The following is a 114361-nucleotide window of genomic DNA, read 5'->3' as shown; positions in this document are numbered from 1 at the left end:
GGCCCTCGGGCAGGGTGTCGCCGGTGTAGACCTGCAGCCAGGGCCAGCTGCGGTCCACGGCCAGCTCCAGCGCACCGGCCGGGCCGCTCAGCCGGACCCGCGCCCAGCCGTCGTCGTCCCGGACCAGGTCGGTGACGGCGTCGTCCAGCGCGCGGTCGCCGATCGTGCCGACCGCGCCGTCGAAGGCGTGCCGCCCGCCGGTGGGCAGGCCGCCGTCCAGGTCAAGCGCGGTGCGCGCGGGCACGTCGAGGTCCGCGGCCCCGACAGCGCCGTCGGCGTCCGAGCCGACGTGCAGGTAGGGGTGCATGCCGACGCCGAACGGCGCCGGGTGAGTGCCGGCGTTGCGCACCCGCACGGTGACGGTGAGCCGGTCGGGCTCCAGCCGGTAGTCCACGGCGACGGCCAGCCGGAACGGGTAGCCCGACCGCGGCTCCAGCACGGTGCCCACGGTGACGGTGTCCTGGGTGCGTGCCAGGACGGCGAAGGGCTGCCAGGACAGCAGGCCGTGCATCGCGGCGCCCTCGGCGGTCACGTCCAGCTGCAGGTCAGCGCCGTCCCAGGACCACGCGCCGTCGCGCAGCCGGTTGGGCCAGGGCAGCAGCAGGCCGCCGCGGCGGCCCTTGGGCACGACGCCGGTCGGGTAGCCGTCCAGCACGTCCCAGTCCCCGACGGCCAGCCGGCGCAGCCCGCCGCCGCGCAGGTCCACCGCGACCCGGGCGGCACCGCGCTCCAGCCAGGCCCCGAGCGGCTCGGTGGTCGGCCAGGCCGGCTCCTCCGGGCCGACGCCCGGGGTGCCGAGCAGGTCGGCCAGCACGTCGAGCACCTCGGACCGCCGGACGGCGGCCGCAGGGGCGATCTCGGTCAGCCCGAAGTACCCGTGCACCAGGCCGGGCCCGGGCAGGTGGACGACGTGCACGCCGGCGGCGGCGAGCTCCACGGCGTAGGTGTCGCCCTCGTCGCGGAGCGGGTCGAACTCGGCGGTGGCCACCACCGCCGGGGGGAGCCCGGTCAGGTCGGTGCCCAGCGGTGCGGTGAACCGGTCGCCGCCGTCGGGCAGGTACCAGTCCCAGAACCGGCGCATGTCGACCTTCTCCAGGAACAGGCCGGTGCCGTTCTCGTCGGTGGACGGCATCCCCATCGTGGGGTCCAGGCCCGGGTAGGCCAGCAGCTGGGCGGCCAGCACCGGCCCGCCCTCGTCGCGGCAGCGCAGGGCCACCCCGGCCGCGAGGCCGGCCCCGGCGCTGTCCCCGGCCACCACGAGGGGCGCGGTCGGCCAGCGGTGCGCGGCCCAGCGGACCGCGGCGACGGAGTCGTCCAGCGGCGCGGGGTGCGGGTGCTCGGGGGCCAGCCGGTAGTCCACCGCCAGCACGGTGGCGCCCAGCCGGTTGGCCACCGCCCGGCACACCGGGTCGTGGGTGTCCAGGTCGCCCACCGCCCAGCCACCGCCGTGCAGCCAGACCACCACCGGCCGGGTCTGGCCGCCGACCCGGCCCAGCCCCGACCGGTAGATCCGCAGGGCGAGGTCGCCGTCGGGGCCGGCGATCGTGCGGTCCTCGACGTCGGCCACCGGTTCGGGGCGGTAGCCCTCCCCTCGGCGGGCCAGCGACAGCGCGCGGTAGCGCTGGCGGTCGACGACGGCGTCCCCGCTCACCAGCGGGGTGGCACCGAGCTCGGCCAGGCGCTGCAGGAACGGGGTGAAGTGCGGGTCGATCGGCACGGTGTCACCTCACCACGGCCGGGCACCGCGGGCGACCGGTCAGCTGTCGCCGAGCGGGTCCTCGGCGGCGGGCAGCAGCGAGACGCGCACCAGGCCGGCGGTGAACCGGGCCAGGTCGTCGCCGTCCACCAGCTCGGCGAGGGCTGCGGGGTCGGTCGGCAGACCCACCCGTTCGGCACCGCGCAGGGCGCGGTCGTCCAGGTGCGGGCGCAGCCAGGGCCACACCGCCTGGGCCTCGCGGAGGAACACCTGCGCGCCGGTCGGCCCGAAGCCGGGGAACTTCTGCAGCAGCGCGGCCGCCCGGTCGGCGTCGCCGTCGGCCTCGGTGGCCAGCCGGCGCAGGTCGCCGTGCCAGCGGTCGCGGACCTGCGTGGCCAGGTCACCCAGTTGGCGGGACGTGCGCTCGTCGTAGCGCCGGTAGTGGCCCCGGCCCAGCGCGTCGACCCGGTCCTGCCAGCTCGCCTCCAGCATGTGGTCGGGCGTCGTCAGCCCCGCGTCGAGCAGCTCGGTGGTGGCCGCGACGGCGATCCCGGCGTCGATCCGGGCGCTGAGCAGCTCGGCGAGCACCAGCAGCTGCCAGAGCGGGGCGGGGGTGTCGGCCAGCCGGATCCCGGCGTCGGCGGCGTAGGTGGTGCCGTACCGCTCGAGGACGGCGTCGGCGGTCTCCCGGTGCGTCATGCGGCACCCCTACCCATGACGGCGGCCAGGGCACATCGGTGACAGACGTCAGTGGTGCCGGAGGGGCACCCCGGCGAAGACTCGGGTCATGCCCGAGACCACGTTGCGAGCCGCAGACACCGACCGCGCCATCGTCGCCGAGGTCCTCGGCACCGCACTGCGGGAGGGGCGCCTGACCGTCGAGGAGTACGACGAGCGGCTGGCCGCCACCTACGCGGCCCGCACCCACGCCGACCTCGCCGTCCTCACCACCGACCTGCCGACGGCGGCGCAGGAGCCCACGACCGAGGACGCCGGCCGGGCGGCCTACGGCAGCTGCGGCGGGGACGGCGACCTGCGCGGCGCCTGGCGCGCGTGGATCATCGTCGCGATGATCGTGTCCGCGGTCTACCTGGCCAGCTCGCTGGGCACCGGGGACTGGCACTACCCCTGGCCGGTCTGGGTCGTGGGCCCGTGGGGCGCGGTGCTGCTCGCCCGCACCGTCACCACCCGCGGGTCCCTCACCCGCCGCTGAGCCGCGGTCCCCGGAACCACGAGAGGCCCCACCCGGAACCGGGTGGGGCCTCTCGTGTGCTGTGGGCAAGGGGGGAGTTGAACCCCCACGTCCTCTCGGACACACGGACCTGAACCGTGCGCGTCTGCCATTCCGCCACTTGCCCTGGCGAGGGAGAACAGTATCAGCCGGGTCGGAGAGGTTTCCGCCGGGGCGTCGCGGGCTCGTCTGACGTCCCCGGAGCCTGGTCACGGTTACGATCGGCCCTCAGTCAGTGGGAGGTCAGCCGAGCGTAGGGAGCGACTGTGGGTGTGCTGCAGCGCTTCGAGCGTCGCCTCGAGGGCATGGTCGGTCTGGCGTTCGCCCGGATCTTCAAGGGCAAGGTCCACCCCGCCGAGATCGCCAAGGCCCTGCAGCGCGAGGCAACCGAGCAGCGCAAGGTGATGGGCGAGGGCCGCGTGCTCGTCCCCAACGTCTACGACGTGCGCCTGGGCCAGGTCGACTACGACAACCTCGCCGAGTGGTCCGAGCAGCTGGCCGCCGAGCTCGCCGACATGGTCGCCGAGCACATCGCCGACGAGGGGTTCCAGACCTTCGGCGACGTCCAGGTCCGGCTCGAGCTCGACGAGGAGCTGCACACCGGGGTCTTCGAGGTCGCCTCGCACGTCGCCGACCCGAAGTCCGCACCGCGGCCCGAGCGCCAGGCCCGGCTGTCCGCGGGCCTCGACGACGACTGGGGCGGACCCGTCCCCGGCCACCAGAGCACCGCCGGACCCGGGGCCCCCGCCGTCCCGCCGGTGCCCGGTCGCCCGCCGGTCCCGCCGCTGCCGCCGCTGCCCTCCATCCAGGGCCGCGGGCCGGCCGGTCCCTCCGTGGTCGGCCGCTCCGGCCAGCGCCCCGGGGTCAGCCACGTGCTCGTCGTCGACGGCCCGGGCACCCGGCACGTGCTCGGCCCCGGCAGCAACGTCATCGGCCGCGGCACCGAGGCCGACATCCGGCTGCCCGACACCGGGGTCAGCCGCAAGCACGTCGACGTCGTCCTCGAGGGTCCGGTCGCCGTCGTCCAGGACCTCGGCTCGACCAACGGCACGCTGGTCAACGGCCGGCGCGTGGGCCGCCAGCCGCTGAGCGACGGCGACGTCATCCGGATCGGGCACTCCGTGCTGGTCTACCGGCAGGACGGCGCATGACCGCCGAGATCGTGCTGCAGGTCTTCCGGTTCGGGTTCCTGCTGCTGCTCTGGCTGTTCATCTTCGCCGCGTTCCGCGTCGTCCGCGCCGACCTGCTCGGTGGGCGCACCGGCCGGGTCGCATCGGTGCCGCCGCGCGCGCAGGCGGGCAAGAAGAAGGGCGCCCGGGGCCCCAAGAACCTGTTCGTGACCGCCGGACCGCTGTCCGGCACCAAGATCACCCTCGGTGAGCAGGCGATCCTCATCGGCCGCGCCGACGACTCCACCCTGGTGCTCACCGACGACTTCGCCAGCTCGCGGCACGCCCGGCTCACCAACCGCGGTGGCCAGTGGTACGTCGAGGACCTCGGCTCCACCAACGGCACCTACCTGGACCAGCAGCGCGTGCAGGGCCCGCTGCTGGTCGCCCAGGGCCAACCGATCCGGATCGGACAGACAGTGCTGGAGCTCCGCTCATGACGTTGGTGCTGCGCTACGCCGCCCGCTCGGACCGCGGTCTCATCCGCGGCAGCAACCAGGACTCCGTCTACGCCGGCCCACGGCTGCTCGCCGTGGCCGACGGGATGGGCGGTCACGCCGCCGGCGACGTGGCCAGCAAGGTGGTGATCGCCGCCCTCGAGCACCTGGACGACGACGCCCCCACCGGCGACATGCTCGCCTCGCTGCGCAACGCGGTCTTCGACGGCAGCGAGCACCTGCGCGAGGTCATCCGCGAGTCCCCCGAGCTCGAGGGCATGGGCACCACGCTCACCGCCGTCCTGTTCGCCGGCGGCCGGCTGGCGCTGTGCCACGTGGGGGACTCCCGCGCCTACCTGGTGCGCGACGGCCAGCTGTCCCAGATCACCCACGACGACACGTTCGTGCAGACGCTGATCGACGACGGCCGGATCACCGAGGACGAGGCCAACAGCCACCCGCAGCGCTCGCTGCTGCTGCGCGCGCTCAACGGCCAGGACGTCGACCCCGACCTGTCCATGCGCGAGGCCCGCGCCGGCGACCGCTACCTGCTGTGCTCCGACGGCCTGTCCGGCGTGGTCAGCCACGAGACGATGGCCGAGGCGCTGCGCGACCCCGACCCGCAGGCCACCGCCGACCGGCTGATCGAGCTCGCGCTGCGCAGCGGCGGCCCGGACAACATCACCTGCATCGTGGCCGACGTCGTCGACGACGACGGCAGCTCCCGGATCGACCCCGTGATCGACGGCGCGGCCGGCGACAACCGCGGTCAGCGCGAGGTCGACCCCCGCTCGGCCGCCGGCCGCTGCGCACCGTGCTGATCACCCTGGCCGCGGTCGTCGTCCTCGGGGCCGCCGCCGTCGGCTTCTACGCCTTCGTCGGCAACCACTGGTTCGTCCGCTCCGTCGACGAGGGCGACATCGGCGTCTACCGCGGGATCAACGCCTCGATCGTCGGCCTGGACCTGTACCGCCTCGACACCGCGACCGACCTGGCCTACACCGACCTGACCCAGGCCGCCCGCAGCCGGGTCGGCTCCGGCATCGAGGCCGACGACCGCGCCGACGCCGAGCGGATCCTGGAGAACCTGCGCCAGCAGCTGCTCCCGCTGTGCCGCACCACCGAGGCGTCGGCGACGACCAGCGCCTCACCGAGCCCGACCACGAGCGCACCGACCACCACCGACCCCGGTGCGACCGGCACCCCGGCGCTGCCGACCACCAGCTCGGCCCCGAGCACCACCGCCCAGACGTCGACGTCCACCCGGACGCAGGAGCCCGGAGTGGACTGCCGGGAGGCAGGCTGATGGCCGCCCCCGCCATCGGCCCCGGCACCGATCCCAAGAACGCCGCACCGGGTGTGACCACCCCACCCAGGCGTCGCGGCACCGAGCTGGTGATGCTCGGCTTCGCCGTGCTCATCACCGTGGCTGCGCAGACGATCGTCGACATCACGATCACCGGCTCGCCGAGCCCGGAGATCGCCACCTTCAGCGCCTGGTTCACCGGCATCTGGCTGGTCGCCCACCTGGTCGTGCGTCGGTTCGCGCCCTACGCGGACCCGCTGCTGCTGCCCTGCGTCGCGGTGCTGACCGGCCTCGGTCTGGCCATGATCCACCGGCTGGACATCGCGGCGAACGCCCTCGGCGAGTCGGTCTCCAGCCGCGAGGACGCCCCGACCCAGCTGCTGTGGGCCACGGTGGGCCTGGTGCTCTTCGTCGCCGTCCTGCTGGTCGTCCGCGACCACCGCGCACTGTCCCGGCTGGCCTACACGATCGGGCTGGTCGGCCTGGTGCTGCTGGCCATCCCGGCCGTGCTGCCCTCGGCCCTGTCGGAGGTGAACGGCGCCAAGATCTGGATCCGGGTGGCCGGCTTCTCCATCCAGCCCGGTGAGTTCGCCAAGATCTGCCTGGTCATCTTCTTCGCCGCCTACCTGGTGGACAAGCGCGACGTGCTGGCGCTGGCCAGCCGCCGGGTGCTGGGCCTGGAGGTCCCCCGGGCCCGGGACCTCGGCCCGGTGCTGGTCGCCTGGGGCGTGTCGATCCTCGTGCTGGTCTTCGAGCGCGACCTGGGCAGCTCGCTGCTGCTGTTCGGCATCTTCGTGGTGATGCTCTACGTCGCCACCGAGCGCGCCTCCTGGCTGGTCATCGGTGTGCTGCTCTTCGCCGCCGGCGGCACGCTGGCCTACCAGCTGTTCGGCCACGTCCGCGTGCGCGTGGACACCTGGCTGGACCCCTTCGCCTACTACCCCGACGGCGGCGGCTACCAGGTCGTGCAGTCGCTGTTCGGGCTGGGCACCGGCGGGCTGTTCGGCGCCGGTCTCGGCGGCGGCCGCCCCGACCAGGTCCCGGTGGCCAAGAGCGACTTCATCGCCGCTGCGATCGGCGAGGAGCTGGGCCTGTTCGGCCTGGTCGCGGTGGTCGTGCTGTACCTGGTGCTGGTCGAGCGCGGGCTGCGCACCTCCCTCGTGGTGCGCGACGGCTTCGGCAAGCTGCTGGCCGCCGGCCTGGCCTTCGGGGTCGCCTGGCAGGTCTTCGTCGTCCTCGGCGGGGTCACCGGCCTGCTGCCGCTGACCGGGCTGACCACGCCGTTCGTCGCCTACGGCGGGTCCTCGCTGGTGGCCAACTTCGGCCTGGTCGCGCTGCTGGTCCGGATCAGCGACGCCGCCCGCCGGCCTGCCGCGCCGCCGGCTCCCCCGGCGCCCAAGCTGGGCGAGGCGCTCACCGAGGTGGTCCGGCCGTGAACTCGCCGCTGCGCAAGGTGGCGATCAGCGTGCTGGTGCTGTTCACCCTGTTGATCCTCAATGCCAACTACATCCAGGTGGTCCGCTCCGACGAGCTGCGGGGCAACGCGTCCAACACCCGCATCCTGGCCGAGGAGTACGACCGCGAGCGCGGCGCGATCGTGGTCGACGGCAACCCGGTCGCGATGTCGGTCGCCACCGACGACACGTTGACCTACCTCCGCCAGTACCCGCAGGCCGACCTCTACTCCACGGTCACCGGCTACTACTCGCTGGTCTACGGCAACACCGGCATCGAGGACGCCGAGGACGGGATCCTCTCGGGCTCCGACGACCGGCTGGCCTTCCGCCGCATCGCCGACCTGTTCACCGGCCGCGACCCCTCGGGCGGCAACGTCGAGCTGACCCTGGACGCGGCCGCGCAGCAGGCCGCGGTCACCGCCCTGGCCGGCGTGCAGGGCGCGGTCGTCGCCCTGGACCCCTCGACCGGTGCGGTGCTGTCGATGGTGAGCAGCCCCGGGTACGATCCGGCCCAGCTGTCCAGCCACGACCCGGCTGCGATCCGCGCCTACTCCGACTCCCTCGGCGCGATGGACCCCGACCCGCGGATCAACACCACCGTCGCCGAGCGCCACTCGCCCGGTTCGGTGTTCAAGCTGGTCGTCTCGGCTGCGGCCCTGGAGGACGGCTACACGTCCGAGACCGTCGTCCCGGCCCCGCAGCAGTACACGCTGCCGGGCACCAGTCGGCCGCTGAACAACTACAACGGCGAGAGCTGCGACCCCAGCGGCGAGCAGCCGCTGATCGACGCGCTGACCATCTCGTGCAACACCGCCTTCGCCCAGCTGGGCGTGGAGCTCGGCGAGGACCGGGTGCGCGAGGCGGCCGAGGCGTTCGGCATCGACCAGGGCGGGTTCGAGATGCCGCTGCCGGTCGTCGAGAGCACCGTGGGCGACATCGACGGCGACGCGCAGCTCGCGGTGGCCTCCATCGGCCAGCAGAACGTGCAGATCACCCCGCTGCAGGGGGCGATGATCGCTGCCGCGATCGCCAACGACGGCGACCTGATGACCCCCTACCTCGTCGACCAGCTGCAGGCCCCCGACCTGAGCGTCGTCGACCAGACCGACCCCGAGGTCATGGGCCAGCCCGTCTCCGCCGAGGTCGCCGGCCAGCTGCAGGACATGATGGTCAGCGTCGTGGAGAACGGCTCGGGCCGGCGCGCGCAGATCGACGGCTACACCGTCGGCGGCAAGACCGGCACCGCCCAGACCAGCGCCGACGACGACGACAACCAGTGGTTCGTCGGCTTCGCCGGCCCCGACGGGGATCCGCAGATCGCCGTCGCCGTCTTCATCCAGGGCGGGCAGGGCACCGGGGGCGACCTCTCCGCCCCGGTCGCCCAGCAGGTCATGGCGGCGTACCTGGCCGCGAACGGGGAGGACTAGATGGCCCTGCACATCGGCAGCATCCTGGCCGGCCGGTACGAGATCACGGCCCCGATCGCCACCGGCGGCATGGGCGAGGTCTGGCAGGCCACCGACCGCACCCTGGGCCGCACGGTCGCCGCCAAGGTGCTCAAGAGCGAGTACACCGGCGACAAGAACTTCCTGGAGCGGTTCCGCAACGAGGCCCGGCACACCGCCGGGCTGACGCACGCCAACATCGCGTCGGTCTACGACTACGGCGAGACCCAGGACGACGACGGCCGCACGCTGGCCTTCCTGGTCATGGAGTACGTCGAGGGCGAGCCGCTGGTCGCCATCCTGGACCGGGAGATCACCCTCTCCCCGGAGCGCACCCTGGACGTGCTCGCCCAGGCCGGCGAGGGCCTGTCCGCCGCGCACCGGGCCGGCGTCGTGCACCGCGACATCAAGCCCGGCAACCTCATGGTCCGGCCCGACGGCGTGGTCAAGCTGACCGACTTCGGGATCGCCTGGGCGCGGGACGCCGCCCCGCTGACCCGCACCGGCATGGTGGTCGGCACCGCCCAGTACCTCTCGCCCGAGCAGGCGCAGGGCTTCCAGGTCACCGCGGCGTCGGACGTCTACTCCCTCGGCGTGCTCGGCTACGAGTGCCTGGCCGGCAACCGGCCCTTCGACGGCGACTCCCAGGTGGCCATCGCGCTGGCCCAGATCAACCGGCCCCCGCCGCCGCTGCCGGCCGCCGTCCCCGCCCCGGTGCGGGCGCTGGTGGAGAAGGCGCTGTCCAAGGACCCCGCGGCCCGCTTCCCCGACGGCGGTGCCTTCGCCGCGGCCGCCCGCCGGATCGCCGCCGGCGGACCGGGACCGGACACCTCCGCCGCGACCGCCTTCATCCCCGCGGTGGGCGGCGGCAGCACGCAGCTGATCGGCGGTGGCGCCGCGGCGGCGGCCGCGGTCTCCGCCTCGGACACCGCCCCGCGCACCATGCCCCCGCTGCAGGGCCCCCCGGTCGACGAGGAGACCGACGGCTGGGACGACGACGAGCCCCGGCGCCGGTCGCCCTGGCCCTGGGTCGCCGCGGCCGCGGTGCTCCTGCTGGTGCTCGGCGCCGTGCTGGCCTTCACGCTGCTCAGCGACTCCGGCGACGACGACGGATCACCCTCGACGACCACCACCCCGGCCACCACCACCTCGGCGCCCCCGGCGACCAGCGCGCCCAGCACGACCGCGGCGGAGACCACGGCCGAGGAGACCACTGCTGGGGAGGAGGAGCCGACCGAGGAGCCCGGCGAGGAGACCACGCAGGCTCCCCCGCCGGCGACCACGACCCAGGCGCCGACGACCACGCGGACCACCACGACCCAGGCGCCGCCGCCGGTCACCACGACCCCGCCGACGACCGCGACGACCACCACCGAGTCGTCCGTCGCCGAGGGGCAGCCGGTCCCGTGACCACCCCCCGCATCTCCCCGATCCCGCACCCCGGATCGCCTACGCTGCCTGGTGGCCCGGGGATCCCGGCCGCCGCCCGAGAGGACCGACGATGACCACCCCGCAGGTGCTCGGTGAGCGCTACGAGATCGGTGGAGTCCTCGGCCGGGGCGGCATGGCCGAGGTGCACCGCGGCCGGGACCTGCGGCTGGGCCGCGAGGTCGCGGTCAAGGTGCTGCGCAGCGACCTCGCGCGCGACCCGTCCTTCCAGGTCCGCTTCCGCCGCGAGGCGCAGGCCTCCGCGTCGCTGAACCACCCGGCGATCGTGGCGGTCTACGACACCGGCGAGGACCGCACCACCACCGGCGCCACCCCGTACATCGTCATGGAGTACATCGAGGGCGAGACGCTGCGCGACGTGCTGCGCCGCGAGGGCCGGCTCGAACCCGACCGCGCGATGTCGCTCACCGCCGACATCTGCGCCGCGCTGGACTTCAGCCACCGCAACGGCATCGTGCACCGGGACGTCAAGCCCGGGAACGTCATGATCACCCCGCAGGGCACCGTCAAGGTGATGGACTTCGGCATCGCCCGCGCGGTGTCGGACTCCGCCGCCACGATGACCTCCACCGCAGCGGTGATCGGCACCGCGCAGTACCTGTCCCCCGAGCAGGCCCGCGGCGAGGGCGTCGACGCCCGCTCCGACGTCTACTCCGCCGGCTGCCTGCTCTACGAGCTCGTCACCGGCGCCCCGCCGTTCACCGGCGACTCCCCGGTGGCGGTGGCCTACCAGCACGTGCGCGAGGACCCCCGGACGCCGTCCTCGATCAACCCGGGCGTGCCGCCGGAGCTCGACGCCATCCTGCTCAAGGCGATGAGCAAGAACCCGGCCAACCGGTACCAGTCCGCCGCCGAGATGCGCAGCGACCTGCTGCGGGCCGTCGCCGGCCAGCGGGTCGAGGCCACCCCGGTCATGGGCGACGCCGAGCGCACCTCCTACATCGGCGCCGGCGGCTACCCCGGCCACGACGACCAGTGGGACGCCGACGACGAGGCCGCCGCCCAGCGCCGCAAGCGCGGCATCATCGCCCTGGTCGTGGCCGGTGTCCTGGTGCTCGGCGGGCTGATCGCCCTGCTCGTCGCGCTCTACAGCGGGGGCGGCGGCAGCGACACCCCGGCCGCGCCCACCACCGCCACCGTGCAGGTGCCCAACCTGGTCAACCAGCCCCAGGCGGCCGCCGAGGCCGCGCTCACCCAGCAGGGCCTGGAGCTCGGCACCGTCAGCACCGAGGCCAGCACGACCGTGGCCGAGGGCTCGGTCATCAGCACCGACCCCGCCGCCGGCCAGTCGGTCGACGAGGGCACCGCGGTCAACCTGCTGGTCAGCGCCGGACCCGACACCGAGACCATCCCCAACGTGGTGGGTCTGGCCGAGGCCGCGGCCCGCGCCAACCTGGAGAACGCTGGTTTCACCCGGATCAACACCAGCCAGGTGCCCTCCACCGAGGCGGCCGGCACCGTGGTGTCGGTCAGCCCCGCCGAGGGCAGCGAGGCCAACCCGGAGACCCAGGTCATCACGCTCAGCCTGTCCAGCGGCAGCGCACCGATCCCCGACGTCCGCGGCCAGACCTACGACCAGGCCCGCGCCACCCTGCAGGCCGCCGGGTTCACCGACATCACCCAGCAGAACGCCGAGAGCAACGACGTCCCGGCTGGCCAGGCCATCGGCACCGAGCCCGGCACCAACACCCAGGCGACCGCCGACGACCAGATCACCGTGCTCATCGCGGTGCCGATCCCCACCGAGACCACCACGACCTCGGTGCCCACCACCACCGCGCCGAGCACCGGCACCGGCATCCCGATCCCGACGTTGCCGTCGAACTGAGCACATGGCGATCCTCCGGATCGCACCGCGGTCAGGAGCCGTACCCGAGCTGCGGCGAGCGCGTCTGTGCACCTTCGGCGGGAGGACTCCGTCCTCCGCACCGGCGGCGCACGGCGCTGCGCGCGTCCGTATCCGTAGGTGGTCGGGTTCGCCGGCTAACTGACCGCCGTCAGGAGGCGCTTCGCGGCTGCACTCGCGGACTCGACCAAGGCGGGGTCGGGGGTCAGGCCGCACTGGGTGAGCCAGGTGGCCAGCAGCTGGTGGCCGCCCTCGGTGAGCACCGACTCGGGGTGGAACTGCACGCCCTCGATGGGCAGCTCGCGGTGCCGCAGGGCCATCACGATCCCCGACGGCGTGCGGCCGGTGACCTCCAGCTCGGCCGGGACGGTGGAGGACTCCACGGCCAGCGAGTGGTAGCGGGTGGCGGTGAACGGCGACGGCAGGTCGGCCAGCACCCCGACGCCGTCGTGCACCACCTGGCTGGTCTTGCCGTGCAGCAGCTCCGGCGCCCGGACGACGTCCCCGCCGAAGGCCTCGGCGATGGCCTGGTGGCCCAGGCAGACACCCAGCACCGGCACCCCGGCCTCGGCGGCGGCCCGCACCATCGGCACGGTCACCCCGGCGTCGGTCGGCGTCCCCGGGCCCGGCGAGAGCAGCACACCGGCCACGTCGAGGTCCGCGAGCTCCTCGACGGTCACCGCGTCGTTGCGGCGCACCTCGCTGTCCACGCCGAGCTGGCCGAGGTACTGGACCAGGTTGTAGACGAAGCTGTCGAAGTTGTCGACGACGAGCACCCGCGCGGTCATCCGCCCACCGTGACCTCGTTGAAGGGGAGCTTCGGCTCCACCCACGGGAAGACGACGAACAGCAGCAGCGCGCAGACGGCGAGCACGAGCAGCAGTGCCTGCATGCTCTTCAGCGCCGTCCCGCCCGGGAGGTGCCGCCAGATCCAGGTGTACATCAGCCCTCGCTCAGCGCCGGCGGGCCATCGGGGGCGTCGGCCTTGGGGATCGGGTCGCCGTCCAGCGCCGCGTGCACGATGAGGCGCTGGCGGGCGGAGAACTTCGGGTGGCAGGTGGTCAGCGTCAGGTATGCCCCGCCCGGCGGGCCGTCGAGCGGACCGTTCGGGATGGGGGCGATGACCGACACATCGGTGGGCAGCACGATCTGCTGCGCAGGCACGCCGTTCGGGTCGTCGTCGCCGACCACCCGGTAGACGTACCAGGTGTCCTCGGTCTCGATCACGATCGGGTCGCCGGACTGCAGCTGGTCCAGGTCCAGGAACGGCGAGCCCTTGCCGACCCGGTGGCCGGCCAGGGCGAAGTTGCCCTGCTCTCCCGGCATGGCGGTGTCCACGTAGTGGCCCGGGCCCTCGACCAGCTCGTCCTCGTCGGTGCCCTCGAGGATCACCTTCACGTAGTCCGCGCCGAACCGCGGGATGCGGATGAACGCGAAGCCCTCCCCGAGGGGGACCTCGGAGAGCCCGCCCCCGGGCAGCGTGGGCACGGTCGGGTCGTCGGAGCCGCCGCCCCAGTCCTCGCGCAGCTCCTGGGACAGCGCGTCCTGCTTGCGGTCGCTGGACAGATCGGTGATCCAGACCTCGTAGACCACGAACAGCAGCACCACGAGACCGGCGGTGACCAGCAGCTGGCCCACCCCGCGCACACCGGTGCGGACCAGGTCGCCCCGGCTGCGCGCCGGCCGCGGCGGACGGCGGTCGGACGCGTCGTCGTCCGGCTCGTCGTCCAGCTCGCTGTCCTGCTCGTCGTCGGCCGCGCGGGGGTCGGCGTCGCGGGCGGGGAGGTCGTCGTCCTGCGGGACGTCGGGCACCCGGGTCGTGCGGACGGTGGCATCGGCCGCCGGCGGCGGTGCGGCGACCCGGTCGGTCGGCTCCTCCGGGGCGTGCCGGCCGCGCCGGGGTCGCCCGGCCTCGGTGTCGTCCATGGTGCCTCCCCGCCCCGCAGCAGGTCTCAGCCGGCGGCGGAGGCGTACTGCAGGTCCAGCGCGCCATCGTAGGCGGGCAGGTCGACCTGCGAGGAGTCCTCCACCCGGTAGGTGAGGCCGAAGCGGTCCACCGCCTGCTGGAGCAGGGAGACCTCGTAGGACTGGCCGAGGCGCTCGCGCATCGCGTCGGCGTCGCCGACCGCGGTGACCACGAAGGGCGGGGAGTAGGTCCGGCCCTGCAGCAGCAGGACGTTGCCGACGCAGCGGACGGCGCTGGTGGCGATCAGCCGCTGGCCCATGATGGTGACCCCGTCGGCGCCGGCCGCCCACAGCGCGTTGACCACGCCCTGCACGTCGGACTGGTGGATGACCAGCGCGTCGGGGGTGGCCCCGCGCGGCAGCGTGCCGTCGGCGGACTCCGGGGCGTCGTCCAGGGTGATCTCCAGGCCCGGACCCGACATCGCGGTGAACCCGGCCGACGCCTCCTGCGCGGCACCCTGCGCGGCGGCCTCGGCCACCTCGCCGTTGCTGCCGGCCTCGGCGGCGGTCAGCGCCTGCACCCGGTCCTGCAGGTCGTTGAGCACGACCTGCTGGCCGTCGTTGTCCCGCTGGAGCTGCCGGATCAGCTGGGACAGCTCGGTGACGTCCCCGGCCCGCAGGTCGGTGCCGCGCGCGGTCTGCCCGGAGGTTGCGAACAGCAGCCCGGCGGCCAGCGCGACCACGGGCACCAGGGCGTCCCACGCGGTCCGCCGGCGGCGTGCCCTGCTCCTGCGCACGTGCACCTCCCGGGACCTCGACGGCGCGCGGTGCAGGCCGTCGGCCTCACCCGCGCTGCCTGCAGCTTAGGCTGGGGAGGAACCGGACCGGCCACGACGGCCGGTCCCCCGTCTGGTAGCAGGGCCCGGCCGGCAGGCCAGGACCGGCGAGCCGGTGCTCATCGAGGTCGAGGAGACGTCGCGGTGCCCAAGTCCAAGGTGCGCAAGAAGTCGGTGTACACCCCGCCGGAGGGCGTGCTGCCCTCCAGCGCGAACCGGGTGCGGGCCGCGCAGCCCAGCCCCCGCTGGTACGCACCCCTCATGATCGCCCTGATGCTCGTCGGGCTGGTCTGGATCGTCGTCTACTACGTGGCCGGCGACAAGATCCCGTTCATGGTCTCGCTGTCGGCCTGGAACTTCGCGATCGGCTTCGGCGCGATGGTGGCCGGGCTGGTCATGTCGATGCGCTGGCGCTGACGCGCCCGCGCCCTACTCATCCTGCGGGCGCTCGACCTCGATCTCGGGCTGGTCGTCGAAGAGCGCCGGCAGGAACTTGAGCATCAACGTGGACCACACCAGGTGGGTCAGCACCGGGGCCTGGATGCCGCCGGTGACCTTGCGCTGCCACCCGAACAGCGCACCCATCACCACCGAGGCCAGCACCAGGGCCGGGTTGCGCGTGGCCGTGGTCGCCAGCGCGTAGACCGCGGTGGACTTCGCGACCGGGTGCGTGGTGCCCGCCGCGGCGTACAGCGCGCCGCGGAAGAACACCTCCTCGGCCATGCCGTTGGCCAGCGTCGTGGTGGCCACCAGCGCCGGGTTGCCCTGGTGGGCGTAGCGCAGGATCCGCGTCACCGCGGCGTTGAGCACCGGGATCTTCCGGGCCACCAGGGCCGCGCTGTAGAACACCCCGAAGATGCCGACGCCGCTGAGCACCGGGGTGATCACCGGCCGGTGCAGCACCTCCTTCGACGACCGCATCCAGCCCAGGTGCAGCGGCCCGGAGGCGATCCCGCCGGCCACCCAGGTGCCCGCGACGGCCATCGTCAAGCTGTAGAACTCCTTGGAGTCCGGCTTCTGGGACAGCGAGACCCCCAGCAGGCCCGCACCGAGCACCGAGACCCCGGCGGTGACCTTCCGGCGGCGGCGGAAGGCCTGGTCGGACTCCCGGTGGTCGCGCGGCACCGGGTCGATCAGCCAGGCCGGCGCGCGCCGCGCCCACCGGGTGATCGTGCGGTCCAGCGGACCGGAGGGCCGCAGCGCCCGGGTGCCCCAGCGGGGCAGGCCGGTCACGACCGGGCCCCGCGGGCGAGCAGTCCGCCGTGCCGGGTCCGGCCGCCGGCCTTGGCGCGGCGCTCGGCCGCGCGCTCGCCCAGCGCCGTCAGCACGGCCGTGTCGTAGTCCATCGGCTCGAACGGCACGACCTGCCGGATGCTGTCGTCTCGGACCACGACCTCGTTGGTCATCGAGTCGATCAGCGACTTGCCGGTCTGCAGGTCGACATCGGTGACCAGCGCCAGCCAGCGGGCCGACAGCTGCGGGGTCAGCAACGGCACCGGGACGACGAACATGTGCCTGCCCTGGATGTCGGCCACCCGGGTCATCATCTCCAGGTACTCCAGGACGTCGGGACCGCCGACCTCGAAGACCCGCCCCTCCGCCTCGGGGGACTCCAGCACGCCCACCAGGTACCGCACGACGTCGGCGACGGCGATCGGCTGGGTCCGGGTGTGCACCCAGCGCGGGGTGACCATCGCCGGCAGGTGGGCGACCAGCTGACGGGTCAGCTCCCACGACACCCCGCCGTGGCCGACGACGATGCCGGCCCGCAGCACGGTGACCGGCACCCCGCCCTCGCCCAGCAGGTGCTCGACCTGGCGGCGGCTGCGCAGGTGCGCGGAGAGGTCGTCGGCGTCGTCGCCCAGGCCGCCCAGGTAGACGATCCGGCGGACCCCGGCGTCGGCGGCGGCCCGGCCGAAGCTGCGCGCGGCGTCGGCGTCCTTGTCCTGGAAGTCCGAGCTGTCCAGGCTGTGCACCAGGTAGTAGGCGGCCTCGCAGCCCTCCAGGGCGACCCGCAGCGACGCCTCGTCGGCCACGTCGCCGGCCACGGCCTCCCCGGCACCGGTGTACTCCGCCGGGCGTCGGGTCATCGCCTTCACCCGGTGCCCTTCCTCCACCAGGGCCGGCGCCAGCCGACCACCCACGAACCCGGACGCTCCAGTCACCAGAACCTGCACCCGTCCAGCGTCCGGGTTCGCGGGCCACCCCGCAGCCCGAGTGCGACGAACCGGTCCGGTCGGTGTCGAGATGTCGACCACTGCGGGCCGCCCGGTCCGTCCCCGACGTGTGCACAGGACGACGACCTGATCCACAACGGCGGTGACCGACCGCCCCCAGGTTTGTCCACCGAGTGTGGAGGGAGCGCACCGGTCGACCGGCTGCTGACCTGCGGTTCCGCCCCGGCTGTGACGGGTGGGACGCCAGGCGCACCGGCGTAACTACATCCCTGTTCTTCTGTCCCCACCTGTGCACACAGGTGTGGACGAATCGACTCCGCGACCGTGACCACCCCGTCCCGGGGGCGGTCACCGGGCGTGTCCGGACGGTGGCCGGGAGCACGAACGCCGAGGTCGGACGGCGCGTCCCGGTGTCGACACCCCGCCCTGTGGACAACCAGGTGGACGGTGTGGAGGAAGCTGGCCCGGTGCACTGGTCGACCCGCCCCGGCGAGACGTTCGTGGCCGCCGCGGTGGCCGTCGTCCTGGGGGCCGGCGTGCTCCTGGTGGACACCCCGGGCCGGGTGCTGCTCGGCGCGGCGACGCTGCTGCTGGTCGCCGTCGTCGTGCGGGACCTGGTGCTGAGGCCGCGCCTGCTGGCCGACGAGGCGCAGGTCGTCGTCGCCACCCTGGGCGGGCGCACGGTCATCCCCCGGGAGCGGTTGCGGGCCCGGGTGCGCACCGGCCGACGGCTCGGGATGCGCAGCACCACGCTCGAGCTGGAGGACACCGGCGACGACGCGGTGCTGCTGGTGCTCGGCCGCCGGGACCTGGGGACCGACCCGGAGCAGGTCGGCGCCCAGCTCCTGGGGCACCGACCGGTGTAGCGCGGCAGGTCTAGCGCAGGCCGCCGAAGGTCAGCACGAGCAGCACGGCCACCACGGCGGCGACCCCGGCGACGGCCAGCACCCGGCGTTGTCCGGCCCACAGCAGGACGACGGCGGTCACCGCACCGGCGACCAGGCCACCCAGGTGCCCCAGCAGCGAGACGCCGGGCAGGAAGCTGATCACCAGGTTGATCGCCAGCAGGGTGAGCAGGCCGCGCAGGTCCTGCTTCTGCCGCAGCAGCACGACGCCGAAGGCACCGAGCAGGCCGTAGATGGCACCGGAGGCACCGACGACCCCGCCCAGGTAGGCACCGAACAGCTGCAGGGCAGCGGCGCCACCGAGGGCGGAGACCAGGTAGACGGTCAGGTAGCGGCCCTTGCCCAGCAGGCGCTCGAGCTCGGAGCCGAACAGCAGCAGGGCGAGCATGTTCAGGGCCAGGTGCAGGATGCTGGCGTGGGTGAAGGCGCTGGTCACCACGCGCCACCACTCGCCCTGGTCGACCAGGACGGGGGCGCTGAGCAGCTCGCTGGTCAGCGGTGAGTTGAACGAGTTGACCGGGTTGCCGCCGGACACCAGCGCGGCGACCGCGGTGGCGATGCCGACCGCGACGTTGATGGCCACCAGCACGAGGGTGACCGGGCCCCAGCGCTTGCCGGCGACCCGCACGCCGGTGGTGCGCTTGGGGGTCCGCACGGTGCGTCGGGCGTCGGCGAGCTCCTCGGGGCACTGGAAGCCGACCGAGGCGGGGTTCATGCACTCCGGGCAGATCGGCCGGCCGCAGCGGACGCAGGAGATCCGGGTCGGCCGGTCGGGGTGCCGGTAGCAGGTGGTGGCCGGGGGCGCGGGCTGGGCGCCCGCACCCCCGGGTCCGTCGGTGGTGCTCAGCTGCGCTGCACCTCGACCGAGGTGATCACGACGTCCTCGAGGGGCTTGTCACCGCGGGCGGTGGGGACCTTGCCGATGGCGTCGACGACCTGGCGGGAGGCGTCGTCGGCCACCTCGCCGAAGATCGTGTGCTTGTTGTTCAGGTGCGGGGTGTTGGTGGTGGTGATGAAGAACTGCGAGCCGTTGGTGCCCGGCCCGGCGTTGGCCATGGCCAGCAGGTAGGGCTTGGAGAACTGCAGGTCGGGGTGGAACTCGTCGCCGAAGCGGTAGCCGGGGCCGCCGGTGCCCTGGCCGAGGGGGTCCCCGCCCTGGATCATGAAGCCGTCGATGACCCGGTGGAAGATCGTGCCGTCGTAGAGCTTGTCGGTGGTCTTCGCCCGGGTACGGGGGTCCACCCACTCGCGGCTGCCCTCGGCGAGCTCGGCGAAGTTGGCGACGGTCTTGGGGGCGTGGTCCGGGAACAGGTCCACGGTGATGTCGCCGTGGTTGGTGTGCAGGACTGCGCGCCGCGCAGGAGTCGATTCGGTCACGCCCCCCATCGTCCCACCTGCGGCGATGGGCTGCCGACCCGCCTCAGACCGCGGCGACGACGGTCTGGGTGATCTCGCGCGCCTGCAGGCTGGATTCCTGGTTGACCGTCACCACGACGACGAGCGTGCCGTCGGCGACGGCGAGCACGGTCTGGCCGGTGCCGACGGCGATCCCCCCGCCGTCGGCGATGTCGGTGACCGCCGTGCCGCCGATGCCGGCCACCCGCTCGACGGCGGCGGTGCGCGCAGCGACCCCGTCCGCGGCTTGGGTGATCTCGACGGTCAGCGCCGGCTCCCCGTTCGGCTTGGCGAACGTGCAGCCCGGCGGCGGGCCGCCGGGGACCCCGGTGGTGGTGACGGTGGGCGTCTGCTGGCCCACCGTGTCCTGCACGAAGGCGGTGTCGAGGTAGGGGCAGTCCTGCTTGGTGGTCACCGGCTCGGCGGGCACCGCTGCGCTGCTGGTCGGCGGGGCAGGGGCGCTGGTCGCGGCCGTGCTGGCCGGTGCGCTCGACGACGCCGCCGGCTCGTCCGTGGTCGAGGTGCCGCAACCGGCCAGCAGCAGGGCCAGGACCGGGACGGCGGACCACCGGGACGCTGTGGAGACGAGGGGAATCGAACCCCTGACCCCCGCCTTGCAAAGGCGGTGCTCTACCAATTGAGCTACGTCCCCGGGAGGCGGTGCGGGCACCACCGGGTCTAGCGCTGGGTCGTGCGGACGGCGTCGGGGCTGCGGGCGGCCTCGGCCCACAGGTCCTCGTCGATCTGGGCTGCCGACCGCTTGCGCAGGGCCAGCAGTGCCCCTGCGGCCAGTGCCGCCACGGCGACCTTCTTCAGCACGGGTGCCGACCTCCTCGCCGTCGAGCGGTGCACGGTGGGCCTGGGAGGACTTGAACCTCCGGCCTCATCCTTATCAGGGATGCGCTCTAACCGTCTGAGCTACAGGCCCGTGAACCTCGGAAACCATACCTGGACCTCGTGCGGCGCCGCCGCGCGGGGTCCGGCCGGCTAGTCGCGCTCGGACAGGGTGACCTCGAGGCCGCCGACCAGGTCCGCGCACAGGTTGTAGACGAACGTGCCCACGGTGCACAGCGCGGTGAACAGCACGATGTTCACCGCACCGATGACCGCCGCGCCGCCGAACACGATGCCGGGGGTGATGACGTCGGTCGGGCCGGCGTCCCCGGAGCTGGAGCCGAGCTGGCCGATCAGGTCGTTGACGGTGGTGAACACGCCGAGGCCGTTGAGCACCCCGTAGAGGACGCCGACGGCGACCATCCACACGAAGAACAGCGCGATGGCCAGCACCAGCGAGATCTTCAGCGCCGACCAGGTGTCGATGTGCCGCAGCTGCAGGCGGGCCCGGCGGGGTCCGCGACCGGAGCCGCGCACCTTGCCGCTGGGCCGCTCGCCCTCGGCGGACTCCGGGCCACGACCCTCGGCCGCGCGGGCGACGACCGACGGGGGCCGGTCGGTCGCGGGCCGGGGCGCACCGGCGGCGGCCCGGTTGGCCGGGCGGGCCCCGGTCTGCGGAGCACCCTGGCGGGCCGCACCCACGGTGGCACCGGCGGCCGCGGCCGGGCGCTGGCCGGCCGGACGTGCACCGGCGGGCTGGCCGTTGCCGGCCGGTCGGCCGGACTGCTGGGCCGGCTTGCCGGCCGGCTGCGTGGGCCCGGCCGGGGCCTGACCGGCCGGCGGGGCCTGCTGGGCGGGCTTCTGCCCGCCGGCGCCCTTGGCCGGGTTCTGCTTGCTCGGGGTCGCACCGCCCCAGCCCGGCGCGGTGGCCGGGGCGCCCTTCGCGCCGGCGGCCGGCGCCGACGAGGACCGGGCCGGCTCGTCGGGCGTGATCGCCGCGGTCTCGGGGTCGGCTGCCGCCGAGGAGTCCTCGGTCCGCACCGAGGACTGGGTCCGGTCGCTCATCCCGCTCTCCGTCCCGGGGCCGGTCTCCCGCCCCCGTCGCGCCCGGTGCCACCCGGTGGGGTGGCGACCGCACATCGGTGGTCGCTCAGCCGTCCCGGGTGGACCTCGCGACCCGCACCGGGTGACGGCATTCGCCCCAGCCTAGGCGCCGGGGTGCCTATCCCGCCCCGACTGACCGACCGGCACGCCGTGCACCCCCGGTCGAGCAAGGTGCACGGCTTGCCGGGTCAGAGCGAGGTCGGGTCGGCGACCTCGACCTCCTCGTCGTCAGTCGTCCGCGCGATGGCCACGATCGAGACGTCCTCGGGCAGGTTCATCAGCTTGACGCCCATGGTCGCCCGGTCCTTGTTGTGCCGGACGCCGTTGACCGGGGTGCGGATGACCCCGCCGGTGGAGGTGATGGCGTACAGCTCGTCGCCGAGCACGACCGACAGCGCACCGACCAGCACGCCCTTGCGGGACTTCGGGTCGGCGGTGAGCACGCCCTTGCCGCCGCGGTTCTGCTCCGGGTAGTTCTCGATGCCGGTGCGCTTGGCGTACCCGCCCTCGGTCGCCACCAGGACGTCGACGCCCTCGGTCACCACGATCATCGACAGCAGCCGGTCGTCGTCGGTGAGCGAGATGCCGCGCACGCCCTCGGTCGCCCGGCCCATGGGGCGCAGCTGGGCGTCGTCGGCCTTGAAGCAGATGCTCATGGCCTTGCGGGTGACCAGCAGCAGGTTCTGCTCGGGGTCGATCAGCGCCGCACCGACCAGCTCGTCGCCGTCGCGCAGGTTGATCGCGATGACGCCGCCGCTGCGCGGGGAATCGAAGTCGGTCAACCGGGTCTTCTTGACCTGGCCGTTCGCCGTGGCCAGCACCAGGTACGGGGCGACCGCGTAGTCCTTGATCTGGATGACCTGGGCGATCTTCTCGTCGGGCTGGAACGCCAAGATGTTGGCCACGTGCGCCCCGCGGGCGGTGCGGGCGGCCTCGGGCAGCTCGTAGGCCTTGGCCCGGTAGACCCGGCCCTTGTTGGTGAAGAACAGGATCCAGTCGTGGGTCGACCCCACGAAGAACTGCTGGATCAGGTCGTCCTGCTTGAGCGTCGCGCCCATGACGCCCTTGCCGCCGCGGCGCTGGGACCGGTACAGGTCGGCCTTGGTGCGCTTGGCGTAGCCGGTGCGGGTGATCGTGACGACCACCTGCTCCTCGGCGATGAGGTCCTCCATGGAGACGTCGCCGTCGTGCGCGACGAACTGGGTGCGCCGGTCGTCGCCGAACCGGTCGACGATCTCCTTGAGCTCGTCGCGGACGATCCGCCGCTGCCGCTCGGGGTCGGCCAGGATCGCCTGCAGGTCGGCGATCGTGGCCTCGATCTCGGCCAGCTCGTCGATGATCCGCTGGCGCTCGAGAGCGGCCAGCCGGCGCAGCTGCAGGTCCAGGATGGCCAGCGCCTGGATGTCGTCGACCTCCAGCAGCTCCATCAGCCCGGTGCGGGCGGCGTCGGCGGAGGCACTGGCCCGGATGAGGGCGATGACCTCGTCGAGCTGGTCGAGGGCCTTGCCGTAGCCGCGCAGGATGTGCGCGCGCTCCTCGGCCTTGCGCAGGCGGTAGCGGGTGCGCCGCTGGATGACCTCGATCTGGTGGATCACCCAGTACCGGACCAGCTCGTCCAGGCGCAGCGTGCGGGGCACGCCGTCGACGATGGAGAGCATGTTGCAGCCGAAGGAGGTCTGCAGCTGGGTGTGCTTGTAGAGGTTGTTCAGCACCACCTTGGCCACGGCGTCGCGGCGCAGGGTGATGACCAGCCGGCGGCCGACGCGGTCGGAGGACTCGTCGGCGATCTCGGAGATGCCCTGCAGCCGGCCGTCCTTGACCTGCTCGGCGATGTTCTCGGCCAGGTTGTCCGGGTTGACCTGGTAGGGCAGCTCGGTGACCACCAGCTGCACCCGCCCGCGGGAGTCCTCCTCCACGGCGACGACGGCGCGCATGCGCACCGAGCCGCGGCCGGTCCGGTAGGCGTCCTCGATGCCGTCGCGGCCGACGATCAGGCCGTGGGTCGGGAAGTCCGGGCCCTTGACCCGCTCCATGCACGCGGTGAGGGCCTCCTCGGCGGGGGCCTCGGGGTGGTCGAGCATCCAGTAGACGGCCTCGGCCACCTCGCGCAGGTTGTGCGGGGGCATGTTGGTGGCCATGCCGACGGCGATGCCGGCCGAGCCGTTGATCAGCAGGTTCGGCACCCGGGCGGGGAGGACGACGGGCTCCTCGGTGCGCCCGTCGTAGTTGCCCTGGTAGTCGACGGTCTCCTCGTTGATGCCGGCCAGCATCTCCATGGCCAGCGGCGTGAGGCGGCACTCGGTGTAGCGCATGGCGGCCGCGGGGTCGTTGCCCGGCGAGCCGAAGTTGCCCTGCCCGTCGATCAGCGGGTAGCGCATCGACCAGGGCTGGGCCAGCCGGACCAGGGCGTCGTAGATCGCGGTGTCGCCGTGGGGGTGGTAGTTGCCCATGACCTCCGCGACCGGTCGCGCGCACTTCACGTACCCGCGGTCGGGCCGGAAGTTCTGGTCGTACATCGCGAACAGCACGCGGCGGTGCACCGGCTTGAGGCCGTCGCGCACCTCGGGGAGCGCGCGGCCCACGATCACGCTCATCGCGTAGTCGATGTAGCTGCGCTGCATCTCCTCCTGCAGGTCGACCGGTTCGATGCGGTCGCGGCTCGGGGTCTCCGTCACGGTTCAGTTCTCCACAGGTCAGTGCACAGCGGTGGACAAAACCCCAGGTCGACATGGGGTTGGGACGACGTCCGAGTGGCGGGCGGGTGGACGGTGGGTTACCACACCGTCCACCGGGACCCGGATCAGCCCGGATCGCCCCGCTAGACGTCCAGGAAACGGACGTCCTTGGCGTTGCGGGTGATGAACGAGCGGCGGGCCTCGACGTCCTCACCCATGAGGACGCTGAAGATCTCGTCGGCGGCGGCGGCGTCCTCGAGGGTCACCTGGCGCAGGATCCGGGTCTCGGGGTTCATCGTGGTCTCCCACAGCTCGCCGGCGTTCATCTCGCCGAGCCCCTTGTACCGCTGGATCATCTCCTCCTTGACCTTGCGGCCGGAGTCGGCGCCGGCCTTGACCAGCGCGTCGCGCTCGCGGTCGGAGTAGGCGTAGTCGTCGTCGTGCTTGCCGCCCCACTTGATCTTGTACAGCGGGGGCTTGGCCAGGTAGACGTACTGGCCCTCGACCAGCGGCCGCATGAACCGGAACAGCAGGGTCAGCAGCAGAGTGCTGATGTGCTGGCCGTCTACGTCGGCGTCGGCCATCAGCACGATCTTGTGGTAGCGGAGCTTGGTGATGTCGAACTCGTCGTGGATGCCGGTGCCGAAGGCGGTGATCATCGACTGGACCTCGGTGTTCTTCAGCACCCGGTCGATGCGCGCCTTCTCGACGTTGATGATCTTGCCGCGGATGGGCAGGATCGCCTGGAACATCGAGTCGCGGCCGGACTTCGCCGAGCCGCCGGCCGAGTCGCCCTCGACGATGTAGACCTCACTGCGGGCGGGGTCGGTCGAGCGGCAGTCCGACAGCTTGCCGGGCAGGCCGGAGACCGACAGCAGGCTCTTGCGGGCCAGCTTGCGGGCGTCCTGCGCCGCGCGCCGGGCGCGGGCGGCCGAGCTGGCCTTGGTGATGATGACCTTGGCCTCGGCCGGGTTGGCCTCGAACCAGTGGCCGATCTGCTCGTTGCAGACCCGCTGCACGAAGCCCTTGACCTCGGTGTTGCCCAGCTTGGTCTTGGTCTGGCCCTCGAACTGGGGGTCGCCCAGCTTCACCGAGACGATCGCGGCCAGGCCCTCGCGGATGTCCTCGCCGGAGAGCTTGTCCTCGGGCTTGTCCTTGAGGATCTTCTTCTCTACGGCGTACCGGTTCACGATCGAGGTGAGCGCCGCGCGGAAGCCCTCCTCGTGGGTGCCGCCCTCGTGGGTGTTGATGATGTTGGCGAAGGTGTGCACGGACTCCGAGTAGGACTCCGACCACTGCATCGCGACCTCGAGGCTCATCGCGGTGTCGTTCTTGCCCACGCCGTCGGCCGCGAAGCTGATGATCGACTTGTGGATGGGGCTGCGCTTGGCGTTGACGTGCTTGACGTAGTCCGACAGGCCGTCGACGTAGCGGTAGCTGACCTCGGTGGCGGTGAAGGGCTTGTCGTCCTCGGCGGCGGGCTCGGCCTCGCCGGTCAGCAGCTCGTCCGCGGCGGCCTCGGCGGCGACCTGGGTGCGCCGCTCGTCGCGCAGGATGATCGTCAGGCCCTTGTTGAGGAAGGCCATCTCCTGCAGGCGGCGACGGATCGTCTCGTAGTTGTAGACCGTGGTCTCGAAGATCGAGGGGTCGGCCCAGAAGGTGATCGCCGTGCCGCGCTTCTTCGTGTCCCCGACCGTCTGCAGCGGGCCGGGCACCGTGTCGGTGTAGTGCTGGAAGTACTCGACGCCGTCGCGCCAGATGTTGACGTCCAGGGTGGTCGACAGCGCGTTGACCACGGTGACGCCGACGCCGTGCAGACCGCCGGAGACGCCGTAGCTCTTGCCGTCGAACTTGCCGCCGGCGTGCAGGATCGTCAGCACGACCTCGACGGTCGGGCGCTTCTGCACCGGGTGCTCGTCGACCGGGATGCCACGGCCGTTGTCCTCGACCCGGACCCCGCCGTCGTCGAGCAGGGTGACCCGGACCGTGTCGCAGTAGCCGGCCAGCGACTCGTCGACCGCGTTGTCCACGACCTCCCACACCATGTGGTGCAGGCCGCGCTCGCCGGTGGAGCCGATGTACATGCCCGGGCGCTTGCGGACGGCCTCGAGACCCTCGAGGACGGTGATCGAGCTACCGGAGTAGGAGTTCTGCTCGGCAGGCTTGCCGGATCCAGCCACGTGGGGCCCTTCTTCTCGCGCGACGCCGCCGGCCGCGGGCACCGGCGCCACCGGGGAGGGTGACGGGCGCAGGACGGCGCTCAGCGGGCTGCTGGCGGTGTGACCTCTCGATCATACCGGGTCCATCGACCCAGGAGGCGCCGTCCACGCCCTGAGGTCACCCCTGACGCACCAGGAGGACCTCGACCACCACCGGTGTTGCCCCGGCCGACGAAACTCAGTTCCTCGGCCCCGTGGGGTGGTCGCCGGTGAGTGCCTCGGGCCACCGCCGCTCGGGGGCGCGGTTCCACGTGGAACCGCACACTGCAGCGGTGCACAGCCTGGTCACCGGCGCGTCCGGCCACGTCGGCGGAGCCCTCGTCCCCGCCCTGCTCGCCGCCGGCCACGAGGTCGCCGTCCTGACCCGGGACGCCGACCGCCTGGCCGACCGGCCGTGGCTGCCCGACGTGCGGGTGGTCGTCGGCGACGCCGCGGACGACGACGCGCTGACCCGGGCCTGCACCGGGGTCGACACCGCGTACTGGCTGGTCCACGCCCTGGACGCCGGTCCGGGCTTCGCCGCCGCCGACCGGGCGCACGCCCGCGGCCTGGCCCGCGCCGCCCGCCGGGCCGGGGTCGGCCGGCTGGTCTACCTCGGCGGACCCCGCCCGGTGGACGAGCCGCTGTCGGACCACCTGCGCTCCCGCGAGGAGGTCGGCGCGCTGCTGCTGTCCTCCGGAGTGCCGACGGCGGTGCTCCGTGCGGCCATCGTGGTCGGCGCCGGGTCGGCCAGCTTCGAGATGCTGCGGCACGTCACCGAGCGGCTGCCGGTGCTGCCCGCCCCGGACTGGGTGCGCACCCGGGTGCAGCCCGTGGCGCTGGTCGACGTGGTCACCGCGCTGGTCGGGTGCGCGACCCTGCCGGCGGAGGTCAGCCGGGCCTTCGACGTCGCCGGTCCCGACGTGATGACCTACGCCGAGCTGGTGCAGCGGTACGCCGCGGTCGCCGGCCTCGGCCGCCGCCGCTTCCTGCCGGTGCCGATCCGCAGCGCGGCGCTGGCCGCGGTGGGCATCGACCTGCTCACGCCGGTGTCCCGCGACCTGGCCCGCTCGCTGGTGGAGTCGCTGGCCAACACCGTGGTCGCCGGCGAGGACGACCTGGCCGAGGTGATCGGCTCGCCCCCGCGGCTGGGCTTCGAGGACGCCGTCCGGGTCGCGCTGGCCGGCTGACCCCGCGGCCTCACACCAGCAGCTGGGCGGTGGCCAGCTCGCGGTAGAGCGGGTCGGTCTCCACCAGCTCGTCGTGCGTGCCGACGGCGACCACCCGGCCGCCCTCCAGCACCACGATCTGGTCGGAGTCGCGGACCGTGGACAACCGGTGGGCGACCACCAGCAGCGCCCGGTCCCGCGCGGCGGTCTCCAGCGTCTGCCGGAGCAGGGTCTCGTTGCGGGCGTCCAGGCTCGCGGTCGGCTCGTCGAGCAGCAGCAGCGCCGGCCGGGCCAGCAGCGAGCGGGCGATGGCCAGCCGCTGCCGCTCACCACCGGACAGCAGCACGCCGTCGTCGCCGACCAGCACGTCCAGGCCCAGCTCGGACCGGTCGACCACCGGGGTCAGCCCGACGTCCTCGAGCACCTGCCGCAGCGCGGCCTCGGGGGTGTCCGGCGCGGCCAGCAGCAGGTTCTCCCGGATGGTGCCGGCCAGCACCGGGGCCTCCTGCTCGACGTAGCCCATCCGGGCCCGCAGCACCGAGCGCGGCAGGTCGCGGACGTCGGTGCCGGCCCACCGGATGCTGCCCCCGCTGAGCGGGTAGAAGCCCTCGACCAGCGCGAGCAGCGTGGACTTGCCCGCACCCGAGGGCCCCACCAGCGCCGTCCGGGTCCCGGCGGGGACCGAGAACGAGACGTCGTGCAGCACCCGGGTGCCATCGGGGTAGTCGAAGTCGACCCCGCGCAGCTCCAGCAGCGGGGTCGGGTCACCGGCGGCGGGCAGCCGGGGCGCGGTCGTCGTCCCGGGGCGGGCGGGCCGGTCGTCGTCCTCGGGGTCCAGCGAGAGCACCTCCTGCACCCGCGCCAGCGCACCGAGCCCGGTCTGCAGCTCGGTGTAGGCGCGGATGACCTGGCCCAGCGGCTGGATGAGCAGGAAGAGGTAGAGGATGAAGGCGATCAGGTCGGGGATGCCGATCGCGCCGCTGGCGACCCGGTAGCCGCCGACGCCGAGCACGGCCAGGAACGCGCCCTGGATCGCGATGCCGGTGGCCGGTGCGACGAGTGCCTGCAGCCGGGCCACCGCGACGCCGGCGGTGAAGGCCTTCTCCGCCGACGAGCCGACCGTGACCACCTCGCGGCCGGTGGCGCCGCTGGCCCGGATGGTGCGGACGGCGGACAGTGCCCGCTCCACCGCCGCGCTCATCGCGCCGACCTGCTCCTGCGCCTGCCGGGACAGCACCCGCACCCGGCGGGCCGCCGCGATGGCGGTCCCCACGCCGATCGAGACCGACGCCAGCGTGACCAGCAGCAGCCACACGTCGACCAGCGCCATCGCGACCAGCGCGCCGATGCCCAGCACCAGCGAGCCGCCCACCTCGACGACGCCGCTGGTGACGGTGGCCCGCAGCAGCGTGGTGTCCGAGCCCACCCGGCTCATCAGGTCACCGGTGCGCCGCCGGTCGTACTCGGCCACCGGCAGCCGCAGCAGCCGGTCGGCCAGCGTGCGCCGGGTGCTGAGCACGACGCCCTCGGCGGTGCGCTGCAGCAGGTACTGCTGGCCGGCGCTGAGCACCGCCGAGGCGACCAGGACGACGACCAGCGTGGCCACCCCGGGCAGCAGCGCGGCACCGGAGCCGACGGCGTCGACCACCCGGGAGACCAGCAGCGGCTGGGCCAGGGCGGCCGCGGCGGCCACCAGGGACAGCGCCGCGGCCGCGACCAGCGCCCGCCGGTGCGGGCGCAGCAGCGGGAGCAGCTCGCGCAGCCCGGCCGACCCGACCGGGGGTGCGGTCACCGATGCGAGCCGAGGGCCGCGCCGACCGCGGCGAGGATGCGGGCGTGGTGCTCGACGAGGAGCGGGCGGTGGCCGTCGGGCCGGATCGCGGCCACGAAGCCGACCGCCGACCACAGCTCGTCGCCGTCGTCGGAGCCGAGCAGGGCCTGCCGGACCACCGGGTCCTCGACCACCCGGCGCAGCTGCGGGGAGTCCTCGGCGGCCAGCAGCCCCCAGCGGGTGTCGAACTCGGGGTCGCCGCTGGGCAGCTGCAGCGGCCCGCCGGTGCCGTGCCGCCAGAACCGGGCGGGGGTCAGCCGGAAACCGGGCAGCTGGCCCAGCACCGGTGCCGCGGTCACCGCGTGGGTGGCCACCCAGCCCCGGCCGTAGGGGGACACGATGTCGAAGGCCACCAGGTCCAGCCCGTCGGCCCGGCCGCGCAGCACGTTGCTGGGCACCTCGGACTTCGCCGGGCGCACCGGGGCCGACCGGGTCAGCTCCACCAGGACGGCGTCCTCGGGGCCGGTGCCGTCCGACGCCGTCCAGCCGTAGGCCTGGCCCCACGCCGCGAGGTCCTGCGACCCGCCGCCCTTGGGGAGGAACTGCTGCTGCACCTCCGAGAGCTTGCGGGGGCCGCGGCCGAACAGGCCACCGAGGACCCCGCCGCGCTTCTCCTCCTGCGGGGGCGCCTCGTGCGTCTGCGGTGCGTCCCACTGCTGCGGCTCGGCGCGGTGGGACTCCCACCCCTGCTGCGGGGCCGGCGGCGGGGTGGCCTCCCAGTCCTGCGCCGGCGGCTGCGCCTGGGCGGGGGGCTGCTGCGCCGGCCGGTCGGGGGCGGCGTCGGGCAGCGACCAGCCCGGCGGCTCCCACCCGCGGTCCGCCGCGCGGTCGGCGGGCTGGTCGGCGGGCTGGTCCGCCGGCCGGTCGGAGCCGGTGGAGCCGTCGCCGAGGTGGGAGGGCTCGGACCAGCCGCGCTGGTCCTCGGGTCGGTCGTCGAAGCCGCCGGAGCCGTCGCGGGGGGTGCTCATCTGCTGCTCTCTCTCGGTGGGGGTCGGACTCGGGGGCGCCGGGTCAGCCGTAGGTGTCGCGCGGACCGCGTCCCCGGACCGTCCGCGGGCCCTTCTTCCAGCTGGGTGCCGTCGGTCCGACAACGCGCAACCGGGTCACGACGTCCCCGCCCACCTGGTTGTGCAGCTTGCCCAGGATGGTCGGCGCCATCATCCGCAGCTGGGTGGCCCAGGCCGTGGACTCCGCGACCACGGTCAGCTCGCCCTCGCTCAGGGACTGCGGCGCGCAGTGCGCGGCGATGTCGGCGCCTACCAGGGCGTCCCAGCGGCCGAACACCGAGCCCACCTTGGTGCGCTCGCTCCAGTCCTCCGCGCTGACCAGGGAGTCGACCAGCGAACCCAGGGTCTGCGGGTCGTCGGCGCCCGGGTGCGGCCCGCTCCAGGACCGCCGGGGGCCGGCCACCCGTCGCCGGGTGGGCCGGGGCCGGGCGGCCGAGGCGGCCCGGGCGGCGTCCAGCGCGGCCCGGGCGATGTCGCTGGGGCGCGACGGCCGCTGCGCGGGCTGGTCAGCCATGCGACCCAGCGTCCTCCGCCGCACCGGTCAGGTCGAGCGCAGCCGGTGCGTCGTCGGGCGGCAGCACGGTCGCCGTCCCGTCGGCCACCTGCACCCGTGTCCCGCGCAGCGCGACCGGGACGTCCTCGGCCACCGCGGCCGTGATCAGGCACTGCTCGGCCGTCCGCGCCACGTCGGCCAGCGCGGTGCGCCGGCCGGCGTCGAGCTCGGCGAAGACGTCGTCGAGCACCAGCACCGGTTCCTCGCCGTCGGCGCGCAGCAGCGCGAAACAGGCCAGCTTCAGCGCCAGCGCGAACGACCAGGACTCGCCGTGGCTGGCGTAGCCCTTCGCCGGGGCCGGGCCCAGGTGCAGCACCAGGTCGTCGCGGTGCGGGCCGACCAGCGTCACGCCGCGGTCGACCTCCTCCTTGCGCCGCTCCTCCACCCGCCGGGCCAGGGCCGCGGTGAGGTCGGCCGCGCTGGGCACGCCGAGGCCGGGCAGGAACGCCGTCCCGTCGCCGGCCAGCGGCACGGTGCTGGTGTAGCCCAGCCGGGCCCGGTCGGCGCCCTCGCCGGCGACCCCCTCGTAGGCCGCGCCGACGTGCGGGTCCAGGTCGGCGGCCAGCTGCAGCCGGGCGGCCAGCAGCTGCCCGCCGAGGTCGGCGAGGTGCCCGTCCCAGACCTCCAGCGTCGCGATCGCCCCGCCGCGGGCCAGCTTCGCGGTCTTGAGCAGGGCGTTGCGCTGCTTGAGCACCCGCTCGTAGTCCGACCGGACGCCGGCCAGCCGCGGCGTGCGGCTGACCAGCAGGTCGTCGAGGAACCGGCGGCGCTCGGTCGGGTCGCCGCGGACCAGCGCGAGGTCCTCGGGGGCGAAGAGCACCGTCTTGACCAGGCCGAGGAGCTCCCGCGGGCGGGGCAACGGGGAGCGGTTGACCCGCACCCGGTTGGCCCGGCCGGGGTTGATCTCCACCTCGACCAGGAGCTCCCGGTCGTCCTTGCGCAGCGCCGCCCGGACGACGGCCTGCTCGGCGCCGTGCCGGACCAGCGGGTTGTCCGAGGACACCCGGTGGCTGCCCAGCGTCGCCAGGTAGCCGACCGCCTCGACCAGGTTGGTCTTGCCCTGGCCGTTGCGGCCGACGAAGACCGTCGGACCCGGCGTCAGCGGCAGGTCGACGGACTCCCAGCTGCGGAAGGACCCCAGCTGGAGATGTCTCACGTACAACGGGCGGGGCCCATCAGGCGGGGTCTTCGACCTCGCGGGCCTTGACCGCGTGGCCACCGAACTGGTTCCGCAGCGCGGCGACGGCCTTCATCGTCGGGCTGTCGTCCTGGCGGGAGGAGAACCGGGCGAACAGCGACGCCGAGATCGCCGGCATCGGGACGGAGTGCTCGATCGCCTGCTCGACGGTCCAGCGGCCCTCGCCGGAGTCGGCGGCCCAGCCGGTGATGTCGTCCAGGCCCGGGTCCTCCTGCAGCGCGCGGACCAGCAGGTCCAGCAGCCAGGAGCGGATGACGGTGCCCTGGGTCCAGGAGGCGATGACGCCGGGGACGTCCTCGACCAGGTCGACGGCGGCCAGCAGCTCGTAGCCCTCGCCGTAGGCCTGCATCATCGCGTACTCGATGCCGTTGTGGACCATCTTGGCGAAGTGGCCGGCACCCACGGGGCCGGCGTGCACGAAGCCCGCACCGGGCACCGAGGCACCGGTCTCGTCCTGCGGCGCCGGCGGCTTCAGCGCGTCGAAGACGGGCTGGACCTTGGCGACGTCCTCCTTCGAGCCGCCGACCATCAGCGCGTAGCCGTTCTCCAGGCCCCACACGCCGCCGGAGACGCCGGCGTCGACGTAGCCGATGCCCTTGGTGGCCAGGTCGTCGGCGTGGATCTTGTCGTCGGTGAACTTGGAGTTGCCGCCGTCGACGACGACGTCGCCCTCCTCGAGCAGCTCCTTGAGCGCCGAGACCGTCTGCCGGGTCGGGTCGCCGGAGGGCACCATCACCCACACCACGCGCGGCGCCTGCAGGGCGCCGACCAGCGCCTCGAGGCTGTCGACGTCCCGCTTGCCGGGTGCGTTGTCGTAGCCGACGACCTCGTGGCCGGCGCGGCGTACGCGCTCGGCCATGTTGCCGCCCATCTTGCCCAGTCCGATCAGGCCCAGCTGCACAGCGGTTCTCCTCGAGTCGGTGTCGTCCCGGAGCAGGCTGCGCTGCCCTCCGGCGTCGTCGTGCCCATCGTGCTCGCCCCGGTCCGGGGCCGCGCGGCGGGTGCCGGGGTCAGCCCGGGAGCCGCACCGGCATGATCAGGGAGCGGTAGGAGCCGGGGCGGACGACCCCGTCCTCCCCGGGCTCCTCGTGGCCGGAGAGCACCGCGGGCTTGAGCGCGCTGGTGAAGTCCATCCGGGCGCGGTCGGTGTGCACCGCGGCCAGCCCGTCGAGCAGGAACGTCGGGTTGAAGCCGATGGTCAGCGGGTCGCCGTCGAAGTCGACGTCGCAGCTCTCCTCGGCCTGGCCGTCGTCGTCGGTGCCGCCCGCGCGCAGGGTGACCTGGCCGGGGGTGAACTCGCAGCGCAGCGGCGTGCCGCGCTCGGCGACCAGGGCCACGCGCTTGGCCGCGTCGGTGAACAACCCGACTGGCAGCAGGGCGTGCGACGCCGACTCGTTGGGCATGATCGCCCGGTACTTGACGAACTCGGCGTCCAGCAGGCGGGTCGTGGTCTGCCGGTCCTTGCCCGACAGGCCCAGGATGCCCTCGCCGGACCCGCCCGAGGACAGCGAGAGGACGACCTCGGGGCCACTCGTCAGCGTCTTCGCGGCGTCGGCCAGCGTGCGGGCGGGCACCAGCACCGCCGCGGACAGCCCGGAGGTCTCCGGCCGCCAGGCGAACTCGCGGACGGCGAGGCGGTAGCGGTCGGTGGCGGCCAGGGTGACCCGGTCGTCCTCGATCTCCAGCCGGACGCCGGTGAGCATCGGCAGCGTGTCGTCGCGGCCGGCGGCGACGGCGACCTGGGCGACCGCCTCGGCGAACGCGTCGCTGTCCACCACGCCGGCGGTCGAGGGCATCGACGGCAGCGAGGGGTAGTCCTCCACCGGCAGGGTCGGCAGGGAGAACTTGGCGTTGCCGCAGCTGATCGCCAGCCGCGCACCCTCCGCGATGACCTCCACCGGGTGCGGCGGCAGCGCCCGGGTGATCTCGGCCAGCAGTCGGCCGGGCACCAGGGCACGGCCGTCCTCGGTGGAGCTGACGTCGATCTCCGCGCGGGCGGAGACCTCGTAGTCGAAGCCGGAGACCGACAGCGAGCTGCCCTGCACCTCCAGCAGGATCCCGGCGAGGACGGGGACCGACGGACGCGGCGGCAGGCTGCGCGCCGTCCACGCCACGGCGTCGGCGAGCACCTCGCGTGCCACCCGGAACTTCATCTCGTCGTCCACCCCTGCTCGTCGTCCGGCTCTCCTGCGGCGGTCAGTCTCCCCTGCCGCAGGGGCTGCCGTCGAATGCCCCTCCCCGACCCCACCGCTGCCCTGCTGCTCCCCGGATCGACTCGTCGACCGGGCCTGCACACCCAGGGTGTGGTTCGAGAACTCCTGGGAAGAGATAGCTCATCACCGTCATCACAGGTGTGGGTACTGGGGACCGAGGCCGTCGGCGCAGGTCAGGGCCGGTGGGGGCCTGTTCGCACGGTGTGGGCCGGTGACCGTCCACCTGGGGTCGACATGGGGATGAATCGGCTCCCGTCCACCGGCGACCGCCCCGCTCCACCCCTGGTCCACCCTCTCTCCCGCCTGGACCCCCGGGTCCGTCCCCAGCACACCCGTCCGGGGGACGGACCCGGGGAGAAGCTGGGTACGGAGGCGGTCGACATGGGGATCCGGTCTCCCCAACCTGTGCACAGCTCTGGGGACAACCGGCCTTGTCGACTCCCCCGCACGCGCTGCGCGCGCACGGGGCCCCTGGGACATGGCCGGTTACTGCCTCGCGCGGCTCTTGATGCGGGCGGTGAGCTCGGTGACCTGGGTGTAGGTGGCCCGGCGCTCGCCCATGAGGCCGGTGATCTTCTTGACCGCGTGCATGACCGTGGTGTGGTCCTTGCCGCCGAACGAGGCACCGATCCGGGGCAGCGACAGCTCGGTCAGCTCGCGGCACAGGTACATGGCGATCTGCCGGGCGTTGACCAGCGTGCGGGAGCGGTTGGCGCCCTGCAGCTCCTCCATCGTCACGCTGAAGTACTCGGCGGTGGCGGCCATGATGATCGCCGCGGTGATCTGCGGGCCCTGCTCGTCGCTGATCAGGTCCTTGAGCACCAGCTCGGCCAGGGCCAGGTCGACGGGCTGCTTGTTCAGGCTGGCGAAGGCGGTGACCCGGATCAGCGCGCCCTCGAGCTCGCGGATGTTGGTCTGCACCTTGCTGGCGATGAACTCCAGCACCGGGTCCGGCGCCTGCAGCCGCTCGCCGTAGGCCTTCTTCCGCAGGATCGCGATGCGGGTCTCGAGGTCCGGCGCCTGGACGTCGGTGATCAGGCCCCACTCGAAGCGGGTGCGCAGCCGGTCCTCCAGGGTCGTCAGCTTCTTCGGCGGACGGTCCGAGGTGATGACGATCTGCTTGCTGGCGTTGTGCAGCGTGTTGAAGGTGTGGAAGAACTCCTCCTGGGTGCGCTCGGCGCGCTCCAGGAACTGGATGTCGTCGATCAGCAGGAAGTCGATGTCCCGGTAGCGACGGCGGAAGTCCTCGGCCCGGCCGGAGTGCACCAGGTTGATGAACTCGTTGGTGAACTCCTCGGTGGAGACGTACCGGACCCGGACGTCGGGGAACATCCGCGCCGCGTAGTGCCCGATCGCGTGCAGCAGGTGGGTCTTGCCCAGCCCGGAGTCGCCGTAGACGAACAGCGGGTTGTAGGCCCGGGCCGGCGCCTCGGCGACCGCGACCGCCGCGGCGTGGGCGAACCGGTTGCTGTTGCCGATGACGAAGCTGTCGAAGACGTACTTGGGGTTGAGCCCGAGGTCGCCGCCGCCGGAGCGGCGGTCGTTGCCGAACTGGGACGGCGCACCGTCGCCGGACCGGCGGCCGCGGGTGCCCTGGTCGGGCGACCCGGTGTCGTCGGCGTCCCAGGGAGCGGGCCGGCGGGGATCGGAGCGCGGGGAGTCCCAGGGGGCACCGTTGCCGCGGGACCAGTCGCGGCCGTCGCCGGACTCGGGCAGCCAGACGTCGCTGCGCGGGGCGTCGGTGCGCACCCCGAAGGCGCTGCGGCCGTCGTCGAGCTGGGCCCGGGCGGCCCGGTCCTCGGCGTCCCGGTCCCGCTCGGCGCGCTCGCGGGCGTCGGCGTCGCGCTGGTCGCGGTCGGCGCGCTCCTCGCGGTCCCACCCGGGACGGCGGGGCTCGTCGAGCACCGGTGCCGGGTCGGCCGCCGGGGCGGGCGGTGCGTCCTCGAGCTGGACGGCGACCTTGGTGTCCCGGCCGAACTCCGCGGTCAGCGCCTCCGTGAGGGCGGTGCGGATCCGCGACTCGAGCACCGTCTGGGTGAACTCGTTGGGGGCGGCGAGCACGAACACGCCCTCCACCAGGCCCAACGGCCGGGTCAGGTTGAGCATGGCGTTCTGCTGGCGGGGCAGGGCGCCGGCCCGGCGGTCCCGGGTCCGGTCCCCGACCGGCCCCAGTTCGCTGGTGGTGTCGGCCATCGACTCCTGTCCCCTTCCGTCCCCGTGGTGCCTGCTGCCCGTCCCCCGTGCGGCCCGCCGTCCCCGGTCGGGTCCACCGCTGTGGACCGGGGCAGGCAGCCAGGTCCACACCGCTGTCCACAGAGTGTGGACGACGGGTGGGGACGTGCTGTGGTCGATGGTGGCCCGGCCGGCGTCCTGCGAACGATCCGCCCAGCTCAGCGAGCTGTGGGTGGGTGTGGAACGAACCGGGTGCCGGGTGCGGTCCGAGGCTGTGCAGACCGCCTCCCGAGACCGTTCCGACCGGGGCCGAGCGAGGCGACGCTAACAGCACCGTCCACAGGCGGGCAACGACATCGGTGTGGTTCCACCGGGCCGGTCCGGGGCCCCGCGGGCACCCCGGCCGGGTCCTGCCGACCCCTCCCCGTCGCCCGTCCGCCGCAGGTCACGCCGACTCGGCTATGCTCTGGGACGTCTGTGGACAGCGGACGGTCGCAGCGTGCCCGGCACGCGGTCGACCGGACGTGGCCGCAGCACCACCAGCCTCGGTGCGGGCAGGGGTCGCGACAGCACGTCGTGCGTGACCCCCGACCTGCACCGCCGCGTGACCACCTCGACCGGTGGTCACCGCCTCGTCGTCGTCAGTGGGAGTCCCTCGTGAGCAAGCGCACGTTCCAGCCGAACAACCGTCGCCGGTCCAAGACCCACGGCTTCCGGCTCCGGATGCGCACCCGCGCCGGCCGCGCCATCCTTGCCGGCCGTCGCCGCAAGGGCCGCGAGAAGCTCTCCGCCTGACGTGCTGCCTGCGCAGGCCCGCCTGCGCCGGCGTCCGGAGTTCACCGTGGTCGTCCGCTCCGGCCGGCGTGCCGGGCGCCCCACCATGGTGGTGCACTACCTCCCCGAACGGCCCGTCGTCCTGGACGGGGGTCCCAGCGACCCCCCGAGCGGACCGCGGGCCGGTTTCGTCGTGGGCAAGACGGTCGGCAACTCGGTCTGCCGGCACCGGGTGACCCGGCAGCTGCGGCACCTGGTGCGCGAGGAGCTGCACCGGTTGCCGGCCATGGCCGACCTCGTCGTCCGGGCCCGTCCCGAGGCGGCCGGTGCCGACATCGGCACCCTGCGACGCGACCTCACCCGGGGCCTCGACCGGGTGCTGGACCGGCCGTGACCATCGCCTCCCGGGCGCTGCTCGGCCTGATCGGCTTCTACCGCCGCGGCATCAGCCCGCTGCTGGGGCCGCGCTGCCGGTTCACCCCCACCTGCAGCGAGTACGCGCAGGAGGCGGTGCAGGTGCACGGCGCCGCCCGCGGTGCCGGGCCCGCGGGGCGCCCCGGCGGGCGCCCCACCCCCCCCCCGGGGACCCCGCCCCGCCGCAGCGCGCCGGCCAGCCAGTCGGCGCTGGCGGCGACGTCGGCGGCGTGCGCGGGGTCGGCGGAGATCGACGGGATGCGCAGCCAGGCATCCAGGTCGGCGTCGAGGTCGTCGAGGTGCGCGGACACGAAGNGTCTCGGCCCTGCCCCCCGACCCCGCCCTCGGAGGCCCGCGTTGCTTGACTGGCTGTACACCGCGATCGCGTGGGTGATGAAGCAGTGGCACGCACTGTTCTCCACCTTCCTCGACCCGGCCGGCGGCATCGCCTGGGCGCTGTCGGTGGTCATGCTGGTGGTGACGATCCGCATCCTGCTGTTCCGCCTGTTCGTCAAGCAGGTCAAGAGCCAGCGGGCGATGCAGGAGATCCAGCCCGAGATCCAGAAGCTGCGCAAGCAGTACGGCTCGGACAAGCAGGGCTTCAGCCAGGCCATGATGGCCATGCAGAAGGAGCGCGGGGTCAACCCGCTGGCCGGCTGCCTGCCGATCCTGCCGCAGATCCCGATCTTCATCGGCCTCTTCCACGTGCTGCGGCGCATCGCGCCCGGCAAGGAGGGCCTGTACAGCTGGGACTTCGACCTCACCCAGCAGGCCGCCAGCGCCAAGTTGTTCGGTGCGCCCATCGCGGCGTCGTTCAACATGATGGAGCCGAAGAAGAGCGCGATCCTCGCGCTCACCGACGGCAGCTACACCAACATCCGCATCGTGGCGATGATCTTGATCATCATCATGTGCTTCACGACCTTCTACACCCAGAAGCAGATCCAGAAGCGTTCCGGCCCGGTCGAGGGCCAGGCCGCCACGATCCAGAAGCTGCTGCTCTACGGCATGCCGATCAGCCTCTTCGTCTCCGGCTTCTTCTTCCCGATCCTGGTGCTGCTGTACTGGTTCACCAACAACCTGTGGACCCTGGGCCAGCAGTTCTACATCCTCAAGGCCCTGCCGCCGCCCGGGTCCCCCGCCGCGCTGGCGAAGGCCGAGGCCGAGCGCCCCAAGGTCGACCCGAAGCTGCTCGCCCCCAAGCCGGGCGCCAAGCCGGTCCGGCCCCGCAAGGGCCCTGCGGCCCCCACCGCGGGCCCGAGCAGCACCGTCGACGCCGACGAGGACGCCGGGACCACCGCGCCGTCCACCGACGCCGTCGCGGACAGCAGCAGCGGGTCCGGCGAGTCCGGCACGGGCGCGACCCGGGCGGGCGGCGGGTCGAGCCGACCGCGGGCCACCGGCGGGACGGCCGGTCCGGCCAACCGCGGCAAGCGCCGACGCCGCTGACCCACCGGGCGCGGTCGTCGCGCCCCCTCCCACCTCCGGGCACGCCCCGGCCGCCGGCACCGTCGTAGGAGACACCTCGTGAGCACACCGCAGAGCAGCACCGACACCGCCGCCGACGACGTCGTCGTAGACGTCCCCGCCGACGCACCGGCCGACGCCGACACCGGCACCGTCCTGCCCGACCCGGACCCGGTCGACGCCGACGCGGTGGTCGAGCCGGTCGACGTCGTGGAGACCGACGAGGACTCCGACGACAGCGACGACGAGGACGACGACGAGGTCGACGACCTGCTGGTGCAGGAGGGCGACGTGGCCGGTGACTACCTGGAGCGGCTGCTCGACATCCTCGACGTGGACGGCGACATCGACCTCGACGTCGAGGGCGACCGCGCCTCGGTCGCCGTCGTCGGCGGTGAGCTGCGGACCCTGATCGGGCCCGACGGCGCCACGCTCGAGGCGCTGCAGGAGCTCACCCGGCTGGCCGTGGCGCAGTCCACCGGCACCCGCAGCCGGCTGATGCTCGACATCGGCGGCTTCCGGGCCAAGCGCCGGGCCGACCTCACCGAGCTGGCCGGCCAGGCGGCGTCGCGGGTCGCGGCCAGCGGCACCTCGGAGCGGCTCGCGCCGATGAACCCGTTCGAGCGCAAGGTCGTGCACGACGTCATCGCCGCCGCCGAGGGCGTGCGCAGCGAGTCCGAGGGCGAGGAGCCGAACCGCCGCGTCGTGGTCCTGCCCGCCTCGTGACCGACCCGCAGCCCCCCGGGGACCGGCCGCTCCCCGAGCTGCCGGTCGAACCGCCGTCGGCGGCGGCGGCCTTCGGGGACCGGCTGCCCGCGGCCCGGCGCTTCGTGGAGCTGCTCGCGACCGACGGGGTGGTGCGCGGTCTGATCGGCCCGCGCGAGGTGCCCCGCCTCTGGGAGCGCCACGTGCTCAACAGCGTCGCGGTCGCCGAGGCGGTGCCGCACGGGGCGCGTGTGGTGGATGTGGGCAGTGGGGCAGGGCTGCCGGGGATCCCCCTGGCGTTGGCCCGGCCGGACCTGGCGATGACGCTGGTGGAGCCCATGGCCCGCCGGGTCGAGTTCCTGGGTGACGTGGTCACCGACCTCGGGGTGGACTGGCGGGTGGTCCGCGGGCGGGCCGAGGAGCGCTCGGTGGCGCGCGCCGTCGGCGAGGTCGACGTGGGGGCCGCGCGGGCCGTCGCGCCGCCCCCCCGCCCGGGCGGCTGGGTGCGCGGGCTGCTGCGCCCCGGGGCCCCGCTGGTGGCGGTGATCGGCAGCTCGGCGGCGGCCGAGGTCCCGGCGATGCTGCCCGAGCTGGCCGCGGCCGGCATGCGGGACGTCGAGGTGCGCGCCGTGGGCGCTGCGCTCGGTGAGGCCGCCACCCAGGTCGTCGTCATGACGCGCGGGGGCCGCTGAGCGATGGGTCTGGGTCGACTCGTCGACCCGTAGGCTGACCGTGGAACACGTCCACGGCCGGCGTTTCACGTGGAACTGACAGCAGCTTCCCGCTCGGCGTTCCACGTGGAACACCAGCGGGCGAGGAGGACTTCGGCATGACGGACCCGGGCGAACGGCTGCGCAGCAGTCTGGCCGCCGATCTCCCGCCGCCGGTCGCCGAGTTCGACAGCCCCATCGCGATGGAGGCCATGCGGGCCACCCGGGTGCTGCACGCCGGTGACCAGGACCCGTTCCCGGCACCGGGCCGGATCCGGGTGGTGACCATCGCCAACCAGAAGGGCGGGGTCGGCAAGACGACCTCGACGGTCAACCTGGGTGTCGCGCTGTCGCTGTTCGGGCTCCGCGTCCTCGTCATCGACCTCGACCCGCAGGGCAACGCCAGCACCGCCCTCGGTGTCGACCACGTGGTCGGGACGCCGTCGATCTACGACGCCCTGGTCGGCGAGTCGACGCTCGCCGAGGTCACCCACCCCACCACCGCCTCCCCCAACCTGCGCTGCGTCCCGGCCACCATCGACCTGGCCGGGGCGGAGATCGAGCTGGTCAGCGTGGTCGCCCGGGAGCACCGGCTGCGCCGGGCCATCGAGGCGCACCTGCACGCGCTGCCGGCCGAGGAGCGCCCGCACTACGTGCTCATCGACTGCCCGCCGTCCCTGGGCCTGCTCACGCTGAACGCCCTGGTGGCCGGGGACGAGGTGCTCATCCCCATCCAGTGCGAGTACTACGCCCTGGAGGGCCTGGGTCAGCTGCTGAGCAACATCGAGCTGGTCCGGGCGCACCTCAACCCGGGCATCTCGGTGAGCACCATCCTGCTGACGATGTACGACGGCCGGACCAAGCTGGCCGACCAGGTCGCCGACGAGGTGCGCAACCACTTCGGCGAGCTGGTGCTGTCCTCGGTCATCCCGCGCAACGTGCGGGTCAGCGAGGCCCCCGGCTACGGCCAGTCGGTGCTGACCTACGACCCGGGCTCCCGGGGGTCGACCAGCTACGTCGAGGCCGCCCGCGAGCTGGCGGTCCGCGGCGCGGAGCTCGGTCCCCTCGTCCCCGTCCAGCCCGCACCGGCGGCTGCCCCACCCACCGCGGCGCCGCCGCTGAACGCGCTCGTCCTCGGTCAGTCCGTGGCGACCCATCCCCAGGAGAACTCATGAGCAAGCGTGGCGGTCTCGGCCGGGGCCTGGCGGCCCTCATCCCGACCAGTGCGCCGGCACCGACGGCCACCCCGGCGGCCCGCGCCGCCGAGGCGGTCGAGGCCGCGGCCGAGCGGGCCGCCGCCGGCCTGGAGCCGGTGTCGACACCGGCGCTCACCCCGGTCGCCGACCTGCCGACCGACGTCGTCGGCGTCCCCGGTGCGTCGCTGCGCGAGGTGGCCGTCGGGGACGTCGTCCCCAACCCCAAGCAGCCTCGGTTGGTCTTCGACGACGAGGCGCTGGAGGAGCTGACCCACTCCGTCAAGGAGTTCGGCCTGCTGCAGCCCATCGTGGTCCGCGAGCGGGCCGAGGGCGGCTACGAGCTCATCATGGGCGAGCGCCGGCTGCGCGCGGCCCGGGCCGCCGAGCTGGAGACGGTGCCGGCGATCGTCCGGGACACCTCCGACGACGCGATGCTGCGCGACGCCCTGCTGGAGAACATCCACCGGGTGCAGCTCAACCCGCTCGAGGAGGCCGCGGCCTACCAGCAGCTGCTGCAGGAGTTCGGCGCCACCCACGAGGAGCTGGCCAGCAAGATCGGCCGCAGCCGCTCGCAGGTCACCAACACCATCCGGCTGATGAAGCTGCCGGTGAAGGTGCAGACCCGGGTCGCCGCCGGCGTGCTGTCGGCCGGGCACGCCCGCGCCCTGCTCGGCCTGCCGACCAACGAGGCGATGGACGCCCTGGCCACCCGCATCGTGGCCGAGGGCATGAGCGTGCGGGCGACCGAGGAGGCCGTCGCCCTCGCCGTGGCGCACCAGCCGGAGGCCAAGCGGAAGTCCGGGCGCACCATCACCGCCCCCGGTGTCGAGGACCTGGCCTTCCGGCTCTCCGACGTCTTCGAGACCAAGGTCAAGGTGCAGATCGGTCGGGCGAAAGGCCGGATCGTCGTCGAGTTCGGCTCGGTGGACGACCTGCAGCGGATCGTGGGCATGATGGCCCCCGACATCACCGGCCGCAGTCAGCCCCCGGCGCAGGGCTGATTGCGTCACTGACGCAATCAGCCGCGGGCGGCGGCCTGGCGGAGCAGGGTGGTCAGGACGTCGCCGAGCCGGTGCCCGGCGGCCTCGACCGCCATCGGGAACATCGACGTCTCGGTGAGCCCGGGTGACACGTTCACCTCGAGGAAGTGCACCGCGCCGTCGGCGTCGACGATCAGGTCGGTCCGCGAGAGGTCGGCCAGGCCGAGCTCCTCGTGCACGGTGACCGCGACCTCGGCCGCCCGGCGGGCCACGTCGTCCGGGACGCGGGCCGGCGTGTGGTACTCGGTCAGGCCCGGGGTGTAGCGCGAGGTGTAGTCGAAGACGCCGGACTCCGGCACGATCTCCACGGCGGGCAGCGCGCGCGGCCCCTCACCCAGGTCGACCACCGAGACGGCCAGCTCGATGCCCTCGACGAACCGCTCGACCAGCACCGTGTCGCCGTAGGCGAAGCAGCTGACCATGGCGGCCGGCAGGTCCTCCACCCGGCTGACCTTCTGGGCGCCGAGCGCGGAGCCGCCCGAGGCGGGCTTGACCATCAGCGGCAGCCCCAGCCGCGCGACGATGAGGTCCAGCACGGCGCCGGCCCCCAGCTCGCGGAAGGTCGAGTGCGGCAGCGCCACCCAATCCGGGGTGGTCACCCCGGCCGACCGGACGACGGACTTCGCGGCCGGCTTGTCCCAGGCCAGCCGGCAGGCCGCGGCCGGTGAGCCCACGTAGGGCACCCCCGCCAGGTCCAGCACCGCGCGGACGGCGCCGTCCTCGCCGGTGGAGCCGTGCAGCGCGATGAACACCGCGTCGGCCGGGGCGGCGGCCAGCCCGGGCAGCAGGTCGCCGTCGGCGTCCCGCAGCTCGGCGTCCAGGCCGGCCCGCAGCAGCGCCTCCACCACCTGGGTGCCCGAGGAGAGGCTGACCTCCCGCTCGAACGTCAGCCCGCCGGCCAGCACGACGGCGCGCAGCAGGTCGGTCTCGGGCATCGCGGTCACGGCTGGTCCCCGATCTGGTCGGTCGACGCCGGGCCGGCCAGCTCGGCGACCTCGGGCGTGCGGGGGCGGTCGGAGCTGCGCCCGACGGTGCGGAACGAGCCGGTGTCGACGCCGTCGAAGGTGGAGTGCAGGTCGAGCTCGGCCTCCACCACCCGGGCCAGCCGGCGCACGCCCTCGCGGATCTGGTCGGGCTCGGGGTAGCAGTAGGACAGCCGCATGTACTCCTTGCCCTGGCCGTCGGCGTAGAAGCCGATGCCGGGCACGTAGGCCACGTGGGCGCTGACCGCGCGGGGCTGCATGAGCTTGGCGTCCAGGCCGCGGGGCAGCTTGAGCCACACGTAGAACCCGCCGTCCGGGCGGGTCCAGGTGGTGCCCGGCGGCATCAGGGCGGCCAGCGAGTCCAGGCAGGCGTCGCGGCGCTCGCGGTAGAGCTCGATGAAGGTCTTGATCTGCTGCTGCCAGGGCTGGGTGTCCAGGTACCGGGCGACCGCGTACTGGGTGAGCGAGGGCGGGCACAGCACCTGCGCCTCGGTGGCCAGCACGAGCTTCTCGCGCACGGCGAGCGGCGCGAGCACCCAGCCCACCCGCAGGCCCGGGGAGAAGGTCTTGGAGAACGAGCCCAGGTAGATGACCCGCTCGGACTCGCGCGCACGCAGGGCCCGCATCGGCTCCCGGTCGAAGCCGAGCAGCCCGTAGGGGTTGTCCTCGACGACGAGCAGGTCGTACCGGTCGGCGATCTCCATGACCTTGCCGCGGCGCTCCTCGGAGAGCGTGATGCCGGCCGGGTTGTGGAAGTTGGGGATCGTGTAGAGGAACTTGACCTTGTCGCCGCGGGCGCGGCACTCGATCAGCGCGTCCTCCAGCGCCTCGGGCACCAGGCCGTCGTCGTCCATCAGCACGTGCTGCACCCGGGCCTGCGCGGCCTGGAAGACTCCGAGGGCACCGACGTAGGACGGCGCCTCGGCCAGGATCACGTCGCCGGGGTCGACGAAGACCCGGGTGACCAGGTCCGGGCCCTGCTGGGACCCGACGGTGACCACGACCTCCGACGGCGAGGCGTCGGTGATGCCCTCCAGCGCCATGACGTCGCAGATCCGCTCGCGGAGCCGCGGGTCGCCCTGGCCGGAGCCGTACTGCAGCGTCTGGGCGCCCATGCCGGAGACCAGCTCGCCGATCATGGAGCCGACAGCGTCCAGCGGCAGCGCGGTGACCGCGGGCATGCCGCCGGCCAGCGACACCACCTCGGGCCGGCTGACGACGGAGAACAGGGCCCGGATCTCCGAGCTCTTCATGCCGTGGGTGCGGGCGGCGTAGCGGTCGGCCAGCGGGTCCAGCCGCGGGTGACGCGCCGGCACCGGGACCGACGCGCCGACCGAGGGGTCAGGCGTCAGGGAGGACATCACCGGAGTCTAGGAGATGCAGCTGACGAAACCCGTGCACGGCCGGGCCTGCCGCCGACTAAGCCGGGGTGGACAGCTGGTAGGTGCCGGTCGGCGGGTCGGCCTCGGCGGGCAGGAACAGCCGCTGGACGGCGGCCAGCACGCTGGAGGCCACGGTGCTGCGCAGCCGGGCGTCGAGCAGCAGCTGCCGGTCGACCGGGTGCGACAGGTAGCCGCAGTCCAGCCGGATGGCCGGCATCCGGGTCAGCCGCAGCAGGTCCCACGTCTTGGCGTGCGAGCCGCAGTCGAGCATCCCGGTGCGGGCGATGACCTCGCGGCGGAGCAGGTTGGCGAACTCCTCGCCGACGGTGGAGGAGACCCCCGAGCCGGTGCCGTAGTAGTAGCTGGCCACGCCGCGGGCGTGCCGGGAGCCGTGCGCCTCCATGTGCAGGGAGACGAACAGGTCGGCGCGGGCGGAGTTGGCGAACGCCGTCCGCTCGGCCAGCGAGGGACCGCCGCGTCGTCCGCGGGTCAGGTAGACCGTCGCGCCCGCCGCGGCCAGCCGGCCCTCGATCCGGGAGGCGAGGTCGAAGACCAGGTCGGACTCGGTGGTCTCCCCCGCGGTGAACCCGGTGTCGTCGCCGCCGTGGCCGGGGTCGATGACGATGACCCGGCCGATCAGGTGCGGGCCGGACTCCACCAGCGAGGCGCTCTGCCGCAGCAGCTGCGGGCGGCCGCCGGTGACCCGCCGGCCCAGCTGCCGCAGGGCGCGCATGGTGCCCGGACCGCACGTGCCGTCGACGGTCAGGCCGTAGTCGCGCTGGAAGCCGCGCAGGCCCGACTCGGTCTCCGCGCCCAGGATGCCGTCGGCCCGGCCGGCGTCGTAGCCCAGCTCGAGCAGCCGCTCCTGCAGGTTCTGCACGTCGTCCCCGCGCATCGGGCGCTCGGGGTCGTACCGCAGCAGCCGGTCCCCCAGCGACCAGCGGGCCTCGGTCAGCGCCCGGTAGGTCTCCTCGCCGACCCGGCCGTCCACCGACAGCCCGCGCACCTGCTGGAAGTGCCGGACCGCCAGGGCGGTGGCCTCGTCGTACACGTCGGCGCCGTCGGGACCGGCGGTCAGCAGCCCGAGGCCGCGCAGGGCTGCCTGGACCTCCACGACGGCCGGGCCGGCACTGCCGGGTTGCAGGATCTGCACGCGGGGGACGCTCCCAGGGATAGGTGGTGCGGTGAACACCGATTGTGGTCCCCGCCGTGCGGTACGGCGAGGGCGGGGAGGGAGACCACGGTGTCCCCCACGACGAACGAGCCCGCCGCGGGCCCCCTGAGGGGGACCTGCGGCGAGCTCGTCCGCCGAGGTGAGGTGCTCGACCTAGATGTAGTCGGCCAGGTCGGAGAGGATCGCGCCCTTCGGCTTGGCGCCGATGATGCTCTTGACCGGCTTGCCGCCCTGGAACACCGTCATGGTCGGGATCGACATGACCTGGTAGTCGCGGGCGATCTGCGGGTTCTCGTCGATGTTGAGCTTGGCGATGGTGAGCTTGTCGCCGTGCTCGGAGGCGATCTCCTCCAGCACGGGGGCGACCATCTTGCACGGACCGCACCACTCGGCCCAGAAGTCGACGAGCACGGGCTTGTCGCTGCCGAGCACGTCGGCGGCGAAGCTGTCGTCGGTGACCTTCACGGTGTTGCCTGCCATGGGGATGGCTCCTTCGGTTGGTTGGTGCTGTGGTCCGGGAGGTGCGGGGAGGGTCAGCGCTCGTCGAAGGTGTCGGCGAGCCAGCGCTCGGCATCGATCGCGGCCGCGGCACCGGTGCCGGCCGACGTGATCGCCTGCCGGTAGATGTGGTCGACCACGTCGCCGCAGGCGAAGACGCCGTCGACGTTGGTGCGGGTGGTCGGGTGCTCGACCTGGATGTAGCCCTCGTCGTCCAGCTTGAGCTGGCCGGCGAAGATCTCGCTGCGCGGGTCGTGGCCGATGGCCACGAACAGGCCGGACACGTCCATCGACTCGGTGGAGCCGGTCTCGGTGTCGGTCAGCGTGATCGACTCGACCTGGTTGTCGCCGTGCACGTCGGTGACCTGCTTGCCCAGCGCCCAACGGATCTTCTCGTTGTCCTGCGCCCGCTTCTGCATGATCTTGCTGGCCCGCAGCTCGGGCCGGCGGTGCACCACGGTCACGGACTTGGCGAACCGGGTGAGGAAGGTGGCCTCCTCCATCGCCGAGTCACCGCCGCCGACGACGACGATGTCCTGGTCGCGGAAGAAGAACCCGTCGCAGGTGGCACAGGCGGACACGCCGTGGCCGAGCAGCCGGGCCTCGTTCTCCAGGCCGAGGTACCGGTACTTGGAGCCGGTCGCCACGATCACCGCGTGCGCGAGGTGGGTCTCCCCGCCGACCTTGACCACCTTGGGGGTGGCGGTGAGGTCGACCTCGGTGACGTCGCTGGGCACCAGCTCGGCGCCGAAGCGCTCGGCCTGGGTGCGCATGTCGTCCATCAGCTGGGGGCCCTGGATGCCCTCGGGGAAGCCGGGGAAGTTCTCGACCTCGGTGGTGGTCATCAGGGCGCCGCCGAACTGGCTGCCCTCGAACACCAGCGGGTGCAGGTTCGCGCGGGCGGCATACGTGGCAGCGGTGTACCCGGCGGGGCCGGACCCGATGATGATCAGGTCGCGGACGCCGTCGTGCTCGGCCGGCGGGATCGTGGCCGGCGGCTGACCGGGGTCGCCCGGGGCCGAGGCCGCGGGGCCGGGAGTGGGCTGGTTCGTCGTCACGGGCGGCACAACGACCAGCCTAGGGGGAGCATTCCCCGGGGTCAGCCGGCCGCCACGGGGGCGACCTCGGCGACGTCGGCGCTGAAGCCCTCGTCGCCCTGCACCAGGCCGGTGACCCAGATCAGCACATAGCGGGTGGTGACCGGCTCGGCGAAGGCCAGGTCGTCGGTGCCGGTGAGCTGGCCCTGCGCCCCGACCGCGAAGGAGTCCAGGTCGCCGTCGGTGCCGTCGCCGGTGCGGACCTCGACCGTGGCGCCGGCGGTGCCGGTGACGGTGACCCCGGACAGCACCTGCTCCGAGCCCAGGTCGTAGACCACGCCGACCCCGGGCTTGAGGTTGCCGAAGTCGGCGGAGCCCCGGTAGTTCAGGGTCGACCAGGCGGTGCCCGGGTCGCCGTCGTAGGACAGCGGGACCTCGTCGTCGTTCTCCGGTTCGCCGTCGCCGAAGGGGTCGAACACCTGGGCGGTGCTGACCTGCAGCGGGGTGCCGGCCGCGGTGCCCGGGTCGGCCGCGCTCTCCTCGGCAGCCGGGGCGGAGCTGCCCGGCGTGGAGCCCTGCACGTCGTCGACGCTGCTGGCCGCGGAGATCACGTTGTTGCCCAGCCACCAGCCGGCGGCGATGACCATCGCCAGGGCCAGCAGCGGGAGCCCGACGACCACCAGCTTGCGGCGCCAGCTGGAGGCGGTCGGCCCGTCGTCGACGACGTCGGCCTCGTCGTCGGCGTAGGAGGAGGCCCAGTCCAGCTCGTCGTCCTCGGCGGTGTCCTCCACCAGCTGCGGGACCGGCGGGTAGTCACGGGGGGACAGCGGGACCGGCGCCTCGGACCGCGCGGCGGGCCGGTCGACGACGGCGGCGTCCTCGGCGTCCCGGCGGGCGCGCAGCTTGCGCAGCCACCCGCTCTCGGACTCGTCGCCGCGCACGGCGTGGTGCGGGTCGGTGTTGCCGGAGCGGGGGCGGTCGCCGAGCAGCGCGGCCATCGCGGCGACGCTGGACAGCGCGGTCCCGGGCTCGGTGGAGCGGGCGCGGCGGACCAGCGCAGCGAGGTCGGGCTGCACGATGACCGGCGGGGTGACCCCGGGCTCGTCACCGCGCCGACCGGTCAGGCACAACTCCAGGAGCGCACCGAGGGCGGCGACGTCGCCCGGCACGGTGCCCTCGGCGGCCGGGACGGCGAGCAGGCCGACCAGGCCACCGGGCCGCAGGACGACGTGCTCGGGGGTCAGCCCGCCGACGGCGAGGCCGACCCGGTGCGCCTCGGCCACGCCCTCGGCCAGCCGGCGGACGACGGTGCGCGCCTCGCGCTCGGGCAGCGGGCCGGACTCCAGGCGCTCGGCCAGGGTCTGCCCGTCGATCCACTCGTTGACCACGTAGGCCGCGGGGCTGTCGTCCGGGGTGCCCTCGGCGGCGTCGTAGACCATCGACAGGGCCGGGGTGGCCAGGCCGCCGGCGGTCAGCGCGCGGCCGATCCAGGCGCGGGCCGCGGGACCACCCGGGGTGTGCACGCGCAGCGCGACGTCCCGGTTGAGCACGCGGTCACGGGCGCGCCAGGACCGGATGACCCCGGTCGGGGTGGGCTCGTCGGGAGCGAGCTGGTCGATCGGGCGGTAGCGGTCGGGCAAGCCGGTGGTCGTCGACGTCACGGACGCTGCCGACCTCCTGTGTCCCCTGCCGGCACCACGCGCGCCGGTCGCGGAGCCGGGGTGGTCATCGCCGTGCCCCGCCCAGTCTCGCCCGGACGGCGGCGAGCGGACCCGCGATCTCGGGGACACCCACCAGCACGACGCCGACCACGACCACGACGCCGATGACCAGGCTACCGACCAGGAGGGTCAGGAGCGAACCGATCACGGAGGTACCCACCAGACCGCCGAGCAGGTGCACCGCACCCCACCCGACCAGGGCCGCGACCACCGAGACCGCGGTCAGCTTCAGCACCGGCCCCGCGGCGTCGCCGGTACGCATCTCCCCCAGCCGCCGGCGCAGCGCCAGCGCCCCGACGGCCCAGCCGGCCAGGTAGGTGATCGACGTGGCGACCATGAGGCCGGCGACCACGTGCTCGGGGCTGACCACCGCCGGCACGGCCAGCAGGAGCGGCACCCGGACGGCGACCATCGCGATCTGGATCAGCGTGGGGGTGCGGGCGTCCTTCATCGCGTAGAAGACCCGCAGCTGGAGCAGGGTGACCGCCATCGGCAGCAGGCCGAAGGCGCCGACGGCGAGGGCCGTGCCGATGGCGCGCGCCTCGTCCGCGGACGTCTGGCCGTGGCCGAAGCCGACGGTGGCCAGGGCCGGGCCGAGCACCAGGAGCAGCGCGGTGACCGGCAGCAGGCCGACGGCCGACAACCGCATGCCCAGCGACAGGTCCGCGGCCACGCCGGGCACGTCCTGCCGGCTCGCGGCCCGGCTCATCCGGGGCACCAGAGCGGTCAGCAGCGCCACCCCGATGATCCCGTAGGGCATCTGGAAGAGCAGGCTGGCGATGGAGAAGGCGCCGGGCCCCAGCCCGCCGTCGTCGGCGGCGGCGTAGGCGACCCGGGTGGCGACGAGCACGCCGACCTGGCTGATCGCGACGTAGGCGATCACCCACAGCCCCAGCGTCCCGGCCTCGGCGAGCCCGGTGCCCCGCAGCCCCCAGCGGGGCCGCAGCGGGACGCCGACCTTGCGCAGCTGGGGCACCAGCACCAGGGCCTGGACGGCGATGCCGAGCGTGGTGCCGCCGCCGAGCAGCCAGACCTGGGTGTCGGTGATGGTCACCGGGGTGAGGTCGCCCGGCCCGCCGGCGAGGACGAAGAGCACGGCGGTGGCGATCACCACGACGTTGTTGAGCACCGGGGCCCAGGCCGGCCAGCCGAACACCCCGCGCGCGTTGAGGATCGCGGTGGCCAGCGCCCCCAGGCCGTAGAAGACGATCTCCACCAGCAGGATGCGGGCCAGCCAGGTCGCCAGGGCGACCTGCTCCTCGCCGCCGCTGACCCCGTAGGCGCGGGTCAGCACCGGGGCGAGCGCGACGGCGGCGACCGTCATCACCACGAGCCCGGCCATCGCGACGGTGGTCAGCCGTTGCGCGTACCGGACGCCGCCGTCGGGGTCGCGCTCCTGGGCGTGCACGAGCAGCGGGACGATGACCGAGGTCAGGACCCCGCCCAGCAGCAGCTCGTAGACGATGTTGGGCAGCGTGTTGGCCACGGTGTAGGCGTCGTTGACCGCCGCCACGCCCAGCACGACGGCGAGCACGACGGTGCGGGCCAGCCCGGTGACCCGGGAGACCAGGCTGGCCACGGCCATCGTGCCGGCGGCGCGGAGGATGCCGCGGCTGCCGCCCGGGGTTCCCTCGCGGGCCTCGACGGTGCCGGTGTCTTCGTCCTCCGACGGCGCGGGCACCGGCGGCAGGACCGGGATGACCTGCGTGTCGTCGGGTCCCGGCACGAACCGGGTGCGGAAGGAGACCTGCTCGCCCGAGCGGGTGCGCGGCCCGGCCACCGGCGGCTGCACGGCGGGCTGCGGCGGGAGCGGCGGGGGCTGCGGTGCGCGCGGCTGCACGGGCGCCGGCCGGGACGGGGGGGCCAGCGCGGCACCCAGCGGGCTGGCCCGGGTGCCCGGGTTGCGGCCGGTGCCGTCGGTCGGCGGCGGCGTCCGGCGCTGCTGCGGGAACGCCGGGTCGTCGGTGGTCGGGTGCCCGGCCAGCGCGCTGGCCGACGGGGCGGCCAGCGGAGGGGGGACGGCGCCGTAGGGCGCCGGCGGGAGCGGCCGGGACGCTGGTCGGGCTGGCCGCGCGGAGGGCTGCTCCCCGCTGCGCCGCTCGGCCTCGGCCCGCTCGACGATCTCGGCCACGGAGGGGCCCTCGCCGGAGTGCGCGGCCGGCGGGCTGTCGGGCCGGTGGTCGTCGCCGCTCACACCGGGCTCCGGGTGGGCGGTGCGGCGGGCGGCGCGGTGGGTGCGTCGTCCGCACCGGGCAGGGCGTCGTCCTCGACCGGGCCGGGTTCACCGCGCCGGCGGCGCAGCACGAAGCGCACCAGCCGGCGCAGGAACAGGAGGGCCAGCAGCGCGGCCGCGCCGAGGGTGATGACCAGGGTGATCGGGCCGTAGGCGGTGCTGCTGACCCGCAGCTCCACCTGGGTGCCCAGCTGCCCGCCGGCCGGGGTGGCCAGTCGGGCGACGACGGTGAAGCTGCCGGACTGGCGGACCGACGTCGGCACCTGCACGACGGTGCGGGAGTCCGGTTCCAGGCGTCGGTCGGAGACCGGGTCGGCGTCGAAGCCGACCCCGCTGCGGGTCTGCAGGTCCAGGGTGACGGTGACCGCGAAGGGGAGGTCGTTGCGGACGGTGAGCACCAGCGGGGCGTCGCTGGAGGCCAGGCTGTAGGTGCCGTCGGCCGGGGCCACGAGGCCCACCCGGCCGCGCAGCCCGGTCAGGGTCTGCTGCAGGTCGGTGGTCCGTGCGGTGAAGCCGGACGGGTCGCCCCGCCAGGCCGCCGACGACGCGCGGGCGATCGCCGCGTCGTACCCGGCGAGGACGACGCCGGCGTCGTCGACCGCGGCGGCGAAGTCGTCCCGGATCGCGACCGCCTCGGCGACCGTGGCCAGCCCGACGCCGGACAGCTGCCCGTCGCCGGTCGGCGCCACGAGGGCGCCGGCGTCGGCCACCGGCCCCCGGGTCAGGTCGTCGACCGAGACCGCGGCGAGCCAGGGCTCGGAGGCGGTGTCGGCCATCATCGCCGTCGCCCAGCTGGGATCGGCCTGCACCTCGCGCGGCGGCACGACCAGCACGGTCTGCGCGACGGCCGGGTCGACCGCGGCGAGCTGGCTGGTCAGCACGCCGAGCTCGGCGAGGTAGCGCTGCTCGACGACCCGGGCCCCGCCGGCGGTGGTGTCCGCCGCCGCCACGACGTCGCCCAGGGCACCGTCGGCCACCAGGGTGGTGAGCGTGTCCGCCCCGGTGGTCACCGGCACCCGCGCGGCGGCGGCGCGGCCGGTCCGCCCCACCGCGGCCGCTGCGTCGGCGTAGGCGCCCTGGCCCAGGACGAGCTCGCCGACGCCGCCGGCCCGGAGCGTGGCCAGGGTGTCGGGGCGGACCGTGCCGCCGGCCGGCCACGCCAGGTCGGTCCGCGGGGTGACGTCCAGGGCGTCGGCGAGGATCCGGGCCCCGGCGCCGGTGTCGGTGTCCTCGTCGTCCGCGGGTGCGGTGGGGGCGGCGGTCGGGGTGGCCACCGGGTCGCCCTGGGCGTCCAGCGGCTGGGACGCGGTGCCCTCGGGGGTGCCGGGCAGCGATCGGGTGACGACGGCGGGTAGCCCCGCGGCCTGGAGGGCGTCGGCGTCCACGTCGGCGTACGGCAGCGCCACGACCGGGTGAACGCTGGCCAACGCCCGGAGCCGCTCGAGCCAGTCGGCGGCGGCCGTCACGCCCTGGCCGGTCGCGCCGGCGACGGTGTAGCCGGCCGCCATGGCGGTGACCTCCTCGACGAGGGCCGGGTCGACGGCGAGGGTGACCGGCACGGTCCGGCCGCCGTCGGGCAGGTCCTCCAGCACGTCCAACGCCCGGTCCAGCCGGCCGTCGGCCGAGATCTCGCCGGCCAGGTCGTCGTCGACGAAGGCACCCGCGGCGTCGCGGTGCGGCCGCTCGGTGAGCGGCCACAGCCAGGCGACCGACGTGCGGCTGGTGGTCGAGGCGGCGGCGACCAGGTAGGTGGACAGCTCACCGACCCGCTCGACGAGCCCGTTGCGGGTGCCGTTGACGTTGACCAGCACCGGGTACACGCCGTCCTCGACGATGCCCAGGTCGGCGGCGGTGGCGGTGTAGCCCAGCGGGATCGAGTCCCCGGGCTCCAGCACGCCGACTTGCGGGGAGAAGGGTGCCTGGGCGGCGTCGCCGGCCGACGGGGTGGCCGCGTCGTCGGCGAGCTCCTGCCGGCTGGTGAGCCGGTCGCCGCGCTGCAGGCGGACCGTGATGTCGGTGATCGTGTCGTCGCCGTCGTTGGTCAGCGTGCCCACCAGCTGGATAGTGCTGTCGGGCCGGACGGTGCGCGGCTCCAGGCTGGTGAGGGAGACGCCGACGGGGCCGGTCGAGGGGGTCGCCGCCGGGTCGTCCCCGGGCGCGGCGGACGCGGTGCCGGCCGGCAGCAGCAGCGCGCCGAGGACGGCGACGACGACGGCCGCGAGCACGGCGGCCCGCCGCGGGGCTGGGGTCACGGGGCGGACGCCGCCGCCGGTGGCCCGCCGCCTCACGACATCTCCTCGCTGGCGCTCGGCGCTGCCGCGGGCGGGCCTGCTGTGTCCGTGCGGGGCCTGGTGGACCCGGTCACGCGGTGTCGGCCAACAGCCCGGGGGCGCGCTCGACCAGGGCCCGCTCGTCGGCGTAGGCCAGCCGGCTGGACAGCTCGGTCAGCGGGACCCAGGCCACCTCGGTGACCTCGACGTCCTCGTCGGACAGCTCGCCGCCGGTCGCCCGGAGCAGGAAGTGGTGCACGGTCTTGTGCACGCGCCGGCCGTCGGCGACGAACCAGAAGTCGATGATGCCCAGCGGTGCCACGACCACGCCCTGGATGCCGGTCTCCTCGGCGACCTCGCGGACCGCGGTGTCCTCCGGGGTCTCGCCTGCCTCGATGTGCCCCTTGGGCAGCGACCAGAGCAGGCGACCGCGGCGGTCGGTGCGGCCGATCAGCGCGGCGCGGGGGCCGGTGCCGTCGTCGTCGGCGACCACCAGGCCACCGGCCGAGGTCTCGTCGACCCGGCGCAGACGTCGGCCCGGGCGCCGTCGTCCGCCCGTCGGAGCCATGCCTGCAGGGTAGCGCGACCGGCGTCGGTAGCCTGGGCGGTCGTGTCCGACCAGCCCGCGCGCCCCGACCCCGAGCCGGTCCCCGCAGCCGTCCAGCAGACCGTCCGCGAGCTGGTCGACCTGACCCCCGTCCTCGGCCTGGTCGGCGAGCGCTTCACCGCGGCCGGGCACGAGGTGCACCTGGTCGGCGGGTCGGTCCGGGACGCGCTGCTGGCCGCCGGCTCCGGCGTGGGGCGTATCGGCGACCTGGACCTGACGACGTCGGCCACCCCGGAGCAGACCCTGGCGGTGCTGGACGGGCTGGCGAGTTCCACGTGGAACACCGGCATCGCGTTCGGCACGGTCGGCGCCGAGGTCCGCGGCGAGCGGCTGGAGATCACCACCTACCGCGCCGACCGCTACGACCGGGAGTCCCGCAACCCCGAGGTCGCCTGGGGCAGCTCGCTGGTCGACGACCTGGCCCGGCGCGACTTCACCGTCAACGCCATGGCGATCTCGCTGGGGCCCGACCGCACCGTCACCGACCCCTTCGGCGGCCTGGGCGACCTGCTGGCCGGTCGGCTGCGCACCCCGGGGCGGGCGGAGGACTCCTTCGCCGACGACCCCCTCCGCATGCTGCGCGCGGTGCGCTTCGTCGCGCAGCTGGGCCTGGCCCCGGCACCCGAGGTCGTGGGGGCGATGATGGCCCTGGCGCCAGAGCTGGGCCGGATCACCGCCGAGCGGGTGCAGCAGGAGTTCTCCCGCACGCTGCTCAACCCGGCCCCGCGCGCGGCGCTGGAGCTCTTCGTGTCGACCGGGCTGGCCGACGTGGTCCTGCCCGAGCTGGCCGCGCTGCGCATGGAGATCGACGAGCACCACCAGCACAAGGACGTCTACACGCACTCGCTGACCGTGCTGGACCAGGCCATCGCGCTGGAGGAGCCGGGCACCCCGCCGGACCTCGTGCTGCGGCTCGCGGCCCTGCTGCACGACATCGGCAAGCCGGCCACCCGCCGGCACGAGGAGCGCGGCCGGGTCTCCTTCCACCACCACGAGGTGGTCGGGGCCAAGCTCGTGCGCAAGCGGCTGCAGGCGATGAAGTACTCCAAGGAGATCGTGGAGCAGGTCGCCCGGTTGACCTTCCTGCACCTGCGGTTCCACGGGTACGGCTCGGGCGAGTGGACCGACTCCGCGGTCCGCCGGTACGTCACCGACGCCGGCGAGCTGCTGCCGCGGCTGCACAAGCTGGTCCGCTCGGACTCCACGACCCGCAACAAGCGGCGCGCGGCGATGCTGTCGGCGACCTACGACTCGCTGGAGCAGCGGATCCGGGAGCTGTCCGAGGCCGAGGACCTGGCCCGCGTCCGCCCCGACCTGGACGGCAACCGGATCATGGAGCTGCTCGAGATCTCCCCCGGCCCCGACGTCGGCGCCGCCTGGCGGTTCCTCAAGGAGCTGCGCCTGGAGCGCGGCCCGGTCGACCCGGAGACCGCCGAGGCCGAGCTGCTCAGCTGGTGGCGCTCCCGGGGCTGAGCGGCACCGCCGCACCGCGCCCCCGGGTCCCCACGAGCCCGTTGGCCACGGCGGTGGCGAGGTAGAGGACGGCGACCACGACCAGCGCCGGCACGCTGGTGCCCGACGCCGGCAGCACGAGGGCGGCGGTGACGACGGCGACCACGAAGGTCACGTTGAACAGGGTGTCGTAGACGGAGAACACCCGGCCGCGGAAGTCGTCGTGCACGACCTCCTGCAGGGTGCTGTCCACGCAGATCTTCACCGCCTGGCTGACGAAGCCCAGCACGAAGCCGGCCGCCACGATCGTCGGCGGGGTGAACGGCAGACCGAGCCCGAGCTGGCCCACCGCGCCGAGCAGGAGCACCCCCGTCGTCCAGCGGCCCTTGCCCCACCGCGCGACGGCGGGCGGGGTGGTGACGGCGGCCAGCAGCGTGCCGACGGCGCCGGCGGCGAGCACCTGGGCCAGACCGGGCAGGCCCACCGGGAACCAGCCGGTCGGCACCAGGCTGTTCCGGTAGAGCAGCAGCGTCAGCAGGGTCAGCAGCCCGAAGCACACCCGGTGCACCGCCATGACGGCCAGCACCCGGGTGGCCGCCGGGGACGCGAGCACGTGCCGGGCGCCGGCGAGCATCCCGTGCAGCACGTCGCGCGCGGACACCGTGGCCGTGCGCGAGGAGTGGTCGGGACCCAGGTAGGGCCGGGCGAACCCGGCGACGACCGCGGCGCCGACCAGGTACGGCGGGGCCGAGCAGAGGGCCAGCAGGGCGTAGCCGCCGTCGGACCCGCCCAGCAACGACTGCACCGCGATGGCCACCCCGCCGCCCAGCACGCCCGACACCGCGCCCGCGGTGGTGGTCAGCGCGTTGGCGGGCACCAGCTGGGGCCGTTCGCAGGTGTGCGGGAGCCCGGCCGACAACGCCGAGAGCACGAACCGGTTGACCGAGAACACCGCCAGCCCGGCCAGGTAGAACAGCGGCCCGCTGACCCCCGACCAGGTCAGCGCCGCCACACCGACGACGAGGACGGCCCGGACGCAGTTGGCCACCACCAGCACCTGCCGGCGGCTCCACCGGTCCAGCCACACCCCGGCGAACGGGCCGATCAGGGAGTAGGGCAGCAGCAGGACGGCGAACCCGGCGGCGACGTCGACCGGGTCGGCGGCCCGCTGCGGGTTGAACAGGACCGTCCCGGCGAGTGCGGCCTGGAAGACGCCGTCCCCGAACTGGGAGGCCAGGCGGGTGAGCAGCAGGCGGCGGAAGTCGGGCCGGGCAAGCAGCAGACGGGTGGTCTTCCCTCGTCCGGACCCCCGGACCCGCCCCGTCACACCCGCACCCTACGGCGGCGCGGCGCAGCTGCCCGGGTGGAGGAACCGGCACCCGGCGACCCCCCACGGCGGCCGACCTGGGGCACACTGGAGCCGATGAACGCGGTGCCCCCGTCGCCAGACCCCGACCGTCGGCCCACGGCCCCCGCCGCCGGCCGGCGGCCCCACGGCGCGTCGCCGCGGCTGACCCTCGGGGAGCCCGAGGACGTCCGGCCCGGCTGCCTGCTGGTGGCCATGCCGGTGCTGGCCGACCCCAACTTCGCCGGCACCGTCGTCTACGTGGTCGACCACTCGGCCACCGGCACGGTCGGCGTGGTGCTCAACCGGCCCAGCGAGGTCCGGATCGCCGACGTGCTGCCGGTCTGGTCGGACCTGGCGGTGGACCCGGGGGTCTTCCACGTCGGCGGGCCGTGCGAGAGCGAGACCGCGCTGTGCCTGGCGGTCACGTCGACCGGCGTCCCGGGGCTGCAGCTGGTGGGCGACGACGTGCACCTGGTCGACCTGGACGGCGACCCCGAGGAGGTGCGGTCCGCGGTCCGGGGGCTGCGGGTCTTCGCGGGGTACGCGGGCTGGTCACCGGGGCAGCTGCGCACCGAGATGGTCGAGGGCGCCTGGGCGTGCGTGCCGGGCCGGGCCGACGACGTGCTGTCCGAGGACGGCGGCGACCGGCTGTGGCACCGCGTGCTGCGCCGGCAGGCCGGGGCGCGCGCCGTGCTGAGCACCGCGGCACCCGACCCGACCCAGAACTGACGAGGGCGGCTCACCCGTCCCAGGGGTCTCGCACCGGGCGCCCGGTTCTGGCAGACTGAGCCCCGCGGGAGGGACGGTCTGGGGAAGAGACCGTCCCTCCCGTTTCGCTTCCCTCAAAACCCGAGGTCGGCGGCGATCTGGGGGTAGTCCGAGACCAGCGCGGTCTCCGCCTCGTCGGGCAGCGTGATGGTCCGCGGCCCGTGGTCGCCCAGGGTGATCGTCACGTCGAAGCTCTGGTCGGGCAGCCGCGTCGTGTACTGCAGCAGCAACTGGTCCTCCGCCGAGACGAGGATGGTCGCGCCCGTGCCGGTCTGGTACGCGGCGGCGAGCTGGCCGTTGACCGACCGCTGCCCCTGCCAGGTGTAGCCCCGCTCCAGGAAGGCGCGGGGGTCGTCGGCGGCCCGCTGGGACAGGTTGGGCACCAGCTGGACCAGCACGTCGACCAGCGACGCCGTCCCGTTGGCCTGGGTGCTGGAGATCGGGCGGCGCAGGTAGGTGGTGTCCGGCCGGCCGGCCGCGGCCAGCGCGTCGCTGAGCCCGGGGACGTCGCCGTACCAGAGGTCGGCGGTGGAGAAGAACAGCGTGCGGGTGTCGTCGGGCTGGCCGCCGCCGTAGGTGGTGACCGCCTGTGCGCTGCCGACGCCCTGCCGGAAGTCGATCTCCCCGGTGAGGGTGAGCACGGTGTTCTCGGCGTAGGGCGCGGTGACGGTGAAGTCGGCCCCGCCCTCGGTGTAGTCCCGGTGCAGCAGGCCGGCGAGGATGTCGGCCTCGTCGTCGGTGATCGGGTCGCCGGGGTTCCGGTCGGCCGCCGAGGACCCGCCGCACCCGGCCAGGAGGACGGCGACCACGGTGAGCAGGACGGCGAGCAGACGTGGACGGGCCGGCATGCCGCCACGGTAGTGCGGCACGCCGGCCCGGCTCAGGTCACCCGATGGAACGGCCTCGGTGCAGGGCCCCGTGCCGCGCGGAGCGTGGTGCGGGGGGCACCGAGGTCCTTTCTCAGCGCTCGACGGTGCCGGCGATGAAGGCCTCGACCGCGTCGCGGGCCTCGGAGTCGCTGTACTGCTCCGGCGGGCTCTTCATGAAGTACGACGACGCCGACAGGATCGGGCCGCCGATGCCGCGGTCCAGGGCGATCTTCGCGGCGCGGACGGCGTCGATGATGATGCCGGCCGAGTTCGGGGAGTCCCAGACCTCGAGCTTGTACTCCAGGTTCAGCGGGACGTCGCCGAACGCGCGGCCCTCGAGCCGGACGTAGGCCCACTTGCGGTCCGAGAGCCACGGCACGTGGTCCGACGGGCCGATGTGCACGTTGCCCTTGCCCATGTCGCGGTCGACCTGGCTGGTCACCGACTGGGTCTTGGAGATCTTCTTGGACTCCAGGCGCTCGCGCTCGAGCATGTTCTTGAAGTCCATGTTGCCGCCGACGTTGAGCTGCATGGTGCGGTCGAGCTGCACGCCGCGGTCCTCGAAGAGCTTGGCGAGCACGCGGTGGGTGATGGTGGCCCCGACCTGGCTCTTGATGTCGTCGCCGACGATCGGCACACCGGCGTCGGTGAACTTCTGCGCCCAGGCCGGCGTGCCGGCGATGAAGACGGGCAGCGCGTTGACGAAGGCGACCTTCGCGTCGATGGCGGCCTGCGCGTAGAACTCCGCGGCCTGCTGGGAGCCGACGGGCAGGTAGCAGACCAGGACGTCGGCGCCGGACTCGCGCAGCGCGGTGACCATGTCCACCGGCTCGTCGTCGGACTCCTCGACGATCTCGCGGTAGTACTTGCCCAGGCCGTCCAGGGTGGTGCCGCGCTGCACGGTCACGCCCAGCGGCGGGACGTCGGCGATCTTGATCGTGTTGTTCTCGCTGGCCACGATGGCCTCGGAGAGGTCGCGGCCGACCTTCTTGGCGTCGACGTCGAACGCGGCGACGAACTGGACGTCGGAGACGTGGTAGTCGCCGAACCGGACGTGCATCAGCCCCGGCACGGACTTCGTCTCGTCGGCGTCCCGGTAGTACTCGACGCCCTGCACCAGCGACGCCGCGCAGTTGCCGACGCCGACGATGGCGACCTTCACCGAACCCATGGGTCCTCCTCGTGCCGGCACGACGGCCGGCATTGATGTCTGTGCTGCAGGTGGTCGTGCGACCGACCCCGGCGACGCTGCCGGGTGCCCGCTGCCGGGCTCCGACGCTGGAGCTCCGCTGGCCCGCCGGGCGGGCCGTCCCGACCACCATACGAACATACGAGTTCGTTTGTCATGTCGGCGGGGGTGATCGGCGGTCGTAGGCTGGTCCGCGTGCCTCGGCGTTCGACGGTGGACTACGCACTGCGCAAGCGCGCGCTGCTGGCCGACGTCCGCTCCGGGCGCACGTCCCTGGCCGAGGTCTGCGACGCCACGCCCTACCTCACCCAGGCCGCCCGGCACCACGGCGAGGAGACCGACGAGACCTGTCCGGTCTGCAGCCGCAGGCGTCTGACCAGGGTGAACTACGTCTACGGCGAGGCCCTGGGTACGGTGGCGGGGCAGGCCAAGCGGCAGGCGGAGCTCACGCGCATGGATGCGATGCAGGACGAGTTCGCCGTCTACGCCGTGGAGGTCTGCCGCAGCTGCGGCTGGAACCACCTGGCGACCTCGTACGTCCTCGGGGCGGTGCCGGAGCCCGGCCGGGCCCGGCGCGGTACCCGTCGCCGAACCGCGAGGGACTGACCGGGCCGCCGACCTGCGCCGCGCTGTGGACGGAACGGTCCCGACCTTCCACAGCTCCACCCGTCATCCTGGACCCGGCACCCCGGGTCCCACCCGGGTCGCCGGGACGTCCGACGTCCGCCGCCCACCGACTCGAGAGAGGGGCCACCGCCGTGCCTCCCCACGACGACACCTCACCCGTCGGGCTGCCCGCCGGCTCCGTCCGCCGACCCCCGCCCTGCCTCTTATATACATCTGACGCCGCCGACGATACTCCCGCTCATGGCACCCGGCGTTACCTCAGCATTCTACAGCGCATGAACCACCTCCACCATGCACGGCCGACGNTCCGGTGGCGGCGGTGGGCGACCCGACCCCCGGCGCCCGGACCCGCGCACGGCCAAGCGGGCCGACCGCGGCCGGACGACGGCATCCCGCACCGGTGACGGCCCGAAGGTCTCCGCCCGGCCGGCCGGCAAGAAGCGCGGCAAGGGCAAGCGGACGGCGAAGCAGAAGCGCCGGCGTATCTACAAGGTCCTCGCGTCCCTGGTCGTCGGCGGCCTGGTGCTGCTCGGCGTCTTCGTCGGCGTGGTCTACGCCAACACCACGGTGCCCAGCCTGGACGACGTCTCGCAGGCCCAGACCACGATCGTCTACTACTCCGACGGCACCACCGAGATGGCCCGGCTGGGCTCGGAGAACCGGATCGCGGTGACGCTGGACCAGGTGTCCGAGCCGGCCCGCGAGGCGATCCTGGCCGCGGAGAACCGCAACTTCTACGACGACCCCGGCATCTCGATCACCGGCATCGCCCGGGCGGCCTGGAACAACCTGACCGGTGGGTCGACGCAGGGCGGGTCGACGATCACCCAGCAGTACGTGAAGAACACCCTGCTGACGGCGGACCAGACGTTCAGCCGCAAGTTCCAGGAGCTGTTCCTGGCGGTGAAGCTGGACAACAACTACTCCAAGGACGAGATCCTCGAGGGGTACCTCAACACCATCTACTTCGGCCGCGGTGCCTACGGCATCCAGGCCGCCGCGCAGACCTACTTCGGGGTCGACGCCAGCGCGCTGACCGCCCAGCAGGGCGCCGTCCTCGCCGTCCTGGTCCGCAGCCCCAGCGCCTACGACCCGGCCAACAACCCCGAGGGCTCCCAGGACCGGTGGGGCCTGGTGCTGGACGGCATGGTCGAGCAGGGCTGGCTCAGCTCCGGGGACCGCAGCGCGTCCACCTACCCGGCCGTGCTGCCGGTGACCGGGTCTTCCCTGGGCCTGCCCGACGGCCCCGAGGGGCTGATCGTGCAGCAGGCGCTGGCGGAGATGCAGACCCGGCTGGACCTGACCCAGGACCAGGTGCTCAGCGGCGGCTACCGGATCACCACCACGGTCAACCCGACCTACCAGCAGGCGGCCGTGGAGACGGTGAACTCGGTGATGGAGGGCGAGCCCGAGACGCTGCGCCAGGCCCTCGTCGCCGTCGACCCCCGCACCGGCGCCGTGCTCGCCTACTACGGCGGCACCAGCGGCACCGGGTTCGACTACGCGCAGGCGCAGCGGCCGCCGGGCTCGTCGTTCAAGCCCTACGCGATGGCCACCGCGCTGGAGCAGGGCATCGCGATCAACTCCCGGCGCGACGGCAGCTCGCCGCAGACCTTCCCCGACCGCACCCAGCCGGTCCGCAACTCCGGGGGCGCCTCCTGCGCCTCCTGCACGCTGGTGCAGGCGATGACCCGGTCGCTGAACACGACGTTCTACGGGTTGGCCTACGAGGTCGGCCCGGACAACGTAAGGACGACGGCGCTGGCCGCCATGGGCCTGGGCGACACCTGGCAGGGCGGCACGCTGGACGGCGCGAAGGTCCTGGCCAACCGGGAGGGCTTCACCGGTGCCGCGATCGGCATCGGTGAGTACGAGGTGCGCCCGGTCGACCAGGCAGTCGGCTTCGCCACCCTCGCCAACGGCGGGGTCCGGCACGCCACGCACTACATCGCCCAGGTCACCGACTCCGAGGGCGGCCTCGTCGTCACCCCCGAGTCGGTGGTCGACGCCGGCACCCAGGCCATCCCGGCCGAGGTCGCCAGCGACACCACGCTGTCCACCGAGGGCGTCGCCGAGTACTCCCGGCGCAGCCTGGACGACGACCGCCCGGTGGCCAGCAAGACCGGTACCCAGGGCCTGCAGGGCAGCGTCAGCGACAACACCGACGCCTGGATGGTCGGGTACACCCCGTCGATCTCGACGGCGGTGTGGATGGGGTCGGACACCCCGTCAGCGATCGAGAACGCCGACGGCGGCCCGATCTTCGGCTCCGGGCTGCCCGGGCAGATCTGGCAGGAGTTCATGGACCGGGTGCTCGACGGCACACCGGTCGAGGACCTGCCGACCGAGCAGATCATCGACGGGGACACCGGCAACTCGGTGCCCGAGGAGACGACGCAGGCCCCGGTCACCACGTCGCAGGCCCCCCGTCCGACGTCCGAGGCCCCGGAGACCACCACCCAGGCTCCGGTGACCACCACGCCGGCCCCGGTGACCACGACGCCGGCCCCGACGACGACGGCGGCGCCCACCACGACGACGCCGACGACCACCGTCGCCCCACCGGGTGCGGTCATCCCGCCGGGCCAGCCGACGCGTTAGGCACACTGACCCGGTGAGCACGCAGGACACGGGCCCGTCCTCGGCCGACCAGCCGGAGGGCGGGCCCGTCCCGTCCCCGGCGCAGGTCGGGACGCAGGTCAGCGAGCCGCCGCAGGTGGCCGCGCCGCCGTGGCCGGACCGGGTGGTGCCCACCTGGACCGACCGGGTGGTTGCGCAGGCCAGCGAGGCGTTCGGCGGCCCGTGGGGCCGGCACGCGGTCACCGGGCGGGCGCTGTTCTGGACCCCGCTGCGGATCGCGCTGCTGTTCACCGTGCTCGGCCTCGCGCTGGCCTGGGCCAAGCAGAACCCGTGCGCGGACGGCAACTGGGTGGGCTCCAAGCAGTACACCCACTTCTGCTACTCCGACACCGTGCCGCTGTTCGGCCTGCGCGGCCTGGACACCGGCCAGGTGCCCTACCTGGACTCCGCGATGGAGTACCCGGTGCTCACCGGCGGCTTCATGTGGCTGGCCGCCGTGCTGTCCCGCGGCTACGACTCGCTGGCCCAGGCGGTCGGGCTGCTGCCGACCGTGGTGCCGGTGCAGAGCTACTACGTCGTCACCTGCCTGATGCTCAGCGTCTGCGCGCTGCTGATCACCCGCTCGGTGGTCGGGCTGGCCGGGCGCCGGCCCTGGGACGCCGCCATGGTCGGCCTGTCACCGCTGCTGGTCGTGCATGCCTTCACCAACTGGGACCTGTTCGCCGTCGCCCTGGCCTCGCTGGCCATGTGGGCGTGGGCCACCCGGCACCCGGTGCTGGCCGGCGCGCTCATCGGCCTGGGGACGGCGGCCAAGCTCTACCCGGTGCTGCTGCTCGGCGTCCTGCTGGTGCTGTGCCTGCGGGCCGGGCGGCTGCAGGTCTGGGCCGGCACCGCCCTGGCGGCGGCCGCCGCCTGGCTGGTGGTGAACGTGCCGATCGCGCTCCTGGCACCGGAGAACTGGCGGCTGTTCTTCAGCCTCAACGACAGCCGCCCGGCCGACCCGGACACGCTGTGGAACATCGCCCTGGCCGCCACCGACGACGCGCTGTTCGACGGCCCGCTCGACCCCGGTCAGAGCCCGACGGTGCTCAACACCTGGGTCGCGGTCGCCACGCTGCTGGTCTGCGCCGCGGTCGGCTGGCTGGCGCTGTCGGCCCCGGTGCGGCCCCGGGTCGCCCAGCTCGCGTTCCTGCTGGTGGCCGGGTTCCTGCTGGTCAACAAGGTGTGGAGCCCGCAGTACTCGCTGTGGCTGCTCCCGCTGGCCGTGCTGGCCCGACCGGCCTGGCAGTCGCTGCTGCTCTGGCAGGCCACCGAGGCCGTGCTGTGGGTGCCCCGCCTGCTCTGGTACCTGGGCACCGAGAACAAGGGCATCGACGTCCAGTGGTTCTTCCTGGCCGTGGGCGTGCGCGACGTCGCCGTCGTGGTGCTCATGGCGCTGGTCGTGCGCGACGTGTGGCACCCCGAGCTGGACCGGGTGCGGCGGAGCTGGCCGGGCACCGACGACCCGGCCGGGGGCATCCTCGACCACACCGCCGACCGCTTCCGGCTGCGGCTGCGCACACCGCGGTCCTCCGGACCGCACCGCGACCAGGAGCCCGCTCCGCTCGGGTCGAGCGCGTCCGTCGATCGATCGGGGACCCTCCGGGCCCCCTCCTCACGACAGGGCGTCCCGGACCAGGCTGATCTCCCCGGCGTGCGAGGCGACGTCGCCGGGGGTCTCGAGGACGACGGGGCAGCCGGCGGTCCGCGCCACCTCCAGGAGTAGCTCGACCGGGATCGAGCCCTCCCCCAGCGGGGCGTGCCGGTCCCGGTTCGACCCGGCCTCGTCGCGGCTGTCGTTGAGGTGCACCAGGTCGATGCGGCCGGTGATCGCCCGGACGTCCTCGACCACCGTGCCCAGGTCCCAGCCGGCGGCCCAGGCGTGGCAGGTGTCCAGGACGAACCCGGCGCCGAACTCGCCGACGGCCTCCCACAGCCGGGCCAGCGCCTCGAGCTCGCGGGCCATGGCCTTGTCCCCGCCGGCGGTGTTCTCGATCAGCACCGGCACCGGGAAGCCGCCGTCCCGGGCCTGCCGCTCGAAGAGCTTGCGCCAGTTGTCGAACCCGGCCACCGGGTCGTCCTTGCCGGTCACGTGCCCGCCGTGCACGACCATCCCGGCCGCCCCGATCGCCGCCGAGGCAGCGGCGTGCTGGCCCAGCAGCTTGCGGCTGGGGATCCGGATCCGGTTGTTGGTCGAGGCGACGTTGAGCACGTAGGGCGCGTGCACGAACACCACGACGTCCGAGGCCTGCAGCTGCTCGGCGTCCGGGCGCGGGGCCGGGGCCTTCCAGTCCTGCGGGTCGGCCAGGAACACCTGGACGGCGGTGGCGTCGACCTCGGCGGCGCGCGCCAGCACCCCGCCGTCCTCGACCTCGCCGGACTCCGTGAGCCCGGATCCGACGTGCACTCCTACCGGGTGTGACGACATACCCCCGAACGTAGGCGGTGGGGGTGACATCGAGATGCGCGCGTATCTCCCAGGTCACACACTCGTTGTCGCACGTGATAGGTGTTACCCGCAGGTACTGCCAGTGTGGGCAGCCGCGGTGGGGTCTCGACGGAGAGGCGCAGGACATGCAGAGCGGACGGATCGGCCGGTCGGCCAGGCGCGGCATCGCCGTGCTGACGCTGGGGTGGCTGCTGGCGATGGTCGGCTCGGTGCTCGCCACCCCGCCCGCCCAGGCGGCGCCCACGGCCACGGTGGAGATCAGGACGCTCACCCCGCCGGTGGTGAGCCTGGACGCCGGTGGCACCGCCACCTTCGTCAACTCGGTCGCCTCCTACCCGGCGCAGCTCACCCTGCCCGTGGTCGGCACCCTGGGCGGCACGGTCTACACCGACATCTCCGTCACCTTCAACGGCTCCACGAAGGCCCTGCAGCCCGGCCAGTCCGCGGCCTACACCTTCCCGGCCAGCACGGTCGGCGCGATCACCTACACCTACCGCGTGGTCCCCGCCGCCAACACCCCGGGCGCCCTCGTCGGCCAGCTGGTCAACGGCATCATCGCTACGCTGCCGGCGCTGCCGGTCGGCACCCCGTTCGTGGTCAACACCCTCGTTCCCCTGCCGAACCTGCCCTCGGCCAACCTGCCCCAGCTGCCGCCGGTGGCCGTCGCCGTGCCGGGCGTCCCCTCCGCCGCCGTGCCGGCCCCGCAGGTCCCGGGCACCTCGGCCCCGGTGGCCGAGGCGCCGGCCGCGGAGGCCCCCGCCGCCGAGGCGCCGACGACCGACGGCACCGGCTACACCTACGGCCTGCCGGGCTCGGCCGGCCAGCTCGCCCCGCTGGACACCTCCGCGGCGGCGGCGTTCGACCCGTCCCGCTTCGTGTTCAGCGACGCGGCCTCCTCGGCCGGCGGCAGCGGCGGCGGCGGCGTGCCGGGCAGCTACGACGGCGCCTCGGTGCCGGTGTTCGGCCAGCTCGCCGGCCTCGACGGCTCGAGCCTGTCCGGCAGCGGCGACGACGTCGAGATCGCCTCGGACTCCTCGGCCAGCACCCCGGACCCGGCGCTGTCGGTGCCGGCCCTGGCCGCGGTGATCGCCCTGGCCGGCGTGACCGCGGCGCTGGTCCGCACCCACCTGGGCCAGCGGGCGGCCTCCCGCAGCTAGCTGCTGGTACCTTCGGCGGTGCGCGTCCGGTCGGTCGTCCCTTCGACCTGCCCGGACGCGCGACGCGTGCAAGCCCTCCTGCTGCAGATCTCCTGCAGCCGCCAAGACCAGAGGAGGTGGGGTTCTCCGTGCGTCACTACGAATTGATGATCATCCTCGATCCCGAGCTGGAGGAGCGAACCATCGCTCCCAGCCTGGACCGGTTCCTCTCCGTCGTCACCAACTCCGGTGGCACCGTGAAGACCGAGATCTGGGGCCGTCGCCGCCTGGCGTACGAGATCAAGAAGAACGCCGAGGGCATCTACGCCATCGTCGACATCCAGGCCGAGCCCGCAGCGGTCGCCGAGCTGGACCGTCAGCTCAACCTGAACGAGTCCATCCTGCGCACGAAGCTGATGCGGCCCGAGGTCCACTGACCATGGCCGGCGAAACCGTCATCACCGTCATCGGCAACCTCACCGCCGACCCGGAGTTGCGATTCACGCCGTCCGGCGCCGCCGTCGCGAACTTCACCGTGGCCTCCACGCCGCGGACCTTCGACCGTCAGACGTCGGAGTGGAAGGACGGCGAGGCCCTCTTCCTGCGGTGCAACGTGTGGCGGCAGGCGGCCGAGAACGTCGCCGAGTCCCTCACCCGTGGCTCCCGGGTCATCGTCAGCGGTCGGTTGAAGCAGCGTTCCTTCGACACGAAGGAAGGCGAGAAGCGCACCGTCATCGAGCTCGAGGTCGACGAGATCGGCCCCTCGCTCCGCTACGCCACCGCGAAGGTCACCAAGGCCAACCGCGGCGGCGACGGCGGGGGCGGCAGCTCCTCCAGCAGCGACCCCTGGTCGACCCCGGCATCGTCGTCCGACGAGCCCCCCTTCTGATCTCGCAAGCCTAGAAAGAGAACCCTGTGCCCAAGCCTCCCATTCGCAAGCCGAAGAAGAAGGTCTGCCAGTTCTGCAAGGACAAGGCGACCGGCGTCGACTACAAGGACACGACCCTGCTGCGGAAGTTCATCTCCGACCGCGGCAAGATCCGTGCCCGTCGCGTCAGCGGCAACTGCTCCCAGCACCAGCGCGACGTCGCCGTGGCCGTGAAGAACAGCCGCGAGATGGCCCTGCTGCCCTACACCTCCACGGCGCGCTGACCATGAGCGCATCGAAGTTGATCCTGACCCAGGAGGTCACCGGCCTCGGTTCCGCCGGGGACACCGTCGAGGTGAAGGGCGGGTACGCCCGCAACTACCTCCTGCCCCGCGGCCTGGCCATCAAGGCCACCCGCGGTGCCGAGAAGCAGGTCGCCGGGCTGCGCCGGGCGCGTGCCGCCCGCGACGTGGCCACGCTGGACGAGGCCAAGCAGGTCGCCGGCCAGCTGTCCTCGCTGACCGTCACGGTCCCGGCCAAGGCCGGCAACGGCGGTCGGCTGTTCGGCTCGATCACCACGGCCGACGTCGTCGCCGCGGTGACCGCCGCCGGTGGTCCCGCGCTGGACCGTCGCCGGGTCGAGCTGCCCAGCTCGATCAAGTCGACCGGCTCGCACACCGTCACGGTGCGCGTGCACCCCGAGGTCAGCGCCACGCTGGCCATCGAGGTCGTCGCCGCGTAGTCACCACCTCGCTCGTCCCGCAGGGGGCGTCGGACCTCGCGGTCCGGCGCCCCCTGCGGCGTTCCCCTGGCCTTCCCCGCGGCGTGGATCGGGTGGGACGACCGACGTGCGTCCTCCGCCACCGACGTCGACGGCGGAGGATGCACACCGGTCGTCGTAGCTGATCCACCCCCGGCGCAGGGGGCGGTGGGACGGGTGTGACAGGTGGGCCGGCGCCGGTGGTGAGGTGTTGTGGACGGTGCCCTGCGCGACGCGCCCGGGTGACTCCGGGGGCACGATATTTCTTCCGTCCACAGGCCGTGCGCAGGAGACGGGCAGGTGACGGGGGCTGGGCCAGCGGATGACGGTGGCCCGTCCCGGGTCCCTCCACACGCTGGCCGCCTCCGTCCACGGCTCTGTCCCCAGGTTGTGCAGAGGCCTGTGCACAGCGCTCGTGGACGACGGCCCACCGGCTGCCTAGCGTCACCCGGGAATCCACCGCGCGGGGTGGTCTGCACCGGTTCTGTCGGTGCCCCGCGCTACGAAGGACGACGACGGACGGGGCACCCCGCGGTGACCCCGTCCCGGTAGGCGCGCGCAACAGATGGGGGCTCACGACAGTGGCAGTGCTCGACGACATCAGCAGGCCGGTGGCCTCGGCCCCGCAGTACGACCGCCAGCCCCCCCAGGACGTCGCTGCCGAGCAGTCGGTGCTCGGCGGCATGCTGCTGAGCAAGGACGCCATCGCCGACGTCGTGGAGGTCCTGCACGGCGCGGACTTCTACCGCCCGGCGCACCAGATCGTCTTCGACTGCATCCTCGACCTCTACGGCCGCGGCGAGCCCGCCGACGCGATCACCGTCTCCGCCGAGCTCAACCGCACCGACCAGCTGTCCAAGATGGGCGGCGCGGTCTACCTGCACACGCTCATCCAGTCCACGCCCACCGCGGCCAACGCCGGCTACTACGCCGCGATCGTGGCCGAGCAGGCCGTGCTGCGCCGCCTGGTCGAGGCCGGCACCCGGGTGGTCCAGCTCGGCTACGGCGCGGCCGGCGGCAAGGGCGACGTCGACGACATCGTCGACCGGGCGCAGCAGGAGATCTACGACGTCACCGAGAAGCGGATGAGCGAGGACTACTCGCGCCTCGAGGACGTCCTGCAGCCCACCATGGACGAGCTGGACGCGATCGCCAGCCGCGGTGGCACCGCCCGCGGCGTGCCCACCGGCATCCGCGACCTCGACGAGCTGACCAACGGCCTGCAGGCCGGCCAGATGATCGTCATCGCCGCCCGACCCGGCGTGGGGAAGTCGACCCTCGGGCTGGACATCGCCCGCAACGCCTCGGTCAAGCACCACCAGGCCGCCTGCATCTTCTCCCTGGAGATGAGCAAGCACGAGATCACCATGCGTCTGCTGTCGGCCGAGGCGAAGGTGCCGCTGCACCACATGCGCGCGGGCTCGCTCAGCGACGAGGACTGGTCCAAGCTGGCCCGCCGGATGGGCGAGGTCGCCGACGCCCCGCTCTACATCGACGACTCCCCGAACATGACGATGATGGAGATCCGGGCCAAGGCCCGGCGGCTCAAGCAGCGCAACGACCTGAAGCTGGTGGTCATCGACTACCTGCAGCTGATGACGTCGGGCAAGCGGGTCGAGTCCCGTCAGCAGGAGGTCTCGGAGTTCTCCCGTGCGCTCAAGCTGCTGGCCAAGGAGCTCGAGGTCCCGGTGATCGCGATGAGCCAGCTGAACCGTGGGTCCGAGCAGCGCCAGGACAAGAAGCCGATGCTGTCGGACCTGCGTGAGTCCGGCTCCATCGAGCAGGACGCCGACATGGTCATGATGATCCACCGCGAGGACATGTACGAGAAGGAGTCCCCGCGGGCCGGCGAGGCCGACATCATGCTGGTCAAGCACCGCAACGGCCCCACCGCCAACGTCACGGTCGCCTTCCAGGGCCACTACTCCCGCTTCGTGGACATGGCCAACTGACCCGGTAAAAGCGGTGGCGCCGGGCGGGCCGGCCGTGCGCTGATGGCGGCCGGTGTCGACCTGGACCGTGAGCGGGACGCCCTGGGGTGGCTGGCCGGGGTGCACCCGGTCCCCGCCGTGGAAGGCGCTGATCACCGGTCCGGACTCCCTGCTCCAGGCGGAGCAGCAGCGCGCCCTCGCCGCCCTCCTCACCGACCGCTCGATGTGACATCGCGTCGGGTCCGCGTGTCCGGATCCGACGACGTGCCACATCGAGGGGTGTCCGCCGTCCAGGCTGTCGGAGGGGCCGGGCAGCATGTCCGGACGTGGACGATCCCCCGCAGGCCCTGACCCGGACGCAGGCGCAGGAGGCGGTGGAGGGCATCGGGTGGCGGTTGCTGCTCGGCGAGCTGGTCACCGCCGTGCCGCTGGACTCCCTGGCCGAGGGCGCCGGGCTGCTGGCCGCGGTCACCGCCGACCTCGGTGCGCAGGGTGATGCGCACCTGCGGGCCGACCTGCGCCCGGACCACCTGCGCCTGACCCTGCAGGACCGGTCCCGCGGGGCGGTCACCGCCGCCGACGTCGACCTCGCGCGGCGGATCACCGCGGTGCTGGACCGCCCGGTGGCCCCGGTCGGCGACCGCCGGGTCGGCGATGCGCAGGAGCTCGAGATCGCCGTCGACGCCCTGGACATCCCCGCCGTCCGTCCGTTCTGGGCAGCGGTGCTGGCGATGGTGCCCCAGCCCGGGGACGACGAGGCGCTGGTCGACCCGGCGGGCCGGCTCCCGGCCGTCTGGTTCCAGCAGATGGACGCCGCCCGCCCGCAGCGCAACCGGATCCACCTCGACATCACCGTGCCGCACGACGTCGCGGACGCCCGCGTCGCGGCCGCGCTGGCCGCCGGCGGCACGCTGCTGTCCGACGACGAGGCCCGGGCGTTCTGGGTGCTGGCCGACCCAGAGGGCAACGAGGTCTGCGTCTGCACCTGGCAGGACCGGGATGCGCAGGACCGGGACGCGCCGTCCCCGGCGGTCAGTCCCGCAGGTTGAGCTGGTCGTACCGGGCGGCCAGCTCGTCGAGCTCCTCGGTCGTCGGCACCCGTCCGCCGGCCCGCAGCTCGACCATGCCGCGGAAGTAGTCCTCCCGCGGTGCGCCGGGTGTGAAGAGGATCAGGAACCGGCAGCCGGCGTCCTGGTCGGCCGCGTGGAAGCCGTGCACCCCCGACCGCGGCACGTAGACCAGGTCGCCGGGACCCGCCGTCGTCCAGGTGTCGCCGTCCAGCACGGCCAGCCGGCCCTCCAGGACGTGGAAGGACTCGCTGAACGTCCGGTGCACGTGCGGGCCCGGTCCGCCTCCGCCGGGCGGCAGGGTGACCTCGAACAGGCCGAAGTCGCCGCGGGTCTGCGCACCGGTGGCCACGAAGCGGGTCTGCCCGGCCACCTCCTGGTCCGCGTGCCGGGAGGTCGTCGCCGGGTCGGGGAGGTAGCTCACGGGTGCGTCCTACCCGAACCGCCGAGCCGGACGCACCGAACACCGGGCATGCGGATCAGCGACCGGGTGCAGGCCACGCTCATGCACGCGACCGCCCGGTGGACGGTCAGCTACGGCGAGCAGCTGCGGTTCGCGGGCTCGGACCTGCCCGACCCGGAGGTGGTCCGGGTCGACACCGCGCACGGCCGGGTGCCCGTGCACGTCTACGGCACGGGGACGACGGCGCACGTCCACCTGCACGGCGGCGCGTGGCTGATGCGGTACCCGCAGATGGACGACTGGTGGTGCCGCTACCTGGCCGCCACCACCGGGGCCGCGGTGCTCAACGTCGACTTCCGGACCGGTCCGCACGTCGCCTACCCGGTGGCCCAGGAGCAGGCGCACGCCGTCGCCGCCTGGGCGGCGGGCCGGTACGAGCGGGTGTCGGTGGGCGGTTTCTCCTCCGGCGGCGGGATGGCCGCGGCGGTGGCCCTGATGGCCCGTGACCGCGGGTCGTTCACCCCGGTCCTGCAGGTGCTGGGCATCCCCGCGCTGGACATGGCAGCCGAGGTGCCGGCCGGTGCCGGGATGATCTCCCCGGGCCTGCGCGGCCTGGTGCGCCGGGTCTACTTCCCCGACGTCGCCAGCCGCCGCGAGCCGTACGCCTCGCCGCTGCTGGCCCCCGACCTCACCGGGCTGCCGCCCGCGCTGGTGCTCACCGCCGAGCGGGACACCCTCCGCCCGGACGGCGTCCGCTACGTCGAGCGGCTGCGGGCGGCCGGCGTCGACGTCTGGCACCACGAGACCTCGGGGGTCGACCACTACTTCCTCACCGAGGACCCGGTGCGCGCCCGGGACACGATGGCCCAGGTCGCCGACCGCCTGCGGGCAGCCCTTGCCGGCGCGGCCTGATCCCGCCAGGGTGGCCGGCATGGCCATCGTCTGGGTCCGGCCGCTGGGGGAAGAAGGACCGCGCCGACCTGGGGGACGACGCGCCGGACGGCGAGATCCTGGGCGTCCGGGTCGCCGGCGAGGGGGAGAAGGCCGAGCTGCTCGCCGCCGAGCCCGAGGTCTGCTTCACCATCCCGCACTTCGACGGGTTCCCCGCCGTCCTGGTCCGGCTGGACGACGTCGCCGAGGACCTGCTCGCCGAGCTGGTCGTCGGCGCCTGGCGGTGCCGGGCGCCGAAGAAGCTGCTGGCCGACCGGCCCTAGGTGTCGGTGCGCAGCAGCGGCGGGTGCAGCTGGTCGGCGGTCCCGCGGCGGAAGAGCTGCGCGGGGCGGCCGCCGTCCCGGGTCGTCGTCTCCCCCGTGGCCGCCAGCAGGTCGGGGGTGCCGGTGACCTTGCGGTGGAAGTTGCGCGGGTCCAGGGCGCGGCCCCACACGACCTCGTAGACCCGGCGCAGCTGGGCGACGGTGAACTCGGCCGGGCAGAACGCCGTCCCCAGCGCGGTGTACTCGAGCTTGGCACGGGCCCGCTCGACGCCGTCGGCGAGCACCCGGTCGTGGTCGAAGGCCAGCCCGCGGGCCTCGTGCACCGGCACCCAGCGGGCCTCGGCGGCGTCGGACCCGGCGGTGGGCACCGGCTGGTCGGGCACCAGGGCCAGGTGCGCCACGGTCACCACCCGCTGGCGGGGGTCGCGGTCCGGCGCGCCGTAGGAGGCCAGCTGCTCCAGGTGGCCGACGACCAGGCCGGTCTCCTCGGCCAGCTCGCGCGCGGCCGCCGTCCCCAGGTCCTCGTCGGGGCGGACGAAACCGCCGGGCAGGGCGTCCTGCCCGGCGAACGGCTCGACCCCGCGGCGCACCAGCAGCACGCAGAGCTCGTCGGTGCGGACGGTCAGCACCACGAGGTCCACGGTCACCGCGAAGGAGGGATGCGCCACGCCGCCACCCTAGCGTCAAATTGACGACAAGCCCTCCTGCTGCTTATCGTCGTGCTGACGACAACCTCAGGAGGCAGACATGGCCGACATCGCCCGCTACCCCTTCGTGCGGCACCTGCGCGGCTCGGCGACCGCGCACGTCCAGCACGTCACCGCCGGCCGGCTGCGGCACGGCGGCACCGGCGCCAGCTTCTGGTTCCGCCCGCTGTCGGCGGTGCTCAGCGAGATCCCGGTCGACGACCGCGAGCTCCCGCTGCTGTTCCACGCCCGGACGGCGGACTTCCAGGACGTCACCGTGCAGATGACGCTGACCTTCCGGTTCGCCGACCCGGTGCTGGCCGCCGGTCGGGTCGACTTCTCCGTCGACCCGGACACCGGCACCTGGCGGGGCACCCCGCTGGAGCAGGTCGCCGGGCTGCTCACCGAGTCGGCCCAGCAGCACGCCATCGACCTGCTGGCCGGCGGCGTGCTGACCACGGTGCTCACCGCCGGGGTGGGCCCGGTGCGGGCGGCCGTGGCCGCCGGGCTGGCCGCCGACGCCCGGCTGGTGGAGACCGGCATCGCCGTGGTCGACGTCCGGGTGGTGGCGATCCGGCCCGAGCCCGAGATGGAGCGGGCGCTGCGGACGCCGACCCGCGAGCAGGTGCAGGCCGCCGCGGACGCCGCGACCTACGCCCGCCGGGCCACCGCCGTCGAGCGGGAGCGCGCGATCAGCGAGAACGAGCTGGCCAACCAGGTCGAGCTGGCCCGCCGCGAGGAGGAGCTGGTCGGCCAGCGCGGGGTGAACGCCCGCCGGGAGGCCGAGAACGCGGCCGAGGCGGCCGAGGTCGCGGCGGGGGCGAAGGCCCGGCGGGACCGCACCGCCATGGAGGTGGAGGCCGACCGCAAGCGGGTGCTCGGCGAGGCGACGGGCGCGGCCAACCGGGCGGAGCTGGCCGCCTGGGCCGAGCTGCCGATCGAGACGGTGCACGCGCTGGCGCTGCGGCAGCTGGCGAACAACCTGCCGCAGATCCAGAACCTCACCATCACCCCGGAGCTGCTGACCGGTCTGCTGGCCAAGCTGGGGGCACAGCGGTGAGCCTGGCGCCGCGGGTGGTGCTGGTGCACCGGGCCACCGAGCTGACCGAGGTGGTGGCCCGGCACGGCACCCGCGGGCAGGCGGCGTTCTTCCTGCGCAGCCGGGGGCGGGACGTCGAGGAGGTCGCCGCGCACGACGCCGCCCAGCGGGCCGCGGTGGCCGCTGCGCTGGCGCAGGTGCCGCTGGACTGGCGGCGGGGCAGCGTGGAGCGGGGCGACCTGCCGCGGTTCCTCTTCGCCCCGGACGACGTGGTGCTGGTGGTCGGCCAGGACGGGCTGGTGGCCAACGTGGCCAAGTACCTCGACGGCCAGCCGGTGGTGGGTGTCGACCCCGAGCCCGGCCGCAACGCCGGCGTCCTGGTCCGGCACCGGGCCGACGACGTCGCCGGCCTCCTGGCCCACCGGGACCGGGCCGACGAGCTGACCATGGTCGAGGCGCGAGCCGACGACGGGCAGGCCCTCACCGCGCTCAACGAGGTCTACCTGGGTCAGCCCACCCACCAGACGGCCCGGTACCGGCTGCGGGCGCCCGGCGGCGAGCCGGAGCGGCAGGCGTCGTCCGGGGTGCTGGTCTCCACCGGCACCGGGGCGACCGGCTGGGGCCGCGCCGCGGCGCTGGAGCGGCGCAGCGGGCTGGCGCTGCCCGGGCCCACGGACGACGCCCTGGCCTGGTTCGTCCGGGAGGCGTGGCCCTCGCCGGTCACCGGCACGACCTGCACCGAGGGCCTGCTGACCGGGGACCAGCGGCTCGCGCTGACCGTGGAGAGCGACCAGCTGGTGGTCTTCGGGGACGGCCTGGAGGACGACCACCTGACGCTGTCCTGGGGGCAGCAGGTGACCGTCGGCCGCTCGGCTCGCCGGCTGCGGCTGGTCCAGCCGGGGGTCTAGGCGGGGCGCAGGACGGCGACCAGGAAGTCCGACTGCGGCGTCCACGGGCGCAGGTCCCAGGTGGCCAGCAGCAGGTCCTCGGCCCAGCCGGTCGCCGCGGCGTCGGCGCGGAACTCGGCGAAGCCGTAGCCGCGGTGGTCGCCGAACCCGATCGCCAGCCGACCGGGCGGCTCCAGGTGGGCCAGCAGCCGGGCCAGCGCGTCCCGTCGCCGGTCCGGCGCCACGAAGGTGATCACGTTGCCGGCGCAGACGATGCCGTCGAACGTCGTCCCCAGGTCGAGCGTGGTCAGGTCGCCGACCAGCCAGGTCGGGCCGGGGTGGTCGGTGCGCGCGGCCGCGACGAGCACCGGGTCGCCGTCCACCCCGGTGACGACGTGCCCGACGCGGTGCAGCGCGCCGCCCACCCGGCCCGGGCCGCAGCCGGCGTCCAGCACCCGCGAGCCGCGCGGCAGCAGGGCGTCGACCAGCCGGGCCTCGCCGTCCAGGTCGGCGCCCTCGGCGGCCAGCGTGCGGAACCGGTCCACGTACCGCTGGGAGTGCTTGGGGTCCTCGGCGACGATCTCGGCCCAGCTCGCGTGGTCGGACATGCAGGCATCATCCATGGGGTGCGATCCGAGGCCAGCGTGCTCCACCTGGACCTGGACGCCTTCTTCGCCGCCGTCGAGCAGCGCGACAAGCCCTCGCTGCGCGGCAAGCCGGTGGTGGTCGGCGGGACCGGTGGCCGGGGCGTGGTCGCCACTGCCTCCTACGAGGCCCGCGCCTACGGGGCGCGCAGCGCGATGTCCAGCGGCGAGGCCCGCCGCCGGTGCCCCCCGGGGACGGCGTTCCTGGGCGGCCGGTTCGCCGCGTACTCCCTCACCTCGCGGGTGGTCATGGACCTGCTGCGCGAGCTGTCGCCGCTGGTCGAGCAGGTGAGCGTGGACGAGGCCTACGTCGACCTGGCCGCCGGCGGCCACGCCCTGGACGTCGAGTCGTTGACCGCGCTGGCGCACGACCTCAAGGAGCGGCTCCACACGGCCACCGGCGGCGTGCGCGGCTCGGTCGGCATCGCCTCGTCCAAGACGCTGGCCAAGATCGGCAGCGAGCTCGACAAGCCCGACGGCCTGCTGGTCATCCCCGCCGGCAGCGAGCTCGACGTGCTGCACCCGCTGCCGGTGCGGTCGCTGCCCGGCGTCGGCCCGGCCACCGGCGACCGGCTGTCCTCGGTCGGCGTCCGCACGGTCGCCGACCTGCACGAGCGGTCGCTGACCGACCTGGTCACCCTGGTCGGCCAGGCGCACGGGTCGGGGCTGTACCGCCTGGCCCGGGCGGACGACGACCGGCCGGTCGTGCCCGACCGCGAGGCCAAGAGCGTCTCCGCCGAGCGCACCTACGCCACCGACCTGACCGACCTCGCGACGCTGGAGCACGAGATCGGCTCGCTGGCCCAGCGGGTGGTGACCCGGCTGCAGAAGGACGGGACGGCGGGGCGCACCGTGACGCTGAAGTTCCGCCGCTACGACTTCACCACCCTCACCCGGTCCCAGACGCTGACCCAGCCCTTCGACGACGTCCGCACGGTCGCCGACGTCGCCCGCCGGCTGCTGGCCGGGATCGACCGCACCGGCGGGGTGCGGCTGCTCGGGGTCGGCGTCTCCGGCCTGGCCACCTATGTGCAGGGCGACCTGTTCGCCGAGGACCCCGAGCCGGTCGCCGACCTCGAGGAGGACATCGACGCCGTCCCGGAGCCCGAGGCCGTCCGGGCGGTCCCGGTGTGGCACCCGGGGCAGGACGTCGAGCACGCGGAGATGGGCCGGGGCTGGGTGTGGGGCAGCGGCCTCAACCGGGTCACCGTCCGGTTCGAGGGCCCGCGGACCGCCCCCGGACCGGTGCGCACCTACGCCGGGGACGACCCCGACCTGTCCCCCGCCGACCCACCGGACTGGCGCTCGGACGGGTGAGGCCGGCGGACCGTTCCGGGACCCGGCTTGATCGGAACGCCGCCCACCTGTGAGGCTGGGGCGCCCGCAGCCCGCCCGAGAGGAGCCCGTTGGACGCCACCGCGCTCGCGTTCCTCGCCGTGGGCGGCGTCGGTGTGCTCGTCCTGGTGCTCGCGCTGGTCGGCGGGGAGATCGGCCACCTGGGCCACCCCGACGCCGACGGCCCGTTCTCCCTCCCGGCGATCGCCGCCTTCGTCGGCGGGGGCGGCTTCGGCGGCGCGGCGGCGTCCGCCCTGCTGCCGGACCTGCCGGGCGTGGTCACCGTGCTGCTCTGCCTGGTCGTGGGGGTGGTCGTCGCGCTCCCGCTGGCCGCCGGTGCGGTGAAGCTGGCCAGCGGCCTGCGCGACATGCCCACCGCGCCGACCCTCACCGAGGGCGACCTGCTCGGCAGCCAGGGCGTGGTGGTCTCCGCCGTCCCGGCCGGCGGGTTCGGCGAGGTCCGGCTGTCCCTGGGCGGCCAGCAGCTCAAGTACGCCGCCCGCAGCGAGGTCGCCCTGCCGACCGGCACCCCTGTCTACGTCGTCGACACCCCGTCGCCGACCTCGGTGGAGGTCGTCTCGACCGCACCGGAACCGTCTGGAGGCACCCCCACGTGACCCTGCTCATCGCGATCGGCGGCATCGCCGTCCTGGTCGTCCTGCTCGTCCTGCTGGTGCTGTCCCGGATCAAGGTGGCCGGCCCCAACCAGGCGTTCCTGGTCACCGGGCGGCAGGGCCGGTCGGTCACCGGTGCCGACGGGTCGATCAGCCGCGACATGTCCGGCCAGAAGGTCGTGATGGGCGCGAGCATCTTCGTGCTCCCCGTCGTGCAGAAGCTGCACACCCTGGACCTGTCCAGCCGGCGCATCCCGGTCGGCATCCGCGGCGCGGTGAGCAAGCAGGGCGTCAAGTGCGACCTGGAGGGCGTGGCGATCGTCAAGGTCGGCGGCAACGAGTCCTCGATCCGGGCCGCCGCCCAGCGCTTCCTGCAGCAGCAGGCCGGCATCGACACCTTCACCTCGGAGGTGCTGGCCGGTGCGCTGCGCTCGATCGTCGGCCGGCTGACCATCGAGGAGATCATCCGGGACCGCGCGGCGTTCGCCTCCGCCGTCGCCGAAGAGGCCGAGTCGTCCCTCACCGGCCAGGGCCTGGTGCTGGACACCTTCCAGCTGCAGGACATCCAGGCCGAGGGCACCTACCTGGCCGACCTGGGTCGCCCCGAGGCCGCCCGGGTGCTCAAGGAGGCCTCGATCGCCGAGGCCCGCGCCCGGCAGGCCGCGCAGCAGGAGCAGCTGCTGGCCGACGAGGCCATCGCGGTCTCCCAGCGGCAGCTGGCGCTCAAGCAGGCCGAGATCGCCGCCGAGACCGACGCCGCCAAGGCCCGCGCCGCCGCGGCCGGCCCGCTGGCCCAGGCCGCGCAGGACCAGCAGGTGCTCGCCGAGCAGGAGAAGGTCGCTGCCCGCACCGCGACGCTGACCCAGGCCCAGCTCGACACCCAGGTCCGCCGTCCGGCCGACGCCGAGCGGTACCGGGTCGAGCAGGAGGCCGAGGGCCGCAAGAACTCGAAGATCCTCACCGCCGAGGCCGACCGGCAGGCCACCATCGCCGCCGCCCAGGCCGCCGCCGAGCAGGCCAAGCTCGCCGGCGAGGGCGGCGGGCCTGCCGGTCGGCGCTGGCCGACGCCGAGGCGATCGAGGGCGCCAAGCGCGGGGAGGCCGAGAAGCTGCGCCGTCAGGCGATCGCCGACGCCGTCGAGCGCGAGGGTGTCGCCGAGGCCGCCGCGATCCTCGCCAAGGGCAAGGCCGAGGCGGAGTCGATGGACGCCCGCTCGCAGGCCTTCAGCACCTACGGCGAGGCCGCGATCCTGGACCTGCTGGTCAAGGTGCTGCCCGAGGTCGTCGCCGCCGCGGCCGCCCCGCTGTCCAGCGTGGACAAGATGACCGTGATCAGCGCCGACGGTCCGGGGTCGCTGTCCCGCTCGGTGGCCTCCAACGTGGCGCAGGGTCTGCAGCTGTCCGGTGACCTGACCGGTATCGACATGGCCTCGCTGCTCAAGCGGCTGTCCGGTGCCGCCGCCGAGTCGGTGGGCGACGGGGTGACCCGGGTGCCGGTGGACGGGTCGGTGGACGGCCACCCGGTCTGACCGCCCGGGCCCGGGCGGCAGGATGGGGCGGTGATCGTGGAGAAGCGCTTCGCCGACCTGTCCCCGCTCGAGCTCTACGGCCTGCTGCGGTTGCGGGTCGACGTCTTCGTGGTGGAGCAGACCTGCCCCTACCCGGAGCTGGACGGCCGGGACACCGAGCCCGGCACGGTGCACGTCTGGATCTCCGGCGAGGACGGCGAGGTGCAGTCCTGCATCCGGGTGCTGGAGAACGGCGAGGACCGGGCGATCGGCCGGGTCGCCACCGCGGTCGGCGCCCGCGGCCGGGGGCTGTCGGCCCAGCTGATCGCCCGCGGGCTGGAGCTGTGCGCGGGCCGGACGGTGGACATCGGCGCCCAGGCCTACCTGGAGGGCTGGTACGCCCGGTTCGGCTTCGAGCGCTCGGGCGAGGACTACCTGGAGGACGGCATCCCGCACCTCCCCATGCGGGTGGTCGCGCCGGCCTGACCCCGGGCGCCGAGACTGCAGATCGGCAACGGTGACCCGCCCGGGACGGGCGCGGCGGCGTGGCCGATCTGCATGATCACCGGCGGGGTCAGTCGGCGGCCGTCAGGGAGGTCGACGGGAGCCAGTCGGCGTCCAGCAGCTCGGCGATCTGCTGCAGGCCGGCGGTGTCCCCGCCGGCGGTCGAGCCGGTGACCGCCAGCCGCTCGACCATCACCTTGGCGACCTGCTCCTCGACGGTGTCCTCGGCGTAGGCGATCCGCCACGGCGACACCTGGTGGTCCCGGTGGGTGCGGCCGGTGACCTGCCGGGCGCCGATCCCGGAGAACCGGGGTTGGTGGAACAGCCCGACCCGCGGGGTGGTCGACGCGGTGGCGCCGCCGGGCAGCTGCTCGCCGGCGTGCAGGCTGATCGAGGCGGTCACGGTGAACACGCAGACCTTGGACTCCCCGGTCTGGAAGCGCAGCCGCTCGGCCTCGACGTCGAACCGGTCGCGGCCGTAGATGCCCGACACCGGCACGCCGGCGTCCAGCAGCGCCTGCCGGATCGGGTCGGCGGCGGTCTCCACGAACTCGACCGAGACCGCCACCTGCCGGTCGGCCTCCACCTGGGCCTTCACCCAGTCGACCGTCGCCGGCACCCGGATCAGGCCCGCCTTCTGCCGGAACCGCAGCAGCGCGGCCCGGCCGCGGGCGGTCTGCCGGGCCCGGCGGGCCAGCTGCATCTCGGCCCGGAACTCCTGCCAGTCGCCCTCGTACTGCGCCCGCTCGGCCGGCGTGAGGGCGACCGGGGTGCCGGTGACCTGCACCTGGCCCCACGGCGCCGGCCGGTACAGCGTGGACGGCGGGTCGGTGTCGGTCAGCCAGCCGCGCAGGGTGGCCAGGTCGGCCCGCCGCTCGTCGGGGTCCTCGGTCCAGGCGGCGCCGTAGCGGCCCTGTTCCACGTGGAACCCGTGCTCGGCGAGCTTCACCGGCAGGTTCGACCAGGCGCGCAGCGGCTCGTCGTGCAGCTGGGCCAGGTGCGGGGCGAGGTAGGGCAGCTCCAGCGGAGAGTGCGCCGGGGTCGCCGTGGCCAGCAGCACGAACGGGGCGTCCTTCACCCGGCCGGAGCCCGAGACCGCCTTCCAGTGCTTCCAGCGCTGCGTGGTGGTGTGCCGGACCATGTGCGCCTCGTCGGCGACGACGACGTCGAAGTGCAGGCCGCGCACCTTGCCCAGCCGGTCCCAGGTGGTCACGCACCAGCGCAGCCCACCCGCGCCGAAGGCGGTGATCGACCGCGTCCAGTGCGGGATCGTGATGGCCGCGGGGCGGTCGGCGACCACCAGCACGGTGCGGGCGCCGCGGCGGGCGGCGATCTGCTGCACGGCGAGGACGGCGGTGCCGGTCTTGCCCACGCCGGGGTCGTCGCCCAGCAGGAACATCCGCCCGCCGGCGGCCTCGTGCGCCGCGATCGCCGCGGCCCCGCTGACCTGCTCGGCCCGCGGGGTCATCCGGTCGCCGGCCGGCACCGGGCGGGGGGTCTCGTTGAGCTCGTCCTCCAGGAACCGCTCGAAGGTGTACGGGCCCGGCAGGTAGGGCGCGAGCTCGGGCGGCGGAGTGGCCCCGACCCAGAGGTGGGCCTGCAGGTCCTTGTCCCAGACCGCCCCGGGCGCCGGGGCGCGGAACGGGACGGCGAGCACCCAGACCCGCTCCCCCGGGCCCGCCACGGGCCGGACGGACGCCGTGCGGGGTGCCGCCTTCGTCGCAGCCTTCCGCGGGGCCGCCTTGGTAACCGCGGCCTTGCGGGGCGCGGCCTTCGTCGCCCCGGCCTTGGTCGCCCCGGCCTTGGTCGCCCCGGCCTTCGGGGACGCGGCCTTCCGGGCGGTCGTGGTGGACCGGCGGGTGGTGGTGGCGCGACGGCGACGACCGGGCACGGGACTCCTCAGCGCAGGCGGACGGATGCCCCCGACGCTAGGCGAGGGGTCCGACGGTCCCGGGGACGTCGGTCAGGCGGCGAGGGAGGGCGCGAGCCGGTGCGCCCCGGCGGTGGCGAGCACGACGGACAGGGAGCGGGCCGGGTCCAGCGCGGACTCGGCCGCGGCGACCGCCGGCACGCCGGTGAGGTCGGTGAAGGCGTTGCCGGCCCGCTCGGCCCCGGCCGCGCCGAGCTCGGGGTGGAACTGCACCCCGGTGACCCGGGAGCCGAGGGTGAAGCCCTGCAGCCGGGTGGCGCCACCGGTCCAGGTCAGCCGCACCCCCGGGGTGCGGAGGTACGCGGCGGGGACCTGCTGCACGTGCGCGGTCGCCACGTGCAGGGTGGGCTCGCCGTCGCCGCGCAGCGTCGTCGTCCCGACCTCGCCGCCGCCGGGCACCGGGTCGGGCAGCACCCCGCCGCTCACCGCCGCGATCATCTGGGCGCCGAGGCAGATGCCGACCACCGAGGCGCGGTCGGCGTCGGCCGCCTCGAGTCCGGCGCGGACGGCGTCCAGGCGGTCGGCCATCGCCGCCGTGCCGGAGTCCACCGGCTCGAGGCCGCCGCTGAAGACGTGCAGGACGCCGGGGCGGCCCTGGTGCTCGGCGGCGGGGTCGCCCCACGGGACGACGGCGACCTGCCACCCGAGCCCGGCCAGCACCTCGGCGACCGGCTCGCCCCACCCCACGGAGGACCAGGCGGTACCGCTGCCCGCCCAGACCACTGCCTGCCCGCTCATCACCGAGCCACCATGACCGTCGCACCGGCCGACCCCCGGCGGCGACACGGGGGCGCCGATCACGGTCGCGTCACACTGGTCCCGTGCTGCTCCTCCTGCCCCGTGATCCGCTCGCGCCCCGCCGGGTGGACGAGCACGTCGCCCCCGAGGCCGGCGCCCGGTGACCGCGGACCTAGAGCTGGCCACCCGGACGATCGGCGACGAGGGCCCCCGGGTCGCATTCGTGCACGGTCTGTTCGGCCAGGGCCGCAACTGGACGACGGTGGCCCGCCGGCTGGCCGAGGACGGGCACCGGGTGACCCTGGTCGACCTGCCCAACCACGGGCACTCGCCCTGGACCGACCGGGTGGACTACGTCGACATGGCGCAGCTGCTGGGTGACCTGCTGGCCGGGTTCGGCGAGCCGGTGACGCTGGTGGGGCACTCGATGGGCGGCAAGGTGTCGATGCAGCTGGCGCTGCGCCGGCCCGAGCTGCTGCGCGCGCTGGTGGTCGTGGACATCTCGCCGTCGGTCTACCCGGAGACCGGTGGCCGGACCGACGACCCGGACGAGGAGGCCTCCCCGTTCGCGGCGTTCATCGCGGCGATGCGGGCGATCGACCTGGACTCGCTGGCCACCCGGGAGGACGCCGACGCCGCGCTGCGGGCCGCGGTGCCCAGCGACATGGTGCGCGGGTTCCTGCTGCAGTCGTTGGTGCGGGACGGCACGACCGGCTGGCGGTGGCGGCTGAACCTGCCGCTGCTGGCCCGTGACCTCGGCGAGCTGCGCGGCTTCCCCGAGCCGCCGCCGGGAGCGGTGTTCGAGCGGCCGGTGCTGTGGATCGCCGGGGCCAGCTCCACCTACGTGCTCGAGGAGGACCGGGCACGGATGGCCGAGCTGTTCCCCGCCGTCCGGCTGGTGCGGGTCAAGCACGCCGGGCACTGGGTGCACTCGGAGGCCCCGGAGGTGTTCACCGAGGCGGTGCGCCGGTTCCTCGTCCAGGTGGAGCGCCCGGTCAGCTGAACAGGCCGCGGATGTCGTCGGCGGTGAGCGGTGCGGACAGCACGCCGTCCTCGTCGACCACCTGGTCGAAGATCGCCTGTTTGCGCGCCTTGAGGGCCATCACCTTCTCCTCGATGGTGTCCTTGGCGACCAGCCGGTAGACCATCACGTTGCGGGTCTGGCCGATCCGGTGCGCCCGGTCGACGGCCTGTGCCTCGGCAGCCGGGTTCCACCACGGGTCGAGCACGAAGACGTAGTCGGCGGCGGTCAGGTTCAGCCCGAATCCGCCGGCCTTGAGGCTGATCAGGAACACCGGCACCTCGCCCTCGGTGAAGCTGGCGATGACCGCCGGCCGCTGCCGGGTGGACCCGTCGAGGTAGGCGTAGCCGATGCCCTCGGCGTCGAGCTGGGCCCGGATGCGGGCCAGGTAGCCGGTGAACTGGCTGAACACCAGCACCCGGTGGCCCTCGGCGAGCACCTCGCGCAGGTGCTCGAGGAAGGCCTCGGTCTTGTCCGAGCGGACGGAGTCGTGCTCGGGGTCGGCCAGCGCGGGGTCCAGGGCCAGCTGCCGGAGCAGGGTCAGCGACCGCAGGATCTCGAAGCGGTGCGCGTCCATGTCGTCGACCAGCCGGAGCACCTTGCGGCGCTCCCGCTGAAGCGCGGTCCGGTACAGGGTCTCGTGCCGGCCGGTGAGCCGGACCTCGAGCACCTGCTCCTGCTTGGCCGGCAGGTCGGCGGCCACCAGCTCCTTGGTGCGCCGCAGCATCAGCGGGCGCAGCCGGCGGCGCAGGACCCCCAACCGGCCCGGGTCGGTGCCGCGCTCGATCGGCCGGCGCCACTGCTCGTTGAAGCCCTCGGCGTCGGGGAACAGGCCCGGGGCGCAGATGGACAGCAGGGACCACAGGTCCATCAGGCTGTTCTCCATCGGCGTGCCGGTGATGGCCAGCTTGAACGGCGCGTCGACGGTGCGGGCGGCCCGGTAGGCCTTGGCCTGCCGGTTCTTCACGAACTGCGCCTCGTCCAGCAGCATCCCGCGCCAGGTCACCCCGGCGTACTCGTCCTCGTCCAGGCGCAGCAGCGTGTACGAGGTGATCACCAGGTCGGCGCCGGCGACCCGGGTGGCCAGCGGCACCCCGGCCTTGGCCGACGTCTCCTCCACCGCGGTGCACACCAGGCCGGGGGCGAAGCGGGCGGCCTCGGAGAGCCAGTTGCCGACCACGCTGGTGGGGGCGACGACCAGGACCGGGGCGGTGAGCTGGCCGGCGTCCTTGGCCCGCTGCAGCAGCGCCAGGGCCTGCAGCGTCTTGCCCAGCCCCATGTCGTCGGCCAGCACCCCGCCGAGGTCGTGGTCCCACAGGAAGCTCAGCCAGCGGAAGCCCTCCAGCTGGTAGGGCCGCAGCTGGGCGGTGATGCCGGCCGGCACCTCGGGCAGCGGCAGCGACTCCAGCTCCAGGAGGGCTGCGGTGCTGCGCTCCCACCGCGCGCTCTGCTCGGCGACCACGCCCAGCTGGCGCAGGTCGCCCCACAGGCCGGCCTGCCACCGGTTGATCCGGGTGGGCGGCTTGCGGCGGTCCTGCAGGGCCCCGGCCTCGGCGATCAGCTCGGCCAGCACGGCGAACTCCGGGCCGTCGAGCGGGAAGTAGGTGCCACCGGGCAGGAACAGGTGCGTCTGCTTGGTGGCCAGCGCACGGAACAGGTGGGCGAAGGGGACGTCCTGGCCGTCGACGGTGACCGTGATGCCCAGGTCGAACCAGTCGGCGTCGCCGACCGCGGGGTCGGTGACCGACACGCTGACCACCGGTGCCGAGGTGGCCGCCCGGTAGTCGGGGGCGTCGCCGAGCTCGGTGACCCGGACGCCCTGGTCGCGCAACGAGGGCAGCACGCCCTCGCAGAAGACGGCGGCGTCGAGCTCCCGCAGCTCGACCGAGGGGGCCAGGCCACGCTGCACGGTCGCCTGCCGCAGCTGCGGGAAGCGGCCGTCGGGCAGCACGACCCCGCTGAGCAGGGTGCGCTCGGCCCGGTCGTTGCGCCCCGGGTCGCCGACCGCGCCGGTCAGCGGCACCCGCCGGCCCTCGGGGACCTCGTCCCCGGTCGACTCCGCGGCCGGGTAGACGATCGACCAGTCCAGGGTGAGCCGGGCGCCGTCGGCGTGGCTGACGGTCAGCGCGAGCACCGGCGGCTGGACCGAGGGCAGCTCCACCGACCCGTCGGGCGAGACCAGCTCGACCATGCGCTGCAGCGCGGGCACCAGCTCCCGGCGGACCCGGTCGCCGTCGGCCGCGGGCACCTCCAGCCGGGGGAAGCGGGCGATCATCCGGGACAGCTCGACCGGCACCCGGGCGTCGAAGGGCACCAGGCGCAGCGCGTCGCCGTCGACAACGAAGGCGCCGTGCACCGGAGTACCCACCAGGGTCAGCCCGGCCAGCGGGGTCAGCCCGGCGGCGCGGTCGACCACCGCCTCCAGCAGCAGGTCGCCGCGCTCGTTCGCGGTGGCCTGCATCCGCAGCGTGGCCGGGGTCTCGAGCACCACCCGGTCGGCCGGGGTCTTGGCGGTCACGAAGGTGACGCCGGCCCGCTGCGCCTCGCGCAGCAGCCGCCACAGCTGGGGCCCGACCTCGTCGAGGAAGACGGCGTCGGGGTTGCCGTAGTAGCCCGAGGACCCGGCCGACTGCGCGGCCCGGTACAGCTCGACCAGCACGTCGCGGTGCTCGGGGACCCGCCGGACCGGCCCGTGCTCGAAGGGCAGGTCACGCCAGGTCACCCCGGTGCGGACCCACCGCCCGGCCCGGCCCGGGACCACCGGCCGCAGCCGCACCTGCACCGGGACGCGCTGCCCGGCGCGCCCGGTGGGGGCGTTGAGCTCGAACTGGAGGCCGACCGGGACGAGATCGGTGGCGGCCGCGTTCGGCGTGAGGTCGGCCAGCGCGGTCTCCCAGGCCGGCCGCGCGGGCTTGGGGGCCACCCGGGGTGCGGTCGGTGGCCAGCTCTCGACCAGGTCGCCCACCGGGTCGAACGCGGTGCCCTGGCCGTCGGGGCCCAGGGAAAGCAGCACGGCGGCGGCGTGCTTGCACTGGGCGCTCACCGGGCAGCTGCACCGGCCGACCCACTCCTCCAGGTCGGCGAATGCGGCGACCTGGTAGATCTCGCCGCGGGATCCCACCACGACGCCGGACACGTGATCGGTGGACTGGACGACTGCCGAACGCACCTTGCGGCCCCGCACGCAGGCCCGCCCCCGGAAGACGACGGCATCGCCGAAGCAGGACGCGAGGAATTCCTCGTCGAGCGGGAGGGCGAGCGCTGCGGTCACGACGACGACGGTAGCCACGCCCACCGACGGTCTGGGCGCGACCGGAAGATCTGTGGACAACGCACGGTCGTGTGGACGACCGGCTCCGCACGTCGCCGTCCTGTGGCTCGATGCCGGCATGCAACCGCGCAGCAGGGCGACGGGGACCCACCTCATCCCCGTCCGTACCCCTCTCCCGGAGTCCGAGCTGGTGGGGACCACGCCGGCCGCCATCCGGCGGCGGCTCGGGACGCTCTCCCCGGACGACGAGTGGGACATGGGCCTGGACCGCACCCGGGGCGGCCACCTCCGTCCGCTGGCGACGCTGAGCCATCGCGACGGCGACTTCACCATGACCGACCCGCCCAGGGCTTGGCGGATCGACGACACCCACACGGATGGCCGCTACGGAGAACCCTGGCGGATCTGGCGGGCCTGGGCCGAGGTCTTCGACCGGACAGGGGTGTGGCCGGTGACCGGGCTCGCCGGTGCCTACCGGGACGAATCGGAGGAGCGGCTGCCCCATGCGGACCCGGTCGGCGATCCGCGGGACGCAGCCGAGGTGCTCGCGACGTGCTGGGAGGGCGCCCGCCTCGTGCGGCCTGACGGCACTCTGCTGCCGCACCCATCCTGGCCTGGTTTGGCCGCGCCGGTCGGGGAGCAGGCCGACCAGGTCCGCATCGACGAGGTCCCCTGCGGCCCACGTCTGGCGCTGGTCCCCGCGCCCCGACCGGCCGACGTCCCCGCCCGGTTGGGGTGGACCGGGGCGTGCAACTGGCACAGCGACTTCGGAGACCGGTACCTCGAGCGGCGGACGTCGGCGTCCCAGGTCTCCGGTGTGCTGCGCAGCTGGGAGGACCGCTTCGGCGCATACCTGGTGCAGCTCGGGTTCGCGGACCTGGATCTCGTGGTCACCAGGCCGCCCACGGACGACGACACCCTCCGCTTGCTCGCGAACGAGCACTACGCCTTCTGCCCGGACAACTTCGCGCCGCAGACCTACGAGCGGTGGGACCAGCCGCCCTACACCGCGGAGCAGTACGCGGCGCTGCTCCGCGGAGCGACCACCTGGCATTTCTGGTGGGACTGAGACCGCCCGGTCGCCGGGGGAGGTCCCCCGGGGCGAAGATCACCCCATGAGCAACGAGCGCGCCGGCACCCCGGCCCAGCCGTCGGACCTCGTCGACGTCCCGCACCTGGTCACGGCCTACTACTCGACCCGGCCCGACCCAGCGGACCCCGACCAGCAGGTCGTGTTCGGCACCAGCGGCCACCGCGGGTCCAGCCTGGACGGTGCGTTCAACGAGGCGCACATCCTGGCCACCACCCAGGCGATCGTGGAGTACCGCAAGGGCCAGGGGTACGACGGGCCGTTGTTCGTCGGCCGCGACACCCACGGGCTGTCCGAGCCGGCCTGGGTCACCGCGCTGGAGGTGCTCGCCGCCAACGACGTCACCGTCCTGGTCGACGACGCCGACCGCTACACGCCCACCCCGGCGGTCAGCCACGCCATCCTGCGGGCCAACCGCGGCAAGACCTCGGGCCTGGCCGACGGCATCGTGGTCACCCCCAGCCACAACCCGCCCCGCGACGGCGGCTTCAAGTACAACCCGCCGCACGGCGGGCCGGCCGACTCCGACGCCACAGGCTGGATCGCCGGCCGGGCCAACGAGCTGCTGCGCGCCGGGCTGGACGGCGTCCGGCGGGTGCCGTTCGCGCAGGCCCGCGCCGCCGCCCAGGGCTACGACTTCACCGGCACCTACGTCGCCGACCTGCCCGAGGTGCTCGACCTGGACGCCGTCCGGGCGGCCGGCGTCCGGATCGGCGCCGACCCGCTGGGCGGGGCCAGCGTCGACTACTGGGGCCGGATCGCCGAGGTGCACGGTCTGGACCTGACCGTGGTGAACCCGCTGGTCGACCCCACGTGGCGGTTCATGACGCTGGACTGGGACGGCAAGATCCGGATGGACTGCTCGTCGCCGTCGGCGATGGCGTCGCTGATCGAGCAGAAGGACCGCTTCCAGATCGCCACCGGCAACGACGCCGACGCCGACCGGCACGGCATCGTCACCCCCGACGGCGGGCTGATGAACCCCAACCACTACCTCGCGGTGGCCATCTCCTACCTGTTCGCGCACCGGCCGGGCTGGGCGCCGAGCACCGCGGTGGGCAAGACGCTGGTGTCCTCGTCGCTGATCGACCGGGTGGTCGCCGACCTCGGCCGTGAGTTGCGCGAGGTGCCGGTCGGCTTCAAGTGGTTCGTGCCCGGGCTGATCGACGGGTCGGTCGGGTTCGGCGGCGAGGAGTCCGCCGGTGCCTCGTTCCTGCGCCGGGACGGCGGCGTCTGGACGACGGACAAGGACGGCCTGCTCCTGGCCCTGCTCGCCAGCGAGATCCAGGCGGTCACCGGGAAGTCGCCGTCCGAGCTGCACCGGGAGCTGACCGGCCGCTTCGGCGAGTCGGCCTACGCCCGGGTGGACGCGGCGGCGACCCGCGAGGAGAAGGCCAAGCTCGGGAAGCTGTCCCCCGCCGACGTCACCGCGACCGAGCTGGCCGGGGAGCCGATCACCGCCAAGCTCACCGAGGCACCGGGCAACGGCGCGAAGGTCGGCGGGCTGAAGGTGACCACCGAGAATGCCTGGTTCGCCGCCCGCCCGTCGGGCACCGAGGACGTCTACAAGATCTACGCCGAGTCCTTCAAGGGCCCCGACCACCTGGCCCAGGTGCAGGAGGAGGCCCGGGCGGTGGTGGGCGCCGCACTGGGCTCGTAGAACGGCGTTGATCAGCTGGGTCCACGAACCGCCGTCCTGGCTCACCGACGCCGGTGAGCCAGGACGGCGTCTGCTGAACCCAGCTGATCAACGACGGGACTGTCCACCTACGCAGGAGTCCGTCCTCCTGCACCAGATCTGGTGCAGGAGGACGGACTTCCGAGCACCCCCCTGATCAACGCTGGGGGGCGAGGGGCCTACGAGACGTCGTCGTCGACCCAGTCCAGGGTCTTGGTGACGGCCTTCTGCCAGTTGCGGTAGTTGCGCTCGCGCTCGGCGGCGTCCATCTGCGGCTCCCAGCGCTTGTCCTCGGCCCACTTGGCGGTGAGCTCGTCGAGGGAGGACCAGAAGCCCACCGCGAGACCGGCCGCGTAGGCCGCGCCCAGGGCGGTGGTCTCGACGATCTCGGGCCGGATGACGGGGACGTCGAGCACGTCGGCCTGGAACTGCATGAGCAGCTCGTTGCCGACCATGCCGCCGTCCACGCGCAGCTCGGTCAGGTCGACCCCGGAGTCGGCGTTCATGGCGTCGAGCACCTCGCGGGTCTGGAAGGCGGTGGCCTCCAGGACGGCGCGGGCGATGTGGCCCTTGTTCACGAACCGGGTGAGCCCGACGAGCGCGCCGCGGGCGTCGGAGCGCCAGTGCGGGGCGAAGAGGCCGGAGAACGCCGGGACGATGTAGGCCCCGCCGTTGTCCTCGACGCCGGCGGCCAGGGTCTCCACCTCGGGGGCGTCCTTGATCATGCCCAGGTTGTCCCGCAGCCACTGCACCAGCGACCCGGTGACGGCGATCGAGCCCTCGAGGGCGTACACCGGCTTGGCGTCGCCGAGCTTGTAGCACAGCGTCGTGAGCAGGCCGTTCTCCGAGGGGACGGCCTCCTCGCCGGTGTTGAGCAGCATGAAGTTGCCCGTGCCGTAGGTGTTCTTGGCCATGCCCTTCTCGAAGCAGACCTGGCCGAAGGTGGCCGCCTGCTGGTCGCCCAGCGACCCCGAGATCGGGACGCCGGCGAGGAAGCCGGCGGCGCGGCCCTTGCCGTAGACCTCGGAGTTGGACCGGATCTCCGGGAGCATCGACATCGGGATGCCCATCTCCTCGGCGATGTCCGGGAGCCACTCGAGGGTGCGGTAGTCCATGAGCATCGTGCGCGAGGCGTTGGAGACGTCGGTGATGTGCAGGCCGCCGTCGGTGCCGCCGGTCATGTTCCAGATCAACCAGGAGTCGATCGTGCCCATGACCAGGTCACCGGCCTCGGCCTTCTCGCGGGCGCCGTCGACGTTGTCCAGGATCCAGCGGACCTTGGGGCCGGCGAAGTAGGTCGCCAGCGGCAGGCCGACCCGGTCCTTGTAGCGCTCGTCGCCGCCGCCGAGGGCGGCGAGCTCGTCGCAGATCTTGCCGGTGCGGGTGTCCTGCCAGACGATCGCGTTGTAGACCGGCTGGCCGGTGGTCCTGTCCCAGACGACCGTGGTCTCGCGCTGGTTGGTGATGCCGACGGCGACGACGTCGGACGTCGAGGCGTTGCCCCGGGCCAGCGCCTGGCCGACGACCTCGCGGGTGTTGGCCCAGATCTCGGTGGCGTCGTGCTCGACCCACCCGGCGCGCGGGAAGATCTGCTCATGCTCCTTCTGCCCGGTCGCGACGATCTTGCCGTCGTGGTCGAAGAGGATGCAGCGGGTGCTCGTGGTGCCCTGGTCGATCGCGGCGACGTACTTGCCAGCCATGGGGTGTCTCCTCTGCTCTGAGGTGCGGTGGTCTGCGGGGGTGGGGGCTAGATCGAGACGTGCGAGAACAGGCCGGCGAGGACCGCGCCGATGATCGGGCCCACGATCGGGACCCAGGCGTAGGACCAGTTGCTGGCGCCCTTGTTCTTGATGGGCAGCAGGAAGTGCGCGATGCGCGGGCCCAGGTCGCGGGCCGGGTTGATCGCGTACCCGGTCGGGCCGCCCAGCGAGGCGCCGATGCCGACGACGAGCAGCGCCACGGCCAGCGGGCCGATCTCGGTCGGGGTGTCCCCGAAGCGCAGCACGATGTAGACCAGCACGAACGTGCCGAGGGCCTCGGTGATGATGTTGTCGACGTAGCTCTTGATGGCCGGGCCGGTGGAGAAGGTGCCCAGGATCGTGCCGGGGTCGGTCTCGGTCTCGTAGTGCTTGCGGAAGGCCAGCCAGGCCAGCACGGCACCGATGAACGCCCCGAGGAGCTCGGCGGCGAAGTACACCAGCGTGGACGCGAGGGTGACCTCGACGCCCGGTGCGTACTCGGCGGCGCCGCTGACCAGCAAGCCGATGGTGACCGCCGGGTTCAGGTGGGCCCCGGAGGTGGCGGCGGCGAAGACACCCGCGAAGACCGCGAGCCCCCAGCCGAAGATGATCACGATGTAGCCGCCACCCAGGGCGCCCGACTTGGCGAGCAGCACGTTGGCGACCACGCCGACGCCGAGCAGGATGAGGATCGCGGTACCGGTGACCTCGCTGCCGAAGACGGTCCAGAGACTGGTGGTCAAGGGGGGAACTCCTGTCTACGAGCCCGCGGCGGTGCGGGCCGGTTCGGTGCCAGGGGGCCGCCTGTGTCCCCGATCACCCTGGCGCCTGGACGCTAGGTGTCCCCGGTCACCGGGCGGAAGCCGTTGCGTACGACATCGTCGGACAGGACCGATCGGTCCCGGATGGCCTACGGTCCGCGGTGTGCCGGGCACCGTGCAGTCACTCGAGCGGGCGGCCGCGATCCTGCAGGTGGTCGCCGGCAGCGGCGGCACCCTGGGCGTGACCGACATCGCCGCCGCGGTGGGCCTGCCCAAGACGACCGCGCACAGCCTGCTGCGCACCCTGCTCGGCGTCCGGTTCGTCGAGCAGGACCGGGAGGGCCGCTACGCGCTGGGCCAGGGCCTGCTGCGGCTGGGCAGCGGGCACCTCGACGTCAACGAGCTGCGCTCCCGGGCGTCCAACTGGGCCGACGCGCTGGCCTCGCGCAGCGGGCACGCCGTCCGGCTGGCGAGCCTGGTCGACGCCCAGGTCGTCGTGGTGCACCACGTCTTCCGGCCCGACGACTCCGCCCAGGTGCTCGACGTCGGCACGCTGCTGCCGGCCGGCCGGACGGCGCTGGGCGCGGTGCTCGCCGCGTTCGCCCCGCACCGCTCGGTGCGCGGGCTGCCCGACACCGGCCGCGCGGAGGTCACCGCGGTGCGGGCCCGCGGGTGGGCCGCCGACGAGGGCGGCCACCAGCCGGGCAGCGCGGCGGTCGCCGTGCCGGTGCGTGGGTCCACCGGCCTGGTGGTGGCCGCGCTGGGCATCGCCGGCCCCGCCGAGACCGTGCTGGACGGTCGCCACCAGCCGCGCCCCCGGCTGGTGGCGATGGTGCAGGAGTCCGCGCAGGGGATCGCCCGGGAGCTGGGCTGGCATGGCTGACCGCTACGTGCTGGCGGGCGACCAGGGGACGACGTCGACCCGGTCCATCGTGTTCGACCGGGGCGGCCGGATGGTCTCGGTGCGCCAGCGCGAGCACCGCCAGTTCTTCCCACGGCCCGGGTGGGTCGAGCACGACCCCATGGAGATCTGGGCGAACACGCAGCGGACGGCGGCCCAGGCGCTGCACGACGCGGCGTCCAGCGCAGGCGAGGTGGTGGCCCTCGGCATCGCCAACCAGCGCGAGACCACCGTCGTCTGGGACCGCGCCACCGGCCGGCCGATCACCCGGGCGATCGTCTGGCAGGACACCCGGACCGCCGACCTGGTCGCCCACCTCTCCGCCCGGCCCGACGCCGCGGTCGTGGCCGAGCACAGCGGGATGGACATCGCCGGGTACTTCGCCGGGCCGCGGCTGCGCTGGGTGCTGGACGCGGTGCCGCGGGCCCGGGAGCGGGCCGAGCGCGGGGAGCTGCTGTTCGGCACCATGGAGACCTGGCTGATCTGGAACCTCACCGGGGGCACCGACGGCGGGGTGCACGTCACCGACGTGACCAACGCCAGCCGGACGTCGCTGATGGACGTGCGCACCTGCCGCTGGGACCCCGTCCTGCTGGACTTCTTCGGCATCCCCGAGACGCTGCTGCCCGAGATCCGGCCGTCGGTCGGTCTGCTGGGCAGCGCCACCGCGCTGGGCTCCCCCATCCCGATCACCGGCGCGCTGGGCGACCAGCAGGCGGCGCTGTTCGGCCAGGCCTGCTTCGCCCCCGGCGAGGCCAAGTGCACCTACGGCACCGGCAGCTTCCTGCTGCAGAACACCGGCACGGAGCTGGTGCGCACCCGGTCGGGGTCCATCTCCACGGTGGCCTACCAGCTGGCCGGCGAGCCGGTGCACTACGCGCTGGAGGGGTCGGTCGCCGTCGCCGGGGCGCTGGTGCAGTGGCTGCGCGACGGGCTGGGGCTGATCGGCACCGCCCCGGAGATCGAGACCCTCGCGCGGACCGTCGAGGACAACGGCGGGTGCTACGTCGTCCCCGCGTTCTCCGGCCTGCTGGCGCCGCACTGGCGGGGCGAGGCGCGCGGGCTGGTGGCCGGGCTGACCGGGTACGTGACCAAGGGCCACCTGGCCCGGGCCGTGCTGGAGGCCACCGGCTGGCAGACCCGGGACGTCGTCGCCGCGATGGCCGCGGACTCCGGGCTGGCGCTGCCCGCGCTCCGGGTCGACGGCGGGATGACCACCAACAACCTGCTCATGCAGTTCGTCGCCGACGTGCTGAACACCCCCGTCGTCCGGCCGATGGTCGGGGAGACGGTGTCCCTCGGCGCGGCCTACGCGGCCGGGCTGGCGGTCGGGCTGTGGGCCGATGTGGGCGCGTTGCGCCGCAACTGGCACCGCTCGGCACAGTGGTCCCCGGTGCCGGCCCGGGCGGCCCAGCTGACCGCGGAGTACCCCACCTGGGAGAAGGCCGTCCGGCTGTCGATCGCCTGGGGCGAGAGCTGAGCCGTCCGACACTGTCGTACGGATCGCGTCGCCGCCCGCCGCACCCGGTCCTACCGTGGGCGTCGAGCGTCCGGGATGCACCGAGGCTCCCGGGCCGCACCGAACCGAGGAGTGCGCCATGTCCGCCGTCCCCCCGATGGGTCCCGAGGCGCGGGCCGCAGCCTGGGCCGCCCTGGCCGCCGAGGAGTTCGAGGTCCTGGTCGTCGGCGGTGGTGTCACCGGCGCCGGCGTCGCGCTGGACGCCGCCACCCGTGGCCTGAAGACCGCTCTGGTCGAGGCCCGCGACTTCGCCTCCGGGACGTCGTCCCGCTCGTCGAAGCTCTTCCACGGCGGCCTGCGCTACCTGGAGCAGTTCGACTTCGGCCTGGTCCGCGAGGCGCTGCACGAGCGCGACCTCGCCGTGAACCGGATCAGCCCGCACCTGGTCAAGCCGCTGCCCTTCCTGTACCCGCTGACCCACCGCGTGTGGGAGCGGCCCTACGTCACCGCCGGCCTGGCGCTGTACGACGGGCTGGCCCGGTTCGGCGCGCTCAGCGAGCCGATGCCGTCGCAGAAGCACCTGTCCCGCACCGGCGCCCGCAAGCTCTTCCCGGCGCTGAAGCCCGACGCGCTGGTCGGCGCCGTCCGCTACTTCGACGCCCAGGCCGACGACGCCCGGCACACCCTCACCGTCGCGCTGACCGCCGCGAAGTACGGCGCCACCGTGCTGAACTCCGCCGAGGTCGTCTCGTTCCTGCGGGTCGGCGGCCGCGTGGTCGGCGCCCGGGTGCGCGACGTGGAGACCGGCCAGGAGATCGACGTCAAGAGCGAGGTCGTGGTCAACGCGACCGGCGTGTGGACCGATGACCTGCAGACCCTGGTGGGCGGCCGCGGCCGGTTCCACGTCCGGGCCTCGAAGGGCGTGCACATCGTCGTCCCGCGGGACCGGATCAACGGCGAGACCGGGCTGATCCTCAAGACCGAGAAGTCGGTCCTGTTCGTCATCCCGTGGGGCTCGCACTGGATCGTCGGCACCACCGACACCGACTGGGACCTGGACAAGGCCCACCCGGCGGCGTCCAAGGCCGACATCGACTACATCCTCGAGCACGTCAACCGGGTGCTGACCACCCCGCTGACCCACGAGGACATCTCCGGGGTCTTCGCCGGCCTGCGCCCGCTGCTGTCCGGGGAGTCCGAGGACACCAGCCAGCTCTCCCGCGAGCACGCCGTCGCCCGGCCCTCGCCCGGCGTCATCTCCGTCGCCGGCGGCAAGTACACGACGTACCGGCCGATGGCCGCCGACGCCGTGGACGCCGTCGCCGAGGACGTCACCCGGACCGTGCCGGCCAGCGTCACCGAGGACATCCCGCTGGTCGGGGCCGAGGGCTACCACGCGATGGTCAACTCCCTGGACCGGCTGGCCGACACCTGGGGCATCGGCAACTACCGCGCCGAGCACCTGCTCAACCGGTACGGCTCGCTGACCCCCGACGTGCTGGCCCTGGCCGCCGACGACCGCTCGCTGCTGCAGCCGGTGCCCGGCGCCGAGGAGTACCTCATGGTCGAGATGGTGTGGGGGGCCGCGCACGAGGGCGCCCTGCACCTGGACGACCTGCTCGCCCGGCGCACCCGGATCTCGATCGAGACCCCGCACCGCGGCACCGAGTCCGCGCAGGCCGTCGCCGAGGCCGTCGCCGGCGTCCTCGGGTGGGACGACGAGCGGGTCGCCAACGAGGTGGCCTCCTACGCCGCCCGGGTCGAGGCCGAGCGCCGCTCGCAGACCCAGGACGACGACCGGGCAGCCGACGCCGTCCGCGTCGCCGCACCGGACACCCGCGCCGTCGCCGTGGGCCGCGCCCTGGTGTAGCCGAACCCGCACGGCAGAGGAACCTCTGCACCCCTTCATCGCACGGAGAGGGGGTGCAGAGGTTCCTCTGCCGATGGGGGGTGCGGTTGGGACGGCGGGTGGCGGGCACTCCTGGGCCATGCCGACCGTCGAGCGAACCTTCACCGTGCACGCCCCGATCGAGAAGATCGGCCCCTACCTCGCCGACTTCGCCAACGCCGAGGCCTGGGACCCGGGCACGAAGACCTGCACGCCGCTGGACGGCCAGCCGGTCCAGGTCGGGTCGCGCTGGAAGAACGTCAGCGAGTTCATGGGCCGGGAGACCGAGCTGGAGTACCGCCTCGAGCGGTGGGAGCCCGACCACCTCACCCTGGTCGGCGAGAACAAGACGGTGACCTCGACCGACGACATCTCGCTGCGCGCGGTCGACGCCACCAGCACGGAGATCACCTACCACGTGGACTTCGACTTCCACGGGGTCGCCACCCTCGCCGGGCCGCTGCTCAAGCCCGCGCTGGAGAAGCTCGGCAGCGACACCGAGGAGAAGATGACCGAGGTCCTCGCGACGCTGTGACCGGTGCGCCGCGCCGCCCTCAGCGGCGGCGCGGTGCGACCAGTGCCGCGAGCACCAGCAGCGCGCCGAGCGCCGCGGTCCACGGCGGCAGCCCGGTCAGGGCGCTGGGCAGGCCGTCGACCAGCCGGGCCACCGGCTCGGGGGCGCTCGTCCAGCGGGGGGCCAGCACGAGCGCGGCCCAGATCAGGCCCGCGGAGGCGGTCGAGGGCGCGCGGCTGGGCCCGGCGCCGGTGGCCGAGGCGTCCCGGACCTGAGCGCCTGCCGGGGGTCCGACGGGGCATCGGCGAGACTGGGCCGGTGAGCGGACCACGGGACGACGGCCAGGCCTGGGACTCGAGCAGGGTCGACGGCGGGGGCTATGGCGGGCCACCCCCCTCGCAGCCGGCCCCNGCCGCCGGCGGCCTGGCCCAAGGGGCCGGGTCGACCGCAGCAGGCCGGCGCCGCCGCGGTCCTGGCCTTCATCGCCGGCGGCATCGGGATGCTCTGGGGCCTGGTCGGCATCGTGCTGCTGGCCGGGTCCGACGGCGGGACGGGCACCTGGCTCGGCGTGGTGGTCGGGCTGCCGGCCGGGGTGGCCGCGGTGGTCGGCGGCGTCCGGCTGCTGGCCGGGGCCGACCGCTGGTTCGTCGTCGGCGCCGGTGCGGCGCTGGGGCTGGCGGTCCTGCTGCAGGCCGTCGTCAGCGCCGCGAACTCCTACGGGTCGGCCTTCGGCCAGGCCCTGCTGGTCGTCTTCCTGCTCCCGCCCCCGGTCGTGGCCGCCGTCCTGGCCGGGCTGCCGGTCGTCGGCGGGTGGGTCGAGCACGTCCGCGGCACGACCGGCGCCCGGCTGGCCCAGCCGACGCCGCCGGCCCCGCCGACCTGGTGACGCTGCCGGTTCCACGTGGAACCGGCAGGGTGGGGTGATGGCAACCGACGCCCTCGACCCCGTGGAGCTCGTGCGCGAGCTGGTCCGCCGACCCACCGTCTCCGGTGACCCGCGCCCGCAGCGCGACGTCATGGGCGTGGTCACCGACGTCCTCACCGCGCACGCACCGCACCTGCAGCGGCGCGACGGCGAGGACGCCGACCGGCCCTGGACGCTGCTGAGCACGCCGACCGACCCGGGGCGGCCCCGGCTGGTCTTCGCCTGCCACGTGGACACCGTGCCGGCCGCGGATGCCGGGCACTGGCAGCGCGACCCCTTCGGCGCCGACCACGAGGGCGGCCGGGTCTGGGGCCGCGGCGGTTCGGACATGAAGGCCGGTCTGGTGGCCGCCGTCGCCGCGCTGGCCGGCGCCGACCCGGAGATCCCCGTGGCGCTGCTGCTCACCAGCGACGAGGAGATCGGCTCCAAGGGCGCCCAGGTGGCGGCCCGGGCGCTGGCCGGGACCCGCACCGGGGCCGTGGTCGTCCCGGAGGCGACCGGCAACGAGGTGGTGCTGGGCCACCGGGGCGCGCTGTGGCTCGCCGTCCGGGCGGCGGGGAGGGCCGCGCACGGCAGCACGCCGCACCTGGGGCACAACGCCGTGCTGGACCTGGTCGCGGTGCTGGCCCGGGCCGGGGCGGAGCTGCCGCTGGCGCACGACGACTTCCTGGGCACCGAGACCTGGAACCCCGGCGTGATCAGCGGCGGCACCGTGCCCAACGTGGTGCCCGATGCCGCCGAGGTCGTGGTGGACATGCGCACGGTCGGCGACGCCGCCGCGCTGCAGGCCTGGTGGCGGGCGCAGCCGGAGGTGGCCGAGGTCGACGTCCGGGTGGACCTGCCGCCGCTGCTGACCCCGGCCGACGACCCGTGGGTGCGCGGCCTGCCCGCCGTGGTGCGGCCGGAGCCGGCCACCTACTTCACCGACGGCTCGGTGCTCGGACCGGTCGCGGGCGGCGCCCCGATCGTGGTCTGGGGCCCGGGCACCCCTGCCGTCATGCACGCCCGGGACGAGTACGTCGAGGTGGCCGAGCTGGAGCAGGCTGCCCGGGTGTTCGGCGAGGTCGTCAGCCGCTGGCGGTGACGCCGTCCACGACCCGGGCGACCGACTCCGCCAGGCTGCCGGTGACCGGCAGCCGGGGCAGCAGCAGGGTCTGCGCCACGTGGTACGCGTCGGGCTGGCCGGTCCAGGTGGTGTGCCCGACCTGGCCCTCGGGGGTCAGCTCGTGGTGCCAGTTGCCGGTCCGGGTGTCCAGCACCAGCAGCTCGACCAGGTTCGACCAGTGCTCGTGGTCGGCCCGGTACCCCGCCTCGCCGGTGACCGCGCCCAGCACGGCCGCCGCGGCCAGCGCCTCGGCCATCACCCAGTGCATCCGGGCGTCGACGACCGGCCGGTCGGCCCAGTCCAGGGTGTAGACGAAGCCTGGGTGCCCGTCGGGTGACCCGCCGCGCTGCACCGCCACCCGGTACAGCTCCCCCGACGCCGCGGCCAGCTCCGGCGGCAGCTCGACCACGGTGCCCAGGTGGGCGACCAGCCGGGCCCACTCGAACTGGTGCCCGACGGTCACCCCGTAGGGCCGGAACGGGTCGGCGGGCCGGTCCCGGTTGAACTCCGGGAGCGCCGTCCAGTCCGCGTCGTGGTGCTCCGGGAGCCGCCAGTCCCGGGCCCGGGCTTCCCCCACCACCCGCTGCGCGATCCGGGTGCTGCGGTCCCGCAGCTGCGCGGCCCGGGCGTCGTCCCCGGTCGAGGCCAGGGCGTCCGCGGCGGCGAGCTGGGCCTCGACGGCGTGCATGTTGGCGTTGGCGCCGCGGTAGGCCGAGCACGCCGTCCACCCGGCGTCCCACTCCTCGACGGCGGCGCCCGCCTCGTCGTCCCAGAAGTGGTCGTCCCAGACCTGCAGCGCGTCGGCCAGCAGCTCGGGGCCGCCGGGCAGGCCGACCCGGGTGAGCGTCGCGCCGGCCAGCAGCACGAAGGCGTGCACGTAGGCCTGCTTCGGGTACTCCTCGACCGCCCCGTCGGCGGTGGACCACCAGCCGCCGTGCTCGGCGTCCCGCAGCACCCCGACCAGCGCCTGCCGGCCGTGCTCGGCGAGCTCGGCCGCGCCGGGCCGGCCCCACGCCGCGGCGAGGGCGAACACGTGGGTCATCCGCGCGACGATCCAGGTCTCGGGCACCTTCCCCGGCGTGCGCTGCCCGTGCTCGTCCAGCCAGCCGAACCCGCCGGCCGGGTCAGCCGCGGCCGCGGCGGTGGTCAGCAGCCGGTCCAGCTCGGGGGTCTCCAGGTGCTCGCGCGCGGTCACCGCCCGACCGTAGCCAGCCGCCCCCCGACCCCGGCAGGATGGCCGCGCCACGACCACCGATCGAGGAGAGACGCATGCGCAGCGAGTTGTTCGCCCCCGAGTTCGCGGAGAGCCAGGCGACCGGCATCCAGAAGCAGGGCAGCAAGATGTGCCGGGTCGGCCTGGACGGCGAGGTCTTCGCCCGGGCCGGGTCGATGGTGGCCTATCAGGGCCAGCTGTCCTTCGACGCCCTCGGCTCCGGCGGCATCGGCGGGTTCATCAAGCAGAAGCTCACCGGCGAGGGCGTACCGCTGATGAAGGTGCGCGGCCGGGGCGACCTCTTCCTCGCCGACGCCGCGCAGGACGTGCACGTCATCGATCTGGACGGCTCCGACGGCCTGACCATCAACGGGGCCAACGTGCTGGCCTTCGACTCCTCGCTGTCCTACGACATCCGGCGGGTCTCCGGGGCCGGGATGAGCAGCAGCGCCGGCCTGTTCAACTGCGTGTTCACCGGCGTGGGCCGGATCGCGATCACCACCAAGGGCCAGCCGGTGGTGCTGGTGGTCGACCAGCCGACCTACGCCGACCCGCAGGCGGCCGTGGCGTGGTCGTCGTCCCTGCAGACCGGGGTGCAGGTCAACGACTCCTTCGGGCTGGGCACGCTGATCGGCCGCACCACCGGCGAGCGGTTCACGCTGTCCTTCGCCGGCCAGGGCTTCGTCGTCGTCCAGGCGTCCGAGGAGCCGCCGGTCAGCGCGATCGGCGGCTCGGGCTCCGGCCAGCAGTCCGGCGAGGGCGGGTTCGGGGGTGCGCTCGGCGGGTTGCTGGGCGGCCGATGAGTTCTCCGCCGCCCGGGCGTCCTGAGGGCATGACTGCGAACCTGTGCCCCTACCTGAGCTTCGACGGCACCGCCCGCGAGGCGATGGAGACCTACCAGCGCGTGCTCGGCGGCACCCTCACGCTGAACACCTTCGCCGAGTTCGGCATGGACGGCCCGGACGCCGAGCGGATCATGCACGGCCAGGTGGACACCCCCGACGGCATCCTGCTCATGGGCTCGGACACCGGACCGGGCATGGGGTTCGAGAAGGCCGCCGGGACGACGGTGTGCATCAGCGGCACCGACACCGAGAAGCTCCGCGGGTGGTGGGCCGCGCTGGCCGAGGGCGCCCAGGTGCAGATGCCGCTGGCCGTGCAGATGTGGGGCGACGAGTACGGCGCGATGGTCGACCGGTTCGGCACGCCGTGGATGGTCAACATCACCGCGGCGCCCCGGGATTGACGGCGCGGGGCAGGATCGGGGTGTGAACGACTTCGACCTGGTCCTGCCCCCCGCCGTCGACGTCCGCGAGGTGGGCATGCGCGACGGCCTGCAGCTCGAGGACCCCGTGCCGCTGGCCGGAAAGCTCGCGATGCTCGAGGCGCTGGTCGCCACCGGGGTGCAGCGGATCGAGGTGACCTCGTTCGTCTCCCCGAAGGCGGTGCCGGCCCTCGCCGACGCCGACCAGGTCGCCGCCGAGCTGCACCGGTTCACCGACGTGCGGTTCTCCGCGCTGGTGGCCAACCTGCGCGGTGCCCAGCGGGCGGTGGACGCCGGGATCGCCGACCTGGAGTACGTGGTGAGCGCGGCCGACTCGCACTCCCGGGCCAACGCCGGCCGCTCGACGTCGGAGGCGGTGGCCGCGGTCGGGGACATCGCCGCGCTGGCCCACGGCGCCGGCGGCTCGCTGGAGGTGATCGTGGCGACGGCGTGGGACTGCCCGTTCGACGGCCGCACCCCGGTCGACCGCACCGTCGACGTCACCCGGGCCGCGGTCACCGCCGGCGCCGACGCGATGTGCCTGGGCGACACCATCGGCACCACCACCCCGCTGCGGGTGGTCCGGCTGGTCGACGAGGTGCGCCGGGTCTCCCCCGGCGTCCCGCTGGGCGTGCACTTCCACGACACCCGCGGCACCGGCCAGGCCAACGCGCTGGCCGCCGTCCAGGCCGGGGTCACCCAGCTCGACGCCTCGGTCGGCGGGCTGGGCGGCTGCCCGTTCGCCCCGGGCGCCAGCGGCAACATCGCCACCGAGGAGCTCGTCTACTGGCTGGAGGACTCGGGGGTGGCCACCGGCATGGACCTGGACGCCGTCCTGGTCGCCGCGGCGGTGACGGAGCGGTCCGTCGGCCGAGAGCTGCCGTCCTCGTTGCACCGGGCGGGTGGGAAGAACGCGCCGCGCGGGACGTTCGCACCGGCATGAGCGAGCAGCCGCAGGAGATCGTCGACCCCCGGGTGATGCGGGACGTGCTGGGCCACTTCGCCTCCGGCATCACCGTGGTCACCGCCACCGAGCCGGACGGGCCGATCGGGTTCACCTGCCAGTCCTTCAGCTCGCTGTCGCTGGACCCGCCGCTGGTCGCCTTCGCCCCCGCCCGCACCTCGACCACCTGGCCCCGGCTGCGCGCGATCGCCCGGTTCTGCGTGAACGTGCTGGCCGACGACCAGGACGGGCTGAGCTCCCAGTTCGCCCGCTCGGGCACCGACAAGTACGCCGGGGTGACCTGGTCGCCGTCCGCGCACGGGTCGCCGGTGCTCGACGGCGTGGTGGCCTGGATCGACTGCGAGCTGTACGCCGAGCACGACGGCGGCGACCACACGATCGTCGTCGGCCGGGTGCTGGACCTGGGCGCCACGGCGCAGAAGACCCCGCTGGTCTTCCACCGCGGCGCCTACGGCCTGCAGGCCGCCGTCGTCCCGCCGCCGGGTGCCTGACCTCCTCGGGCGTGGATCAGCTCAGCTGATCGGACTCCGTCCTGGCTCACCGGCGTCGGTGAGCCAGGACGCACGGTGATCAGCTGAGCTGATCCACGCCGCGTTGCCTTACCCGAAGCGGACGGCGATGAGGGCGATGTCGTCCCGGCGGTCCAGGGCGGTGTCCACCGCGCGGGCGCAGACGTCCACGGGCAGCGCGTCGGCCGGGGCGTCGACCAGCCGCTGCACGAGCGCGGCGATGCCCTCGTCCAGGTCGGCCCCGGGCTGCTCGATCAGGCCGTCGGTGTAGCCGACCAGCGTGGTGCCGGCCGGGACCTCCAGGTGCACGCTCGTGCGCCGGGTCGCGCCGTCCACGCCCACCAGCAGGCCGTGGGCCTGGGAGAGCACCTCGACCCGGCCGTCGGGGTAGCGCAGCAGCAGCGGCGGGTGCCCGGCGTCGGCCACGACCAGCTGCCACGGCTGGCCCTCCCCGGCCGGCGGGACGGCGCGGACGTAGGCCATGGTCGCCATCGACGCCACGTGCAGGCCCTGCACCAGGCGGTCCACCCGGCCGAGCACCGAGCCCGGGTCGGGGTCGGTGGCGCCCCACATGCAGGCGCGGAGCAACCCGCGCAGGTGGCCCATCGCGGCCGCGGCGGCGACGTCGTGGCCCACCACGTCGCCGATGGCCACGCCGATCGCGCCGTCGGGCAGCTCGAGCAGGTCGTAGAAGTCGCCGCCCACGTCGGCCGCCGTCGAGGCGCTGACGTAGTGCGCCGCGGCCTGCACCCCGGCGATCTCGGGCAGCTCGGGCAGCAGGGAGCGCTGCAGCGTCTCGGCCACCTCGTGCTCGGCCTGGTAGAGCCGCACGTTGTCCAGGGCCATCGCCGCCCGCCGGGCGAGGTCCTGCACCAGCTCGGTGTCCTCGGTGGTGAAGCCGCGCTCGTCGTCGGTCAGCACCAGGGCCAGCGACCCCAGCACGCGCCGCCGGGCGATCATCGGGACGGCGAGCACCGCGTGCCCGCCGAGCCGGTCGTAGGCCGCGCGGGTCACGGAGTGGGCGAACACGTCGTCGAGCCGGTCGGAGGTCATCTGCTCGATGAGCACCGGCTGCCGCCGCTCCATGGCCTGCCGGCTCGGCGAGCCCGGGGTCAGGTGCATGGCGTGCTGGGCGCTGATCGCCCGCAGCTCGTCGGCCAGCCCGTCCCGGTGCCGGCCGGCGGTCTCCTCGACGGTGCCGTACGCGTCGACGACGGTCACGAAGATCCAGTCGGCCAGCAGCGGCACGCACAGGTCGGCCAGCCGGTCCAGCAGCTCGGTCCGGTCGAGGGTGGCGGTCAGCGAGCTGGTGGCCTCGGCCATCAGCGCCAGCCGGTTCTGCGCCACCTCGGCGTCCTCGCGGGCGGTCTCGGCGTCGGCCCTGGCCTGCTCGGCCACGGCCTGGGCGACCTCGGCCTCGCGCCGGGCGGTCTGCTCGGCAGCGAAGGCGGCCGCGCGCTCGCCCTCGACCCGGACCCGCTCGGTGACGTCGGTCTGCACGCCGACGAAGCTGACCAGCTCGCCGGACCCGTCGAAGACGGGGCTGATCGACAGCTGGTTCCAGAACGCGGTGCCGTCCTTGCGGTAGTTCAGGAGCGTCTCGGTGACCACCTGCCGCTGGTCCAGCGCCCGGCCGATCTCGGCGACCTTCGCCCGGTCGGTGGCCGGGCCCTGCAGGAACCGGCAGTTGCGGCCGACCGACTCCTCGGCGGTGTAGCCGGTGACCCGCGTGAAGGAGGGGTTCACCCACACCAGGGGGTCGTCCTCGCGGCGGGGGTCGGTGATGGTGAAGCAGATGTCGGTGGCCAGCACGGCCCGGTCCCGCAGCGCCTGCATCCGGGCGTCGGGGTCGGCGTCGCCGCGGGCGCCGTCGATCTGCAGGAAGACGACCAGGGCCAGCTGCTCGTCCTCGGCGTCCTGGGACAGCGGGAAGCCGGTGACCCAGAGGGTCAGCTCCTCCCGCTGGCCGCGCGGCCCCAGCCGCACCGCCTCCCCGGCCACCGGGGTGCCCTCGGCCACCACCGACAGTGGGCTGCCGGTGCTCTCCAGCGGCTGGCCCGACAGGTCGGTGAGCCCGGCGGAGGTGCCCCACTCGTCGATGGCGACCGGCAGCGAGACGTTGCCGGCCAGCTCGACGGCGGCGGTGTTCGCGTAGACCACGGTGCCGGCCCGCTGGTCGATGACCAGGACGCCCACCGGGACGTCGACCAGCACCCCGGGCAGCGCCGACCGGGCGCTGGCGGCGGAGTCGGTGGCCGAGACCAGCGCGGTCGCCGCGCCCACGGCACCTGCCTGGTGGGCGCGGTCCTGGCTGTCGTCGGGGTTCGCGACTGCTCCGGACACGAGGGCGGCGGCCTCGGCGGGCACGTCGGACCCGGAGGGGTCGGGGACCTGCTGCACGGGGTGGACGATACCGGTGGCGCACGACGGATCTGCCCGGGAGACCGGACCGCCCCCCGCGTCAGGGGGAGGCGGGTCGGTCGCGCTCCAGCTCGCCGAGGTGGCGCAGCCACAGCAGGCCGAGCACCGGCAGCGCGAGCGGGATGAACCCGTAGCCCTGCCCGAAGCCCGACCAGACGGTCGCGTCCGGGAACGCGGCGGGGTCGACCAGCGACAGCGTGCCGACCACGAGGACGCCGACCAGCTCGACGCCGCAGGCCACCACGGCCGTGCGTCGGCCCGACCGGCCGCCGCGGGCCAGCCCGACGGTCGCGACCAGGTAGACGACGGCGCTGAAGGCGGACAGCAGGTAGGCCACCGGGGCCTCGTCGAACTGGGTGGCCAGCTGGACGGCGGCCCGCGCGCCCGCGGCCAGGGCGAACACGCCGTAGAGGGCGACCAGCACCCGGCCGGGCCCGCGCGAGGTGCTGCCGGCGTCGTCCCCGCCGGCGGCGGGTGCACCCAGGCGGTCAGCCACCGGTGGCCTCCCACAGCTGCAGCAGGCGCCAGACCATGACGGCCACCACGAGCGCCGCGACGGCCAGCACGGTGCCGGCCCAACGGGTGGGCTCGGTGCGCGACCACAGCACGCCGGCGACCGGCACCAGCACCACGCTGACCAGGTAGGCCAGGAACGTCGCGGTCTCCGGCGGTCGCTCCCCGCCGGCCAGCGCGACGACGACCACGGCCGACTGGACCAGGAGCACGGCCTCCAGGACGCCGGCGGCGACCAGGTGGGCCAGGCCGGTGCGGCGGCGCAGCACGGTGGACAGCCCGCCCAGCGCCGCGACCACCAGGGCTGCCACGGTGGCCAGGGCCACGAGGGGGGTGTTCACCGGGCGGTCACCGGCCCATCCTCCCAGCGCGACGGGACGGCGGCGGCGATCGGGTCGCGCCGACCCGCCGGGCCGCTCACCCACGGCACAGGACACCCACAACCGCTGCGCCGAGTGGCGCCGGTCCCGGGTCCGTGATCACCTGCGGGCGGTTCCACGTGGAACCGGCCGAACCACCTCGCCCGCTCGGCACGAAGGACAGTCATGAAGACCGGTGACGTCGCCCCCGATTTCGAGCTGCCCGACCAGGACGGCACGCCCCGCCGGCTGTCCACGATGCTGCAGAGCGGGCCGGTGGTGCTCTTCTTCTACCCGCTCGCCAGCTCCGGCGGCTGCACCACCGAGATGTGCACCGTCCGCGACGAGGCGTCGCAGTTCGCCGCGGTGGGCGCCCAGCGGGTCGGCATCAGCCAGGACTCGATCGCCAAGCAGAAGGCGTTCGCCGACGGCAACGGCTTCGACTACCCCCTGCTGTCCGACGCCGACGGCTCGATCTGCACCGCCTACGGCACCAACCGCGGCTGGAAGGCCGCGCCGACCAAGCGGCACACCGTGGTGATCGGCACCGACGGCGTCGTCCGGGACGTCATCAAGAGCGAGTTCTCCTTCGCCAAGCACGCCGGCAAGGCGCTGTCGGCGCTCGCCCCCAAGTGATGGCGCCCTCCTGAAGCTCCGGCCGGGCGGTGGCCACTCCCCCGCCCGGCCGGGAACCTCACATCCCCAGCTCGGCCCGGATCTCCGCGTCGTGCTGGCCGGCGGTCGGCACCGCGCCGACCGCACCCGGGGTGGCCGAGAACCGCGGCGCCACCCCGGGCTGCACCACCCCGTCCACCTCGACGAACACGCCGCGCTCGCGGTTGTGCTCGTCGGAGGTGGCCTCCAGCAGCGACCAGGCCGGCGCCACGCAGGCGTCGGTGCCGGCGAAGACCGCCCACCACTCCGCCCGGGTGCGTGACCCGATGACCTCGGCGAAGCGCGCCCGCAGCGCCGGCCAGGCCGCGAGGTCGGACCGGTCGGGCAGCGTCGGGTCCCCGGCCAGGCCCAGGCCCTCGAGCAGCGCGGCGTAGAACTGCTCCTCCAGGGCGCCGACGGCCAGGAACGTGCCGTCGGCGCAGGCGTAGACGTCGTAGAACGGCGCCCCGGTGTCGAGCAGGTTCGCGCCCCGGGCGTCGGTCCAGGCCCCGGTGTCGAGCATCCCGTGGATCATCGTGGTGAGCACCGCGGTGCCGTCGACGATGGCGGCGTCGACCACCTGGCCCTCGCCGGTGGCCCGGGCGTGCAGCAGCGCCGCCACCGCCCCCAGGGCCAGGAACACCCCGCCGCCGCCGAAGTCGCCCAGCAGGTTGATCGGCGGCGCGGGCCGCTCGCCGGGCCGGCCGGTGGCGCCCAGCGCGCCGGTGAGCGCGATGTAGCCGATGTCGTGGCCGGCGCTGTGCGCGAGCGGTCCGGTCTGCCCCCAGCCGGTCATCCGGCCGTAGACCAGCGCCGGGTTCAGCGCGTGCGCCTGCTCCGGGCCCAGGCCCAGCCGCTCCATCACCCCGGGCCGGAAGCCCTCCAGCAGCACGTCGGCCCGGGCGACCAGGGCGCGGACGACGGCCAGGTCGGCGTCGTCCTTGAGGTCCAGGGCGATCGAGCGCTTGCCGCGGTCCAGCAGCGACGTCGCGCCCAGCGACCCGACCAGCCCGCCGCCCCGGGAGCGCCGGTCGATCCGGACGACGTCGGCGCCCAGGTCGGCCAGCAGCATCCCGCAGAAGGGGCCGGGGCCCAGCCCGGCGAACTCCACGACCCGTACGCCCTGCAACGGTCCGGCCACGTCGCCGTCCTCCCGCTCGTCGGATGAGCCGCCCCCGCACCGGGCGCGGGCCTCGGTGGCATGCTGCCGCACCGTGCGGACCTCCGGCGTCGTGGCCCTCGGCGGGGCCGCCGGGGCGCTGGCGCGGTGGGGGGTCGGCCTCGGGCTGCCGCACACCGCCGGTACCTGGCCGTGGGCGACGGTCACCGTCAACCTGACCGGCTGCCTGGCCATCGGCGTCCTGCTGGCCGTGCTGCTGGCCCGCGCCCCGGGGCACCCGTGGCTGCGGCCGTTCCTGGCCACCGGGGTGCTCGGCGGCTACACCACCTTCTCCGCGTTCGCCGTCGACGCCGTCCAGCTCGCCGACGCCGGTCGGTGGCCGGTCGCGGTGGGGTACCTGCTGGTCAGCGTGGTGGGCGGGCTCGCCGCCGTCGTCCTCGGGCTGCTGGTGGGACGGCGGGTGGCCCGGTGACGGCGCTGTGGGTGGTGCTCGGCGCGCTGGTCGGGGCACCGGTCCGGTACGCCGCCGACCGGCTGGCGGTGCGGTGGCGGGGCGCGGGCAGCGTCGTCGGGGTCCTCGTGGTCAACGTCGCGGGCAGCCTGCTGCTCGGCCTCGTCGTGGGCGCGCGCGACCTCTCCCCCGCCGTCGTGGCGCTGGTGGGCACCGGCTTCTGCGGCACGCTGACCACCTTCTCCACCTTCGGGTTCGACGTCGTCCGGCTGGTGGAGGAGCGGCGGGTCGGCCGGGCGCTGGCGTACCTGACCGGCTCGGTGCTGCTGGGCGTCGCCGCGGCCTCGATCGGGTACGGGATCGTCCGCTGACCTGCGGTGGGGGCCGGCGCTCAGTAGGGTCGACCCGGTATGGCTGATCAGCAGAAGTCCGAGAGCCCCGTCGTCGTCGTCGCCAACCGGTTGCCCGTCGACCAGGTCGTCGCCGCCGACGGCTCGGTGAGCTGGACCCGCAGCCCGGGTGGCCTGGTCACCGCGCTGGAGCCGTTCGTGGCCGGCCGGGGCGGGGCCTGGGTGGGCTGGTCGGGGTCGGCGGGCGAGGCGCCCGAGCCCTTCGAGTCCGGCGGGATGCAGCTGGTGCCGGTGGAGCTCAGCGACGACGACGTCGACCAGTACTACGAGGGGTTCTCCAACGCCTCGCTGTGGCCGCTGTACCACGACGTGGTCGAGAAGCCGGAGTACCACCGCACCTGGTGGAACAGCTACGTGCAGGTCAACCGCCGGTTCGCCGAGAAGGCCGCCGAGGTCGCCGGGCAGGGCGCGATCGTCTGGGTGCACGACTACCAGCTGCAGCTGGTGCCGGCGATGCTCCGCCAGCTGCGCCCGGACCTCACCATCGGGTTCTTCCTGCACATCCCGTTCCCGCCCTATGAGTTGTTCACCCAGCTGCCCTGGCGCAACGCGATCGTCGAGGGCCTGCTGGGCGCGGACCTGATCGGCTTCCAGATGCCGGCCGCGGCGGCGAACTTCGTGCAGCTGGCCCGCCGGCTGCACGACCTGCCGACCAAGGGCTCCACGATCAGCTACGACGGCCGCACCGTGACCGCCAAAGCGTTCCCGATCTCGATCGACGTGTCGGTCTTCGACTCCCTCGCCCGCAGCCCCGAGGTGCTGGCCCGGGCGAAGCAGATCCGCGAGGAACTGGGCAACCCGGACAAGGTGATCCTCGGCGTCGACCGGCTGGACTACACCAAGGGCATCGGCGTCCGGCTCGAGGTCTTCCTGGAGCTGCTGGAGGACGAGCTGGTCGAGGCACCGTCCACGGTCTTCATGCAGGTGGCCACGCCGTCCCGGGAGCGGGTCGAGCACTACGTGCACATGCGGGAGACCATCGAGCAGCAGGTCGGGCACATCAACGGGGTCTTCGGCTCCACCAGCGGCCCGGCGGTGCACTACTTCAACCAGTCGATGCCGCGCGAGGAGCTCGCCGCCCTCTACCGGGCCGCCGACGTCATGCTCGTGACGCCCTACCGCGACGGCATGAACCTGGTGGCCAAGGAGTACGTGGCCGCCCGCGGCGACAACGGCGGCACGCTGGTGCTCAGCGAGTTCGCCGGTGCCGCCGCCGAGCTCAAGCAGGCCTACCTGGTCAACCCGCACGACAAGGACGGCGTCAAGAAGCAGCTGATGCGGGCGCTGCGGGCCGACCCCGAGGAGTCCGCCAGGGCGATGAAGGCGATGCGCCGGTACCTGGCCAAGCACGACCTGGAGCACTGGGCCGGGTCGTTCTTCGCCGCCCTGCAGGAGGAGGCCGCGTGAGCACCGTCGCCGAGGTCGTGACCCGGCTGACCGACCGCCGGCCGCTGCTGGTGGCCAGCGACTACGACGGCGTCCTCGCCCGGCTGCGGGACGTCCCCGGGGAGGCCGTGCCCGAGGAGTGGGCGCCGGACCTGCTGCGCCGCCTGGCCGGCGCCGACGGCGTCACGGTCGTGATGGTCAGCGGCCGCGGCCTGGACGACCTGCGGACGACGTCCGGGCTGGGCGCGCCGATCCGGTTCGTCGGCAGCCACGGCGCGGAGTTCGACGACGGCCTGGACGCCGGGGTCGCCGCCGAGCGGGACCTGCTGGTCGGTGCGGTGCAGCCGCTGGTCGACGCCGTCCCCGGCGCCCGCCTGGAGGTCAAGCCCGCCGCGGTCGCCGTGCACGTGCGCACCGTGGCCGACCGTCCCGCCGCCGCGGCCCTGCTGGAGCGGGCCGCCGCGGCCGCCGGGCCGCACCACACCGCCAAGCCGGGCAAGGACGTGCTGGAGCTCGCGGTCACCGACGCCGACAAGGGGACGGCGGTGCTCCGCCTGGCCGACTCCCTCGGCGCCGACGGCGTGCTCTACCTGGGCGACGACCGCACCGACGAGGACGCGTTCACCGCGTTGGCCCCCCGGGTCGGCGCCGTGACGGTCAAGGTGGGCGACGGCGACACCGCCGCCCAGCTCCGGGTGCCCGACCTGGACGGCGTGCGGGACCTGCTCGAGGCCCTGGCGGTCGCGCTCGCGGTCTGAGGTCGTGCGTCTCTTCAGGCGGCGAACGACGGCCCGCGGGTGAAGTGGGCGTTCCTGCCGATCTCGTCTCCTCGCGCCAAGAAGCCTTCCGCGGCCTGGCGCTCGAGCTGCCGTAGAGCCCCACCCACAGACAGCCCGGTGAGTGCGGCGTGGTCTCCGGATGTCATGCGGTCGTGCGCCATCAGCCAGGCGCGGATGACCCGACGAGGATCTTCTGGACGTCGGTAGGGCAGGACTCCCCGGGATCGCAAGGCCAGGCGTGCCTCCTTGGTCTCGAGGAGGCCGAGCGCCGCGGCGGACAAGGTCCACACGTCTTTGACGCGCGCCAGCAACGGCTGGTCACCCACCCGGCACTCCAGGGCCGTGTCGATCGCTTCTGCGCATTCGGCGCCGTCCCGCTGCAGGACGTCCACCAAACCATCGGCGGTGATGAACGGCTCGTGCAGCAGCGTGTGGACGATGAGGGCGATGCGGACGTCGCGGCGCCGTACCGCCGGCTGGATGGCCGAGACGAGCGCCATGACCGGCAGCACAGGTGCACCGCCGGTGAGCCGCGCCCGGACCCGGATGTTCGACTGCTCGTCGACGATGGGACGGCGATGACCCAAGGTCACCATCTCGCGGACCATGCGATCCACCCCGAGGCCTCGCTTGTCCACGAGGTTCATGCCGCGGAAGAGATCAGCGAGCGCGGGGTACCTGGCGAAGCGTTGCGTGAGGACGTTGGCCGCGGTGATGCCCCCGACGAAGCCGCCGGGGCTGACGACCTGGAGGGCTGAGTCCGCTTCGATCCACGTGATCTCCACAGGGTCACGTGGCATCCAGTCACGATGGATCACGCCGTTGAGGACTGCTTCGCGGATGGCCCGGGGAGGCAACCGGCGAACTGGCTCCTCTGCGAATGATCCCGTGAGCGTGATGGACGTGTTCACGCTGTCCAGACGCTGCTCCACGACGGCGACCTGCTCGATGAGGCTGAGTCCACTCAGGTCCAGCGGGGCAGCCAGGACATCACCGCCCTCGACGTCGAGGACGGACAGGGACAGCAGGGTGCGATCGCTGGCGCAGAAGACCAAGGCGCCCGCCTGGGTGAGGTGACCGTCGGGCCGCAGCACTCCGAGCCAGGCAAGCAGCTCGCTCGAACTGCGGGTACGGGGTACACCTTCGAGACCACTGCGTTGCAGGTAAGCGCGTGCAGCGACGATGGCGCCGTCCGGCACGTCGACGACGGTGCGAGAGGTGACAGCGGCCATGGGGTCGGCTCCGGCGATGTCCTGTCGGTGCAGCCACCACTCGGCACGGTCGACCGGTTGGCAGCTCGATCCCGTACGCCATCTGAGGTTTCCGTCCTGGTCCTCGACCGGTTCGCGGGCCTCGGCGACGAACACCACCAGCAACCGGGCTCCGGCGACGATGCGTTCCTCGACGGCCGGCGCGACGTCGACCCGTTGGTAGATGCGCTGGCGAAGCCACTCGGCATCGAGCGCTGCGCCGAACAGTGCGCCGCTGCGGTCCTCGACCCCCACGATCAAGGCCCCGCCACCTGGAGTGTTGGCGAGGCATGCGACCTCTCGCGCCAGATGGTCCGCTGCAGCCAAGTTGTGCGGGTCGCCCGGGAGGAGGACTCCACCGCTGCCCCGCCGTCCGGCCTCTTCCTTCAGGTCGACCCTCTGGCGCTCCACCAGTTCGGGTAGAGCTCCGGCTGCCAGCTTGTCCAGGCACTCATCCACCTCGGCACGGAGGCTGGCTCTAGCTTCGAGGAGGTCCGATTGCGGGCTGAAAGGCAGCACGGATTCAACTCTCCCATCCAAGTGTGGGTTTAGCTAGATGCTAAAGCAACACTGGTCTACCAAGATGTGCACGCTGTACGCCTTTACCGCCCCTGGCGAGTGGCGACCTCGGGCGTGCGCGACCTGCTCGAGGCCCTGGCGGTCGCGCTCGCCGTCTGACCCCCTTGTGGTCACAACGGACATGTGACGCACAGCGCGCTCTCACCTACGGTGGCCAGGTGATCGCCGACCAGCCCGGGTGCAGCCCGTGGCGCTGACCCGACGTGGGTTCCTGGCCGGGGCGCTCGCGCTGCCGGCGCTGTCCACCGTGGCCGCCTGCGCGGGCACCGTCGTCCAGCCCGGGGACCTCTCCCGGCTGCGGATGATGGTCCCGGCCAGCCCGGGCGGCGGGTGGGACACCACCGCCCGGACCCTGCAGCGGGTGATCCAGCAGGCCGGGGTCGCCCGCAACGTGCAGGTGTTCAACGTCGAGGGCGCCGGCGGCACGATCGGCATCGGCCAGCTCGCCCGCGAGGACGACGACGCGCTGCTGATGATGATGGGCCTGGTCATGGTGGGCGCCATCGACACCAACGACTCGACCACCCGGCTGGACGACGTCACCCCGATCGCCCAGCTGATCGCCGAGACCGAGCTGATCGTCGTGCCGGCGGACTCGCCGTACGACACCCTCGAGGACTTCGTGGCGGGCTGGGCGGCGGACCCCCGCGGCACCCCCATCGCCGGCGGCTCGGCCGGCGGCACCGACCAGATCCTGGCCGGGCTCCTCGCCCAGGCCGCCGGCATCGACCCGGTCGAGGTCAACTACATCGCCTACTCCGGCGGCGGGGAGTCCCTGGCCGCGCTGCTGGGCAACCAGGTCGCCGCCGGCATCTCCGGCACCGCGGACTACGGCCCGCAGGTGCAGGCCGGTGACCTCAAGGGCATCGCGGTCTCCACCGCCGAGCGGTCCAACCAGGTCCCCGACGTCCCGACGATCGTCGAGAGCGGCTTCGACGTCGAGGTCACCAACTGGCGCGGCCTGATGGCCCGGCCGGGGATGTCCGACGGCGCCCGCGAGGACCTGATCGCCCTGGTCACCGAGGCGCACGACACCGATGAGTGGGCCGAGGCACTGGACGCCAACGGCTGGCTGGACACCTTCCAGACCGGCGACGAGTACGGCGAGTTCCTCGCCGAGGAGGAGACCCGCGT

The 114361-nt window shown here is 74.0% G+C and carries 107 protein-coding genes, 3 tRNA genes and 2 pseudogenes (2 of these 112 only partly in view); 59 read left to right on the top strand and 53 right to left on the bottom strand.

What is annotated here, in order from left to right:
* Both LFA75_RS11355 and LFA75_RS11350 read right to left on the bottom strand, forming a co-directional pair.
* Positions 1-1717, bottom strand: partial view of an aldose epimerase family protein gene (locus LFA75_RS11355; RefSeq protein ID WP_225233745.1) — the 5' portion only. 134 nt of this gene lie to the left of the window's left edge; only the first 1717 of its 1851 coding nucleotides appear in the window; the start codon lies at positions 1715-1717; its stop codon lies beyond the left edge, outside the window.
* 39 nt (positions 1718-1756) lie between these two features.
* Entirely contained in the window at positions 1757-2395 is a 639-nt protein-coding gene (locus LFA75_RS11350) for an HhH-GDP family DNA glycosylase (RefSeq protein WP_225233744.1), read from the bottom strand.
* An 88-nt stretch (positions 2396-2483) separates the two neighbouring features.
* On the opposite strand from LFA75_RS11350, the gene LFA75_RS11345 reads away from it, so the two are divergent.
* Complete coding sequence (locus LFA75_RS11345; RefSeq protein ID WP_225233743.1) at positions 2484-2909, top strand: DUF1707 SHOCT-like domain-containing protein; 426 nt, start codon at positions 2484-2486, stop codon at positions 2907-2909.
* Positions 2910-2971: 62 nt separating this feature from the next.
* Here the strand turns inward: LFA75_RS11345 and LFA75_RS11340 are convergent.
* A tRNA-Leu gene (locus LFA75_RS11340) sits at positions 2972-3054 on the bottom strand.
* Between the two features lie 139 nt (positions 3055-3193).
* Between LFA75_RS11340 and LFA75_RS11335 the strand changes: the two genes are divergently transcribed.
* The 8 genes from LFA75_RS11335 (at position 3194) to pknB (ending at position 12018) form a co-directional block, all read left to right on the top strand.
* Positions 3194-4078 carry an FhaA domain-containing protein gene (locus LFA75_RS11335; protein WP_225233742.1) on the top strand — a complete coding sequence of 295 codons (885 nt, stop codon included), beginning with the start codon at positions 3194-3196 and terminating at the stop codon, positions 4076-4078.
* Positions 4075-4536: an FHA domain-containing protein FhaB/FipA gene (locus LFA75_RS11330; protein ID WP_225233741.1), complete on the top strand. Its 462-nt coding sequence runs from the start codon at positions 4075-4077 to the stop codon at positions 4534-4536. Before LFA75_RS11335 ends, LFA75_RS11330 begins: the two co-directional genes overlap by 4 nt.
* On the top strand, positions 4533-5354 hold the full coding sequence (locus LFA75_RS11325) for a PP2C family protein-serine/threonine phosphatase (protein WP_225233740.1): 822 nt from the start codon (positions 4533-4535) through the stop codon (positions 5352-5354). Before LFA75_RS11330 ends, LFA75_RS11325 begins: the two co-directional genes overlap by 4 nt.
* Positions 5348-5839, top strand: coding sequence for a hypothetical protein (locus LFA75_RS11320; RefSeq protein WP_225233739.1), 492 nt, complete (start codon positions 5348-5350; stop codon positions 5837-5839). The genes LFA75_RS11325 and LFA75_RS11320 overlap by 7 nt, the downstream gene beginning before the upstream one ends.
* Positions 5839-7275, top strand: coding sequence for an FtsW/RodA/SpoVE family cell cycle protein (locus tag LFA75_RS11315; RefSeq protein WP_225233738.1), 1437 nt, complete (start codon positions 5839-5841; stop codon positions 7273-7275). The genes LFA75_RS11320 and LFA75_RS11315 overlap by 1 nt, the downstream gene beginning before the upstream one ends.
* Positions 7272-8723, top strand: coding sequence for a peptidoglycan D,D-transpeptidase FtsI family protein (locus tag LFA75_RS11310; RefSeq protein ID WP_225233737.1), 1452 nt, complete (start codon positions 7272-7274; stop codon positions 8721-8723). The genes LFA75_RS11315 and LFA75_RS11310 overlap by 4 nt, the downstream gene beginning before the upstream one ends.
* A complete protein-coding gene (locus LFA75_RS11305) occupies positions 8724-10151 on the top strand; it encodes a serine/threonine-protein kinase (protein WP_225233736.1) in 1428 nt (475 codons plus the stop codon).
* A gap of 91 nt (positions 10152-10242) precedes the next feature.
* Complete coding sequence (gene pknB / locus LFA75_RS11300) at positions 10243-12018, top strand: Stk1 family PASTA domain-containing Ser/Thr kinase (RefSeq protein WP_225233735.1); 1776 nt, start codon at positions 10243-10245, stop codon at positions 12016-12018.
* A 155-nt stretch (positions 12019-12173) separates the two neighbouring features.
* Here pknB and LFA75_RS11295 read toward each other — a convergent pair whose 3' ends face one another.
* The 4 genes from LFA75_RS11295 to LFA75_RS11280 are packed head-to-tail and all read right to left on the bottom strand — an operon-like array spanning position 12174 to position 14738.
* Positions 12174-12824: an aminodeoxychorismate/anthranilate synthase component II gene (locus LFA75_RS11295; RefSeq protein ID WP_225233734.1), complete on the bottom strand. Its 651-nt coding sequence runs from the start codon at positions 12822-12824 to the stop codon at positions 12174-12176.
* Positions 12821-12979 carry a hypothetical protein gene (locus tag LFA75_RS11290; protein WP_225233733.1) on the bottom strand — a complete coding sequence of 53 codons (159 nt, stop codon included), beginning with the start codon at positions 12977-12979 and terminating at the stop codon, positions 12821-12823. The genes LFA75_RS11295 and LFA75_RS11290 overlap by 4 nt, the downstream gene beginning before the upstream one ends.
* On the bottom strand, positions 12979-13962 hold the full coding sequence (locus tag LFA75_RS11285) for a class E sortase (protein ID WP_225233732.1): 984 nt from the start codon (positions 13960-13962) through the stop codon (positions 12979-12981). The genes LFA75_RS11290 and LFA75_RS11285 overlap by 1 nt, the downstream gene beginning before the upstream one ends.
* A 26-nt stretch (positions 13963-13988) precedes the next feature.
* Positions 13989-14738, bottom strand: coding sequence for a DUF881 domain-containing protein (locus LFA75_RS11280; RefSeq protein WP_225233731.1), 750 nt, complete (start codon positions 14736-14738; stop codon positions 13989-13991).
* Positions 14739-14921: 183 nt separating this feature from the next.
* On the opposite strand from LFA75_RS11280, the gene crgA reads away from it, so the two are divergent.
* On the top strand, positions 14922-15194 hold the full coding sequence (gene crgA / locus LFA75_RS11275; protein WP_225233730.1) for a cell division protein CrgA: 273 nt from the start codon (positions 14922-14924) through the stop codon (positions 15192-15194).
* A gap of 12 nt (positions 15195-15206) precedes the next feature.
* Here crgA and LFA75_RS11270 read toward each other — a convergent pair whose 3' ends face one another.
* The gene (locus LFA75_RS11270) at positions 15207-16010 is read right to left on the bottom strand and encodes a CPBP family intramembrane glutamic endopeptidase (RefSeq protein WP_225233729.1); all 804 of its coding nucleotides are present in this window, start codon (positions 16008-16010) and stop codon (positions 15207-15209) included.
* The gene (locus tag LFA75_RS11265; RefSeq protein WP_225233728.1) at positions 16007-16942 is read right to left on the bottom strand and encodes an NAD(P)H-binding protein; all 936 of its coding nucleotides are present in this window, start codon (positions 16940-16942) and stop codon (positions 16007-16009) included. Before LFA75_RS11265 ends, LFA75_RS11270 begins: the two co-directional genes overlap by 4 nt.
* A 479-nt stretch (positions 16943-17421) precedes the next feature.
* Here LFA75_RS11265 and LFA75_RS11260 point away from each other — a divergent pair, with 479 nt between their 5' ends.
* Positions 17422-17820: a PH domain-containing protein gene (locus LFA75_RS11260; RefSeq protein WP_225233727.1), complete on the top strand. Its 399-nt coding sequence runs from the start codon at positions 17422-17424 to the stop codon at positions 17818-17820.
* Positions 17821-17830: 10 nt separating this feature from the next.
* Here LFA75_RS11260 and LFA75_RS11255 read toward each other — a convergent pair whose 3' ends face one another.
* From LFA75_RS11255 to gyrB, 9 genes are all read right to left on the bottom strand, one after another.
* Entirely contained in the window at positions 17831-18574 is a 744-nt protein-coding gene (locus LFA75_RS11255; protein ID WP_225233726.1) for a rhomboid family intramembrane serine protease, read from the bottom strand.
* Positions 18575-18702: 128 nt separating this feature from the next.
* Entirely contained in the window at positions 18703-19245 is a 543-nt protein-coding gene (locus LFA75_RS11250; protein WP_225233725.1) for a peptidylprolyl isomerase, read from the bottom strand.
* Positions 19246-19279: 34 nt separating this feature from the next.
* Positions 19280-19684: a DUF2020 domain-containing protein gene (locus LFA75_RS11245; protein WP_225233724.1), complete on the bottom strand. Its 405-nt coding sequence runs from the start codon at positions 19682-19684 to the stop codon at positions 19280-19282.
* Between the two features lie 149 nt (positions 19685-19833).
* A tRNA-Ala gene (locus tag LFA75_RS11240) sits at positions 19834-19906 on the bottom strand.
* Positions 19907-19932: 26 nt separating this feature from the next.
* Positions 19933-20073 (bottom strand): DLW-39 family protein, encoded by a 141-nt coding sequence (locus LFA75_RS11235; RefSeq protein WP_225233723.1) that lies wholly within the window; start codon positions 20071-20073, stop codon positions 19933-19935.
* A gap of 35 nt (positions 20074-20108) precedes the next feature.
* Positions 20109-20182: transfer RNA gene (locus tag LFA75_RS11230), tRNA-Ile, on the bottom strand.
* 59 nt (positions 20183-20241) lie between these two features.
* Positions 20242-21153 carry a DUF3566 domain-containing protein gene (locus LFA75_RS11225; protein ID WP_225233722.1) on the bottom strand — a complete coding sequence of 304 codons (912 nt, stop codon included), beginning with the start codon at positions 21151-21153 and terminating at the stop codon, positions 20242-20244.
* A 227-nt stretch (positions 21154-21380) separates the two neighbouring features.
* Positions 21381-23867: a DNA gyrase subunit A gene (gene gyrA, locus LFA75_RS11220; RefSeq protein ID WP_225233721.1), complete on the bottom strand. Its 2487-nt coding sequence runs from the start codon at positions 23865-23867 to the stop codon at positions 21381-21383.
* Positions 23868-24010: 143 nt separating this feature from the next.
* On the bottom strand, positions 24011-26047 hold the full coding sequence (gyrB, locus tag LFA75_RS11215; protein WP_225233720.1) for a DNA topoisomerase (ATP-hydrolyzing) subunit B: 2037 nt from the start codon (positions 26045-26047) through the stop codon (positions 24011-24013).
* A 311-nt stretch (positions 26048-26358) separates the two neighbouring features.
* Between gyrB and LFA75_RS11210 the strand changes: the two genes are divergently transcribed.
* Positions 26359-27255, top strand: coding sequence for an NAD(P)H-binding protein (locus LFA75_RS11210; protein ID WP_225233719.1), 897 nt, complete (start codon positions 26359-26361; stop codon positions 27253-27255).
* A 10-nt stretch (positions 27256-27265) separates the two neighbouring features.
* Here LFA75_RS11210 and LFA75_RS11205 read toward each other — a convergent pair whose 3' ends face one another.
* The 7 genes from LFA75_RS11205 to dnaA all read right to left on the bottom strand — a co-directional run bounded on the left by LFA75_RS11205 (position 27266) and on the right by dnaA (position 36229).
* Positions 27266-29026, bottom strand: coding sequence for an ABC transporter ATP-binding protein (locus LFA75_RS11205; protein ID WP_225233718.1), 1761 nt, complete (start codon positions 29024-29026; stop codon positions 27266-27268).
* The gene (locus tag LFA75_RS11200) at positions 29023-30033 is read right to left on the bottom strand and encodes a hypothetical protein (protein ID WP_225233717.1); all 1011 of its coding nucleotides are present in this window, start codon (positions 30031-30033) and stop codon (positions 29023-29025) included. The genes LFA75_RS11205 and LFA75_RS11200 overlap by 4 nt, the downstream gene beginning before the upstream one ends.
* A gap of 43 nt (positions 30034-30076) precedes the next feature.
* Complete coding sequence (locus LFA75_RS11195; protein WP_225233716.1) at positions 30077-30586, bottom strand: DUF721 domain-containing protein; 510 nt, start codon at positions 30584-30586, stop codon at positions 30077-30079.
* A complete protein-coding gene (recF, locus tag LFA75_RS11190) occupies positions 30579-31781 on the bottom strand; it encodes a DNA replication/repair protein RecF (protein WP_225233715.1) in 1203 nt (400 codons plus the stop codon). The genes LFA75_RS11195 and recF overlap by 8 nt, the downstream gene beginning before the upstream one ends.
* 19 nt (positions 31782-31800) lie before the next feature.
* On the bottom strand, positions 31801-32724 hold the full coding sequence (gene gnd, locus LFA75_RS11185; protein ID WP_225233714.1) for a phosphogluconate dehydrogenase (NAD(+)-dependent, decarboxylating): 924 nt from the start codon (positions 32722-32724) through the stop codon (positions 31801-31803).
* A 109-nt stretch (positions 32725-32833) separates the two neighbouring features.
* Positions 32834-33988, bottom strand: a complete 1155-nt coding sequence (gene dnaN / locus LFA75_RS11180; RefSeq protein ID WP_225233713.1) for a DNA polymerase III subunit beta — start codon at positions 33986-33988, stop codon at positions 32834-32836.
* Positions 33989-34522: 534 nt separating this feature from the next.
* Entirely contained in the window at positions 34523-36229 is a 1707-nt protein-coding gene (gene dnaA, locus LFA75_RS11175) for a chromosomal replication initiator protein DnaA (protein WP_225233712.1), read from the bottom strand.
* A 636-nt stretch (positions 36230-36865) separates the two neighbouring features.
* On the opposite strand from dnaA, the gene rpmH reads away from it, so the two are divergent.
* The 8 genes and pseudogenes from rpmH (at position 36866) to LFA75_RS11135 (ending at position 42475) form a co-directional block, all read left to right on the top strand.
* Complete coding sequence (rpmH, locus tag LFA75_RS11170; protein WP_040338882.1) at positions 36866-37003, top strand: 50S ribosomal protein L34; 138 nt, start codon at positions 36866-36868, stop codon at positions 37001-37003.
* A gap of 1 nt (position 37004) precedes the next feature.
* The gene (gene rnpA, locus LFA75_RS11165; protein ID WP_225233711.1) at positions 37005-37376 is read left to right on the top strand and encodes a ribonuclease P protein component; all 372 of its coding nucleotides are present in this window, start codon (positions 37005-37007) and stop codon (positions 37374-37376) included.
* Positions 37373-37462: pseudogene (locus LFA75_RS23845) on the top strand (hypothetical protein); the annotation flags it as partial. The gene rnpA and the pseudogene LFA75_RS23845, both read left to right, overlap by 4 nt.
* Before the next feature lie 291 nt (positions 37463-37753).
* Positions 37754-38845, top strand: coding sequence for a membrane protein insertase YidC (gene yidC / locus LFA75_RS11155; protein WP_225236049.1), 1092 nt, complete (start codon positions 37754-37756; stop codon positions 38843-38845).
* 78 nt (positions 38846-38923) lie between these two features.
* Entirely contained in the window at positions 38924-39589 is a 666-nt protein-coding gene (locus LFA75_RS11150) for a Jag family protein (RefSeq protein ID WP_225233710.1), read from the top strand.
* The gene (locus LFA75_RS11145; RefSeq protein WP_225233709.1) at positions 39586-40260 is read left to right on the top strand and encodes a 16S rRNA (guanine(527)-N(7))-methyltransferase RsmG; all 675 of its coding nucleotides are present in this window, start codon (positions 39586-39588) and stop codon (positions 40258-40260) included. The genes LFA75_RS11150 and LFA75_RS11145 overlap by 4 nt, the downstream gene beginning before the upstream one ends.
* Before the next feature lie 137 nt (positions 40261-40397).
* On the top strand, positions 40398-41453 hold the full coding sequence (locus tag LFA75_RS11140; protein WP_225233708.1) for a ParA family protein: 1056 nt from the start codon (positions 40398-40400) through the stop codon (positions 41451-41453).
* Positions 41450-42475 (top strand): ParB/RepB/Spo0J family partition protein, encoded by a 1026-nt coding sequence (locus LFA75_RS11135; RefSeq protein ID WP_225233707.1) that lies wholly within the window; start codon positions 41450-41452, stop codon positions 42473-42475. Before LFA75_RS11140 ends, LFA75_RS11135 begins: the two co-directional genes overlap by 4 nt.
* 17 nt (positions 42476-42492) lie before the next feature.
* Here the strand turns inward: LFA75_RS11135 and LFA75_RS11130 are convergent, their stop codons facing one another.
* The 9 genes from LFA75_RS11130 to LFA75_RS11090 all read right to left on the bottom strand — a co-directional run bounded on the left by LFA75_RS11130 (position 42493) and on the right by LFA75_RS11090 (position 54380).
* Positions 42493-43449 (bottom strand): D-alanine--D-alanine ligase family protein, encoded by a 957-nt coding sequence (locus tag LFA75_RS11130; protein ID WP_225236048.1) that lies wholly within the window; start codon positions 43447-43449, stop codon positions 42493-42495.
* A gap of 5 nt (positions 43450-43454) precedes the next feature.
* Positions 43455-44858, bottom strand: coding sequence for an aminotransferase-like domain-containing protein (locus tag LFA75_RS11125; RefSeq protein ID WP_225233706.1), 1404 nt, complete (start codon positions 44856-44858; stop codon positions 43455-43457).
* A gap of 58 nt (positions 44859-44916) precedes the next feature.
* Positions 44917-46032: an N-acetylmuramoyl-L-alanine amidase gene (locus tag LFA75_RS11120; RefSeq protein ID WP_225233705.1), complete on the bottom strand. Its 1116-nt coding sequence runs from the start codon at positions 46030-46032 to the stop codon at positions 44917-44919.
* Positions 46033-46206: 174 nt separating this feature from the next.
* A complete protein-coding gene (trxA, locus tag LFA75_RS11115) occupies positions 46207-46533 on the bottom strand; it encodes a thioredoxin (RefSeq protein WP_225233704.1) in 327 nt (108 codons plus the stop codon).
* Between the two features lie 53 nt (positions 46534-46586).
* A complete protein-coding gene (gene trxB, locus LFA75_RS11110; protein WP_225233703.1) occupies positions 46587-47618 on the bottom strand; it encodes a thioredoxin-disulfide reductase in 1032 nt (343 codons plus the stop codon).
* A 32-nt stretch (positions 47619-47650) separates the two neighbouring features.
* Entirely contained in the window at positions 47651-49249 is a 1599-nt protein-coding gene (locus LFA75_RS11105; RefSeq protein ID WP_225233702.1) for a protein kinase family protein, read from the bottom strand.
* 64 nt (positions 49250-49313) lie between these two features.
* Positions 49314-51503, bottom strand: coding sequence for a murein biosynthesis integral membrane protein MurJ (murJ, locus tag LFA75_RS11100; protein ID WP_225233701.1), 2190 nt, complete (start codon positions 51501-51503; stop codon positions 49314-49316).
* Positions 51500-53794, bottom strand: a complete 2295-nt coding sequence (locus LFA75_RS11095) for a DUF6049 family protein (RefSeq protein ID WP_225233700.1) — start codon at positions 53792-53794, stop codon at positions 51500-51502. The genes murJ and LFA75_RS11095 overlap by 4 nt, the downstream gene beginning before the upstream one ends.
* 109 nt (positions 53795-53903) lie before the next feature.
* Positions 53904-54380 carry an NUDIX hydrolase gene (locus LFA75_RS11090; protein ID WP_225233699.1) on the bottom strand — a complete coding sequence of 159 codons (477 nt, stop codon included), beginning with the start codon at positions 54378-54380 and terminating at the stop codon, positions 53904-53906.
* A gap of 42 nt (positions 54381-54422) precedes the next feature.
* On the opposite strand from LFA75_RS11090, the gene LFA75_RS11085 reads away from it, so the two are divergent.
* Entirely contained in the window at positions 54423-55892 is a 1470-nt protein-coding gene (locus tag LFA75_RS11085; RefSeq protein ID WP_225233698.1) for a CCA tRNA nucleotidyltransferase, read from the top strand.
* Here LFA75_RS11085 and LFA75_RS11080 read toward each other — a convergent pair.
* Entirely contained in the window at positions 55867-57198 is a 1332-nt protein-coding gene (locus LFA75_RS11080; RefSeq protein WP_225233697.1) for an MFS transporter, read from the bottom strand. The two genes, LFA75_RS11085 and LFA75_RS11080, sit on opposite strands and share 26 nt — an antisense overlap.
* 96 nt (positions 57199-57294) lie before the next feature.
* Here LFA75_RS11080 and LFA75_RS11075 point away from each other — a divergent pair, with 96 nt between their 5' ends.
* Positions 57295-57948: a YqgE/AlgH family protein gene (locus LFA75_RS11075; RefSeq protein WP_225233696.1), complete on the top strand. Its 654-nt coding sequence runs from the start codon at positions 57295-57297 to the stop codon at positions 57946-57948.
* Positions 57949-58061: 113 nt separating this feature from the next.
* Here LFA75_RS11075 and LFA75_RS11070 read toward each other — a convergent pair whose 3' ends face one another.
* Positions 58062-58835 carry a hypothetical protein gene (locus LFA75_RS11070; protein WP_225233695.1) on the bottom strand — a complete coding sequence of 258 codons (774 nt, stop codon included), beginning with the start codon at positions 58833-58835 and terminating at the stop codon, positions 58062-58064.
* Positions 58836-58947: 112 nt separating this feature from the next.
* Positions 58948-60027: an inositol-3-phosphate synthase gene (locus LFA75_RS11065; RefSeq protein WP_225233694.1), complete on the bottom strand. Its 1080-nt coding sequence runs from the start codon at positions 60025-60027 to the stop codon at positions 58948-58950.
* Positions 60028-60240: 213 nt separating this feature from the next.
* Here LFA75_RS11065 and LFA75_RS11060 point away from each other — a divergent pair, with 213 nt between their 5' ends.
* The 3 genes from LFA75_RS11060 to LFA75_RS11050 all read left to right on the top strand — a co-directional run bounded on the left by LFA75_RS11060 (position 60241) and on the right by LFA75_RS11050 (position 65017).
* Positions 60241-60651: a DUF5318 family protein gene (locus LFA75_RS11060; protein ID WP_225233693.1), complete on the top strand. Its 411-nt coding sequence runs from the start codon at positions 60241-60243 to the stop codon at positions 60649-60651.
* Positions 60652-60963: 312 nt separating this feature from the next.
* Positions 60964-63273 (top strand): transglycosylase domain-containing protein, encoded by a 2310-nt coding sequence (locus LFA75_RS11055; RefSeq protein ID WP_225233692.1) that lies wholly within the window; start codon positions 60964-60966, stop codon positions 63271-63273.
* Between the two features lie 13 nt (positions 63274-63286).
* On the top strand, positions 63287-65017 hold the full coding sequence (locus tag LFA75_RS11050) for a glycosyltransferase family 87 protein (RefSeq protein WP_225233691.1): 1731 nt from the start codon (positions 63287-63289) through the stop codon (positions 65015-65017).
* Here the strand turns inward: LFA75_RS11050 and LFA75_RS11045 are convergent.
* Positions 64907-65698: a deoxyribonuclease IV gene (locus tag LFA75_RS11045; protein WP_225233690.1), complete on the bottom strand. Its 792-nt coding sequence runs from the start codon at positions 65696-65698 to the stop codon at positions 64907-64909. The genes LFA75_RS11050 and LFA75_RS11045 overlap by 111 nt on opposite strands.
* A gap of 167 nt (positions 65699-65865) precedes the next feature.
* Here LFA75_RS11045 and LFA75_RS11040 point away from each other — a divergent pair, with 167 nt between their 5' ends.
* The 8 genes from LFA75_RS11040 (at position 65866) to LFA75_RS11005 (ending at position 71484) form a co-directional block, all read left to right on the top strand.
* The gene (locus LFA75_RS11040; protein WP_225233689.1) at positions 65866-66897 is read left to right on the top strand and encodes a hypothetical protein; all 1032 of its coding nucleotides are present in this window, start codon (positions 65866-65868) and stop codon (positions 66895-66897) included.
* Between the two features lie 128 nt (positions 66898-67025).
* Positions 67026-67313, top strand: a complete 288-nt coding sequence (rpsF, locus tag LFA75_RS11035; RefSeq protein ID WP_225233688.1) for a 30S ribosomal protein S6 — start codon at positions 67026-67028, stop codon at positions 67311-67313.
* Positions 67314-67315: 2 nt separating this feature from the next.
* Positions 67316-67765, top strand: a complete 450-nt coding sequence (locus tag LFA75_RS11030) for a single-stranded DNA-binding protein (RefSeq protein ID WP_225233687.1) — start codon at positions 67316-67318, stop codon at positions 67763-67765.
* A 26-nt stretch (positions 67766-67791) separates the two neighbouring features.
* Positions 67792-68028, top strand: a complete 237-nt coding sequence (gene rpsR / locus LFA75_RS11025; protein ID WP_056296079.1) for a 30S ribosomal protein S18 — start codon at positions 67792-67794, stop codon at positions 68026-68028.
* Positions 68029-68030: 2 nt separating this feature from the next.
* Positions 68031-68486 carry a 50S ribosomal protein L9 gene (gene rplI, locus LFA75_RS11020; protein ID WP_225233686.1) on the top strand — a complete coding sequence of 152 codons (456 nt, stop codon included), beginning with the start codon at positions 68031-68033 and terminating at the stop codon, positions 68484-68486.
* Positions 68487-69091: 605 nt separating this feature from the next.
* The gene (dnaB, locus tag LFA75_RS11015) at positions 69092-70456 is read left to right on the top strand and encodes a replicative DNA helicase (protein ID WP_225233685.1); all 1365 of its coding nucleotides are present in this window, start codon (positions 69092-69094) and stop codon (positions 70454-70456) included.
* Between the two features lie 67 nt (positions 70457-70523).
* Complete coding sequence (locus tag LFA75_RS11010; RefSeq protein WP_225233684.1) at positions 70524-70664, top strand: hypothetical protein; 141 nt, start codon at positions 70524-70526, stop codon at positions 70662-70664.
* Positions 70665-70761: 97 nt separating this feature from the next.
* Entirely contained in the window at positions 70762-71484 is a 723-nt protein-coding gene (locus LFA75_RS11005; RefSeq protein ID WP_225233683.1) for a VOC family protein, read from the top strand.
* On the opposite strand, the gene LFA75_RS11000 is transcribed toward LFA75_RS11005, so the two are convergent.
* Entirely contained in the window at positions 71468-71926 is a 459-nt protein-coding gene (locus LFA75_RS11000) for a cupin domain-containing protein (protein ID WP_225233682.1), read from the bottom strand. The genes LFA75_RS11005 and LFA75_RS11000 overlap by 17 nt on opposite strands.
* Before the next feature lie 48 nt (positions 71927-71974).
* Here LFA75_RS11000 and LFA75_RS10995 point away from each other — a divergent pair, with 48 nt between their 5' ends.
* Entirely contained in the window at positions 71975-72817 is an 843-nt protein-coding gene (locus LFA75_RS10995) for an alpha/beta hydrolase fold domain-containing protein (protein ID WP_225233681.1), read from the top strand.
* 298 nt (positions 72818-73115) lie between these two features.
* Here LFA75_RS10995 and LFA75_RS10990 read toward each other — a convergent pair whose 3' ends face one another.
* Positions 73116-73787 (bottom strand): NUDIX hydrolase, encoded by a 672-nt coding sequence (locus LFA75_RS10990; protein WP_225233680.1) that lies wholly within the window; start codon positions 73785-73787, stop codon positions 73116-73118.
* A gap of 79 nt (positions 73788-73866) precedes the next feature.
* Here LFA75_RS10990 and LFA75_RS10985 point away from each other — a divergent pair, with 79 nt between their 5' ends.
* A complete protein-coding gene (locus LFA75_RS10985; RefSeq protein WP_225233679.1) occupies positions 73867-74865 on the top strand; it encodes an SPFH domain-containing protein in 999 nt (332 codons plus the stop codon).
* A complete protein-coding gene (locus tag LFA75_RS10980; protein WP_225233678.1) occupies positions 74862-75752 on the top strand; it encodes an NAD(+)/NADH kinase in 891 nt (296 codons plus the stop codon). Before LFA75_RS10985 ends, LFA75_RS10980 begins: the two co-directional genes overlap by 4 nt.
* Here LFA75_RS10980 and LFA75_RS10975 read toward each other — a convergent pair.
* Positions 75749-76339 carry a class I SAM-dependent DNA methyltransferase gene (locus LFA75_RS10975; protein ID WP_225233677.1) on the bottom strand — a complete coding sequence of 197 codons (591 nt, stop codon included), beginning with the start codon at positions 76337-76339 and terminating at the stop codon, positions 75749-75751. The genes LFA75_RS10980 and LFA75_RS10975 overlap by 4 nt on opposite strands.
* Before the next feature lie 18 nt (positions 76340-76357).
* Here LFA75_RS10975 and LFA75_RS10970 point away from each other — a divergent pair, with 18 nt between their 5' ends.
* From LFA75_RS10970 to LFA75_RS10950, 5 genes and pseudogenes are all read left to right on the top strand, one after another.
* Positions 76358-77692, top strand: a complete 1335-nt coding sequence (locus tag LFA75_RS10970) for a DNA polymerase IV (RefSeq protein ID WP_225233676.1) — start codon at positions 76358-76360, stop codon at positions 77690-77692.
* Positions 77693-77781: 89 nt separating this feature from the next.
* Positions 77782-78327 carry a hypothetical protein gene (locus LFA75_RS10965; protein ID WP_225233675.1) on the top strand — a complete coding sequence of 182 codons (546 nt, stop codon included), beginning with the start codon at positions 77782-77784 and terminating at the stop codon, positions 78325-78327.
* Positions 78324-78917, top strand: a pseudogene (locus LFA75_RS10960) (flotillin family protein); the annotation flags it as partial. The gene LFA75_RS10965 and the pseudogene LFA75_RS10960, both read left to right, overlap by 4 nt.
* Positions 78918-79525: 608 nt before the next feature.
* Positions 79526-79852, top strand: a complete 327-nt coding sequence (locus tag LFA75_RS10955) for a flotillin domain-containing protein (protein WP_263639374.1) — start codon at positions 79526-79528, stop codon at positions 79850-79852.
* Positions 79853-79882: 30 nt separating this feature from the next.
* Positions 79883-80317, top strand: coding sequence for a GNAT family N-acetyltransferase (locus LFA75_RS10950; RefSeq protein WP_225233674.1), 435 nt, complete (start codon positions 79883-79885; stop codon positions 80315-80317).
* An 88-nt stretch (positions 80318-80405) separates the two neighbouring features.
* Here the strand turns inward: LFA75_RS10950 and LFA75_RS10945 are convergent, their stop codons facing one another.
* Entirely contained in the window at positions 80406-82226 is a 1821-nt protein-coding gene (locus LFA75_RS10945) for a DEAD/DEAH box helicase (RefSeq protein WP_225233673.1), read from the bottom strand.
* A gap of 72 nt (positions 82227-82298) precedes the next feature.
* The gene (locus tag LFA75_RS10940) at positions 82299-83003 is read right to left on the bottom strand and encodes a glutamine amidotransferase-related protein (protein ID WP_225233672.1); all 705 of its coding nucleotides are present in this window, start codon (positions 83001-83003) and stop codon (positions 82299-82301) included.
* Positions 83004-83163: 160 nt separating this feature from the next.
* On the opposite strand from LFA75_RS10940, the gene LFA75_RS10935 reads away from it, so the two are divergent.
* On the top strand, positions 83164-84006 hold the full coding sequence (locus LFA75_RS10935; RefSeq protein WP_225233671.1) for an alpha/beta fold hydrolase: 843 nt from the start codon (positions 83164-83166) through the stop codon (positions 84004-84006).
* Here LFA75_RS10935 and LFA75_RS10930 read toward each other — a convergent pair.
* The gene (locus LFA75_RS10930; RefSeq protein WP_225233670.1) at positions 83999-87295 is read right to left on the bottom strand and encodes a DEAD/DEAH box helicase; all 3297 of its coding nucleotides are present in this window, start codon (positions 87293-87295) and stop codon (positions 83999-84001) included. The genes LFA75_RS10935 and LFA75_RS10930 overlap by 8 nt on opposite strands.
* Positions 87296-87485: 190 nt before the next feature.
* On the opposite strand from LFA75_RS10930, the gene LFA75_RS10925 reads away from it, so the two are divergent.
* Complete coding sequence (locus tag LFA75_RS10925; protein WP_225233669.1) at positions 87486-88364, top strand: DUF4253 domain-containing protein; 879 nt, start codon at positions 87486-87488, stop codon at positions 88362-88364.
* A gap of 46 nt (positions 88365-88410) precedes the next feature.
* Positions 88411-90045 (top strand): phosphoglucomutase (alpha-D-glucose-1,6-bisphosphate-dependent), encoded by a 1635-nt coding sequence (gene pgm, locus LFA75_RS10920; protein WP_225233668.1) that lies wholly within the window; start codon positions 88411-88413, stop codon positions 90043-90045.
* A 197-nt stretch (positions 90046-90242) separates the two neighbouring features.
* On the opposite strand, the gene glpK (LFA75_RS10915) is transcribed toward pgm, so the two are convergent.
* Complete coding sequence (gene glpK, locus LFA75_RS10915) at positions 90243-91763, bottom strand: glycerol kinase GlpK (RefSeq protein WP_225233667.1); 1521 nt, start codon at positions 91761-91763, stop codon at positions 90243-90245.
* 47 nt (positions 91764-91810) lie between these two features.
* Entirely contained in the window at positions 91811-92545 is a 735-nt protein-coding gene (locus LFA75_RS10910; RefSeq protein ID WP_225233666.1) for an MIP/aquaporin family protein, read from the bottom strand.
* Positions 92546-92726: 181 nt separating this feature from the next.
* Between LFA75_RS10910 and LFA75_RS10905 the strand changes: the two genes are divergently transcribed.
* The 4 genes from LFA75_RS10905 (at position 92727) to LFA75_RS10890 (ending at position 97346) form a co-directional block, all read left to right on the top strand.
* Positions 92727-93446, top strand: a complete 720-nt coding sequence (locus LFA75_RS10905; RefSeq protein ID WP_225233665.1) for an IclR family transcriptional regulator — start codon at positions 92727-92729, stop codon at positions 93444-93446.
* Positions 93439-94944: a glycerol kinase GlpK gene (gene glpK / locus LFA75_RS10900; protein WP_225233664.1), complete on the top strand. Its 1506-nt coding sequence runs from the start codon at positions 93439-93441 to the stop codon at positions 94942-94944. The genes LFA75_RS10905 and glpK (LFA75_RS10900) overlap by 8 nt, the downstream gene beginning before the upstream one ends.
* 118 nt (positions 94945-95062) lie before the next feature.
* Positions 95063-96793 carry a glycerol-3-phosphate dehydrogenase/oxidase gene (locus LFA75_RS10895; protein ID WP_225233663.1) on the top strand — a complete coding sequence of 577 codons (1731 nt, stop codon included), beginning with the start codon at positions 95063-95065 and terminating at the stop codon, positions 96791-96793.
* A 118-nt stretch (positions 96794-96911) separates the two neighbouring features.
* Positions 96912-97346, top strand: coding sequence for an SRPBCC family protein (locus tag LFA75_RS10890; RefSeq protein ID WP_225233662.1), 435 nt, complete (start codon positions 96912-96914; stop codon positions 97344-97346).
* A gap of 19 nt (positions 97347-97365) precedes the next feature.
* Here the strand turns inward: LFA75_RS10890 and LFA75_RS10885 are convergent, their stop codons facing one another.
* Positions 97366-97515, bottom strand: a complete 150-nt coding sequence (locus tag LFA75_RS10885) for a hypothetical protein (RefSeq protein ID WP_225233661.1) — start codon at positions 97513-97515, stop codon at positions 97366-97368.
* Between the two features lie 733 nt (positions 97516-98248).
* On the opposite strand from LFA75_RS10885, the gene LFA75_RS10880 reads away from it, so the two are divergent.
* Positions 98249-99334, top strand: coding sequence for a M20 family metallopeptidase (locus tag LFA75_RS10880; RefSeq protein ID WP_225233660.1), 1086 nt, complete (start codon positions 98249-98251; stop codon positions 99332-99334).
* Here the strand turns inward: LFA75_RS10880 and LFA75_RS10875 are convergent.
* Positions 99318-100550, bottom strand: coding sequence for an AGE family epimerase/isomerase (locus LFA75_RS10875; protein WP_225233659.1), 1233 nt, complete (start codon positions 100548-100550; stop codon positions 99318-99320). The two genes, LFA75_RS10880 and LFA75_RS10875, sit on opposite strands and share 17 nt — an antisense overlap.
* 74 nt (positions 100551-100624) lie before the next feature.
* On the opposite strand from LFA75_RS10875, the gene LFA75_RS10870 reads away from it, so the two are divergent.
* The 4 genes from LFA75_RS10870 to LFA75_RS10855 are packed head-to-tail and all read left to right on the top strand — an operon-like array spanning position 100625 to position 103287.
* Entirely contained in the window at positions 100625-101371 is a 747-nt protein-coding gene (locus LFA75_RS10870; protein ID WP_225233658.1) for an AIM24 family protein, read from the top strand.
* 29 nt (positions 101372-101400) lie between these two features.
* Complete coding sequence (locus LFA75_RS10865) at positions 101401-101814, top strand: VOC family protein (protein ID WP_225233657.1); 414 nt, start codon at positions 101401-101403, stop codon at positions 101812-101814.
* A 22-nt stretch (positions 101815-101836) separates the two neighbouring features.
* Positions 101837-102775 carry a hydroxymethylglutaryl-CoA lyase gene (locus LFA75_RS10860; protein WP_225233656.1) on the top strand — a complete coding sequence of 313 codons (939 nt, stop codon included), beginning with the start codon at positions 101837-101839 and terminating at the stop codon, positions 102773-102775.
* Complete coding sequence (locus tag LFA75_RS10855) at positions 102772-103287, top strand: flavin reductase family protein (protein WP_225233655.1); 516 nt, start codon at positions 102772-102774, stop codon at positions 103285-103287. The genes LFA75_RS10860 and LFA75_RS10855 overlap by 4 nt, the downstream gene beginning before the upstream one ends.
* Positions 103288-103395: 108 nt before the next feature.
* On the opposite strand, the gene LFA75_RS10850 is transcribed toward LFA75_RS10855, so the two are convergent.
* The 3 genes from LFA75_RS10850 to LFA75_RS10840 form a co-directional block, all read right to left on the bottom strand.
* Positions 103396-105705 (bottom strand): SpoIIE family protein phosphatase, encoded by a 2310-nt coding sequence (locus tag LFA75_RS10850; protein ID WP_225233654.1) that lies wholly within the window; start codon positions 105703-105705, stop codon positions 103396-103398.
* Positions 105706-105766: 61 nt separating this feature from the next.
* Positions 105767-106222: a hypothetical protein gene (locus LFA75_RS10845; RefSeq protein WP_225233653.1), complete on the bottom strand. Its 456-nt coding sequence runs from the start codon at positions 106220-106222 to the stop codon at positions 105767-105769.
* Positions 106215-106580 (bottom strand): hypothetical protein, encoded by a 366-nt coding sequence (locus LFA75_RS10840; protein WP_225233652.1) that lies wholly within the window; start codon positions 106578-106580, stop codon positions 106215-106217. Before LFA75_RS10840 ends, LFA75_RS10845 begins: the two co-directional genes overlap by 8 nt.
* Before the next feature lie 204 nt (positions 106581-106784).
* Between LFA75_RS10840 and LFA75_RS10835 the strand changes: the two genes are divergently transcribed.
* Positions 106785-107234 (top strand): peroxiredoxin, encoded by a 450-nt coding sequence (locus tag LFA75_RS10835; protein WP_225233651.1) that lies wholly within the window; start codon positions 106785-106787, stop codon positions 107232-107234.
* A gap of 58 nt (positions 107235-107292) precedes the next feature.
* On the opposite strand, the gene LFA75_RS10830 is transcribed toward LFA75_RS10835, so the two are convergent.
* Positions 107293-108465: a CaiB/BaiF CoA transferase family protein gene (locus LFA75_RS10830; protein WP_225233650.1), complete on the bottom strand. Its 1173-nt coding sequence runs from the start codon at positions 108463-108465 to the stop codon at positions 107293-107295.
* Position 108466: 1 nt separating this feature from the next.
* On the opposite strand from LFA75_RS10830, the gene crcB reads away from it, so the two are divergent.
* The 4 genes from crcB to otsB are packed head-to-tail and all read left to right on the top strand — an operon-like array spanning position 108467 to position 111377.
* Complete coding sequence (gene crcB, locus LFA75_RS10825; RefSeq protein ID WP_225233649.1) at positions 108467-108844, top strand: fluoride efflux transporter CrcB; 378 nt, start codon at positions 108467-108469, stop codon at positions 108842-108844.
* Positions 108841-109194, top strand: a complete 354-nt coding sequence (locus LFA75_RS10820) for a fluoride efflux transporter FluC (protein ID WP_225233648.1) — start codon at positions 108841-108843, stop codon at positions 109192-109194. The genes crcB and LFA75_RS10820 overlap by 4 nt, the downstream gene beginning before the upstream one ends.
* A 39-nt stretch (positions 109195-109233) precedes the next feature.
* The gene (locus LFA75_RS10815; protein ID WP_225233647.1) at positions 109234-110640 is read left to right on the top strand and encodes an alpha,alpha-trehalose-phosphate synthase (UDP-forming); all 1407 of its coding nucleotides are present in this window, start codon (positions 109234-109236) and stop codon (positions 110638-110640) included.
* Positions 110637-111377 (top strand): trehalose-phosphatase, encoded by a 741-nt coding sequence (gene otsB, locus LFA75_RS10810; RefSeq protein WP_225233646.1) that lies wholly within the window; start codon positions 110637-110639, stop codon positions 111375-111377. The genes LFA75_RS10815 and otsB overlap by 4 nt, the downstream gene beginning before the upstream one ends.
* Positions 111378-111391: 14 nt before the next feature.
* Here otsB and LFA75_RS10805 read toward each other — a convergent pair whose 3' ends face one another.
* The gene (locus LFA75_RS10805) at positions 111392-113167 is read right to left on the bottom strand and encodes a DUF5635 domain-containing protein (RefSeq protein ID WP_225233645.1); all 1776 of its coding nucleotides are present in this window, start codon (positions 113165-113167) and stop codon (positions 111392-111394) included.
* 247 nt (positions 113168-113414) lie between these two features.
* Here LFA75_RS10805 and LFA75_RS10800 point away from each other — a divergent pair, with 247 nt between their 5' ends.
* A protein-coding gene (locus tag LFA75_RS10800) for a Bug family tripartite tricarboxylate transporter substrate binding protein (protein WP_225233644.1) crosses the window boundary here: on the top strand, positions 113415-114361 show its 5' portion. Its footprint extends 37 nt past the window's final position; 947 of the gene's 984 nt are visible here — the first part of the coding sequence; its start codon is at positions 113415-113417; its stop codon lies beyond the right edge, outside the window.

The sequence above is a fragment of the Klenkia terrae genome (assembly GCF_900491935.1).
In the GTDB taxonomy this organism is placed as follows: Bacteria; Actinomycetota; Actinomycetes; order Mycobacteriales; family Geodermatophilaceae; genus Klenkia; species Klenkia terrae.
This window is presented reverse-complemented; position numbering and strand designations above follow the sequence as displayed.

Bases quoted from the DNA above. Each gene is read 5' to 3' on its own strand.
- LFA75_RS11350 (WP_225233744.1), bottom strand. From the start codon at position 2,395: ATGACGCACCGGGAGACCGCCGACGCCGTCCTCGAGCGGTACGGCACC.
- LFA75_RS11345 (WP_225233743.1), top strand. From the start codon at position 2,484: ATGCCCGAGACCACGTTGCGAGCCGCAGACACCGACCGCGCCATCGTC.
- LFA75_RS11330 (WP_225233741.1), top strand. From the start codon at position 4,075: ATGACCGCCGAGATCGTGCTGCAGGTCTTCCGGTTCGGGTTCCTGCTG.
- LFA75_RS11325 (WP_225233740.1), top strand. From the start codon at position 4,533: ATGACGTTGGTGCTGCGCTACGCCGCCCGCTCGGACCGCGGTCTCATC.
- LFA75_RS11315 (WP_225233738.1), top strand. From the start codon at position 5,839: ATGGCCGCCCCCGCCATCGGCCCCGGCACCGATCCCAAGAACGCCGCA.
- LFA75_RS11305 (WP_225233736.1), top strand. From the start codon at position 8,724: ATGGCCCTGCACATCGGCAGCATCCTGGCCGGCCGGTACGAGATCACG.
- pknB (WP_225233735.1), top strand. From the start codon at position 10,243: ATGACCACCCCGCAGGTGCTCGGTGAGCGCTACGAGATCGGTGGAGTC.
- LFA75_RS11295 (WP_225233734.1), bottom strand. From the start codon at position 12,824: ATGACCGCGCGGGTGCTCGTCGTCGACAACTTCGACAGCTTCGTCTAC.
- LFA75_RS11290 (WP_225233733.1), bottom strand. From the start codon at position 12,979: ATGTACACCTGGATCTGGCGGCACCTCCCGGGCGGGACGGCGCTGAAG.
- LFA75_RS11285 (WP_225233732.1), bottom strand. From the start codon at position 13,962: ATGGACGACACCGAGGCCGGGCGACCCCGGCGCGGCCGGCACGCCCCG.
- LFA75_RS11255 (WP_225233726.1), bottom strand. From the start codon at position 18,574: ATGAACCCCGCCTCGGTCGGCTTCCAGTGCCCCGAGGAGCTCGCCGAC.
- LFA75_RS11250 (WP_225233725.1), bottom strand. From the start codon at position 19,245: ATGGGGGGCGTGACCGAATCGACTCCTGCGCGGCGCGCAGTCCTGCAC.
- LFA75_RS11225 (WP_225233722.1), bottom strand. From the start codon at position 21,153: ATGAGCGACCGGACCCAGTCCTCGGTGCGGACCGAGGACTCCTCGGCG.
- LFA75_RS11200 (WP_225233717.1), bottom strand. From the start codon at position 30,033: ATGAGCACCCCCCGCGACGGCTCCGGCGGCTTCGACGACCGACCCGAG.
- LFA75_RS11195 (WP_225233716.1), bottom strand. From the start codon at position 30,586: ATGGCTGACCAGCCCGCGCAGCGGCCGTCGCGCCCCAGCGACATCGCC.
- dnaA (WP_225233712.1), bottom strand. From the start codon at position 36,229: ATGGCCGACACCACCAGCGAACTGGGGCCGGTCGGGGACCGGACCCGG.
- LFA75_RS11140 (WP_225233708.1), top strand. From the start codon at position 40,398: ATGACGGACCCGGGCGAACGGCTGCGCAGCAGTCTGGCCGCCGATCTC.
- LFA75_RS11135 (WP_225233707.1), top strand. From the start codon at position 41,450: ATGAGCAAGCGTGGCGGTCTCGGCCGGGGCCTGGCGGCCCTCATCCCG.
- LFA75_RS11130 (WP_225236048.1), bottom strand. From the start codon at position 43,449: ATGCCCGAGACCGACCTGCTGCGCGCCGTCGTGCTGGCCGGCGGGCTG.
- LFA75_RS11125 (WP_225233706.1), bottom strand. From the start codon at position 44,858: ATGTCCTCCCTGACGCCTGACCCCTCGGTCGGCGCGTCGGTCCCGGTG.
- trxA (WP_225233704.1), bottom strand. From the start codon at position 46,533: ATGGCAGGCAACACCGTGAAGGTCACCGACGACAGCTTCGCCGCCGAC.
- LFA75_RS11090 (WP_225233699.1), bottom strand. From the start codon at position 54,380: ATGGCTCCGACGGGCGGACGACGGCGCCCGGGCCGACGTCTGCGCCGG.
- LFA75_RS11075 (WP_225233696.1), top strand. From the start codon at position 57,295: ATGAACGCGGTGCCCCCGTCGCCAGACCCCGACCGTCGGCCCACGGCC.
- LFA75_RS11070 (WP_225233695.1), bottom strand. From the start codon at position 58,835: ATGCCGGCCCGTCCACGTCTGCTCGCCGTCCTGCTCACCGTGGTCGCC.
- LFA75_RS11065 (WP_225233694.1), bottom strand. From the start codon at position 60,027: ATGGGTTCGGTGAAGGTCGCCATCGTCGGCGTCGGCAACTGCGCGGCG.
- LFA75_RS11040 (WP_225233689.1), top strand. From the start codon at position 65,866: ATGCAGAGCGGACGGATCGGCCGGTCGGCCAGGCGCGGCATCGCCGTG.
- LFA75_RS11030 (WP_225233687.1), top strand. From the start codon at position 67,316: ATGGCCGGCGAAACCGTCATCACCGTCATCGGCAACCTCACCGCCGAC.
- rplI (WP_225233686.1), top strand. From the start codon at position 68,031: ATGAGCGCATCGAAGTTGATCCTGACCCAGGAGGTCACCGGCCTCGGT.
- LFA75_RS10995 (WP_225233681.1), top strand. From the start codon at position 71,975: ATGCGGATCAGCGACCGGGTGCAGGCCACGCTCATGCACGCGACCGCC.
- LFA75_RS10985 (WP_225233679.1), top strand. From the start codon at position 73,867: ATGGCCGACATCGCCCGCTACCCCTTCGTGCGGCACCTGCGCGGCTCG.
- LFA75_RS10975 (WP_225233677.1), bottom strand. From the start codon at position 76,339: ATGTCCGACCACGCGAGCTGGGCCGAGATCGTCGCCGAGGACCCCAAG.
- LFA75_RS10955 (WP_263639374.1), top strand. From the start codon at position 79,526: ATGGACGCCCGCTCGCAGGCCTTCAGCACCTACGGCGAGGCCGCGATC.
- LFA75_RS10940 (WP_225233672.1), bottom strand. From the start codon at position 83,003: ATGAGCGGGCAGGCAGTGGTCTGGGCGGGCAGCGGTACCGCCTGGTCC.
- pgm (WP_225233668.1), top strand. From the start codon at position 88,411: ATGAGCAACGAGCGCGCCGGCACCCCGGCCCAGCCGTCGGACCTCGTC.
- glpK (WP_225233667.1), bottom strand. From the start codon at position 91,763: ATGGCTGGCAAGTACGTCGCCGCGATCGACCAGGGCACCACGAGCACC.
- glpK (WP_225233664.1), top strand. From the start codon at position 93,439: ATGGCTGACCGCTACGTGCTGGCGGGCGACCAGGGGACGACGTCGACC.
- LFA75_RS10895 (WP_225233663.1), top strand. From the start codon at position 95,063: ATGTCCGCCGTCCCCCCGATGGGTCCCGAGGCGCGGGCCGCAGCCTGG.
- LFA75_RS10890 (WP_225233662.1), top strand. From the start codon at position 96,912: ATGCCGACCGTCGAGCGAACCTTCACCGTGCACGCCCCGATCGAGAAG.
- LFA75_RS10880 (WP_225233660.1), top strand. From the start codon at position 98,249: ATGGCAACCGACGCCCTCGACCCCGTGGAGCTCGTGCGCGAGCTGGTC.
- LFA75_RS10870 (WP_225233658.1), top strand. From the start codon at position 100,625: ATGCGCAGCGAGTTGTTCGCCCCCGAGTTCGCGGAGAGCCAGGCGACC.
- LFA75_RS10865 (WP_225233657.1), top strand. From the start codon at position 101,401: ATGACTGCGAACCTGTGCCCCTACCTGAGCTTCGACGGCACCGCCCGC.
- LFA75_RS10855 (WP_225233655.1), top strand. From the start codon at position 102,772: ATGAGCGAGCAGCCGCAGGAGATCGTCGACCCCCGGGTGATGCGGGAC.
- LFA75_RS10835 (WP_225233651.1), top strand. From the start codon at position 106,785: ATGAAGACCGGTGACGTCGCCCCCGATTTCGAGCTGCCCGACCAGGAC.
- LFA75_RS10815 (WP_225233647.1), top strand. From the start codon at position 109,234: ATGGCTGATCAGCAGAAGTCCGAGAGCCCCGTCGTCGTCGTCGCCAAC.